97 protein-coding genes, 2 tRNA genes and 1 pseudogene (2 of these 100 only partly in view) are annotated in these 113997 nt (G+C 73.4%); 58 read left to right on the forward strand and 42 right to left on the reverse strand.

Going from position 1 to position 113997, the window contains the following annotated elements; translation table 11 throughout:
- On the forward strand, positions 1–327 hold the end of the coding sequence (locus KBY47_RS12445; RefSeq protein WP_210921112.1) for an amidohydrolase. The gene continues 915 nt to the left of window position 1, outside the view; only the last 327 of its 1242 coding nucleotides appear in the window; its start codon lies beyond the left edge, outside the window; the stop codon is at positions 325–327.
- A gap of 25 nt (positions 328–352) precedes the next feature.
- Here the strand turns inward: KBY47_RS12445 and KBY47_RS12450 are convergent, their stop codons facing one another.
- From KBY47_RS12450 to KBY47_RS12470, 5 genes are read right to left on the reverse strand one after another with little or no spacing between them, the layout of a single operon-like run.
- Positions 353–1000 carry an endonuclease gene (locus tag KBY47_RS12450; protein WP_210921113.1) on the reverse strand — a complete coding sequence of 216 codons (648 nt, stop codon included), beginning with the start codon at positions 998–1000 and terminating at the stop codon, positions 353–355.
- Complete coding sequence (locus KBY47_RS12455; protein ID WP_210921114.1) at positions 997–1329, reverse strand: DUF3140 domain-containing protein; 333 nt, start codon at positions 1327–1329, stop codon at positions 997–999. The genes KBY47_RS12450 and KBY47_RS12455 overlap by 4 nt, the downstream gene beginning before the upstream one ends.
- Positions 1330–1355: 26 nt before the next feature.
- The gene (locus KBY47_RS12460; protein WP_210921115.1) at positions 1356–1838 is read right to left on the reverse strand and encodes a Dps family protein; all 483 of its coding nucleotides are present in this window, start codon (positions 1836–1838) and stop codon (positions 1356–1358) included.
- Positions 1835–2092 (reverse strand): WhiB family transcriptional regulator, encoded by a 258-nt coding sequence (locus tag KBY47_RS12465; RefSeq protein WP_210921116.1) that lies wholly within the window; start codon positions 2090–2092, stop codon positions 1835–1837. Before KBY47_RS12465 ends, KBY47_RS12460 begins: the two co-directional genes overlap by 4 nt.
- Before the next feature lie 46 nt (positions 2093–2138).
- Positions 2139–2963 carry an alpha/beta hydrolase gene (locus KBY47_RS12470; protein WP_210921117.1) on the reverse strand — a complete coding sequence of 275 codons (825 nt, stop codon included), beginning with the start codon at positions 2961–2963 and terminating at the stop codon, positions 2139–2141.
- A gap of 136 nt (positions 2964–3099) precedes the next feature.
- Here KBY47_RS12470 and KBY47_RS12475 point away from each other — a divergent pair, with 136 nt between their 5' ends.
- The 3 genes from KBY47_RS12475 (at position 3100) to KBY47_RS12485 (ending at position 6835) form a co-directional block, all read left to right on the forward strand.
- On the forward strand, positions 3100–4287 hold the full coding sequence (locus KBY47_RS12475; protein WP_210921118.1) for a thiolase family protein: 1188 nt from the start codon (positions 3100–3102) through the stop codon (positions 4285–4287).
- A gap of 170 nt (positions 4288–4457) precedes the next feature.
- Complete coding sequence (locus KBY47_RS12480) at positions 4458–5987, forward strand: long-chain fatty acid--CoA ligase (RefSeq protein WP_210921119.1); 1530 nt, start codon at positions 4458–4460, stop codon at positions 5985–5987.
- Positions 5988–6058: 71 nt separating this feature from the next.
- The gene (locus KBY47_RS12485) at positions 6059–6835 is read left to right on the forward strand and encodes a sulfite exporter TauE/SafE family protein (protein ID WP_210921120.1); all 777 of its coding nucleotides are present in this window, start codon (positions 6059–6061) and stop codon (positions 6833–6835) included.
- Here the strand turns inward: KBY47_RS12485 and KBY47_RS12490 are convergent.
- Together KBY47_RS12490 and KBY47_RS12495 are read right to left on the reverse strand one after the other, a co-directional pair.
- Complete coding sequence (locus KBY47_RS12490; RefSeq protein ID WP_210921121.1) at positions 6832–7629, reverse strand: HAD-IIA family hydrolase; 798 nt, start codon at positions 7627–7629, stop codon at positions 6832–6834. The genes KBY47_RS12485 and KBY47_RS12490 overlap by 4 nt on opposite strands.
- Positions 7630–7679: 50 nt before the next feature.
- A complete protein-coding gene (locus KBY47_RS12495; RefSeq protein ID WP_210921122.1) occupies positions 7680–8762 on the reverse strand; it encodes a glycerophosphodiester phosphodiesterase family protein in 1083 nt (360 codons plus the stop codon).
- A 125-nt stretch (positions 8763–8887) separates the two neighbouring features.
- On the opposite strand from KBY47_RS12495, the gene KBY47_RS12500 reads away from it, so the two are divergent.
- Positions 8888–9634 carry a cobalt-precorrin-6A reductase gene (locus KBY47_RS12500; protein WP_210921123.1) on the forward strand — a complete coding sequence of 249 codons (747 nt, stop codon included), beginning with the start codon at positions 8888–8890 and terminating at the stop codon, positions 9632–9634.
- Here KBY47_RS12500 and KBY47_RS12505 read toward each other — a convergent pair.
- The 3 genes from KBY47_RS12505 to KBY47_RS12515 all read right to left on the reverse strand — a co-directional run bounded on the left by KBY47_RS12505 (position 9621) and on the right by KBY47_RS12515 (position 11584).
- A complete protein-coding gene (locus tag KBY47_RS12505; protein ID WP_210921124.1) occupies positions 9621–10121 on the reverse strand; it encodes a hypothetical protein in 501 nt (166 codons plus the stop codon). The genes KBY47_RS12500 and KBY47_RS12505 overlap by 14 nt on opposite strands.
- Before the next feature lie 92 nt (positions 10122–10213).
- Entirely contained in the window at positions 10214–10999 is a 786-nt protein-coding gene (gene cobF / locus KBY47_RS12510) for a precorrin-6A synthase (deacetylating) (protein WP_210921125.1), read from the reverse strand.
- Between the two features lie 72 nt (positions 11000–11071).
- Positions 11072–11584 (reverse strand): DUF309 domain-containing protein, encoded by a 513-nt coding sequence (locus KBY47_RS12515; protein WP_210921126.1) that lies wholly within the window; start codon positions 11582–11584, stop codon positions 11072–11074.
- 101 nt (positions 11585–11685) lie between these two features.
- Between KBY47_RS12515 and KBY47_RS12520 the strand changes: the two genes are divergently transcribed.
- Positions 11686–11759, forward strand: a tRNA-Pro gene (locus KBY47_RS12520).
- Between the two features lie 99 nt (positions 11760–11858).
- Here KBY47_RS12520 and KBY47_RS12525 read toward each other — a convergent pair.
- Complete coding sequence (locus tag KBY47_RS12525; protein ID WP_210921127.1) at positions 11859–12491, reverse strand: hypothetical protein; 633 nt, start codon at positions 12489–12491, stop codon at positions 11859–11861.
- A gap of 320 nt (positions 12492–12811) precedes the next feature.
- Here KBY47_RS12525 and KBY47_RS37195 point away from each other — a divergent pair, with 320 nt between their 5' ends.
- From KBY47_RS37195 to KBY47_RS12550, 5 genes are all read left to right on the forward strand, one after another.
- On the forward strand, positions 12812–15808 hold the full coding sequence (locus KBY47_RS37195) for a tetratricopeptide repeat protein (protein WP_210921128.1): 2997 nt from the start codon (positions 12812–12814) through the stop codon (positions 15806–15808).
- A 225-nt stretch (positions 15809–16033) separates the two neighbouring features.
- Entirely contained in the window at positions 16034–16363 is a 330-nt protein-coding gene (locus KBY47_RS12535) for a hypothetical protein (RefSeq protein WP_247694596.1), read from the forward strand.
- A gap of 113 nt (positions 16364–16476) precedes the next feature.
- Positions 16477–18744 carry a catalase gene (locus KBY47_RS12540; protein ID WP_210921129.1) on the forward strand — a complete coding sequence of 756 codons (2268 nt, stop codon included), beginning with the start codon at positions 16477–16479 and terminating at the stop codon, positions 18742–18744.
- Positions 18745–18907: 163 nt separating this feature from the next.
- Entirely contained in the window at positions 18908–19588 is a 681-nt protein-coding gene (locus KBY47_RS12545) for an NUDIX domain-containing protein (protein WP_210921130.1), read from the forward strand.
- Between the two features lie 77 nt (positions 19589–19665).
- Positions 19666–20649 (forward strand): aldo/keto reductase, encoded by a 984-nt coding sequence (locus KBY47_RS12550; RefSeq protein ID WP_210921131.1) that lies wholly within the window; start codon positions 19666–19668, stop codon positions 20647–20649.
- A 10-nt stretch (positions 20650–20659) separates the two neighbouring features.
- Here KBY47_RS12550 and KBY47_RS12555 read toward each other — a convergent pair whose 3' ends face one another.
- Positions 20660–21373: a TetR/AcrR family transcriptional regulator gene (locus KBY47_RS12555; RefSeq protein WP_210921132.1), complete on the reverse strand. Its 714-nt coding sequence runs from the start codon at positions 21371–21373 to the stop codon at positions 20660–20662.
- Between the two features lie 125 nt (positions 21374–21498).
- Here KBY47_RS12555 and KBY47_RS12560 point away from each other — a divergent pair, with 125 nt between their 5' ends.
- From KBY47_RS12560 to KBY47_RS12570, 3 genes are all read left to right on the forward strand, one after another.
- Complete coding sequence (locus KBY47_RS12560) at positions 21499–21621, forward strand: LPXTG cell wall anchor domain-containing protein (protein ID WP_210921133.1); 123 nt, start codon at positions 21499–21501, stop codon at positions 21619–21621.
- Positions 21622–22674: a glycosyltransferase family 2 protein gene (locus tag KBY47_RS12565; protein ID WP_210921134.1), complete on the forward strand. Its 1053-nt coding sequence runs from the start codon at positions 21622–21624 to the stop codon at positions 22672–22674. It abuts the gene before it with no gap.
- Positions 22675–22741: 67 nt separating this feature from the next.
- Positions 22742–24550, forward strand: a complete 1809-nt coding sequence (locus KBY47_RS12570; RefSeq protein ID WP_210921135.1) for a glycoside hydrolase family 15 protein — start codon at positions 22742–22744, stop codon at positions 24548–24550.
- Here the strand turns inward: KBY47_RS12570 and galE are convergent.
- Complete coding sequence (gene galE, locus KBY47_RS12575; protein WP_210921136.1) at positions 24508–25578, reverse strand: UDP-glucose 4-epimerase GalE; 1071 nt, start codon at positions 25576–25578, stop codon at positions 24508–24510. The genes KBY47_RS12570 and galE overlap by 43 nt on opposite strands.
- A 227-nt stretch (positions 25579–25805) precedes the next feature.
- Between galE and KBY47_RS12580 the strand changes: the two genes are divergently transcribed.
- The 4 genes from KBY47_RS12580 to KBY47_RS12595 are packed head-to-tail and all read left to right on the forward strand — an operon-like array spanning position 25806 to position 29673.
- Positions 25806–26819 (forward strand): sugar ABC transporter substrate-binding protein, encoded by a 1014-nt coding sequence (locus tag KBY47_RS12580; RefSeq protein ID WP_210921137.1) that lies wholly within the window; start codon positions 25806–25808, stop codon positions 26817–26819.
- Entirely contained in the window at positions 26819–27895 is a 1077-nt protein-coding gene (locus tag KBY47_RS12585; RefSeq protein WP_210921138.1) for an ABC transporter permease, read from the forward strand. Before KBY47_RS12580 ends, KBY47_RS12585 begins: the two co-directional genes overlap by 1 nt.
- A 7-nt stretch (positions 27896–27902) precedes the next feature.
- A complete protein-coding gene (locus KBY47_RS12590; protein WP_210921139.1) occupies positions 27903–28769 on the forward strand; it encodes an ATP-binding cassette domain-containing protein in 867 nt (288 codons plus the stop codon).
- Position 28770: 1 nt separating this feature from the next.
- On the forward strand, positions 28771–29673 hold the full coding sequence (locus KBY47_RS12595) for a sugar phosphate isomerase/epimerase (RefSeq protein ID WP_210921140.1): 903 nt from the start codon (positions 28771–28773) through the stop codon (positions 29671–29673).
- Here KBY47_RS12595 and KBY47_RS12600 read toward each other — a convergent pair.
- Together KBY47_RS12600 and KBY47_RS12605 are read right to left on the reverse strand one after the other, a co-directional pair.
- Entirely contained in the window at positions 29670–30614 is a 945-nt protein-coding gene (locus KBY47_RS12600) for a DUF3068 domain-containing protein (protein WP_210921141.1), read from the reverse strand. The two genes, KBY47_RS12595 and KBY47_RS12600, sit on opposite strands and share 4 nt — an antisense overlap.
- Before the next feature lie 115 nt (positions 30615–30729).
- The gene (locus tag KBY47_RS12605; protein ID WP_210921142.1) at positions 30730–31347 is read right to left on the reverse strand and encodes a TetR/AcrR family transcriptional regulator; all 618 of its coding nucleotides are present in this window, start codon (positions 31345–31347) and stop codon (positions 30730–30732) included.
- 117 nt (positions 31348–31464) lie between these two features.
- Here KBY47_RS12605 and KBY47_RS12610 point away from each other — a divergent pair, with 117 nt between their 5' ends.
- From KBY47_RS12610 to KBY47_RS12625, 4 genes are read left to right on the forward strand one after another with little or no spacing between them, the layout of a single operon-like run.
- Positions 31465–32799 (forward strand): MFS transporter, encoded by a 1335-nt coding sequence (locus KBY47_RS12610; protein ID WP_210921143.1) that lies wholly within the window; start codon positions 31465–31467, stop codon positions 32797–32799.
- Positions 32800–32802: 3 nt separating this feature from the next.
- Positions 32803–33975: a thiolase family protein gene (locus tag KBY47_RS12615; RefSeq protein ID WP_210921144.1), complete on the forward strand. Its 1173-nt coding sequence runs from the start codon at positions 32803–32805 to the stop codon at positions 33973–33975.
- Complete coding sequence (locus tag KBY47_RS12620; RefSeq protein WP_210921145.1) at positions 33975–35891, forward strand: AMP-binding protein; 1917 nt, start codon at positions 33975–33977, stop codon at positions 35889–35891. Before KBY47_RS12615 ends, KBY47_RS12620 begins: the two co-directional genes overlap by 1 nt.
- Before the next feature lie 16 nt (positions 35892–35907).
- Entirely contained in the window at positions 35908–36786 is an 879-nt protein-coding gene (locus KBY47_RS12625) for an MBL fold metallo-hydrolase (RefSeq protein WP_210921146.1), read from the forward strand.
- Here the strand turns inward: KBY47_RS12625 and KBY47_RS12630 are convergent.
- From KBY47_RS12630 to KBY47_RS12670, 9 genes are read right to left on the reverse strand one after another with little or no spacing between them, the layout of a single operon-like run.
- A complete protein-coding gene (locus KBY47_RS12630; RefSeq protein ID WP_210921147.1) occupies positions 36725–37531 on the reverse strand; it encodes a thioesterase II family protein in 807 nt (268 codons plus the stop codon). The two genes, KBY47_RS12625 and KBY47_RS12630, sit on opposite strands and share 62 nt — an antisense overlap.
- On the reverse strand, positions 37528–38637 hold the full coding sequence (locus tag KBY47_RS12635; protein WP_210921148.1) for an alpha/beta fold hydrolase: 1110 nt from the start codon (positions 38635–38637) through the stop codon (positions 37528–37530). The genes KBY47_RS12630 and KBY47_RS12635 overlap by 4 nt, the downstream gene beginning before the upstream one ends.
- Positions 38634–38822: a hypothetical protein gene (locus KBY47_RS12640; RefSeq protein ID WP_210921149.1), complete on the reverse strand. Its 189-nt coding sequence runs from the start codon at positions 38820–38822 to the stop codon at positions 38634–38636. The genes KBY47_RS12635 and KBY47_RS12640 overlap by 4 nt, the downstream gene beginning before the upstream one ends.
- Positions 38819–39058 (reverse strand): phosphopantetheine-binding protein, encoded by a 240-nt coding sequence (locus KBY47_RS12645; RefSeq protein WP_210921150.1) that lies wholly within the window; start codon positions 39056–39058, stop codon positions 38819–38821. The genes KBY47_RS12640 and KBY47_RS12645 overlap by 4 nt, the downstream gene beginning before the upstream one ends.
- Complete coding sequence (locus KBY47_RS12650; protein WP_210921151.1) at positions 39055–41019, reverse strand: HAD family hydrolase; 1965 nt, start codon at positions 41017–41019, stop codon at positions 39055–39057. The genes KBY47_RS12645 and KBY47_RS12650 overlap by 4 nt, the downstream gene beginning before the upstream one ends.
- The gene (locus KBY47_RS12655; RefSeq protein WP_210921152.1) at positions 41016–42047 is read right to left on the reverse strand and encodes a 3-oxoacyl-ACP synthase III family protein; all 1032 of its coding nucleotides are present in this window, start codon (positions 42045–42047) and stop codon (positions 41016–41018) included. Before KBY47_RS12655 ends, KBY47_RS12650 begins: the two co-directional genes overlap by 4 nt.
- Positions 42044–45529, reverse strand: coding sequence for a type I polyketide synthase (locus tag KBY47_RS12660; RefSeq protein WP_210921153.1), 3486 nt, complete (start codon positions 45527–45529; stop codon positions 42044–42046). Before KBY47_RS12660 ends, KBY47_RS12655 begins: the two co-directional genes overlap by 4 nt.
- Positions 45526–45834 (reverse strand): acyl carrier protein, encoded by a 309-nt coding sequence (locus KBY47_RS12665; RefSeq protein WP_210921154.1) that lies wholly within the window; start codon positions 45832–45834, stop codon positions 45526–45528. Before KBY47_RS12665 ends, KBY47_RS12660 begins: the two co-directional genes overlap by 4 nt.
- A 52-nt stretch (positions 45835–45886) precedes the next feature.
- Positions 45887–47704, reverse strand: coding sequence for a fatty acyl-AMP ligase (locus KBY47_RS12670; RefSeq protein WP_210921155.1), 1818 nt, complete (start codon positions 47702–47704; stop codon positions 45887–45889).
- 205 nt (positions 47705–47909) lie between these two features.
- Here KBY47_RS12670 and KBY47_RS12675 point away from each other — a divergent pair, with 205 nt between their 5' ends.
- From KBY47_RS12675 to KBY47_RS12695, 5 genes are all read left to right on the forward strand, one after another.
- Complete coding sequence (locus tag KBY47_RS12675) at positions 47910–48605, forward strand: 4'-phosphopantetheinyl transferase superfamily protein (RefSeq protein WP_210921156.1); 696 nt, start codon at positions 47910–47912, stop codon at positions 48603–48605.
- 133 nt (positions 48606–48738) lie between these two features.
- Positions 48739–49425, forward strand: a complete 687-nt coding sequence (locus KBY47_RS37015) for a TetR/AcrR family transcriptional regulator (protein WP_210921157.1) — start codon at positions 48739–48741, stop codon at positions 49423–49425.
- Positions 49422–50612 (forward strand): S9 family peptidase, encoded by a 1191-nt coding sequence (locus tag KBY47_RS12685; RefSeq protein ID WP_210921158.1) that lies wholly within the window; start codon positions 49422–49424, stop codon positions 50610–50612. Before KBY47_RS37015 ends, KBY47_RS12685 begins: the two co-directional genes overlap by 4 nt.
- 288 nt (positions 50613–50900) lie before the next feature.
- Positions 50901–51716, forward strand: a complete 816-nt coding sequence (locus tag KBY47_RS12690) for an AfsR/SARP family transcriptional regulator (protein WP_210921159.1) — start codon at positions 50901–50903, stop codon at positions 51714–51716.
- 183 nt (positions 51717–51899) lie between these two features.
- The gene (locus KBY47_RS12695; protein ID WP_210921160.1) at positions 51900–53282 is read left to right on the forward strand and encodes a glutamate decarboxylase; all 1383 of its coding nucleotides are present in this window, start codon (positions 51900–51902) and stop codon (positions 53280–53282) included.
- A 9-nt stretch (positions 53283–53291) separates the two neighbouring features.
- On the opposite strand, the gene KBY47_RS12700 is transcribed toward KBY47_RS12695, so the two are convergent.
- The 3 genes from KBY47_RS12700 to KBY47_RS12710 are packed head-to-tail and all read right to left on the reverse strand — an operon-like array spanning position 53292 to position 56277.
- Complete coding sequence (locus KBY47_RS12700) at positions 53292–54296, reverse strand: Gfo/Idh/MocA family oxidoreductase (RefSeq protein ID WP_210921161.1); 1005 nt, start codon at positions 54294–54296, stop codon at positions 53292–53294.
- A gap of 37 nt (positions 54297–54333) precedes the next feature.
- A complete protein-coding gene (locus KBY47_RS12705; protein WP_210921162.1) occupies positions 54334–55110 on the reverse strand; it encodes an SDR family oxidoreductase in 777 nt (258 codons plus the stop codon).
- Between the two features lie 3 nt (positions 55111–55113).
- Positions 55114–56277 (reverse strand): phytanoyl-CoA dioxygenase family protein, encoded by a 1164-nt coding sequence (locus KBY47_RS12710; protein ID WP_210921163.1) that lies wholly within the window; start codon positions 56275–56277, stop codon positions 55114–55116.
- 126 nt (positions 56278–56403) lie between these two features.
- Between KBY47_RS12710 and KBY47_RS12715 the strand changes: the two genes are divergently transcribed.
- On the forward strand, positions 56404–57435 hold the full coding sequence (locus KBY47_RS12715; RefSeq protein WP_210921164.1) for a LacI family DNA-binding transcriptional regulator: 1032 nt from the start codon (positions 56404–56406) through the stop codon (positions 57433–57435).
- Here the strand turns inward: KBY47_RS12715 and KBY47_RS12720 are convergent.
- Positions 57416–58576, reverse strand: coding sequence for a Gfo/Idh/MocA family protein (locus KBY47_RS12720; RefSeq protein ID WP_210921165.1), 1161 nt, complete (start codon positions 58574–58576; stop codon positions 57416–57418). The two genes, KBY47_RS12715 and KBY47_RS12720, sit on opposite strands and share 20 nt — an antisense overlap.
- Positions 58577–58706: 130 nt before the next feature.
- Between KBY47_RS12720 and KBY47_RS12725 the strand changes: the two genes are divergently transcribed.
- A complete protein-coding gene (locus KBY47_RS12725; RefSeq protein ID WP_210921166.1) occupies positions 58707–59714 on the forward strand; it encodes a LacI family DNA-binding transcriptional regulator in 1008 nt (335 codons plus the stop codon).
- On the opposite strand, the gene KBY47_RS12730 is transcribed toward KBY47_RS12725, so the two are convergent.
- A complete protein-coding gene (locus tag KBY47_RS12730) occupies positions 59704–60048 on the reverse strand; it encodes a cupin domain-containing protein (protein WP_210921167.1) in 345 nt (114 codons plus the stop codon). The genes KBY47_RS12725 and KBY47_RS12730 overlap by 11 nt on opposite strands.
- An 87-nt stretch (positions 60049–60135) precedes the next feature.
- Positions 60136–60987, reverse strand: coding sequence for a DMT family transporter (locus KBY47_RS12735; RefSeq protein ID WP_247694597.1), 852 nt, complete (start codon positions 60985–60987; stop codon positions 60136–60138).
- A 68-nt stretch (positions 60988–61055) separates the two neighbouring features.
- Between KBY47_RS12735 and KBY47_RS12740 the strand changes: the two genes are divergently transcribed.
- From KBY47_RS12740 to lhgO, 8 genes and pseudogenes are all read left to right on the forward strand, one after another.
- On the forward strand, positions 61056–61910 hold the full coding sequence (locus KBY47_RS12740) for a LysR family transcriptional regulator (RefSeq protein ID WP_210921168.1): 855 nt from the start codon (positions 61056–61058) through the stop codon (positions 61908–61910).
- Between the two features lie 83 nt (positions 61911–61993).
- Entirely contained in the window at positions 61994–62644 is a 651-nt protein-coding gene (locus KBY47_RS12745) for a GntR family transcriptional regulator (protein ID WP_210921169.1), read from the forward strand.
- Between the two features lie 63 nt (positions 62645–62707).
- Positions 62708–63460, forward strand: a complete 753-nt coding sequence (locus KBY47_RS12750; RefSeq protein ID WP_210921170.1) for a PIG-L deacetylase family protein — start codon at positions 62708–62710, stop codon at positions 63458–63460.
- Complete coding sequence (locus KBY47_RS12755; RefSeq protein WP_210921171.1) at positions 63457–64158, forward strand: 4-carboxy-4-hydroxy-2-oxoadipate aldolase/oxaloacetate decarboxylase; 702 nt, start codon at positions 63457–63459, stop codon at positions 64156–64158. The genes KBY47_RS12750 and KBY47_RS12755 overlap by 4 nt, the downstream gene beginning before the upstream one ends.
- A 2-nt stretch (positions 64159–64160) precedes the next feature.
- Positions 64161–65273: a 4-oxalomesaconate tautomerase gene (locus KBY47_RS12760; protein WP_308405135.1), complete on the forward strand. Its 1113-nt coding sequence runs from the start codon at positions 64161–64163 to the stop codon at positions 65271–65273.
- Complete coding sequence (locus KBY47_RS12765) at positions 65270–66220, forward strand: catechol 2,3-dioxygenase (protein WP_210921172.1); 951 nt, start codon at positions 65270–65272, stop codon at positions 66218–66220. Before KBY47_RS12760 ends, KBY47_RS12765 begins: the two co-directional genes overlap by 4 nt.
- Positions 66221–66231: 11 nt before the next feature.
- Positions 66232–67043: pseudogene (locus KBY47_RS37020) on the forward strand (MFS transporter); the annotation flags it as partial.
- A 29-nt stretch (positions 67044–67072) separates the two neighbouring features.
- The gene (gene lhgO, locus KBY47_RS12780; RefSeq protein WP_210921173.1) at positions 67073–68272 is read left to right on the forward strand and encodes an L-2-hydroxyglutarate oxidase; all 1200 of its coding nucleotides are present in this window, start codon (positions 67073–67075) and stop codon (positions 68270–68272) included.
- Positions 68273–68368: 96 nt separating this feature from the next.
- Here the strand turns inward: lhgO and KBY47_RS12785 are convergent, their stop codons facing one another.
- Positions 68369–68962, reverse strand: coding sequence for a DM13 domain-containing protein (locus tag KBY47_RS12785; protein ID WP_210921174.1), 594 nt, complete (start codon positions 68960–68962; stop codon positions 68369–68371).
- Positions 68963–69103: 141 nt separating this feature from the next.
- Between KBY47_RS12785 and KBY47_RS12790 the strand changes: the two genes are divergently transcribed.
- The 3 genes from KBY47_RS12790 (at position 69104) to KBY47_RS12800 (ending at position 70300) form a co-directional block, all read left to right on the forward strand.
- Complete coding sequence (locus KBY47_RS12790; RefSeq protein ID WP_210921175.1) at positions 69104–69478, forward strand: helix-turn-helix transcriptional regulator; 375 nt, start codon at positions 69104–69106, stop codon at positions 69476–69478.
- Positions 69475–70122, forward strand: coding sequence for an SRPBCC family protein (locus KBY47_RS37025; RefSeq protein WP_308405136.1), 648 nt, complete (start codon positions 69475–69477; stop codon positions 70120–70122). Before KBY47_RS12790 ends, KBY47_RS37025 begins: the two co-directional genes overlap by 4 nt.
- 104 nt (positions 70123–70226) lie before the next feature.
- Positions 70227–70300, forward strand: a tRNA-Pro gene (locus KBY47_RS12800).
- A gap of 85 nt (positions 70301–70385) precedes the next feature.
- Here KBY47_RS12800 and KBY47_RS12805 read toward each other — a convergent pair.
- The 3 genes from KBY47_RS12805 to KBY47_RS12815 all read right to left on the reverse strand — a co-directional run bounded on the left by KBY47_RS12805 (position 70386) and on the right by KBY47_RS12815 (position 71927).
- The gene (locus tag KBY47_RS12805) at positions 70386–71126 is read right to left on the reverse strand and encodes a peptidoglycan-binding domain-containing protein (protein WP_210921176.1); all 741 of its coding nucleotides are present in this window, start codon (positions 71124–71126) and stop codon (positions 70386–70388) included.
- Positions 71126–71374, reverse strand: a complete 249-nt coding sequence (locus KBY47_RS12810; RefSeq protein ID WP_210921177.1) for a hypothetical protein — start codon at positions 71372–71374, stop codon at positions 71126–71128. Before KBY47_RS12810 ends, KBY47_RS12805 begins: the two co-directional genes overlap by 1 nt.
- 100 nt (positions 71375–71474) lie before the next feature.
- Positions 71475–71927, reverse strand: a complete 453-nt coding sequence (locus tag KBY47_RS12815; RefSeq protein WP_210921178.1) for a phospholipase — start codon at positions 71925–71927, stop codon at positions 71475–71477.
- Between the two features lie 389 nt (positions 71928–72316).
- Between KBY47_RS12815 and KBY47_RS12820 the strand changes: the two genes are divergently transcribed.
- The 5 genes from KBY47_RS12820 (at position 72317) to KBY47_RS12840 (ending at position 85832) form a co-directional block, all read left to right on the forward strand.
- Positions 72317–72622 carry a FeoA family protein gene (locus KBY47_RS12820; RefSeq protein ID WP_210921179.1) on the forward strand — a complete coding sequence of 102 codons (306 nt, stop codon included), beginning with the start codon at positions 72317–72319 and terminating at the stop codon, positions 72620–72622.
- A complete protein-coding gene (locus tag KBY47_RS12825) occupies positions 72619–74571 on the forward strand; it encodes a ferrous iron transporter B (RefSeq protein ID WP_210921180.1) in 1953 nt (650 codons plus the stop codon). The genes KBY47_RS12820 and KBY47_RS12825 overlap by 4 nt, the downstream gene beginning before the upstream one ends.
- Positions 74572–74581: 10 nt before the next feature.
- A complete protein-coding gene (locus KBY47_RS37200) occupies positions 74582–75118 on the forward strand; it encodes a NifU family protein (protein WP_210921181.1) in 537 nt (178 codons plus the stop codon).
- Between the two features lie 260 nt (positions 75119–75378).
- Complete coding sequence (locus KBY47_RS12835) at positions 75379–79617, forward strand: LamG domain-containing protein (protein WP_210921182.1); 4239 nt, start codon at positions 75379–75381, stop codon at positions 79615–79617.
- A gap of 11 nt (positions 79618–79628) precedes the next feature.
- Positions 79629–85832 carry an RHS repeat-associated core domain-containing protein gene (locus KBY47_RS12840; protein ID WP_210921183.1) on the forward strand — a complete coding sequence of 2068 codons (6204 nt, stop codon included), beginning with the start codon at positions 79629–79631 and terminating at the stop codon, positions 85830–85832.
- Positions 85833–85838: 6 nt separating this feature from the next.
- Here the strand turns inward: KBY47_RS12840 and KBY47_RS12845 are convergent, their stop codons facing one another.
- The gene (locus KBY47_RS12845) at positions 85839–88637 is read right to left on the reverse strand and encodes a BTAD domain-containing putative transcriptional regulator (protein WP_210921184.1); all 2799 of its coding nucleotides are present in this window, start codon (positions 88635–88637) and stop codon (positions 85839–85841) included.
- A gap of 87 nt (positions 88638–88724) precedes the next feature.
- Here KBY47_RS12845 and KBY47_RS12850 point away from each other — a divergent pair, with 87 nt between their 5' ends.
- The 3 genes from KBY47_RS12850 (at position 88725) to katG (ending at position 92985) form a co-directional block, all read left to right on the forward strand.
- Positions 88725–90221 (forward strand): BTAD domain-containing putative transcriptional regulator, encoded by a 1497-nt coding sequence (locus KBY47_RS12850; RefSeq protein WP_210921185.1) that lies wholly within the window; start codon positions 88725–88727, stop codon positions 90219–90221.
- A gap of 67 nt (positions 90222–90288) precedes the next feature.
- A complete protein-coding gene (locus KBY47_RS12855) occupies positions 90289–90729 on the forward strand; it encodes a Fur family transcriptional regulator (protein WP_210921186.1) in 441 nt (146 codons plus the stop codon).
- Between the two features lie 39 nt (positions 90730–90768).
- Positions 90769–92985 carry a catalase/peroxidase HPI gene (gene katG, locus KBY47_RS12860; protein ID WP_210921187.1) on the forward strand — a complete coding sequence of 739 codons (2217 nt, stop codon included), beginning with the start codon at positions 90769–90771 and terminating at the stop codon, positions 92983–92985.
- 121 nt (positions 92986–93106) lie between these two features.
- On the opposite strand, the gene KBY47_RS12865 is transcribed toward katG, so the two are convergent.
- Positions 93107–94195, reverse strand: a complete 1089-nt coding sequence (locus tag KBY47_RS12865) for a M12 family metallopeptidase (RefSeq protein ID WP_210921188.1) — start codon at positions 94193–94195, stop codon at positions 93107–93109.
- 97 nt (positions 94196–94292) lie between these two features.
- Here KBY47_RS12865 and KBY47_RS12870 point away from each other — a divergent pair, with 97 nt between their 5' ends.
- The gene (locus KBY47_RS12870) at positions 94293–96134 is read left to right on the forward strand and encodes a LuxR family transcriptional regulator (protein ID WP_210921189.1); all 1842 of its coding nucleotides are present in this window, start codon (positions 94293–94295) and stop codon (positions 96132–96134) included.
- 112 nt (positions 96135–96246) lie between these two features.
- On the opposite strand, the gene KBY47_RS12875 is transcribed toward KBY47_RS12870, so the two are convergent.
- Complete coding sequence (locus KBY47_RS12875; protein WP_210921190.1) at positions 96247–98850, reverse strand: CHAT domain-containing tetratricopeptide repeat protein; 2604 nt, start codon at positions 98848–98850, stop codon at positions 96247–96249.
- A gap of 109 nt (positions 98851–98959) precedes the next feature.
- On the opposite strand from KBY47_RS12875, the gene KBY47_RS12880 reads away from it, so the two are divergent.
- Genes KBY47_RS12880 through KBY47_RS12890 form a run of 3 tightly spaced genes read left to right on the forward strand, consistent with a single transcriptional unit; the run spans position 98960 to position 101515 of the window.
- The gene (locus KBY47_RS12880; protein WP_210921191.1) at positions 98960–100396 is read left to right on the forward strand and encodes a S8/S53 family peptidase; all 1437 of its coding nucleotides are present in this window, start codon (positions 98960–98962) and stop codon (positions 100394–100396) included.
- Positions 100397–100403: 7 nt separating this feature from the next.
- Positions 100404–101042, forward strand: a complete 639-nt coding sequence (locus KBY47_RS12885) for an RNA polymerase sigma factor (protein WP_210921192.1) — start codon at positions 100404–100406, stop codon at positions 101040–101042.
- A complete protein-coding gene (locus KBY47_RS12890; protein WP_210921193.1) occupies positions 101039–101515 on the forward strand; it encodes a hypothetical protein in 477 nt (158 codons plus the stop codon). The genes KBY47_RS12885 and KBY47_RS12890 overlap by 4 nt, the downstream gene beginning before the upstream one ends.
- Here the strand turns inward: KBY47_RS12890 and KBY47_RS12895 are convergent, their stop codons facing one another.
- Together KBY47_RS12895 and KBY47_RS12900 are read right to left on the reverse strand one after the other, a co-directional pair.
- Positions 101516–102739, reverse strand: coding sequence for a cytochrome P450 (locus tag KBY47_RS12895; RefSeq protein WP_210921194.1), 1224 nt, complete (start codon positions 102737–102739; stop codon positions 101516–101518).
- An 80-nt stretch (positions 102740–102819) separates the two neighbouring features.
- Positions 102820–103623, reverse strand: coding sequence for an N-formylglutamate amidohydrolase (locus KBY47_RS12900; protein ID WP_210921195.1), 804 nt, complete (start codon positions 103621–103623; stop codon positions 102820–102822).
- A 77-nt stretch (positions 103624–103700) separates the two neighbouring features.
- Here KBY47_RS12900 and KBY47_RS12905 point away from each other — a divergent pair, with 77 nt between their 5' ends.
- Positions 103701–104042 carry a DUF5713 family protein gene (locus KBY47_RS12905; protein WP_210921276.1) on the forward strand — a complete coding sequence of 114 codons (342 nt, stop codon included), beginning with the start codon at positions 103701–103703 and terminating at the stop codon, positions 104040–104042.
- Between the two features lie 77 nt (positions 104043–104119).
- Here KBY47_RS12905 and KBY47_RS12910 read toward each other — a convergent pair whose 3' ends face one another.
- Positions 104120–106339, reverse strand: a complete 2220-nt coding sequence (locus KBY47_RS12910; RefSeq protein ID WP_210921196.1) for an NADP-dependent isocitrate dehydrogenase — start codon at positions 106337–106339, stop codon at positions 104120–104122.
- Positions 106340–106536: 197 nt separating this feature from the next.
- Positions 106537–107649, reverse strand: a complete 1113-nt coding sequence (locus KBY47_RS12915; protein ID WP_210921197.1) for a mechanosensitive ion channel family protein — start codon at positions 107647–107649, stop codon at positions 106537–106539.
- 311 nt (positions 107650–107960) lie between these two features.
- Between KBY47_RS12915 and KBY47_RS12920 the strand changes: the two genes are divergently transcribed.
- Positions 107961–108683: an SDR family oxidoreductase gene (locus KBY47_RS12920; RefSeq protein ID WP_210921198.1), complete on the forward strand. Its 723-nt coding sequence runs from the start codon at positions 107961–107963 to the stop codon at positions 108681–108683.
- 25 nt (positions 108684–108708) lie between these two features.
- Here the strand turns inward: KBY47_RS12920 and KBY47_RS12925 are convergent, their stop codons facing one another.
- Entirely contained in the window at positions 108709–109713 is a 1005-nt protein-coding gene (locus KBY47_RS12925; protein WP_210921199.1) for a lysylphosphatidylglycerol synthase transmembrane domain-containing protein, read from the reverse strand.
- Between the two features lie 228 nt (positions 109714–109941).
- Here KBY47_RS12925 and KBY47_RS12930 point away from each other — a divergent pair, with 228 nt between their 5' ends.
- The 4 genes from KBY47_RS12930 to KBY47_RS12945 all read left to right on the forward strand — a co-directional run.
- Positions 109942–110766 carry an SAM-dependent methyltransferase gene (locus tag KBY47_RS12930; protein ID WP_308405145.1) on the forward strand — a complete coding sequence of 275 codons (825 nt, stop codon included), beginning with the start codon at positions 109942–109944 and terminating at the stop codon, positions 110764–110766.
- Between the two features lie 378 nt (positions 110767–111144).
- Entirely contained in the window at positions 111145–112641 is a 1497-nt protein-coding gene (locus KBY47_RS12935; protein ID WP_308405138.1) for a Y4yA family PLP-dependent enzyme, read from the forward strand.
- Positions 112638–113969, forward strand: a complete 1332-nt coding sequence (locus KBY47_RS12940) for a pyridoxal-phosphate dependent enzyme (protein ID WP_210921201.1) — start codon at positions 112638–112640, stop codon at positions 113967–113969. The genes KBY47_RS12935 and KBY47_RS12940 overlap by 4 nt, the downstream gene beginning before the upstream one ends.
- Positions 113966–113997: the start of an aminotransferase class V-fold PLP-dependent enzyme gene (locus KBY47_RS12945; RefSeq protein WP_210921202.1), read on the forward strand. 1195 nt of this gene lie beyond the right edge of the window; 32 of the gene's 1227 nt are visible here — the first part of the coding sequence; its start codon is at positions 113966–113968; the stop codon falls past the right edge of the window. The genes KBY47_RS12940 and KBY47_RS12945 overlap by 4 nt, the downstream gene beginning before the upstream one ends.

Here is a 113997-nt window from a genome sequence, read left to right on the forward strand (position 1 = left end):
CCGAACACCGTCAACGACGCCGTCCTGGACGTACGGATCGCCGCCGTCCACCGGGAGGTGTTCGGCGCGGACAGCGTGCTGGACTTCGGCCCGGCGATGGGCAGCGAGGACTTCTCGCGGCTGGCGCCGCCCGGGGTGCCGTACGACTACTGGTTCGTGACCTCCACCCCGGCGGCCGTGTGGGACGCGGTGCCGGGCGCGGACATGGCGGAGAAGCTCGGGAAGGTGCCCAGCAACCACAGCCCGCTGTTCGCGCCCGACCCGGTGGTGCTGGTGCCGGGCGTACGGGCCCTGGTGTCGGCCGCGCTCAGCGGGCTGGAGGGCTGACCGGGCGGCGCGGCCCGCGGCCGGGTCACGCGGCGCGGCGCAGGCTGTCCTCCGCGATCTCCTTGTCCAGGGACGCCCGCACCAGCGCGGCGGCGAGCACCGCCGGTTCGGTGTCACCGGCGAGCTTCGCCACCCGGTCCGGGTCCTGGGGCAGGTGGAGCCGCTGGGCGCCGGACAGTGCCTTGCCGTCCAGGTAGGGGGCGAACTCCGGCCACACGCGCTGCACCTCCCGCAGGAAGATGTCGGCGCCCGCCGCGCCGATCCCGGGAACCTCCTGGAGCAGGCCCCGCAGCGCGTCGGTGTCGCCGTCGGCCTCCTCACGCAGCCGCCGCAGGTCGCCGCCCCACCGGTCGGTGAGCAATTCGGCGGCGTCCGCGAGCTGGGTGGCGGTGCGTTCGTCGTAGCGCCGGTAGCCGCCGCGGCCCAGCGCGTCCACCCGCTGCTGCCAGTCCGCCGCCGCCATCCGCTTCGGATCGCGCAGCCCGGCCTCGTACAGCTCCCGGGCCGCGGCGACGGCCACCGAGGCCCGGATGCGGGCGCTCAGCAGATGGGCGAGGACCAGCAGCCGGTACAGGGGCTGCGGGGTGTCGCGCAGCCGGATGCCCGCCTCGTCGGCGTACGTCCGGCCGTGGGCGCGCACCAGTTCGCGCACCACGCGCCGGTCGTCGGTCATGGCTTCAGCGGGTCGTGGCCGAGGGACATCAGGTGGTGCCTGCGGCGGGTCTGCTCGGCCTCCGGCTCGTTCTCCAGGTCCGCCTCGGCGCTGACGGTGTCCACGACTTCGTACATCACCTCGATGTCGTCGTCGGTGAGGTCCATGCGCCGCTTCTGGAGGATGGCGAGGACGTGCTGCCCCATCGGCTCGCCCGCATGGTCCGGCAGGGGCTCGGTGTCCTCGTCGGCGTCGCTGACCCGCAGCCAGGTCGCCAGTTCGTTGGAGGTCATGTTCACCACGCGGTGGAAGTCCTCCCACAGCGTGTCGAGTTCGAGGGCGTCGCTCATCTTCTGCCCCTTCCTCATCCGTGCCGTCAGTGCTCGCGGGGCCAGTTCTCCGCGTCGAACATCCAGCGCTGCTTCTCCAGCTCCGCCGTGATGCCGATCAGCAGGTCCTGGGTGACGGGGTCGGCCTTCTCGGTGGCCTCGATCCGCTCCCGCAGCCGTTTGACCGCCGCCTCCAGGGACTCGACCATCACCTCGACGACCTCGCTGTCGCGCACCCAGCCCTCCTTGGGGCCGGGCAGCGTGAAGGCCGAGGCGATCGTCTCGGGGCGGCCGTCCGGCGGCAGGCCGAGCGCGGCGGAACGTTCCGCCACGGTGTCGGCGTACTCGCGGGCCGTGGCGACGACCTCGTCCAGCTGGAGGTGGATGGAACGGAACCGCGGACCCACGATGCTCCAGTGCGCCTGCTTCCCGGTCAGGGAGAGCCCGAGAAGGTCCACGAGGGTGCTCTGGAGTGCGTCCCCGGCGACCCTGCGGGCGTCCTCGGGCAGCGTGCTCTTCACGACAGTCATACGGTGCCTCTCCTGGTGGCGTGGGTTCTTGTGGTCCGGAGCAGTGCGCCGCGCTCCTCCTCGCAGGTCCCTCCCCACACACCCGAGGTCTGTCCGCTGTCCAGCGCGTAGACCAGACAGTCGGTGATCACCGGGCAACGGGCACACACGCGCTTCGCGGCCGCGATGTCCCGCAGCGCCGGTCCGCTGGTGCCCACGGGGAAGAACAGCTCGGGGTCCTCTCCCACGCAGGCCGCACTGCGCAACCACTCCATGGGGGCGCGGGTGCCCAGGGCCAAAACGTGCAAACGCCACGCTGTCTCAGGTGGCGAGCACCCCGTCCAGGAACCGAGTCAGGTCGGCGAACACCTCCGCCTTGTTCGTCTCGTGGAACACCTCGTGCCGGGCACCGGGGTAGATCCGCTCGGTGAGCGGGCCGTCCCCGGCCAGTCGCCGGACGCCCGTGCGGCTGCCGGGCAACGGCACCAGCCGGTCGTCGTCCCCGTGCAGCCACAGCAGCGGCAGCGGGGCCACGGAGCCGCCGTCGGTGACGGTCGCGAGGGTCCGTACGAACGCCTCGAGCGTCGGGCGTCTCATCGGCCCGTGCCAGACCAGCGGGTCCGCCGCGTACGACGCCCCGACGGCGGGGTCGCGGGAGAGCGCGGCCGGGCTGACCGGGACGTCGGGGACCTCGCCGTGCCGCTCGGCCTCGGCCAGCAGCCGCGCGGGGGTCTCCCAGGGGCCGATCACCGGCCCGGAGAGGACCAGGGCGGTCAGGGTGGCGCCGTACCGCTGGGCGTAGCGGGCGGCGATCAGCCCGCCCATCGAGTGGCCGACCAGCACCGCCGGTACGTCCGGATGGGCGGCGCGGGCCAGTTCGGCGACGGCGCGCACATCGGTGACGACGTCCTCGAAGTCCTCGATCACCACCCGCTCGCCCGCCGACCGGCCGTGGCCGGCGTGGTCGGGGCCGAACACGGCGGCGCCGTGGGCCGTCAGCACCTCGGCCACCGGCGCGTACCGGCCGATGTGCTCGCCGTAGCCGTGGGCCAGGAGGGCGACGTACCGCGGCCGTGGATGCGGCCACTCCCGGGCGGCGATCGTGCCCCGGGTGCCGTCGAGGGTGTGGTCGCGGGCGTCCGTCATCTGCGCGCCTCCAGCGGCGTCGGCGAAGGTTCCCGGGGATCTTCCCAGCGGGCCGCCCCGAGGTCTATAGTCCAAAACTAGCAGTGCTAATTAAGGTGCCGGTCACCGGAGACCGGCGTCGGTCAGGAGTCCCCTCGTGCGTCCCGTCCACTTCGCCGCCGCCCGCCGCACCCCCATCGGCAAGCTGCGCGGCGCCCTGTCCGCCGTACGCCCCGACGACCTCGCCGCCACCGTCATCCGCGCCCTCGTCGCCGAGGTGCCCGCGCTCGACCCGGCCCGCGTCGACGACGTCTACTGGGGCGCCGCCAACCAGTCCGGCGAGGACAACCGCAACGTCGCCCGCATGGCCGCACTGCTCGCCGGACTCCCCGACTCCGTGCCCGGCGCCACCGTCAACCGGCTCTGTGCCTCCGGCCTCGAAGCCGTCACCGCCGCCGCCCGCACCATCGCCGCGGGCGAGGCGGACGTCGTCATCGCGGGCGGCTCCGAGTCCATGAGCCGCGCCCCCTTCGTGCTGCCCCGCCCCGACGAGGCGCTGCCGCACCGCGTCGAGACCGCCGACACCCGCCTCGGCTGGCGCCTGGTCAACCCGCGCATGGCCGAGCTGCACGGACTGCTGTCCATGGGCGAGACCGCCGAGGAGGTCGCCGAACGGTACGGCGTCCCGCGCGCCCGGCAGGACGAGTTCGCACTGCGCAGCCACCAGCGCGCCGCCGACGCCCGCAAGAACGGCCACTTCGACGGCGAACTGCTGCCGGTGACCCGCCCGGACGGCGTGGCCGTCGACCGCGACGAGAGCGTCCGCGAGGACACCTCCTACGAGAAGCTGGCGAAGCTGCGGCCCGTCTTCCGCGAGGGCGGCACCGTCACCGCGGGCAACGCCTCCCCGATGAACGACGGCGCGGCGGGGCTGCTGCTGGTCAGCGAGGAGGCGCTGAACGACCTCGGTCTGGAGTCGCTCGGCCGCTATGTCGCCGGGGCGTCCGCCGGGGTCCACCCCGACGTCATGGGCATCGGGCCCGTGCCCGCCACGCGCAAGGCCCTCGCCCGCGTGGGGTGGGGCGTCGCGGACATCGAGGAGGCCGAGTTCAACGAGGCCTTCGCGGCGCAGGCACTCGCGTGCGTGGACCAGCTCGGTATCGACGCCGAGCTGGTCAACCCCAGTGGTGGGGCTATCGCGCTCGGGCATCCGCTGGGGTGCTCCGGGGCGCGGATCCTGACCACGCTGCTGCACCGGATGCGGCGGACGGGGGCGGGGCGGGGGCTGGCCACGATGTGCGTGGGAGTGGGGCAGGGGAGTGCGGTGCTGGTGGAGCGCGACTAGGTGCGTGCCGCCTCTTCGCCGTGGGTGGGTGCGGGTCTCGTCGTGGCTGGTCGCGCCCACACGGCGGAGCCGTATGCCGATACAGCCCCGCGCCCCTTAGGGACGGGGCCCCGCCCTCCCCCAGGAAGTCCCCCATGAGTCGCTGATCGAGAAACGGAGCACACCCGCACATGGCAACCCTCTCCGTCGCCGCCATCCTCGCCGAGAACGCCCGGCGCCGACCCGACAGGACCGCGCTCGTGGAGGGCGACCTGCGGCTGACCTTCGCCGAGATGTGGCGGCGGGCCCGCGCCCAGGCCGGGGCCCTGGCCGGGCTCGGGGTGCGACCCGGCGACCGGGTGGCGCTGATGGCACCCAACACCGCGGAGTTCCCGGCGGCGTACTACGCGATCGCCGCGACCGGCGCCGTCGTCGTCCCCGTCCATCTGCTGCTGTCGCGCTCCGAGGTCGAGCACGTCCTGAAGGACAGCGGCGCCGCCCTGCTGCTCTGCCACCCCGCGCAGGCGGCGACCGGCACCGCCGCCGCGGAGGCCGTCGGGGTGCGGGTGGTCACCCTGGGCGCCGAGTTCGAGCGGCTCGCGGCGGACGCCGAGCCGCTGCGGTCGTACGAGACCCGTGACGCCGACGACCCCGCCGTCGTCTTCTACACCAGCGGCACCACCGGCGTCCCCAAGGGCGCCGTGCTCAGCCACCTCAACCTGGTGATGAACGCGACCGTCAACGCCTTCGACGCCAACGACATCCGCGCCGACGACATCGCGCTGGGCGCGCTGCCGCTGTTCCACGCCTTCGGGCAGACGGTGTCCATGAACTCGGTGTGGCGGGCCGGCGCGACGCTGGTGCTGCTGCCGCGGTTCGACGCCGCCCGCGCGATCGAGCTGATGGTCGAGGAGGGCGTCAACACCTTCCACGGGGTGCCCACGATGTTCGTCGCGCTGGCCGCCGCCGCTGCCGACGCGGACGCCCTGCCCGAGCTGCGGGTGTGCGTCTCGGGCGGCGCCTCGCTGCCGGTGGCGGTGCTGGAGCGGTTCGAGGCGGCCTTCGGGGCGCGGATATACGAGGGGTACGGGCTGTCGGAGACCTCGCCGACGGCGACCGTCAACCAGCCGTGGTTCGGCACCCGGCCCGGCACCATCGGGCACCCGCTGTGGGGCGTGGAGGTGGAGATCGCCCGCGCCGAGACCGAGGACCGCGTCGAGCTGCTGCCGGCCGGGGAGCTGGGCGAGGTCGTCGTCCGCGGCCACAACGTCTTCACCGGCTACCTGGGCCGCCCCGAGGCCACCGCCGAGGCCATGGTCGACGGCTGGTTCCGCACCGGGGACCTCGGCACCAAGGACGAGGACGGCTTCCTCAGGATCGTCGACCGCAAGAAGGACGTCATCATCCGCGGCGGCTTCAACGTCTACCCGCGCGAGGTCGAGGAGGTCCTGATGCGGCATCCCTCCGTCGCCCAGGTCGCGGTGATCGGGCTGCCGGACGAGCTGCACGGCGAGGAGGTGTGCGCGGTCGTCGTCCCCGGACCCGGCGGCGACGGCACACCGGAAGCCGGCGCGCTCACCGAGTGGGCCAAGGAGCGGCTGGGCAGGCACAAGTACCCGCGGCGGGTGCGGTTCGTGGAGGAGCTGCCGCTCGGGCCGAGCATGAAGGTGCTCAAGCGGGAGTTGCGGGCGCGGTACGCGGAAGAGGGCGCGGCCCGCTGATCCGGTGAGGGACCGTCTGGCGAGACGGTCCTTACGGTGGCCACATGCATGGGCATAGCATCAGTGCCCGCATGAACACCATGACGCTCTGGCACATCACCGGCTGGGAGTTCGCGGCGCTGGCCGTGGCCGCCCTGCTCGTCGGCTTCTCCAAGACCGCCGTCAGCGGGGCCAACACGGTCAGCCTCGCCGTCTTCGCCGCGGTCCTGCCCGCCCGCGCCTCCACCGGCATCCTGCTGCCGGTGCTCATCTTCGGCGACGTCCTCGCCGTGCTCGTCTACCGGCGGCACGCCCACTGGCCCACGCTGGGGAGGCTGTTCCCCGCGGTCGGGGTGGGCGTGGTCGCGGGGACGCTGTTCCTGCTGTGGGCCGACGACGGGATCGTACGGACCTCGATCGGCGCGATTCTGCTGCTGATGGCCGGGGTGACGGTGTGGCGGCGGCGGGCGGCGGAGCGTGCGGCGGCACAGCCGGACGCGGTGACCACCAGGGCGGGCCGCTGGAAGGCGCGTTCCTACGGCGCGCTGGGCGGCTTCACGACGATGGTCGCCAACGCGGGCGGCCCGGTGATGGCGATGTACCTGCTGTCGGCGGGCTTCCGGAAGCTGGGCTTCCTGGGGACGTCGGCGTTCTTCTTCCTCATCGTGAACGTGGCCAAGGTGCCCTTCAGCGCCGGGCTCGGGCTGATCGACGGGAACTCGCTGCTGCTCGACGCGGCGCTCGTGGGGTTCGTCGTGCCCGGGGCGTTTCTCGGAAAGTGGGCGGTGAACCGGATCAACCAGCGGTTGTTCGAACAGCTCGTGATCGCGGCGACGGTGGTCGGGGGCCTGCAACTGCTCCTGCGTTAGCGCGCGCCGCCCCGCAGCCCGAGCAGCGCGGGCAGGTCCGCGAAGGAGTCGACGACATGGTCCGGCTCCCCGCTCGCCGCCCGCTCCGTCTCCGGCAGGTACTTGCCGGTGCGCACCAGCACCCCGGTGATCCCGGCGTGCTGCGCGGCGAGCACGTCGGACTCGATGTCGTCGCCGATCATCAGCGCCGCACCCGGCCGTGCGCCCACCCGGTCCAGGGCCGCCGCGAAGAACGCGGGCGACGGCTTCCCGGTGACCTCGGCCTCCGTCCCGGCCGCCGCCTCCAGGCCCGCCAGGAACGCGCCGGAGTCCAGCTCCAGCCCCCGGCCGGTACGCCAGTACAGGTTCCGGTGCATCGCCACCAGCCGCGCCCCGCGCTGGAGGTGCCCGAAGGCCCGGTTCAGCGCCGCGTACCCGAACTCGGGCCCGGCACCGCCGACCAGCACCACGTCGACGTCCTCGTCCGGGTCGGCGACGACCCGCACCCCGGCCAGGTCCTCCGCGATGTCCCCGTGGTTCAGCAGCAGACAGCGGGCGCCAGGCAGCCTCCCGGCCAGGTGCGTGGCGGTCGCGGCGGGCGCGGTGAGGATGTCCCCGGCGTCCACCGGAAACCCCGCGTCGGCCAGCGTTCCGGCGATCGAGGCCCGCGTCCGGGAGGTTGTGTTGGTCACCAGGGCCACCGGGAGCCCGGCGTCCCGGATCTCCCGCAGCGCCTCCACCGTGCCCGGCAGCGGCTGCCAGGACACGGTGAGGACCCCGTCGATGTCGATCAGGACGGCACGTACCGACTCCATGTCCCGACCATAGCCAGTCGGGAGTGGTCGTTCAGCGCGGGTGGGACGTCTCAGCGCGGCTGGTACGCCTTCGGCAGCCGCATCCCGCGGTCGGCCATGATCTGCCGCAGCCGGTCCGGGTAGTCGGTGATGATGCCGTCCACGCCCAGGTCGATCAGCGCCTCCATGGTGGCCGGGTCGTCGCAGGTCCACGGCACGACCTTCAGGCCCCGGGCGTGCGCGGAGTCGATCATCCGCCGGTCCGGGTAGAAGCGGAAGCCGGGGTCGCCGATCTTGCCGTTCTGCGGGAAGCCGTAGTTGGGGGAGAGGGCCCGGACGCCGGGGATGGTGGCGGCGGCCTTCACGAAGTCGCCGTCGTAGTCGTCGGCGTCGATCCCGCCGAGCCACGGTGAGGCGCCCTCCTTGCCGACCTGGAGGAAGTCGTGGTTGGTCAGCGCCACCAGCGGCCACCGGGGCGCCAGCTCGTGCATCGCCTTCAGCGCGCCCCAGTCGAAGGACTGGATGGTGACCTGGTCCTCGATGCCGGAGGCGCGGATCTCCTCGAACACCCGGCGCACGAACAGCTCGCGCGGCGCGGTCTGCTCGGGGGCGCCCGCCTCGACCTTGGTCTCGATGTTGAGGGTGACCTGCCGGGCCCGGTACCGCTTGACCAGGTTCAGGACGTCCTTCAGCTCGACCATCCGGGCGCCCGCGATCTGCTCCTGCCGCGGATGCCCGGGCAGCTGCTGGTAGCCGCAGTCCATGGTGCTGATCTGGGCCAGCGTCAGGTCCTTGATGTACTTGCCGACGTACGGGTACGTCGGGTCGCCCGGCACCACCGGGGCCGTGTCCCGGCACTTCTGGGCACTGACCTGGCGGTCGTGTGTGACGACGACCCTGCGGTCCTTGGTGACCTGGGTGTCCAGCTCCAGCGTGGACACCCCGAGCCGCAGGGCCTTGGCGAAGCCCTCCAGCGTCGACTCGGTCGTCAGGCCCAGGCCGCCGCGGTGGGCCTGGAGGTCGAAGTGCGTCTTCTGGGGCAGCGGCGCGGCGGCCTCGGCGACGGGGCCGTCCGCCGCGGTGGCGGACACGGTGGCCGGAAGAGCCAGCACCGGCACCAGGGCCAGGGCGGCGAGGACATGCCGTAGGGACATCGCGACCTCACTCATCGGGGACGGGGCGACGCCGCGACGGTAGTCCGGGCGGGGCGGCGCCTGAAGACCTCCTGGATGAGGGGACCGTGAACGCTGGTGGAACGCCCACGCGTAGGGTCGACGCCATGTCCCCGCACGTACTGGTCCTCGGCGGCACCACCCAGGCCCGCGAACTGGCCGCCGCACTGGCGGCGCACCCCGGTGTGCGCGTGACCACCTCGCTCGCGGGGCGGGTCACGCGGCCGGGCGCGGTCGCCGGGGAGGTGCGCACCGGCGGCTTCGGCGGCGCCGAGGGACTGGCGGCCTGGCTGCGGGAACGGCGCGTGGACGCTCTCGTCGACGCCACCCACCCGTTCGCCGCGGCCATCACCGCCAACGCGGCCCGCGCGGCCGCCGCGACCGGCGTCCCCGCGGTGGTGCTGCGCCGCCCCGGCTGGCGCCCGGGACCGGGGGACCACTGGCATACGGCGCCCACGCTCGCGACCGCCGCCGAACTGCTGCCTGGCCTCGGCACCCGGGTCTTCCTCACCACCGGACGCCTGGGCCTCGCGGCCTTCGCCCACCTGACGGACCCGCACTTCGTCGTCCGGTCCGTGGAGCCGCCCGCGCCACCGCTGCCGCCGCACCTGGACGTCGTACTGGCCCGTGGCCCGTTCACCGTCGCCGACGAGTCGGCGCTGCTGCGGGAGCGCCGCATCGACGTCCTGGTGACCAAGGACAGCGGCGGAGCCGCGACCTCCGCCAAACTCACGGCCGCCCGCGAACTGGGGCTGCCCGTGGTCATGGTGAGCCGCCCCCCGCTCCCGCCGGGCGTGCGCGCGGTGCCGGACGTGGCGGGGGTCCTGGCGGCGCTGGACCTCAGCCCGAGGTGACCGAGCCGCGGACGCGGTCCACCGCGCGCAGCACCTCGGCCCGGTTCCTGCCCCGCTTGATCCACACCGGCAGCCGGGCGACCAGCGTCATGCGCACCCCGACGTCGTACCAGGGCGCCCGCTCACGCAGCGAGGCGGCGGCGAACCGGCGGATCAGATCGAGGTGTTCGAGGTTGTACGCCCACAGGTGACCGTGCCGGGTCCTGGTCTGGAGCCACAGCGGGAGGCGGAAGTACGGGTCACGCGCGTCGGCGCTGTCCCTGTTGAGTGCGACCCAGTTGGCCTCCCGACCCCGGGCGAGCCCGCAGGAAAGGCAGACCAGTCGCCGCGGCGTGAAGTGCGGCCATCGAGTGGGCTTCGGCTCCGCTCCCGGCTGCGGCTCCACCCGCGCCATCCGCGCGCACCTGGGGCAGCGCACGAGGACCGGGTCGAGGAAGTCGTACGCGGTGCGGCGAGGATCGCGGAAGCGGGCCGGGGTCGGGGACATGAAGGCGAGTATCCCGTCGGCCCATGGCATTCGGCACCGGGTTTTCCGCCCGTGTCGTCGACCAGCGGGACGGGCCGACCCGGTGTGGCGGTTCAGTCTTCCCGGGCGTCGTTCCGGGGGTGGCGGCGCAGCAGGTAGGTGTCCATGATCCAGCCCTTGCGTTCCCGCGCCTCGGCACGCAGCCGCTCGATCCGCGGTGCCGCCTCGGCGATCGGACCGGAGGCGAGGATCTCGTCCGGGGTGCCTATGTAGGCGCCCCAGTAGATGTCGATGTCCTCGTCCGCGTACTGCCGGAACGTCTGGTGGGCGTCCAGCATGACCACCACGTCGTCCACGCCCTCCGGGAACCCCTCGGCGAGCCGCCGCCCGGTGGTGATCTGCACCGGCCGCGCCACCCGGTTCAGCCCCGTACGGTGCCGGGCGACCAGCGCGGAGACACTGCTGATGCCGGGCACGACGTCGTACTCGAAGGCCACGGCGCCCCGCCCCAGCACCTCCTGGAGAATCGCGAGCGTGCTGTCGTACAGCGCCGGATCGCCCCAGACCAGGAACGCCCCGCACTCGTCCTCGCCCAGCTCCCCGCCGATCAGCCGCTCGTAGATGTCCGCGCGGGCGCTGCGCCAGTCGCCGACCGCCGGGGAGTACGCCGAGCCGCCCGCGCGGCGGTCCCGCTCCGGGTCGCGCGCCTCGACCACGCGGTACGTGCCCTCGGGTACGTGCGCCGCCAGCATCTCCCGGCGCAGGTCGGTGAGGTCCGCCTTCACCTCGCCCTTGTCCAGCAGGAAGAACACGTCGGTGTCCCGCAGCGCCCTGACCGCCTGGAGGGTCAGCTGCTCCGGATCGCCCGCGCCGATGCCGATGACATGAATCTTTCGCACGCCACGAGTCTGCCGTACGGCTCTGACAGCGCCACGACCGCCCGGTGGATCACCGGTCGCGGCATCGGCCGGTCACCGCAGCCGGGGCGCCCGCGCCGCCGCGTCCACCGGCCCCGGCCCGCCCTCGACGTCCGCCGCGAGCCGCCGCGCCCACGCACCCAGCGCCGCCACGTCCATCCCGTACGGCTGCCGTCGCCCGCTGTCCGCCGCCCACTCCTCCACGGCCCCCGCACCGCGCCGCAGCAGCCGCGCCCCGCCCGTGACGTTCCCCCGGGCCGCGTGGGTGAGCCCCACGGCCAGTTGGGCGAGCCCGCGCCACAGCCCGCGCTCCGCCTCCGGCCCGGACTTCCAGGCGTCCTCGAACACCTCGTGCGCGTGGAAGGGCCTGCCCGCGTCCAGCAGCGCCTGCGCCTCGGCGACGGTCTCGGCCGGGTCCCGCACCACACCCTCCGGCTGCCGGGCCACGCCCTCAGCCGCGTACGGCAGCGGCCGCCCCAGCCCGTCCCGGGGTCGTGCGTTGCGCGCCCGCCCCGCACTGTCCCGGTCCCGCGCGCCGCCCGGCCGACGCCCCGATGTGGTGCCCATACGACGATTGTCCCCCGCCCCGACGCCGCTTTCGAAACCGGCCCGACCGTGCGGTAAAGTGCTGTCCGCGCGATCACGCGGCTCACCGCGGGACAGCGCACCGGGACGTGGCGCAGCTTGGTAGCGCACTTGACTGGGGGTCAAGGGGTCGCAGGTTCAAATCCTGTCGTCCCGACTGGAGACAGTCGCAGGTCAGGGCCGGTTTCGGAGGCATCCGAAACCGGCCCTCGGGCGTTCCTGGGGGCCGGTCGGGGTCCGGCGTCCCGCACCCTGGTCAGCCGGGCAGCACTCGCCAGCCCGTGTACACCGTCGGCGCGACGCTCGTGCCCTGGGTTGAACTGGAGAGAGAGCAGTTCTCGCCACCCGGGGTATCGCTGAAGGACATGTACGTGTTGATGGTGTAGTTCACGTTGTACGCCTCGACGCCGTACTGTCCGATCACCCGGCCGTGCGCGGGAACGGGCGCGCTGGCCGAGACACCGGTCGTGGTCGTCGTACTCGTCGTGATGCTCGCGCTGACACTGGTGGTCAGTCGCTGGAACAGGGTGGCCGAGACACCGACGGTGAGGGTCAGGCCGTACGTCCTCGACACCGACGAGGTGAAGGTGGCCGTGGCCACGCTGTCCGTGTGGTTGCTGACCGAGCGCTCCTCGGCGACCAGGAAGGTGGGCTGCGACGAGTTCACCACGTACTCGTCAGCCCCCCAGTACCTCAGGTTCCATTCGGGCCAGTTGTAGTAGGACCAGTTCAGTCCGGCCGGGCAGCCCGTGTCGTCGGCCTGGGCCGCCGACGTGCCCACGGCCAGGGTCGAGGTCAGGGTGGCCAGCACCGCACCGACCGCGGCCCGGGATCTCCAGCGCATCGAGCGGCGCGAGCCGCCCCTGGGCCGCGCATGGTGATCGGTCATCATGCCTCCTCGTCGCAGAGCACGTCACAGAGCAGCGGGGTTCCACAAGCGGAGCGGGGGAGTGAACCCGCTGATCGTCGGGGACGCGGCGGCCGGGAGGCCCGGGGACCGGACAGCGGCGGACGGATGGCGGGCCCGTGCCCGCCGTGGGGACGGTGGTGTCCGGTGCGCCGGACACCACCGGACATCCGGACGCCTGTGGCGGGGGATTTGACGTGTTCCTTTCCATTATTCTCGGCGCGTTCCGCGCATGCTCGTGCCAAGCCGGTCAGCAGTTCGACGCGGGTGGGGGCCGCGCCGTGGAGCAGGGGGAGGGCGGCGTGACGGAAACGGACACACCCGGCATGCTCCTGGAGGAGTTGTGCCACGACCTGCGCCTGTTGTGGAGCCAGGCGGGCGGACCGAGTCTGCGTGTTCTCGGCACGCAGGTGGGACTGGGCAAGAGCCAGGTCGGCGCCATCCTCAGCGGCGACGTCCGGCGGCTGCCGGACTGGGATGTGGTGCGAGGGCTGCTCAACGGCTTCCAGCGGTACGCACACGCCCACGGACGGACCGCGGAGATGTCCCTGCACACGGGCGTGGACCAGCACTGGCGGCCCCGCTACGCCGTCGTGGAACACGCCTTCAGACAGCGCGGGCGGCAACCCGCAGTGGCGGCAGTGAACGGCACCGGTGCGCCGGCCGGATCCGCGGCCCGTGCGTCCGGTGCCCCGGCCCGTACGCGCCGACTGCCCCGTCCGGCATCCGTCCCGCCCATTCCCGCCGAACTGCCGCACGCCGTCTCCGGTTTCAGCGGCAGGACCGCCGAACTCGCCGCGCTGGACGCCCTGCTGCCGCCGGACGGCCGAGCGCACTCCGCGCCGGCCGTGGTGATCTCCGCGATCGGCGGCGGCGCCGGAGTCGGCAAGACCGCCCTGGCCGTGCACTGGGCGCACCGGGTGCGCGAACGCTTCCCCGACGGCCAGCTGTACGTGAACCTGCGCGGCTTCGACCCCGATCAGGCACCGATGCTCCCGCAGACCGCGCTCGGCCACATGCTGCGCAGCCTCGGCGTCGCGCCCGCCGACATCCCCGCGGACCTGGACGAACTGACCCGCGCCTACCGTTCCCGCACCGCCGGCCAACGGCTGCTGCTGGTGCTGGACAACGCGGCCTCCGCCGACCAGGTGCGTCCGCTGCTGCCCGGCGGCCCCTTCTGTCACGCCCTCGTCACCAGCCGGAACCGCCTGGGCGGCCTCATCGCCCGCGACGGGGCCGTCCCGTTGGCCCTGGACGTCCTCGACCCCGGTGAAGCCGGTGCGCTGCTGGAGGCGCTCCTCGGCCGGGAACGGATCGCCGCCGAACCCGACGCGGCCTCGGAACTGGTCGAGCTGTGCGGCTTCCTGCCGTTGGCCCTGCGGGTGGCCGCGGCCCACCTCCTGCTCGGTCCCGGCCGCCGCGTCGCCGACCTCGTCGCAGAACTGGCGGCGGGCGACCGCCTGGCCGCCCTGGAACTCGACGACGACCTCTCCTGCGCCCCGCGCTCCGCGTTCGCCCTGTCCTACCGGGCGTTGGACGACGGCGCGCGGCGGCTGTTCCGCAGGCTGAGCCTGGTACCCGGCCCCGACTTCACCGCCCCCGCCGCGGCCGCGCTGCTGGCGGTGGGGCACCCGCGGGCCCGGCGGCTGCTGGAGACCCTGGCCGCCGCTCACCTGGTCGAGGACCACGGCACCGGCCGCTACCGCTTCCACGACCTGCTGCGCGAGTACGCCCGGGAGCGGGCCGGGCGGGAAGAGACACCAGCGCAGCGCATGGAAGCGTTCCGACGCCTGGCCGGGTGGTACCTGCGCACGGCCCGGGCCGCCGCCGGGCCGTGGCTGTTCCCGGATGTGCCGCCGGAACTCCTCGACCCGGCCGAAGCACCGTCCGAGCCGACTCCGGACGAACAGACCACACCGAACACCGTCACCACCGGCGGGCCAACGCCGCCCGACCCGGTGCCAGAAGGGCCGCGGGCCCTGGAGCGGCTGGAAGGCGAGCGCGCGAACCTGCTCGCCGCCGTCGACCACGCCGCGCTCCACGGCTGCCGCGCGGTCTCCTGGCACCTCACCGACGCCCTGTACCGGTACTTCTGGTTCTGCCTGCCCCGGCCCGTGTGGCGGGCCACCGCGCACACCGCCCTGGACGCCGCTGCCGCGGAAGGCGACCTGCGCGGCCAGGCCGCCATGCACCTGGCACTCGGCATGGCGTCCTGGGACATGGCCCGCCACCAGGACGCCCAGGACCACTACGCGCGCACGCTGGAGTTGAGCCGACGCGCCGACTGGCCGATCGGCCAGGGCTGGGCGCACGGCGGCCTGGGCCTGGCGAGCTGGAGCACCGGGCACCTGGACGAGGCGCTGAACCACTACACCGTCATGCTGGGTATCAGCCGCGCGCACCGCGACACTCCCGCCGAATCGACCGTCCTGGCCGCCATCGGCAAGGTCTACCGGGACATGGGCAGGTTGGCCGAGGCGGCCGATTTGCTGGAGCGGGCGCTGCGCATGAACCCGCGGTTCGAGTGGCGCCGTGAGCCGCCCACACTGCCGCGCCAGGCCCTCGGCCTGGTCCGATGGGAGATGGGCATGCTGCGGGAGGGCATGGAAGACCTCGAACAGGCGCTGACCGCCGAGGCACCGGCAGGATCCCGAGTCGGCCATGCGATGACCCTGGCGACCATCGCCATGATCCACCGCGACCTCGGCCACCACCACACCGCGCTGGACCTCGGGGAACGCGCCCACGCGCTCGTCGAGGACACAGGACGGCTCTCGGTCCGGGCCACCATCGTGACCGGGCTCGCCGGGGCCCACCACGGACTGGGGCAGGACCAGCGGGCGGCCCGCCTCCAGCGCCACGCGCTGCTGCTGGCCCGGCGGTCGGGCTACGCCCGTGTCCAGGCCGACGCCCTCCTCGGGCTCTCCGCGGTCCTGCGCGCACAGCGCCATCGCGCCGAAGCCCGCTCACACGCCGCCCAGGCGCTCGAGCTGGCCCGGCGCAGCGGGTTCCGGGTGGTGGAGGGACAGGCCCTGACCGAGCTGGCGGAGATCGCCGCAGCCGGGGGCGAGTACCACGCGGCGCTCGCGCACGCCCGCGACGCGCTGACGGTGCACGGCCGCACCGGCCACCGCCTGGGCGAAGCCCGCGCCCTGGCCGTGCGCAGCCGGGCCCTGGACGCTCTGGACGACCCCGCCGCCCCGCACGCCCGGGACCGGGCCCTGGCGCTGCTCGCCGACGTCGGCGCCCCTGTGCCCGACGCCCTGCGCGCCCCCTCGGCCGATCACGTCGACCGTTAGGCCGACCGCCGTGCGCCCGGGCCTGGCGCCGCCGGTCGGATACCCCCCACGGCTTCAGCGGGCGCCCGCGGACCGGACCGGCCCTGCCGCATGACGGAACGTGGTGCGCCCCCGGTGGGCCGAAGGGGGCGCCGTCCCCCGCGTGCCCGTGTCCGGTCGCGGCCGGGGGCGGGGGCCGGGAGGCTGGGAACGCAGCCGTCACCGACAGCCGGGAGCTGAGCCGCCGTGAGCAAGTCGTCGTGCGTGGGGGCCCCGTCCCTGGCCCTATCCCCGTCCCTGGCCCTGGCTCTGGCCCTGTCCCTGGCCCTGGCCCTGGCCGTCGGGCCGGCCCCCGCCGCCGTCACCGACGCGGTCGCCGCGCCCGTCGACGTCACCGCGTCCGAGTGCCTCCGGGGCGGCGGAATGATCATCGTGGCGGCGGACGGCGAGGGCGGCGCGTTCACCCGGCGCTGCCGGGGCGGCGTCCACGACGGCGAGACGATCCTCGCGGCGACCGCCCGGGAGGTCGCGGCGGGGGACGTCGCGTCCGTCGCCCGTCCCGGTGACCGCCGCTGAGAAAGGCGCTGCTTGCCCCGGCAGGAATGGGTACCCGCCGCGCGGTCAGCGTCAGTGACCCAGGGCCGTGACGACAGCGGCCGACCGGCCGGAATGCGAAGGAACCCAGACGTATGAGCGAGTCCAATCCTCTCAAGCGAGTGACGGACAAGGTCACCGACACCCTGCGGGACGCCACCGGACCGGAGGACGGCATCCCCGGGAAGCCGGGTCCCGAGTCCCCGACCGTGGCGGAACCCACCGAGCCCCGGGAGCCGCTGCCGCCGAAGCCCGACCAGAGCGGCCCGGACACCATGTCACCGACCGGGCAGCCCACCGGCGCCGACCAGGCGGACGTGGCCCAGGGCGGCGCCTATCTGACGACCGCCCAGGGCGCCCGGCTGTACGACACCGACCACTCGCTCAAGGCCGGTCCGCGCGGGCCCGTGCTGCTCCAGGACCACCATCTGCGCGAGAAGGTCATGCACTTCGACCACGAGCGCATTCCGGAGCGCGTGGTCCACGCCCGGGGCGCGGGCGCGCACGGCGTCTTCCAGGGCTACGGCACCGCCGCCTCGGTCACGAAGGCGGCGTTCCTCGCCAAGGACGTCGAGACGCCGGTGTTCGTGCGGTTCTCCACGGTGGTCGGCTCCCGGGGCTCCGCCGACACGGTGCGCGACACCCGCGGCTTCGCGACGAAGTTCTACACCAGCGAGGGCGTCTTCGACCTGGTCGGCAACAACATCCCGGTCTTCTTCATCCAGGACGCCATCAAGTTCCCGGACGTCGTCCACGCGGCGAAGCCGCACCCGGACCGGGAGATCCCGCAGGCGCAGAGCGCCCACGACACCTTCTGGGACTTCGTGTCGCTGCACACCGAGGCCACCCACCACACCATCTTCTTCATGGGCGACCGGGGCATCCCGCGCTCCTTCCGGATGATGGAGGGCTTCGGCGTCCACACCTTCCGGCTGGTCAACGCCGCCGGTGAGACCACGCTGGTGAAGTTCCACTGGAAGCCCAAGCTGGGCGTGCACTCCCTGGTCTGGGACGAGGCGCAGCTCATCAACGGCGTCGACCCGGACTTCCACCGCCGGGACCTCGCCGACGCCATCGAGGCGGGCGCGTACCCGCAGTGGGAGCTGGGCATCCAGACGTTCCCCGACACCCCGGAGCAGACCTTCGAGGGCATCGACCTGCTGGACCCGACGAACATCGTGCCCGAGGAGATGGCACCGGTGCAGCCGATCGGGCTGCTCACCCTCAACCGCAACCCGTCGAACTTCTTCGCCGAGACCGAGCAGGTCGCCTTCCACGTCGGCCACCTGGTGCCCGGCATCGACATCACCGACGACCCGCTGCTCGCGGGCCGCCTCTTCTCGTACCTGGACACCCAGATCACCCGCCTGGGCGGCCCCAACTTCCCCCAGCTGCCCATCAACCGCCCGCACGCCCCCGTCAACGACATGCAGCGCGACGGCATGCACCAGACGGCCGTCCACCGGGGCGTCGCGCCGTACCGGCCCAACTCCCTGGACGGCGGCTGCCCGTTCACCGCGGGCGCGGACACCGGGGCGTTCGTCGAGGCGCCGGTGCGGGTGCCGGAGGGCAGGAAGGTGCGCGAGGCCCCCGAGTCGTTCGCGGACCACTTCAGCCAGCCGCGCCGGTTCTGGCTCAGCATGAGCCCGGTGGAGCGGGAGCACATCGTCGGCGCTTACGTCTTCGAACTGGGCAAGTGCTACGAACAGGCCGTCAGGGAGCGCACGCTCCAGGTCCTCGCCAACATCGACCCCGAGCTGTGCCAGCAGGTCGCCGACGGGCTCGGCCTCCCGGCGCCCGAGCCGACCGTGCCGCTCGCCGACGTCGCGCCCAGCCCGGCTCTGTCGCAGGTCGGCAAGGTGTGGCCCACCGAGGGCCGGATGATCGGCGTCGTCACCGGCGGGGACGACCTGGAGGGCGTGGGCGCCGTACGGGAGGCCGTCCTGACCGCCGGTATGGTCCCGCTCGTCGTCGCGCCGACGGGAGGCACGCTCGGCGACGGCGCGCTGACCGCGCAGCGCTCCTTCGTCACCGCGCGGTCCGTGGAGTTCGACGCCGTCCTGCTGGCCGGGACGCCCGCCGTGGGCCCCGACGCGTACACCGCCCGGGACGCCAAGTCCGACCCCGTGCCCTCCGGGCAGGCGGTCACCGACCCCCGGGTCGTCCTGCTGCTCCAGGAGGCCTTCCGGCACGGCAAGGCCATCGGTGTCTGGGCGGGCGGCGAGGCCGCCCTGACGGCGGCCGGGGTGCCCGTCGACGCGCCCGGCGTGGTCGTCGCCGACTCCGGGACGGCCGCCCTGGAGCAGGTCACCGGGCTGCTCGGCCGGCACCGGGTGTGGGAGAGGTTCGGCACGCGGGTCTGACGCGCCGCAGCCGTCCGCGAGGGAGCCGTCGCCGGTCTCCGGGTCGGCGGCGCTTCCGGCGGGCGCCCTCGGCGAGGTGGTAGAAGCGGCGTATGAGTCACTTCCCCGCGCCGCGCGGCGCCCAGTCCCCTGCCACCGGGCCCCACGACCCCGCCCCCGTCCGATGACCGCCGGAATCGACACCCCCGACCGCCGCGGCCGTACCGGACTCGACCGGACCGGACGCGAGCTGACCGGCAACCCGCGCGTGAAGGTGCGGGACGTGAAGCTGCTCTCCAGCCACTGGTACGTGGAGCGCGCCACGACCTTCGACCTCCAGCGCGCCGACGGCACCTGGAGCACCCAGGAGCGCGAGACGCACGACCGCGGCAACGGCGCCACGATGCTCCTGTACGACGCCGAACGCGAAACCGTGCTGCTCACCCGCCAGTTCCGCTTCCCCGTCTACGTCAACGGGCACCCCGACGGCATGCTGATCGAGACGCCGGGCGGACTGCTCGACGACGAGGACGAGCACCCGGAGATCGCCGTACGGCGCGAGGTCGTCGAGGAGACCGGGCACACCATCGGCGAGGTACGGCACGTCTTCGACGTCTACATGAGCCCCGGGTCGGTCACCGAACGCGTCAGCTTCTACGCCGCCTCCTACGGTCCGGCCACCCGCACCCACGAGGGCGGCGGCCTCGACGAGGAGGGCGAGGACATCGAGATCGTCGAACTGCCCTTCCGCAGGGCGCTGGCGATGATCCGGACGGGCGAGATCGCCGACGCCAAGACCATCATGCTGCTCCAGTGGGCGGCGCTGGAGGGGCCGTTCGCGATGACCGGGCGCGCACGTCCTTGACTTCGCGTGCGCTCCAAGCTGAAGACTCCCGTTCGTGAGCCCCCGAGAGGCGTGGGGCCGCGAACGGGAGGACACCCATGAAGTACCGCACCATCGGCACCGGCCCGGCCACCCGCCGCGAGGTGAGCGCGCTGGCGCTCGGCGCGATGTGGTTCGGCTCGGCGACCGACGAGGAGACCTCGTTCGCCGTCCTCGACCGCTATGTCGAGGCGGGCGGCACCTTCGTCGACACGTCCGACAACTACGCCTTCTGGGCGGACGGCGGCCAGGGCGGGCAGAGCGAGGAACTGCTGGGCCGCTGGCGGCGCAGCCGGGGTATCGGTGACGAGGTCGTCATCGCCACCAAGCTCGGCGCCCGCCCCCTCGCCCCCGGCACCGGCTACGTCGACAACCCGGAGGGCCTGTCGGCCAAGGTGATCCGGGAGGCGGCCGAGCGCAGCCGCGAACGGCTCGGCGTGGACCGTCTCGACCTGCTCTACGCGCACATCGAGGACCGTACGGTGCCGCTGCGGGAGACCGTCGAGGGGTTCGCCGCACTGGTCGCCGAGGGCACGGTCGGCCTGCTCGGCGTCAGCAACCACGCCGTCTGGCGGGTGGAGCGGGCCCGCGCGCTCGCCGCCGGGGCCGGACTGCCGGGCTACGAGGTGCTCCAGTACGCGCACAGCCATCTGCGTCCGCGCCTCGACGTCCCCGACGGCCTCTTCCCGGACGGCAGCCTCGGCCACGCGGGCGCCGAGCTGCTCAGCTATCTGCGCGCCGAACCGGGCCTCACGCTGGTCGCGTACTCGCCCCTGCTGAAGGGCGCCTACACCCACCCGGACCGGCTTCCCGCCGACTTCGACCACCCCGGCACCCCGGCCCGCCTCGCGGTGCTGCACGAGGTCGCCCGGGAGACCGGGGCCACCCCGAACCAGGTGGTGCTGGCCTGGCAGATGGGCGCCGACCTGCCGATCATCCCGCTGGTGGGGGCGTCCTCGGTGGGCCAGCTCGACGAGAGCCTGGCCGCCGTGGACCTGGAGCTGACGGCGGAGCAGCGGCGGCGGCTGGACGCCGCGCACTGACGGCCGTGGGTCACGTCCCCACCAGCCGGTCGAGCAGCGCGTCCAGCCCTGCCGCCAGCTGACCGGGACCGCCCTGCTCGGCCAGGTCGGGGGCGGCCGCGCGCAGGATCGGCAGTTCCTGCGGCGGCATGCGGTGCAGGCCGAGGCGGAAGGCGGGGTCGGGCTCGTCGGGGTTGTCGACCATCGGGCGCAGCTCCGCGAAGACGTACCCGAGCAGCCAGGCGGTGAAGGCACGGAAGGCGACGGCGGCGCGGGCGTCGTCCAGGCCCGCCTCCCTCAGCAGGGCGAAGACCCGCTCGTGGTCCTTGAGGACGGCGAGCGGGCGGCGGGCCAGCGGGACGGCGAGCATCCGGGTGGCCAGCAGCGGCACCGCCTGCGGGTGGGCCAGGCAGACCTCGTAGGTCGCCCGTGCGATCTGGTGGAGGCCGCTGCGCCAGGCGGGTGACTCGTCGGCCGTGTCCTTGGCCTCGGCTGCCAGCCGCTCCTCCAGCTCCAGGTACAGCGCCTCGACCAGGCCGTCCAGCAGGACGTCCTTGCTCGCGGCGTAGCGGTAGAGCGCCATCGCCTCCACACCCAGCTCGGCGCCGAGCCGTCGCATGCTGAGCGCGGACAGCCCTTCCCGGTCCACCAGGTCCAGGGCGCTGGCGAGCACCCGCCCCCGGCTCAGCCGACCGTAACGGCCCCGGTCACTCGCGCGGCGTGCCGGTACGGCGTCCTCCGTCATGGCCTCTCCTCCGGTGGTCCTGACACCAACGGTGCGCATATGTGGCGAGCTTGACAATATCGGACGCCCGTCCGAAGCTGTACGTATATGTCGTAAACATACGCCTCAAGTCTACGGAGGCACCGATGACTCACAACGGATCACTCGCCCACACGGGGGTGTCCTGGCCGCTCTACGCCATCGTCGGGCTGGCGGTGGCCGGCGGGGGAGCTCTGATGCGGCTGGTCAGCAGGGCGCGAGGGCGGTAGATGACCACGATCAGTGCGATAGTCCCCGCGCACAACGAGGAGCAGGGACTCGGGGACACGCTGGAATCCCTGCTCTCCCAGACCCACCCGTTCGACGAGGTCATCGTCGTCGACGACCACTCCACCGACCGGACCCGACAGGTCGCGCTGTCCTACGGAGTCACCGTCTTCACCGCCGAGACCAACCAGGGCAGCAAGGCACGGGCCCAGAACTACGGGCTGCGGTACGTATGGACCGATCTGGTACTGCCGGTGGACGCGGACACCGTCCTCGCGCGGGACTACGTCGAGCTGATCCTGGAGCCGTTCGAGAACCCGAGGGTGGCGGTCGCCGCCGGATGCGTCCTGACCCGGTTCGAGGACACCGCCCCCGAACGCGGCCGGTCGATCGAGTACCTCTTCGGCTTCCACTTCCAGCGCCCCATCCAGAACGCCGCCAACAGCCCCGTGGTCTGCTCGGGATGCTGCTCGGCGTTCCGCACCCGGGAACTGCGCGAGTTCGGCGGCTTCCCCGAGCGGACCGTCGTCGAGGACATGGACTACACGTGGTCCAAACAGGAGGAGGGCCGCAGAGCCGTGTACGTGGGCGACGCCGTCGCCCAGGCCGCCGACCCCTCGACGCTGACCTACCTGCGCAAGCAGGTGTGGCGCTGGATGGCGGGCTTCTTCCAGAACGTCAGGATCCACACGTTCCACCTCGCCCGGCACAAGCCGCTGCTCCTGCTGTGGATCCTCATCGCCGTGTGGGACATCGTCACGGCTCCGCTGTGGTACGCGATGCCGTTCCTGTTGGTCTTCGTCTGGGGCCAGGGGGTGATGATGACCATGCTGTGGTGGATGGGCTTCGAGCTGCTGCTCCTCACCCCACCGCTGTTCTACGGCGCACACCGGCGAAAAATCCCCTACCGCGTGGTCGTGCGGAACTTCCCCTACGTGTACCTCAACAAGGTGGTGAACACGTACTACGCCTGGAAGGCCCTGCTCGTGGAGCTGGTCCTGGTTCCGCTCCGGCTCTCCCAGGGGCTCGTCACCTATGAGAAGGGCCGCGCCTGAGCGGGCCCACCGTGGTCACGCCGGTGGTCGGCTGCCGCCGGCGTGCCGCCGTTTCCGGGGGATGGCCATGAGTCCACCCATCGAGGACTACGCCCTCACCAGCGACCTGGAGACCGCCGCCATGATCGGCCGGGACGGTTGCGTCGACTGGCTCTGTCTGCCGCGCTTCGACTCGCCCGCCTGCCTGGCCGCCCTGCTGGGCACGGCGGACAACGGGTTCTGGCGGGTCGCGCCGTCCGGCGGCGGCGTCTGCGCGCGCCGCGCCTACCGGCCCGACACGCTGGTCCTCGACACGGTGTGGGAGACCGCGGCCGGCACCGTCCGGGTCACCGACTTCATGCCGCCGCGCGCCGAACTGCCCTGTCTCGTCCGGGTCGTCGAGGGGCTCTCCGGTGCCGTGTCCGTCCGCAGCGAGCTGCGGCTGCGCTTCCACCAGGGCCGGGTGGTGCCCTGGGTGCGCGACGCGGGGCGCTGCACGGTCGCGGTCGCCGGGCCGGACGCCGTGTGGCTCGGCCCGGACGGGTCCGTGCGGGCGGGCCACGACGAGGACGCCACGGTGTGGGACTTCACCGTCCCCGCCGGGCGGCGGGTGGCGCTGACGCTGGCCTGGTCGCCCTCGCACCGGTCGGCGCCGCCCGCGCCGCTGTCCGTGCCGGGCGAGACGGCCCTGAAGGAGACCGAGGGCTACTGGCGGCGCTGGGTCGCGCAGTGCCGCTACCGGGGTCCGTGGCGGGAGGCCGTCGTACGGTCGCTGATCACCCTCAAGGCCCTCACCTACGCGCCCACCGGCGGGATCGTCGCCGCCCCCACCACCTCGCTGCCCGGCCGCATCGGCGGCGACCGCAACTTCGACCACCGCTACTGCTGGCTGCGCGACTCCACCCTGACCCTGTCCTGTCTGCTGCGCAGCGGCTACCGGGAGGAGGCCGCCGCCTGGCTGGACTGGCTGGTGCGGGCCGTCGCGGGCGACCCCGGCGGCCTCCAGACCGTCTACGGCGTCGCCGGGCAGCGCCTGCTGCCGGAGACCGAGGCGCCGTGGCTCGTGGGCTACGAGGACTCCCGGCCGGTCCGGTTCGGGAACTCGGCGGTGGGCCAGTTCCAGCTCGACGTGTACGGCGAGGTCCTGGACACCCTCTTCCAGTCGCTCAGGTCCGGAATCGCGCTGCCCGCCCACGTGTGGGACCTGGTCGAGGCGCTGATGGGCTTCCTGCACCGGCACTGGCGCGAACCCGACCAGGGGCTGTGGCAGATCCGGGGCGCCCGGCGGCAGTTCGTGCACTCCAAGGTGATGGCGTGGGTGGCCGCCGACCGTGCCCTGCGGATGGGCAGGCTGCTCGCCCGCAACGGCTCCTCCGGCGAGTGGCGCGCCATGCGGCGGGAGATAGGCAGGCAGGTGTGCCGCCAGGGCTGGGACGCGGCACAGGGCTCCTTCGTCCAGTGCTACGGCTCCCCGGCGCTGGACGCCTCCGCCCTGCTGATCCCCCGGCTCGGCTTCCTGCCCGCGCACGACGAACGGGTGCGCGGCACGGTCCGGGCCATGGCCCGCCTCGGCCACGGCGGGTTCCTCGGCCGGTACACGCCCGACGCCTCCGACGGCCCCGACGGCGCGTTCGTGGCCTGCTCCCTCTGGTACGCCGACGCGCTCGCCGCCACCGGTCGTCCCGTCGAGGCGCGGGAGACCTTCGAGCGGGTCCTCGCGGTCCGCAACGACGTGGGACTGCTCGCGGAGCGCTGGGACGCGGACGCGGGCCGCCAGCTCGGCAACGCGCCCCAGGCGGGCAGCCACATCGCCCTGGTGGAGACGGCGTTCGCGCTCTCGGAGCGACCGGCGGCTCAGTTGGCCGCCGAGCCGGTGCGCCGCGAGGAGCCCGCGTAGCCCTGCGGGTTCAGCCGCTGGAAGTGCCAGGCGTCCCGGCACATGTCGGTCAGGTCCCGGGTGGGGCGCCAGCCCCAGGCGCGGCTCACGGCGCTCGCGTCCGCGACCAGTTCGGCGACGTCGCCGGGGCGCCGGGGGGTGAACTCGTAGGGCACCGGACGTCCGCACGCCTCGGAGAACGCGCCGATCACCTCCAGCACCGAACTGCCCTGTCCCCGGCCGACGTTGTAGACGTGCAGGCCGCCTGCGTCGGAGAGGTGGTCCAGGGCCAGGCGGTGCGCGTCGACGGTGTCCATGACGTGTACGTAGTCGCGGACCGGGGTGCCGTCGCGGGTGGGGTAGTCGACGCCGTGGACGCCGAGCCGCTCCCGTCGTCCGACGGCCACCCGGGACAGGTTCGGCAGCAGGCTGTCGGGCGTGCCGCGCGGGTCCTCGCCGAGCAGTCCGCTGGGGTGGGCCCCGGCCGGGTTGAAGTGGCGCAGGCTCAGCACGGTGTACTCGGGCCGGTGGTGGCAGATGTCGGCGAGTATCCGTTCGCACCACCACTTGGAGGCCGCGTACGGGTTGGTGGGGCCCGTCGGGGTGGCCTCGTGGAGGGGCCCGGGGCCCGCGTCGCCGTAGACCGCGGCCGAGGAGGCGAACACCAGGCGGTGCACCCGGTGGTCCTGCATGCAGCCCAGCAGCGCTGTGGTGCCGCCGACGTTGACGTCGTAGTAGTGCGCGGGCAGCCGTGTCGAGCCGCTGACCGACTTGACCGCGGCGAAGTGCACCACCGCGTCCACGGCGTGCCGGTCGAAGACGGCCGAGAGGGCGCGCCGGTCACGGATGTCCAGCTCGTAGACGGCGCCGACGAACCGGCCCGCGAGCCGTTCGACCCGGGCGAGGACCTGGGGGGAGCTGTTGGAGTAGTCGTCGACCACGATGACCTCGTAGCCGTGGTCGAGGAGCTCCACGCAGGCGTGGCTGCCCAGGTAACCGGCCCCGCCGGTGACGAGGACGGTCGTCGGCAGGGGATCGCTGCGTGCCATGCCGGACGCTCCTGCGGCGGACGACGTATGTTTACGACGTAAAGGTCTCCCTACGACTGTGCTCCTCGGGGGTCGGTTCGTCAAGCGGAGGCCGTTTGTCCTAACATACTGACCTGTTTGTGCAATGATGTCTTAACAAAGTATTGACAGTGGGCGTCGCAGGGATTTGGATTCGGTCCCAGCACGACAGCAGTGTTCCCCCGGTCGCACAGTGAGGTGCAGGCAAGATGGACCGCTCTTCGCACTCCCGCAAAATCGCCCCGGTCGTGGCCCTCGCCGCGGCGGCCGCCCTGACCCTCGCCGGATGCTCCAGCGAGTCCGGCGGCAAGAAGTCGGAGGAGGGCGGAGAGAACGCCTCGGCGGGCAAGGCGAACACGCCCCGGATGACGATCGCCCTCGTCACCCACCAGTCGCCCGGCGACACCTTCTGGGACATCGTCCGCAAGGGAGCCGAGGCCGCCGCCGCCAAGGACAACGTCGAGCTGATCTACTCCGCCGACCCCAACGCGGGCAACCAGGCCACCCTGGTGCAGAACGCCATCGACCAGAAGGTCGACGGCATCGCGGTCACCCTCGCCAAGCCGGACGCACTGAAGGGCGTCGTCGCCAAGGCGGAGCAGGCCGGGATACCCGTGGTCGGCATCAACTCCGGGCTGAGCGACTGGAAGGACCTCGGACTGCTGGAGTTCTTCGGCCAGGACGAGACCGTCGCGGGCGAGGCGTTCGGCAAGAAGCTCAACGAGGTCGGCGCCAAGAACGCCGTCTGCGTCATCCAGGAACAGGGCAACATCGGTCTCACCCAGCGCTGCGACGGCGTGAAGAAGACCTTCGAGGGCAAGACCGAGACCCTCTACGTCAACGGCACCGACATGCCGTCCGTGCAGTCGACCATCACGGCCAAGCTGAAGCAGGACTCCGCCATCGACTACGTCGTCACCCTCGGCGCCCCCTTCGCGCTGACCGCCGTCAAGTCGGTGGACGACGCGGGCAGTTCCGCCAAGGTCGCCACCTTCGACCTGAACAAGCAGCTCACCAAGGCCATCCAGGACGACTCCATCCAGTTCGCCGTCGACCAGCAGCCCTACCTCCAGGGCTACCTGGCCGTCGACGGGCTCTGGCTCTACCAGAACAACGGCAACTACAGCGGCGGCGGGGAGCAGCCGGTGCTGACCGGCCCGGCCTTCGTCGACAAGTCCAACGTCGACACGATCGCGGACTACGCCGCGAAGGGCACCCGGTGATGAGCATGGCCCAGCAGGCTGAGCCGGCGGTGACCGCGCCGCCGGGCTCCGGCCCCCGCAAGACCGACGGGCGGACCACCCAGCGGCCCCTGGCGCTGCGGCTGCTCGCCCGGCCGGAGGTGGGGGTGTTCCTCGGCGCGGTCGCGGTGCTGGTGTTCTTCCTCGTCGTGGCCGAACCGGTGCGCGACGGCAGTTCGATGGCGAACATCCTCTATCAGTCGTCCACCATCGGGATCATGGCCCTGCCGGTGGCGCTGCTGATGATCGGCGGCGAGTTCGACCTGTCCGCCGGGGTCGCCGTCATCACCTCGGCGCTGACCGCGAGCATGCTCAGCTACCAGCTCACCCTGAACGTGTGGACGGGGGTGATCGCGGCGCTCGCCGTCTCGCTCGCGGTCGGCCTCTTCAACGGGTGGATGCTGGTGAAGACCGGACTGCCCAGCTTCCTGGTCACCCTCGGCACCTTCCTGATCCTCCAGGGCGCCAACCTCGCCATCACCAAGCTGGTCACCGGCAATGTCGCCACCGACGACATCAGCGACATGGAGGGCTTCGAGCAGGCCAAGGCGCTCTTCGCGTCCTCGTTCGAGGTGGGCGGCGTACAGGTGAAGATCACCGTGGTGTGGTGGCTGGTCTTCGCTGCGCTGGCGACCTGGGTGCTGCTGCGCACCAAGTACGGCAACTGGGTCTTCGCCGTCGGCGGCAACAAGGACTCCGCGCGGGCCGTCGGTGTCCCGGTCACGTTCACCAAGATCTCGCTGTTCATGCTGGTCGGGTTCGGTGCCTGGTTCGTCGGCATGCACAACCTGTTCTCCTTCAACACCGTGCAGTCCGGTGAGGGTGTGGGCCAGGAGCTGATCTACATCGCCGCCGCGGTGATCGGCGGCTGTCTGCTCACCGGCGGCTACGGCTCGGCGATCGGCCCCGTCTTCGGCGCCTTCATGTTCGGCATGGTCCAGCAGGGCATCGTCTACGCGGGCTGGAACCCCGACTGGTTCAAGGCGTTCCTCGGCGTGATGCTGCTCGGCGCCACCCTGATCAACCTGTGGGTCCGCAGGACCGCCACGAGGAGGTGACCCACCCATGACCACCAGCGACACCGCCCCCCTCGTCGAACTGCGCGGCGCGGGCAAGTCCTACGGCAACATCCGTGCCCTGCACGGTGTCGACCTGGCCGTCCACCCCGGCAAGGTGACCTGTGTGCTCGGCGACAACGGGGCCGGGAAGTCCACCCTCATCAAGATCATCTCTGGGCTGCACCAGCACACCGAGGGCCAGTTCCTCGTCGACGGCACCCCGGTGCGCTTCGGCACCCCGCGCGAGGCCCTCGACCGCGGCATCGCCGCCGTCTACCAGGACCTCGCCACCGTCCCCCTGATGCCGGTGTGGCGCAACTTCTTCCTCGGCTCCGAACTCACCAGGGGCCCCTGGCCCGTCCGGCGCCTGGACATCCCGCGGATGAAGGAGACCGCCGACCGGGAGCTGCGCGAGATGGGCATCGTCCTGGACGACCTGGAACAGCCCATCGGCACCCTCTCCGGCGGCCAGCGGCAGTGCGTCGCCATCGCCCGCGCCGTCCACTTCGGCGCCCGTGTCCTGATCCTCGACGAGCCCACCGCCGCCCTGGGCGTCAAGCAGTCCGGCGTGGTCCTCAAGTACATCGCCGCCGCCCGCGACCGCGGCCTCGGCGTCATCTTCATCACCCACAACCCCCACCACGCCTACATGGTCGGCGACCACTTCAGCGTGCTGCGCCTGGGCACCCTGGAACTCTCCGCCGCCCGCAGCGAGGTCGGTCTGGAGGAGCTGACCAACCACATGGCGGGCGGCGCCGAACTCGCCGCCCTCAAGCACGAACTGGCCCAGGTGCGCGGCGTCGACGTGGCGGGACTGCCCGAGGCCGACGACCTCACCGCCCCGGTCCCCGGCTCCACGGAAGGAAAGTCCTGACATGCCCCCTGCGCTGGACCACATCCGGGTCGGCTCGGCACCCGACTCCTGGGGCGTCTGGTTCCCCGACGACCCCCGGCAGGTCCCCTGGGAACGCTTCCTCGACGAGGTCGCCGAAGCGGGCTACGACTGGATCGAACTCGGCCCCTACGGCTACCTCCCCACCGACCCGGCCCGCCTCACCGACGAGATCGCCAAGCGGAACCTGAAGGTCTCCGCGGGCACCGTCTTCACCGGCCTGCACCGCGGGCCCGCCGTCTGGGACGCCACCTGGGAGCACGTCAGCCAGGTCGCCGCCCTCACCGAGGCCATGGGCGCGCGGCACCTCGTCGTCATCCCCTCGTTCTGGCGCGACGACAAGACCGCCGAGATCCTGGAACCGCCGGAGCTGACCGCCGAACAGTGGACCCACCTCGCCCGGGGCATGGAACGCCTCGGCCAACAGGTGCGCGACGCCTACGGCCTGGACATCGTCGTCCATCCGCACGCCGACACCCACATCGACACCGAGGCGCACGTGACGCGCTTCCTCGACGCCACCGACGCCGATCTGGTCGGCCTCTGCCTGGACACCGGGCACTACGCCTACTGCGGCGGCGACAGCGTCAAGCTGATCGAGACCTACGGCGAACGCCTCGGCTACCTCCACCTCAAGCAGGTCGACCCCAAGATCCTCGCCGACGTGGTCGCGGGCGGGGTGCCGTTCGGCCCGGCCGTGCAGCGCGGGGTGATGTGCGAACCGCCCACCGGGGTGCCCGAACTGGAGCCGGTGCTGGCGGCGGCCCAGCGGCTCGGCGTGGACCTGTTCGCCATCGTCGAGCAGGACATGTACCCGTGCGAGCCGGACAGGCCGCTGCCCATCGCCGTACGCACCCGCCGGTTCCTGCGCTCCTGCGGAGCCTAGGACTCACGGGGCCGTTTCCGCAGCAGCAGGACGCTCCCCGCGGTGGCGAGGGCGACGCCGCCCGCCGCCGCGCCGACCGGCACCGTGGTGCCCACGGCGCGCAGCCGGGCGCTGTCCTCCCTCGCCCGGTCGACCGCGAACTCCTGCGTGGCCGGGGTGTGCGTCAGCTTCTCCACGTCCAGCAGGACCACCGCGTCCTCCTTCGCGCCGGGGGCGCGCAGGGTCTGCCTCGGGCCGAGCCGGGCGAAGAGGACACGGCCGGTGGGCTGGTCGACGACCAGTCTGATGCCGTGGTTGGCGTACCACTCCTCGGCGAACACCTGCCCGGCCCGCTCACGGCCCACCAGCACCCCCGGCACCTGCCGCGTCCCGACCCTCGTCGGCGGGACGGAGCCCTCGAAGACGTACCCCTCGTAGCCGCGGACCTTCTGCTTGCCCCGGTACTCCAGGGTGACCGTTGCGCCGAGCGTGCTGTCCCACCAGCGGTAGGGGCGTTTCTGCACGTCGAAGGGGAACTTCAGGTACGCCTCCCCCTCGTGGTACGGCCGCTCCTCGCAGCAGTGCACGGGGCGGTTGCTGGAGCGGTCGGTGACCCAGCGGGCGGTGGCGAAGTCCAGCGCGTCGTGCGGGTCGGCGGCGGGCAGCGAGCCGTCCGTGTCGACCGTGGTGACGATGTCCCAGACCGCGCGGCCGGAGCGCTCGCTGTCGGCGACATCGCCGCGCACCCGCTGGGTGACGGTGATCCGGCGGTCCGTCAGCGTCTCGGTCTCCTCGACGTCGAAGTAGTCGCCCGTGCCCTCGTACACGGCGGTCACATCGATGTCGACCGGGTTCACCGCGGCGCGCGGCTTGACGTACCACACCAGCATCGGGGCGAGGACCAGCAGGAAGACCCCGAGGCCCAGCAGGGACAGGGACAGGGGCGAGGGGCTTTTGCGCATCCACGGCTCCTGGGCTCGGCGTGCCACCGCGTGGCTGGGTGCCCGGCGACCGTAGTTCGCCCGCCCGGGCACGTCTACGCACCCGGGTGACAAAACCCGGGTGACAAACCACGGCCTAGTGACTGGCGGCCACCGCCGCGAGTACCGCCCCGGTGAGGCGGGTGACGTACGCGTCGTCCGTGGGGCCGCCGACGGCCAGCATCCGGAAGTACAGCGGGGCGCCGAACAGGTCGACGGCCAGGGACAGGTCGGTGTCCTCGGGGAGTTCGCCGCGGTCCACCGCCTGCCGCAGCAGCTCCGCCACGGCCGCCCGCCGGGGCGCGAGCACCGCCCGGTGCAGGGCGTCGCGCAGCGAGGGGTTGCGCGCCGACTCCGCCACCAGGTCGGGGACGATCCGGCCGACCAGGGGATGCCGCAGGTCGGCCATGGTGTCCCGGACGAAGCGCTCGACGTCGGCGCGCAGCGAGCCGGAGCCCGCGGCCCGCGGCAGATGCGCGGCGGCGGCCTCCGAGACCAGCTCGACGACCATGGCCTCCTTCGACGGCCAGCGGCGGTACAGCGCCGCCTTGCCGACATGGGCCCGGCGGGTGACGGCCTCCATCGACATCCGGGCGTAGCCGGTCTCGGCGAGTTCCTCGAACACCGCCCCCCTGATCGTCTCGGTCACGGATTCCCGTAGCGCCGCGGAGCCCGTGGGCCTGCGGTCGAGTGCGTTCCGGCTGGTCGCGTCCACCGGCGGAGATTAACACCGGACGGAACGGTTGCGTTCCGTCCGGGGCGGGTGTACGTTCCCGGCCGAACGGAACGGCTCTGTTCCGTTCCGTAGCGGCGCGGTGCGAGAGGGGCCCGGATGGCCGTGGAGACGGAGGACCCGACGCCGGCCACGGCCGACGGCGCCGGGCGGGAGGCCCGCACCGTGCTGGCGCTGCTCGCGCTGTTCATCGTCATCAACGCCGCCGACAAGGCGGTCCTGGGGCTGACCGCCGACCCGATCAAGGACGAACTCGGCCTCACGGCTACCGAGTTCGGGATCATCGCCAGCAGCTTCTATCTGCTGTTCAGCCTCTCCGCGGTCTCGGTCGGCTTCCTCGGCGACCGGATCCGCCCCCGGCCCCTGCTCGCCGTACTCGCCCTGGTGTGGGCGGCGGCACAGCTGCCGATCCTCCTGCCCGCCGCCGGATTCGGCGCGCTGGTCGCCACCCGGGTGGTGCTCGGCGCGGGCGAGGGGCCGGGCTACCCGCTGGCCAACTACACCGCGTTCACCTGGTTTCCCGCCGGTCGCCGCGCCCTGCCCTCGGCGGTCGTCGTCGCGGGCGGCGCGGGGGGCACCGTCCTCGCCGCACCGCTGGTCGTCCTGGTCAGCGACACCTTCGGCTGGCGGGCCGCGTTCGGCCTGCTCGGCGCGGCGGGCCTGGTGTGGACCCTGTGCTGGCTGCGGTACGGCGGGGGCGGCCCGCACCGCGTCCAGCTGGGACCGGCGGTCCCGAAGGACGCGGGCGCCGACGTACCGGCCACCGTGCCCTTCTGGCGGATCGTCACCACCGGCACCTGGCTCGGCGCCACCCTCTCCACCTTCGCCGTCATGTGGACGCTCGCCCTCGGCTTCGCCTGGCTGCCGCTCTACCTGGAGGAACAGGCCGGGTTCAGCGAAGCGGCCGTCAGCGGCATCGTCGGCCTGCCCGCGCTGGCCATGGCCGTCCTGGTCCTCACCGCCGGAGCCGTCGCGCACCGGCTGCTGCGGAGGGGGGTGACCGCCCGGGTCGCACAGGGACTGCTCGGCGCCACACTGCCACTGCTCGCCGGCGTCAGTCTGCTGCTCGCGACCCGGGTCGGCCCCGCCGCCCTGCTGCTGCCGCTGCTCGTGCTGGCGTTCTCCGCGGGCAACGGCCAGACCCCGCTGACCAACGCCGCCCTCGCCGACATCTGCCCGCCCGCCCGGCGCAGCGCCGCCCTCGGCCTGTCCTACGCCCTCGCCGCCCTCTCCAGCCTGCTCGCCCCCTACGTCACCGGCCGCATCATCGACGCCGCGCCCAGCGAGACCGTCGGCTACGGCCGCGCCTTCGACCTGGCCGCCTGGCTGCTGATCGGCGGCGCCCTGATCGCCGCGCTGCTGATCCGCCCCGACCGGGACGCCCGCACCCTGCTGTCCGCCGACCCGGGGCGGACCGACCCAGTCAAGGAGTGACCGATGCCCGCAGACATCGCCGTCGTCCACGGGGCCCGCACCCCGATCGGCCGCCACCGGGGCGCCCTCGCCGCCGCCCCCGCCCACCGGCTCGGCGCGCTGGTGATCCGCGAGACCGTCGTCCGGGCCGGGATGCGGCTCGGCGCCGTCGACGAGGTCGTCCTCGGCTGTGTCGGACAGGTGGGCCCGGAGGCGTTCAACGCCCGCCGGGCCGCGCTGACCGCCGGGCTGCCGGTGCGGACGCCCGCGTACAACGTCAACCGGCTGTGCGGCTCCGGACTCCAGGCCGTCCGGTCGGCCGCGCAGAGCCTCATGTGCGGCGCCGCCGACGTGGTCGTGGCGGGCGGCAACGAGTCGATGACCCGGCAGCCCCGGCTCGACTACACCGCCCACGCCCCCGACGAACTCGTCGGAGACCCGGTGATCGACGGCACCCTCTCCCTGGTCACCGACCCGTTCGGGCACTACCCGATGGGCATGACCGGCGAGATCGTCGCGGACCGGTACGGCATCTCCCGCGACCGGCAGGACCGCTGGGCCGCCGAGAGCCAGCGCCGGGCCGCCGCCGCGCTCGAGGCGGGCCGGTTCGAGGCGCAGATCGTGCCGGTCGCCACCCCGGACGGCGTCGTCGACCGCGACGAACACCCCCGCCCCGGCACCACCGTGGAGAAGCTGGCGACCCTGCGGACCGTGTTCACCGAGAACGGCACCGTCACCGCCGGGAACTCCGCGGGCATCAACGACGGCGCCGCCGCCGTCCTGCTGACGCGGGCCGCCGACGCCGGCACCACCCCGCTCTGCCTGCTGCGGGACACCGCCGTCACCGCCCTGGAACCGGAGATCATGGGCGTCGCCCCCGCCGACGCGATCCGCGTCCTGCTCCGGCGCAACGACCTCACCACCGACGACATCGACGTCATCGAACTCAACGAGGCCTTCGCCGCCCAGGTGCTCGCCGTCCTCGACACCCTCAAACTCGACCCCGACCGGGTCAACCCCAACGGCGGCGCCATCGCCCTCGGCCACCCCGTCGGCGCCACCGGAGCGGTGCTGCTGCTCAAGGCAGCCCACGAACTGCGCCGCACCGGCGGCCGGTTCGGGGTGATCGCGCTGTGCGTCGGCGGCGGTCAGGGCATCGCGGCACTGATCGAGAACCCCGGGGCGGGGGCCCGGTGATGAACGACCACGCCTGGTACCCGCCACCGGAACTCGTCGAACACAGCAACATCACCGCCTTCTGCCGCCGCTACGGCGTCGACGGCGGCCACCGCGCCCTCCAGGCCCGCTCCGCCGCCGACCCCGCCTGGTTCTGGGAGCGCGCCGTCGTGGACCTCGGCATCGTCTGGCACGAGCCGCCGCGCCGCGTCCTCGACGACTCCGGCGGCATGGCGGCAACCCGCTGGTTCCCCGGCGCCCGCACCAACCTCGCCGACTCCTGCCTGGAACGCCATCTGCGGCAGGGCCACGGCACCGCGCCCGCCCTGCGCTTCGAACGAGAGGACGGCAGCCGGGGCGTCCTCACCTACGCCGAGACCGCCGCCCACAGCGCCCGGGTCGCGGGCGGGCTGCGCGCACTCGGCGTCGCGGAAGGGGACCGGGTGGCCTGCCATCTGCCGCCCGGCGCCGAGGCGTTCGTCCTCCTCTTCGCCTGCGCCCGGATCGGCGCCATCCTCGTGCCGCTGTTCTCCGGCTTCGGCGCCGGGGCCATCGCCCTCCGGCTCGCCGACGCCGGGGCCAAGGTCCTGGTGACGGCCGCCCACACCACCCGGCACGGACGCCGGTACGCCATGGCCCCCGTCGCCCGCGACGCCCTGCGCGGCGCGCCGGCCGTACGGCACCTGGTGGTGGTGGCGACGGCCGGGGACGACACGACGGCCACCTCCTGGGACGCCCTGTCCGCCGCCGACCCGGCCCCCGTCCGCTCCCTCCCCGCCGACGCGCCCTTCCTGCTGCTGCACACCTCCGGCACCACCGGCCGCCCCAAGGGCGCCGTGCACACCCACGGCGGCTTCCCGGCGCAGGTCGGCAGCGAGGTCCGCTACCACCTCGACGTCCACCGCCAGGACGTGGTGTGCTGGGTGACCGACCCCGGCTGGATCATGTTCCCGCTCGTCGCGATCGGCGCCACCCTCGCCGGGGCGAGCGTCCTGGCGTACGAGGGCGCGGTCGACCATCCCGACGCCGGGCGGCTGTGGCGGCTCCTCGCCGACCACGGCGTCACCGTCTTCGGCAGCTCGCCCAGCCTGTCCAGGGCCCTGATGGACCGGGCGCCCGCCGTGCCCGCCGCGCCCGGCTCGCTGAGGATCCTGGCCTCCACCGGGGAGCCGTGGACCGAGGAGGCCTGGCACTGGTACTCCGCCTCCTTCGGCGGCAAACGCTGCCCCGTCGTCAACATCTGCGGCGGCACCGAGGCCGGCGGCTCCCTGCTCGCCTCCGCGCCGACCGTGCCCCAGTCACCCGGCGGCTTCGCCGGGCCCTGCCTCGGCATCGACGCGGTGATCGAGGACGGCACGGGCGCCGAGCCGCCCGAGGGCGTGCCCGGGGAACTGGTGGTGCGCCGCCCCTGGCCCGGCATGACCCGGGGGCTGTGGGGGTCACGCGACCGCTTCACCGAGACCTACTTCGCCCGCCGGCCGGGCCGCTGGTCGCACGGCGACCTGGTCTCCCGCAGGGGCGGGGAGTGGTTCGTGCACGGCCGCCTCGACGACGTCATCAAGGTCGCAGGGAAGCGCCTCGGGCCCGCCGAGGCCGAGGACGCCGTCGTCACCGACCCGGCCGTCGCCGAGGCCGCCGCCGTCGGCGTCCCGCACCCGGTCAAGGGCGAGGCGCTGTGGTGCTTCGCGGTCGCCGCCCCCGGCCACACCCTCGGCCCCGCCGACGCCGACCGGATCACCGCCCGCGTCGCCGACGCCCTGGGCCCCGCCTTCCGCCCCGCCCGGGTCGTCGCCGTGCCCGAACTCCCCAGGACCCGCAACGGCAAGACCGTACGCCGTCTGCTGAAGGCCCTGGCCACTGGCACCGACCCCGGCGACCTGTCCACCCTCGCCAACCCGGGCTGCCTGGACACGATCCGCGCGGCGCTGACCGCCTGACACCCAAGGGAGACCCATGCCCACCGTCGACATCCTGCTGCCCGGGTTCGCCATCGACACCGACCAGGGGTACCCCGCCTTCTGCGGGGTGTTCCTGGTGCGCGGGGCGGACGACACCGGACGGCCCCGGAACATCCTCGTGGACGCCGCGCACGTCGGGCGCCGCCCCTTCCTGTGGGACGCGCTCGCCGCACACGGCCTGACGGCCGACGACATCGACACCGTCGTCCTGACGCACGCGCACTGGGACCACGTACAGAACATCGACCTGTTCCCGGCCGCCACCCTCGTCCTGCACGCCGACGAGCGGCGCTACGCCCACACCCCGCACGCCAACGACTGGGCGACGCCCGCCTGGACGGGGCTGCTGCTGGAGCAGCTGCGGGTGCGGGAGGTCGTGGACGGGGAGGAGATCGTCCCCGGCGTCGCGGTGATCGCGCTGCCCGGACACTCCCCGGGCAGCATCGGGGTGACCGTGGCCACCGACGCCGGGACCGCCACCATCACCGGCGACGCGCTGCACTTCGCGTACGTCGCCCGCACCCGCCGCAACCCGCTGGTGTTCTGGGACGCCGACGCCGCCACCCGCAGCATCGAACGGGTGCTGGCCGTGTCCGACGTGATCTACCCGGGCCACGACCGCCCGTTCCGCCTCACCGCGGACGGCGGCATCGACTACCTGGCGGACTTCGCGCTCACCCTCACCGGACTGCGCCCCGACACCGAGGGCCTGACCTTCGCCGACGGCTCGGCGCGGCCCGTGTGGGTCATGCCGGGCATCGGCGAACAGCGCGCCCTGTACGACAAGAACGCCGACGTCATCCGGCGCCGCATCAGGAACGTGCCCCGGGTGGTGGGTCCAGGGCGGCCAGGATCCGGTGCAGGGAGCCGTTGAACCGGTCGAAGAACGGCACCGGTGCCTCGCGCGGGAAGAAGTGGCCGCCGGGCACGCACGCCATCCGGAAGTCGCGCGCGTAGCGGCCCCAGGCGCGCACCCCCGCCGGGTCGACCAGCCGGTCGTCGGTGCCCGCGAAGGCCTCCACCCGCACCGGCAGCCGGGTCCGTTCGTCGTCCGGGTCCGGCAGCCCGGCCCGCCGGTGGCTGGCGCAGATCCGCAGGTCGTCCCGGACGATCGGCAGCAGCGCCCGCAGCCAGTCGTCCCGGTCCAGGAACCGCGGGTCGAGGCCGCCGAAACCCACCAGGGCACGGGCCAGTTCGGCGTCGCCGTAGCGGTCCGGCGCGGGCAGCGTCGGCGTGCGGTGCGGTGCCGCGTAGGCCCCGAGGAACACCGCCTCGGGGCCCCGGCCCCCCTCCCGCAGCCGGGCCGCCGCCAGCGCGAACGCCAGCAGCGCACCCATGCTGTGCCCGTACGCCGCCCAAGGGCGCTCGTCGAGCAGCGGGGCCAGCTCGCGGCCGAGCGCCGACACCGCCTCCCCGGCGTCGGAGAACCGCGGCTCCCGGAAGCGGGCCTCCCGGCCGGGCAACTGCACCGGCAGCACCTCCACCCCGGGCGGGACCCGGCCCGCCCAGGAGGCGTAGAACGACGCCCCGCCGCCCGCGTGGTGGAAGCAGAACAGCCGCAGCCGGGCGTCCGCGCGGGGCGTCCGGCCGAGGCAGGACACCGGGGCCGAAGTGGTCATACGGCCGCTCCCGCGGGCGCCCCGGCCAGCCGTCGCCGCAACCGCAGCGCCCGCACCCGGGCGGACGCCGCCCGGCGCACCCCGCCCGCCGTACCGGCCGACCGCAGCGCCTGCGCCAGCAGCCACAGCCGGGTCTCGGCGGCCCGCTCCGGCGCCGCGCCGAGCACGTCGTTCTCCACCAGCCGCAGCCGGGGCACCGTCCGCCGCAGCAGCTCGGCGTCCGCGTACGGCGCCACCTTGTCGCCACGGCTCGCCACATAGGCGACCGGGGCGCGCAGCCCGGCCAGTTCGTCGTCCGTCAGCGCCCAGTCCCCGAGCGCCGCCGGGAGCCGGTCCACCGGCGTCCGTGTCACATGGGAGAGCGTGAGCCGCACCAGCCGGGGCGGCGGGGCACCCTCCGCGAGCCGGGTGAACAGGTCACGGACCGGGGCGCCGACGGTGACCAGGCCCCGTACCCGGTCGTCGGTGAGCGCGTGCCGCAGCGCCAGATGGCCGCCGAGGCTCAGCCCCACCACACAGGTGCGGGAGGCGTCCGCGGCGCGGCCGAGCAGGTCCAGCAGAGAGGTGAGCATCCCGGTGCTGTCCCTTCCGTAGGTGAGGGAGTTCTCCCCGACGCCGGGCAGCTCGGTGACCACCACGGCCGCGCCGAGGCGGCCCGCGTCCGCGAGGACGGGCGCCCACTGCTCCTTCGTACCGGTGAGGCCGCCGACGACGAGGACGAGCGGCAGCCGTTCACGGTGGGAGAGACCGGCCGCCCAGCAGGCGAAGCCCGCGTCGCCGTGCGGCAGGTCGAGGCGGGAGATGCCGCGCACCCGCTTGCGCCAGCGGTCGAAGGCCGCCACCGACGCGTCCTGGGCGGCCTGCCGCGCCGGGCCGTCGACGTAGGGGAAGCGGGCCATCGCGTAGGCGCGGACGGCGTCCAGGTCCCGGCCGCGGGCCTCGGCCGCCCTGGCCAGCGAGGACCACTCGTGGGTCCAGGTGCCGGGGCCCTCGTCCTTGGGATCGTCGGTGAGGCGGTGCGCCAGCCGGTGCAGGACGTCCCCGGGCACGCCCTGCGCGTGCGCGTGCGGCAGCGCGAACCTCAGCAGTTCCGGATGCGGGATCACCGGGCGGCTCCCTGCTGCTCGGGGACGGGCTCGGCGCGCTCCTCGACGGGCTCCTCGACGCGCTCATCGGGGGTGCGCCCGGTGAGGAGCCTGCCGAGCCGGGCGGGCAGCACCACGTCCAGCTGGGTGTCCAGGAACAGCGCGTGGAAGTGCACACAGGCGCCGTCGGCCGGTCGCTCGGTCATCGGCCCGCCACCGCCTCGTACAGCTGGCGGAAGGTCCGCGCGGTGAGCAGGTCGGCGACCGGGACGCGCTGCCCGGACAGGCTCTCCACGACGGTCACCAGGCGCAGCAGCAGCACCGAGTCCCAGTCGGGGAAGTCGTCCAGCGGCCGGTCGAGGTCGTCGGCGTCGACGTACAGGCCGAGTTCCTCCTGGAGCAGGGTGCGAAAGCCGGTGGCGTCGGCGAGGGCGGTGGTCATGCGCGGTCTCCGTCGAACGGCCCGAACGCGGCGTCCAGCCGCAGATGGGCGGGGGCGGGGGCGGGGGCGGCGAGGTCGTGCCGGAAGAACACGGCGTCGGGGGCGTCCGGGTCGGTGCCCGTGACGGCGAAGCCGTGGTCGGCGTAGAAGGACGCGAACGCCGTGTTGCGCGGCGAGGGCAGATAGCGGCCGGTGACCGCGGTGGCGCCGGTGTCCCGGGCGAACGCCAGCACCGCCGCCAGGCAGGCGTCCTCGATGCCCCGGGAGAACACCCGGCAGCTGAGCACGAAGTTGTCGATCCGCAGGGTCTCGTGGTCGCGGCGCAGGAACAGCGCGCCGACCAGCCCGTGGTCACCGAACCGGTCCCGGGCCCGCACCGCGATCACATGGTGGCCGGGGCGTTCGGACCACTCGGCGACCTGCGGCACCTGGAGGCGCTCGGTGGCCAGGTGGAACTGGTTGGTGCGCAGCGTGAGCTGGGAGACCCGGCCCAGTTCGGTGTCGTCCGGGGGACGCAGGGCCACCTCGATGCCGAGCCCTTCCAGGTACTCCTGGTAGGAGCCGGTGTCCTCGCGGAACTCCTGGCGCAGCGCCTCGGTGCGGTAGCGCCCGGCCCGCTCCAGGTCGGCCTCGGTCAGCTCGAACAGGTCGAACCAGCCGTCGGCGAGCAGCGCCGGGGCGTGCAGCGCGGGCTCGGCGTCCACCCGGACCACGGCGACCTCGGGCAGCCGGTCGGCGACCAGACCGCACTCGAAGAGGCTGTCGTCGACGAAGACGAAGCTGTCCAGACCGAGGCCGAGGCGGGTGGCGATGTCCCGCAGGTTGTCGTGCTTGGCCTTCCAGTTGGCGTTGATCCGCACGAAGTCGTCCTCGCGCAGCACCATCCCCGGATGACCGGAGAGCGTCCTGCCCACCGGGCCGTCGTCGTTCTTGCTGCTCACCGCGAGCAGCACGCCCTGCGAGCCGAGCTGGGCGACGGTCCGCTGGAACTCCTGGAACGCCTCGCCGCGCAGCCCGGAGCCCAGTTCCACACCGTCGGGACCGGCCTCGCCGAGGATGCCGCCCCACAGCGTGCCGTCCAGGTCCAGCACCAGCACCTTGCGGGTGCGGCCGAGCCTCGCCCGGACCACGTGCGCGGCCTCCCGGGCGTAGGCGGCCAGCAGCGGGTCGGACAGCCGGGCCCTGGCGTACTGCCCGGTGCGCGGCTCGTACGCCGGGACGCCCTCGCCGGTCAGCGGATCGAGGTCGACGACGACCACGCCGGGGTGCCGCTCGGCCAGTTCCAGCAGCCCGGTGTTGAAGTCCCGCCACACCGCGCCGAGCCGGGACCGGGACCGCAGGTCGACCAGCTGGTGGGTGAAGCGGCGCAGCAGCGGCACGGTGTTGAGGACGAGCAGCCCGCGCCCCGCCTCCTGGTGCATGCGCACCGCGCTCCCCAGCAGCGCCAGCCGGGCCCGCGCGGCGGTCGCCACGTCCGCCACCCGCCAGGGCGTGGTCACGTCGTCGAACACGGTCTGCGCGTCCAGCAGACAGAGCGTCAGCTGCGGTTCCTCCGCCCGCGCCGGACGCATCAGGTCCTCCAGGTACGACCCGTACGGCGCCACCGCCGCCTCCAGCAGCAGGCCGTGCCGGGCCAGTTCGGCGGTGAGCGGCGCCACCACCGGCGCGACCGTGGAGTGACCGGTGACGGCCACCGGCACCGCCGTCACCTCGGGGGCGTGCCGGCGCACCTCCTTGGGGTCCAGCCTGGCCAGCAGCTGCCCGGCGGCGGGCAGCTGGGAGCGGGGCATCCGCGCCAGCAGCGACGGTACGGCCGTGTACTCGGCGGCGAGGGCACCCGAGCGGTGCAGCTCGCGCAGGGTGTGCAGGGCGCCGGGGTCGTCCCAGGTGCCGGGGGCGGCGGCCGGACGGTGCTCCCGGCCGTGCCGCGTGTGCTGTGCGTGCTGTGTCTCTCGTGTCATGACCTCTCCAGCGCGACACCGGACTTGATCCACTTGCTGGACTCCACGGCGACGGCGACCGCGCGCCCCGGCCCCTCCCACTCCCTCAGCAACTCGGCGAGCTGGAGGAACGGCAGCGCGTTGCCGTTGTTGCCGACCTGGCGTACGACGTTGACGCGCCGGGCGTCCGGGGCGGGCATGGCGTCGGAGATGCGGTCGCTCATCCGGCCGGACAGCTGCGGCGGCAGCAGGAAGCCGATGTCGTCCGCGGCCCAGCCGACGTCCTGGATCAGCTCCCAGAACATCTGCCGGGCCAGCGCGGGCACCGCCTCCTCGATCGCCTTGTAGTCCTCCGACACCGCCGTGCGGTCGCTGTGCCGGTCGCCGAGCCCGAACCAGTCGATGACCTGGCCGGGCTCCCGGCCCAGTCCGACCAGCCGGTTGAGCACCTGCCGCACGGCGATGCCCGCCCCGGCGGGCTCCGCGCTGAGCACGGCAGCGCCCGCGCCGTCCCCGAACAGCACGTAGTTGACCAGCTCGGCCGAGGTGCGCGTGCCCGGGTCGAAGTCCGTCTCCAGATGCTTGGCGCACACGTCGCCGCCGATCACCAGCACGGTCCGGCAGCGCCCGGCGAGCAGCAGGGTGCGGGCCACGTCCAGCGCCTGCACGGCGCCCGCGCAGCCGGACTGGAGCTGGTAGGTGGGCACGTTGTCGATGCCCAGCCGGTCGGCGACCAGGTTCACCGTGGCGGGCATCAGCTGGTCCGGGGTGGCGGTGCCCATCACGATGCCGTCGATGTCGTACGGCTCCATACCGGCCGCCGTCAGCGCCCGGTCGGCGGCGGTCGCCGCGATGTCGGCGAGGGTGTGCCGCACCTGCCCGGTCGCCAGGTCGACGGCGAAGTACCGGCTGGTGTTGCCGATGAACATCTCGGCCCAGGTCTCGTCGACCCCGACCAGCTTGGCCAGCGTCGCGTTGTCGACCGGCTCCCCGGGCAGACAGGTACCGACCGAGACCAGATGGGCGGTGGGCTGGACGGGGGAGGTCATGAACGGGCTCCTTCCGGTGCGGGGGTGCTGGACGGCGCGCCGGGGCCCGGCGGTGCGGGGGCACCCGCGGACGAGGCGGCGCCCTGCGGCGCGGCGTCCGGCCGGGCGGCCGGGTCGGGCGGTGCGGGGTCCGATGGCGTGGCGGCGCGCGTTGATGCGGCGGGGTCCGGTGGTGTGGGGGTGGCCGGTGGTGCGGTGCTGTCCGACGGTGCGGCGGTGGCCGGTGGCGCGGTGGCGCCCGACGATGCGGTGCTGTCCGGTGGCGCGGTGGCGCCCGACGATGCGGCGGCGGCCGGTGGTGCGGTGGCGCCCGACGATGCGGCGGTGGCCGGTGGCGCGGTGGCGCCCGACGATGCGGTGCTGTCCGGTGGCGCGGTGGCGCCCGACGATGCGGCGGCGGCCGGTGGTGCGGTGGCGGCCGGTGGTGCGGTGGCGGCCGGTGGTGCGGTGGCGGCCGAGGGTGCGGCTTCCGACGGTGCGGTCGCGGCCCCCGCCGGGGTCTCCCCGGTGCGCTCGCGCAGGTAGTGGGTCAGGTCGGCGACCGTGCGGAGGCTGGCGAGGAGTTCCTCCACCGGGAGCGGGGCGAGGTCCGGCAGCGCGTCCTCGATGCGGGTCTTCAGCTCCATCACCCGGATCGAGTCGAAGCCGAGGTCCTCGTGGAGAAGCGCGTGGTCGTGCACCTGGTCCGGGCCGTGCCCGCCGACCCGGCACACCAGGCGGCGCGTCAGCGCGGCGAGGGAGTCCGGCGGCTCCTGAGCGGGGGCGGACGGCACCGCGGTGGTGTCCACGTCAGGGGGGACGGCCGACGTGGACGGCTCCCCGGGGCCGGGCGGGGTGGCGGAGCGCCAGGCCCGGAAGGTGTCGTCGAACCGGTACGGCGGCAGCCGCCGCGGCACCCGGTCCGACCCGTCGTAGAGGACGTCCCAGTCCGGGCTGAGCCCGGCGCTCCACAGCTCGCCCAGCAGCTCCAGCGGCCGGTGGCCGGACGCCCGTTCGCCCGGGTGCGCGGCGTGCAGCCGCACCGGGTGGTCCAGGTCCGAGCACAGCCGGGCCAGCAGCGGCGTGAGCACCGCGCGCGGGCCGATCTCCACGATGTGCCCGACCTGTTCGGCCAGCAGCGCCCCGGCCGCCTCCGCGAACCGCACCGGCGCGCCGATCTGCTCCGCCCAGTAGTCGGCGTCCAGCGTCTCCGCCCCGGCCAGCGCCCGGCCGTACACCGTGGAGAAGACCGGGATGCGGGGCCTGCGCCCGGGCACGTCCGCGCACTCGGCGCGGAACCCGGCCACCACGGGCCGCATCAGCGGCGAGTGGAAGGCGTGCGACACGCTCAGCCGCCGCGCGGGCACCTTCCGCTCCGCCAACTCGGCCTCGATGGCGGCGAGTTCCGCCAGGTCCCCGGAGATCACCGCGCTGTCGGGGCCGTTGACGGCGGCCAGGCCGAGTCGCCGCCGCCCCACCAGCAGCGACTCGGCCGCCGCGGCGGGCAGGCTCACCGCGAGCATCCCGCCGTCCTGCGGCAGCGTGTCCATCAGCGCGCCGCGCCGGGCCACCAGCCGCGCCGCGTCCGCCACGTCGAGCGCCCCGGCCGCGCAGGCCGCGGCGAACTCGCCGACGCTGTGCCCGATGACGTACGACGGCCGGATCCCGGCCTCGGCGAGCGTGCTCGCCATCGCGTACTGCACGGCGAACAGCGCGGGCTGCGCCAGCCGGGCCCGCCCGGCCTCCGGGTCACCGTCCAGCACCGCGTCGCGCACCGACACCCCGGTGTGCGGGGCGAGCACCTTGTCGATGTCGTCGAGGTGACGGGCGTAGGCCGGGCAGGACCGGTACCAGGCGGCGGCCATCCGAGGATGCTGGGAGCCCTGCCCGGTGAAGGCGAACGCGACCGGTGCCGTGGCCCGCCGTCCCACGTCCACCCGGGGCACCCGGTCGGCGTGCTCGGCCGCCGCCCGTAACCCGGCGACCAGCGCGGGCAGTTCGGCGGCGGCCACGGCCGCCCGGTACGGCAGCCGGGACTTGACCCGGTTGCTGGTCCAGCAGAGCTGGGCGAGCTGCCCCGCCGGGCGGCGGGACAGTGCCTCGGCCTGGTCGAGCAGCTGGGCGCGCAGCCGCTCGGGGGTGCGGGCGGAGACCGTGAACACGCCCGGCGCGCCGGGGCGGCCCCGGTGCACGGCGCGCGGCGCGGAGGCCAGCACCGCGTGCGCGTTGCTGCCGCCCATCCCGAAGCTGCTGACCGCCGCGTGCACCGGACCCGACGGCAGCCGGAGCGGCGCCCGCAGCAGCGACAGCCGCCGCCCGGCCAGTTCGAGGGAGAGGTTCTCGTCGTCGGCGAACCGGCTCGGCGGCACCGTGCGGTGGTGCAGCGCCAGCACCGCCTTGATCAGCCCGGCGATCCCGGCGGCACCCTCCGCGTGCCCGAGGTTGCTCTTCACCGAGCCCAGCCCCACACTGCCACCGCCGCGTCCGCCGGTCAGCTCGCCGAGGGCCTGCGCCTCGATGAAGTCACCGAGCAGGGTGCCGGTGCCGTGCGCCTCGACGAACGCGATGTCGTCGGCGCTCACCCCGGCGCGCTGCCACACCGACTCGATCAGCCGTTGCTGCGCCCACCGGTTGGGCGCGGTGATGCCGTTGCTGCGCCCGTCCTGGTTGGTGCCGGTCTCCTTCAGCACCGCGTACACCGGCTGCCGGTCGGCCAGCGCGTCCGTCAGCCTGCGCAGCACCAGCACCGCCACCCCCTCGGCGCGGCCGATGCCGTCCGCGCGGGCGCTGAACGGCTTGCAGCGGCCGTCCGGCGCGGAGAGCCCGGCCTGCGCGTAGAAGATGTTGATCACCGGCGTCATGATCAGGTTGGTGCCCGCGGCCAGCGCGTAGTCGCTCTCGCCCGCGCGCAGCGAGTTCACCGCCAGGTGCACGGCGACCAGCGACGACGAGCAGGCGGTGTCCACGGCCAGGCTCGGCCCCTTGAGGTCGAGGTGGTAGGAGACGCGGTTGGCGCCCATGAAGTAGCCGTTGCCGGAGCCGTACCGGGCGGTGATCCGGTCGTAGTCGGAGAGCTGGAGGTAGGCCCACTCGTTGGCCATCACCCCGACGAACACGCCCGTGCCGGTGCCCGCCAGGTCGGCCGGGGCGACGGTGGCGTCCTCGATCGCCCGCCAGGAGCACTCCAGCAGCAGCCGCTGCTGCGGGTCCATGGCGGCGGCCTCACGCGGCGCGATGCCGAAGAAGCCGGGGTCGAAGGCGTCCGGGTCGGCGATGAACCCGCCGCGGACGGTGTTGGTGCGGCCCGGGACCCGCTTCTGGGAGGTGCTGGCCGGGGAATCGGGCACCACGGCGTGGTAGCGGTCGGCGTCCCACCGCTCGGCGGGGACGCGGCCGGTGCCGTCGCGGCCGTCCATCAGCAGCGACCAGAACTCCGCCGCGTCGCGGGCGCCGGGGAAGCGGCAGTCGAGTCCGACCACCGCGATCGGCTCGCGCTCGCTCATGACCGGCCCTCACCCGCCGTACGCCCGGCCAGACGCTCCGCGAGGTGCTCGGCGATGGCGTGCACGGTCGGGAAGTCGTACGCGATCGTCGGCGCGACCGCGAGCCGGAACCGTTCCTCTATCTCGCCGCAGACGCTGATCGCCGCGACCGAGTCGATGCCGTAGTCGGCGAGCGGGGTGTCCGGGTCGATCTCCTCCGGCGCGCGCTGGAGGTGGAAGGCGACCCGCCCGGTGAGCCATGACTCCAGCTCCGGGGAGCCGGTCAGGGTCGTGGGCGCGGTACGGGTGCCGGGGGCGATGCTCATGGCGTGCTTCTCTCTTCGGGTCGTTGCCGGGCTTACGGACTCGGTACGGGACTCAGTGCGCGGACGGCACCGCGGTGGCGGCCTGTTCGGGCGCCGTGCCCAGGTCCGGCAGCAGATCGGCGACCGGGCGCTGGAGCCGCCGGTGCAGCACGGGCAGGGCGCCGTCGAGGAAGAGCCGCCGCATCAGCGTGCGCTGGGTCTTGCCGCTGGTGGTCTTGCGGATCACCCCGGGCCGCACCAGCACCACGCTCGCCGCCGCCAGCTGGAACTGACGGCTCAGCAGCGCCTGCACGGTCGCCGCGAGCCGTGGCAGGTCCGCGTCGAGGGCGACGCCGTCGCGCAGCTCCTGCACCACCACCACATGGGCGCGGTCCGCCGCGTCGGCGACGGTGAACACCGCGCCGCCGCCGCGCCGGAACGCCTCCGACGACTCCTGCACCAGCTGCTCGATGTCCTGCGGGTAGAGGTTGCGGCCGTGCTGGATGAGCATCTCCTTGATCCGCCCGGTGACGAACAGCTCCCCGTCGAGCAGGGCGCCCAGGTCGCCGGTGCGGAAGAAGCCCGCGCGGCCGTCCGCCGTCGCCGCCCGGAAGGTCTCCTCGGTCAGCTCGGGCCGGTTCCAGTAGCCGGCGGCCACCGACGGGCCGCGCAGCCAGATCTCGCCGACCCGCCCGTCCGTCAGCACCCGCAGCGAGACCGGGTCGACCACCAGCACCTCGGTGTCCTTGGGCCGCCCGCAGCCGACCAGGGTGCGGGCGGCCCGGTCGCTGCGCGCGGGCCGCAGCTCGTCGCGTTCCAACGCGTGGGCGTCCACGGTCAGTTCCAGCGGCGGCTCGTCCGGGTCGCTGCCGGAGACCAGCAGCGTGTTCTCGGCCAGCCCGTACGACGGCACCAGCGCCTCGGGACGCAGCCCGTGCCCGGCGAACCGCTCGGCGAACGCCCGCAGCGTCCCGGCGCGCACCGGCTCGGCCCCGTTCAGGGCGACGCGCAGGCTGGACAGGTCGAGCCCCGCCGACTGCTCCTCGGTGACGCGGCGCAGGCACAGGTCGTAGCCGAAGTTGGGGGAGGCGGTGCCCTCGACCCGGTAGTCGTGGATCATGCGCAGCCAGCGGTGCGGCTGCTTGATGAAGGCCACCGGGGACATCTGCACGCTGGTGCCGCCCACCCACAGCGGCTGGAGCGTCATGCCGATCAGGCCCATGTCGTGGTAGAGCGGCAGCCAGCTGCCCGCCACCACGCCCTCGGATGTGCGCAGGGCGGTGCGGATGGCCTCCTCGTTCGCCGCCAGGTTGGCGTGCGTGACCATGACGCCCTTGGGCTCGCTGGTCGAACCCGAGCTGTACTGGAGGAACGCCACGTCGTCGTCGCGCACGGCGGGCGGGTGCCACAGGCCGGGGTCGGTCTCCGCGAGGTCGGCGGCGCCGGTCGACAGGCACGCCACGTCCTGGACGCCCGCCGCGGTCAGCCAGGCCCCGATCGGCTGGCGGAACTCGGGCAGCGTCAGGACCGCGCCCACCCCGGCGTCGCGCAGGATGCCGCTGACCCGGGCCAGCCGTTCGCCGGGCTCGTCGGGCAGCGGGGCGGGGATCGCGGTGCGTCCGGCGTAGAAGCAGCCGAGGAACGCGGTGACGAAGTCCAGCGTCGGCGGGTAGAGCAGCAGGACCGGGCGGGCCGGGTCGCCCACGGAGCCGTGCCGCAGCCGGACGGCCACGGCCCGTGCCCGGCGGTCCAGTTCGGCGTAGCTGATCTCCTCGGGCCGCATCAGCGGGCCGTCCTCGTGGAGGTACACGAACGCGGCACGTTCGGGGTGGCGGTCCACACCGGTGCGTACGGCGTCCGTCAACGTTCGGAGCTGAAGGTGGTGCGGCACAGGCTGTCCTTTCCGCGGTCGGTGACCGGTGGCACCGGGTGCCACTCGATGGGTCAAGCCTCGGGGTGCGGTGAAAAGGAGACGTAAAGTCAAAATTGCTGCGCACGTCATGGGTTGGGCGCGAGGAGTCCGAGTGGGTGCAACGTTCTGTGCGCGGGGCGGTGCGTTCCGTGTTGGCACGCGGTGCCGGTGAAGGAGGTCCCCCATGGCGAACGGACGGCCGATCGGGCCCCTCTCCCCGGGAGCGGAGGGCGGCTGGCGGGCGGTGGCCGAGGGTGCGCGGCGCCACGGTCATGTCGTCTGCCACGGCCCGCTGGAGGAATGGGCGCGGGCGGCCGGGTGCCGGCCGCGTGCGCTCCTGGGCGCCGACTGGCCCCGCTATCTGACGGCCCGTGACCCCGCCGTGCGGGCCCGGTTGTCGGGGTCGAGGCTGCTGCTGCGCCAGGTCGTGGCCGCGGTCGCCGGAACCGCGCCGGAGCGGGTGCGGCTGGAGCGGGACCCGCGCGGGCGGCCGGTGCTGGCCGCGCCCGGCGGTCTCGACGTCGGCATCAGCCACACCGCCGGGATGCTCGTCGTCGGCGTCGCGCACGACCGGCTGATCGGCGTCGACGTGGAGGCGCGGGACCGCCCGCTGGTCGCCCCCGGTCTCGCGGAGCGGTTCTGCCACCCCGACGAACTGGCCCGGCTGCACGGCCTGTCACCGGCCGAGCGCAACGCCCGTCTGGTGCGGCTGTGGACGCTGAAGGAGGCGTACACCAAGGCGCTCGGCGTCGGGCTGGCCGCCGACTTCAGGCACCTCGACGTCGGTGGTCCGACGGGCGGGGGAGCGGCGGGCTGGCGGCTGCGCTGTGACGGGGTGACGGGAGGGTTCCTGGTGGCCCGCGCGCTGGGCCCGGCCTGACCCGCCCGCAACTCCGGCCACGGGACGGTCAATCGAGTCAACGATGTTTCGATACACCATTGACTCGATTGGAGGCCGCCTCTAGCGTCGGCAACAGGCCATCCCCGCGACCGCCCAGGAGGTCCGACCCCGCATGCCCTCCCACCTCGACCAGCCGTCCGTCCCCCGGGACCGCGCCTCCCGGGGCGGACGCCAGCGGGACCCCGCCGCCGACCGGGCCATCCTGGACGCCACCCTGGCCCTGCTCGGCGAGGGACGCGCCTACGGCGACCTCTCCATGGACCTGGTCGCCCAGCGGGCCGGGGTGGCGCGCGCCACCATCTACCGGCGCTGGCGCAACAAGGAGGAACTGGTCCTGTCCGCGCTGACCACCCTCGACCTGCCCGTGCCGCCGCTCGCCGGACTGGACCTGCGGCAGCGGCTGGTGACCCTGGTGGACCAGTTGCGCCACCGCGGCCAGGACACCCCCCTGCACCGGCTGATGGGGTCCCTGCTCAGTGAGGCGGTACGCCGCCCGCACCTGGTCGAGCGCTTCGAGGACACCGTCGTGGCCGCCCGCCGCGAGGCCCTGCTCGACGCCCTGAGGGACGGCGTCGACAGCGGCGAACTCCGCCCCGGCCTCGACCTGGACGACGCCGTGGAGATCCTCAGCGGCCCGATGGCGGCCCGGCTGATCCTGCGGCAACGACCGGTGGAGTCACCGAAGTTCGCCGAGACGATCGTGGACACCTTCCTGAACGGAACCCGCGCGCACCCGGCCGGGACCACCCCCGGCACGGCGCCCGAGCCCCCGCCACCACCCGAGGAGCCGCAGCCATGAAATTCCTCTTCGACGACCCCGCCTTCGACTACCAGGCCCTGCGCACCGCCGGATACGCCGACTACGGCGGCGCGCAGCTGGGCGAGGTCATGGCGGTGGCCTCCCGGGTCCCGGGCGGTGACACCGACGGCTGGCGGCACGCCTGGACGGTGCTCGCCGACCGCGTCCACGGCCTCGGCCGCACCGCCCGCGAAGAGGGCCGCGCCGAGGACGCCCGAGCGGCCCTGCTGCGGGCCCACAACTACTACCGCACCGCCGAGTTCTTCCAGCGCGACGACCCGCGCGACGCCGAGGCGCTGCGGCTGATGCGGCTCTCCCAGGAGACCTTCACCGCCGCCGCCGGCCTGATGGACCGGCCGCCGCTGCCCGTCCGCATCCCCTACGAGGGCACCACCCTGCCCGGCCACTTCTACGCCGCGGACGACTCCGGCGAACCCCGCCCGACCGTCGTCCACCACGGCGGCATCGACTCCACCCTGGAGGAGGGATACTTCTTCGTGGCCGCCGCCGCCCTCGCCCGCGGCTACAACTGCCTGTGCTTCGAGGGCCCCGGCCAGGGCTCGGTGCTGCGCGACCAGGGCCTGGTCTTCCGGCCCGACTGGGAGCGGGTGGTCACCCCGGTCGTGGACTTCGCGCTCGGCCTGCCCGGCGTGGACCCGGACCGCCTCGCGCTGGTCGGCACCAGCCTCGGCGGACTGCTGGCGCTGCGCGCGGCGGCGCACGAGCACCGGCTGGCCGCGGCCGTCGCCCATGACGCGGTCTGGCAGCTCGGTGACGTGGTGGCGCTGCCGCCGTTCGTGCTGGAGTGGGTGGAACAGGGCTGCGACGACTTCGCCAATCCGGTGATGTGGGGGATCGCCGCCCAGCAGACCTTCACCCGCTGGCTGCTGCGACAGGCGCTGTGGACCTTCGGCGCCGCCACCCCCGCTGAACTGCTGCGCGTCCTGCCCCGGTTCGGCCTTGCCGACGTGATCGGCGAGGTGCGCTGTCCGGTGCTCGTCCTGGACGCCGAGGAGGATCTGTTCTTCGCCGGACTCGAACACGCCAAGAAGGTGTACACGGGCCTGAACTCCCCCAAGACGTTGTACGTCTTCACCGCCGACGAGGGCGGCGGCGCGCACTGCCACTCGGGCGCCATGCGCCTCTACCACGAGCGCCTGTTCACCTGGCTCGGCGACACCCTGTGAACCCCTGAGCCCTCCCGGCACCGCACGCAGCCCGGCCCGCCCCAGCGGCGGACCGGGCTGAGCGCTGTTAATTGAGCGGCGGATTTCCCCGAACCGGGCCCGGCACCTTCCCTCGTTACCTTCCCTTTAATGGCCGTGTAACGGGGAAGGGCTGGCATCGCGGAACCGGCTGACATAGGCTTCCCGAAAAGCAGTGATACTGTCGAGTAATAGGCGCCCCTGGACCAAGGGGCGGACGGGGGAACCGGAAATTTAGTTGAATGCGTGCCACGCATTCGGGGGGTTGCTGTGTCCCTGTCCTCTGTACCGGCCGACCAGCCACTGCGCTATGAACTGCTGGGACGGCTGAGGGTGTCCCGGGGCGGCCTCGATCTCACGCCCGAGCCGCCGAAACTCGCCAAGCTGCTCGCCCTGTTGCTGGTCAGGGCGGGGGAGACGGTCCCCGGCGAGAAACTCGTGGCCGAGCTGTGGGAGCAAGGACCGCCGCGCTGCGCGTTCGCCAGCCTCCGCGTCCACGTCTCACAGTTGCGGAAACTCCTGTGCGGCCCCCGGGGCACCACGCCGATCGTCACGACATCACCCGGATACATTCTGGACGTCAGCGGCGCGCTGACCGATTTCCAGGAATTCGAAGCACTCTACGCCCGTGGCCGGGAACGCTACATCGCGGCTGATTTCCGTCAGGCCTTCGAACTCTTCCGACGGGCCCTCGCCCTGTGGCACGGCCCGGTCCTGGACGGGGTCCCGGGCTCCCTGGAGATCGCCGCGTTCACCGCCGTCCAGGAGGAGAAACGGCTGAACTGCACCGAACTCGGCATCGACGCGGCCCTCGCCCTCGGCCGCCACCACGAGGTCATCGAGGACCTCAAGGGCCTGCTCGTCCAGCACCCGCTGCGCGAGCCCTTCTACCGCCAGCTGATGGCGGCCCTCTACCGGGCGGGCCGCCAGGGCGACGCCCTCGGCGTCTACCACCACGCCCGCCAGGTCATGCGGGAGGAACTGGGTGTGGAACCGGGCCCCTCCCTGCGCCAGGCCCAGGAGGCCATCCTGCGCGCCGACCCCTCCCGCCTCCAGGCGGCCGGGGTCATCCCGGCCGGTACCTGACCCGGCCGCACCCGCCCGGGCCGCCCCGGGCGGACGCGCCCGAGCGGCAGGCCCGCGCCCCCTGTGCCAGGGTGCTGAAGTGAGGGAGGCCGAGGGCGAGCGTCGCTGTCCCTCACATGTGCCGCTCGGGTGTTCGCCCCCGGCCTTCCACCAGCGACGGTCCCCGACACATGGACGCGAACCATGGCCCTGCACGAGACCAACCGCCCGGCGCCGGGCCCCTTCGACGACGTCTACACCCTGCCCGTCACCGCGGGCACCCTGCCGAAGAACCGCGTCCCCGAGGCCGCGCACGACCCCCGCGCGGTGCGCGCCCTCATCCACGACGAACTCGGCCTGGACGGCAACGCCTCGCAGAACCTGGCCACGTTCTGCACCACCTGGGCGGAGCCCGAGGTGCACGCGCTGATGGACGAGTGCCTCGGCAAGAACATGATCGACAAGGACGAGTACCCGCAGACCGCCCAGATCGAGAACCGCTGCGTCCACATGCTCGCCGACCTGTGGCACGCCCCGGCCGACGGCGGCGCCCTCGGCTGCTCGACCACCGGCTCCAGCGAGGCGGGCATGCTCGGCGGCCTCGCCCTGAAACGGCGCTGGCGTGACCGCCGCCACGCCGAGGGCAGACCGGCCGACCGGCCCAACCTGGTCACCGGACCCGTCCAGGTCTGCTGGGAGAAGTTCGCCCGCTACTTCGACGTGGAACTGCGCCAGGTCCCGCTGGAGAAGGACGCCCTGGGCCTGCGCCCCCACCAACTGCGCGAACACGTAGACGAGAACACCATCGGCGTCGTCGCCATCCTCGGGGTCACCTTCACCTGCGGCTACGAACCCGTCGCCGAGATCGCCGCCGAACTCGACCGCATCCAGGCCGACACCGGCCTCGACATCCCGCTGCACATCGACGCGGCCAGCGGCGGCTTCGTCGCCCCCTTCCTCCAGCCCGGCCTGGTCTGGGACTTCCGGCTGCCGAGGGTGGCGTCCATCAACGCCTCCGGGCACAAGTACGGCATGGCCCCGCTCGGCGTGGGCTGGGCGGTGTGGCGGTCGGCCGACGTGCTCCCCGACGACCTGGTGTTCCACGTCGACTACCTCGGCGGCGACCTGCCCACCTTCGCCCTGAACTTCTCCCGCCCCGGCGGCGAGGTCGTCGCCCAGTACTACAACCTGCTGCGCCTGGGCCGCGAGGGCTACACCAAGGTGCACGGCTCCTGCGCCACCAGCGCCCGCATGCTCGCCGAACAGCTCACCGGCATGGGCCCCTTCACCGTCCTGCACGATGGCGAGGACGGCCTGCCCGCCGTCTGCTGGACCCTCACCGACCCGGCCGGCTCGCCGTTCACCCTCTACGACCTCTCCGACCAGCTGCGCCGCCGGGGCTGGCAGGTCCCGACGTACCCCCTGCCGCCCAGCCGCCAGGACACCGTCGTCCAGCGCGTCCTGGTCCGGCACGGCATCAGCTACGACAAGATCGCGCTGCTCGCCGACGACATCCGCGAGGCCGTCGGCCGCCTGGGCCGGGGTCCGGTGCTGCACGCGGAGCCGCAGCCCGGCTTCCACCACTGACGCACGGGGTCAGTCGGCGCGCACCTCCTCGACCCGCACCGGCCGGTGCTCGCGCAGCGACAGCGTGCACGCCTCCGCGGTCCAGCCCGCCTCCAGGGCGTCCGCGACCGTGCACGGCGAGGGCCGCCTACCCGCGACGACCTCGGTGAACGTGGCGAGTTCGGCGCGGTAGGCGGCGGCGAAGCGGTCCATGAAGAAGTCGTGCGGGGTGCCCGAGGGGAACGCCGCCCCGGGCTCCACCGAGCGCAGCGGCAGCCTCTCCTCAAAACCCACCGCGATGGAGTCGGTGAAGCCGTGCAGCTCCATGCGGACGTCGTAACCCCGCCCGTTGTGACGGCTGTTGGACACCACCGCCAGCGTGCCGTCGTCGAGGGTCAGCACCGCGCCGGTGGTGTCGGCGTCGCCCGCCTCCCGGATGAAGTCGGCGCCCCGGTTGCCGCCCGCCGCGTACACCTCGCTCACCTCACGGCCCGTCACCCAGCGGATGATGTCGAAGTCGTGCACCGAGCAGTCCCGGAAGATGCCCCCCGAGGCGGCGATGTACGCGGCCGGCGGCGGCGCCGGGTCCAGCGTGGTCGACCGTACGGTGTGCAGGGTGCCCAGCTCGCCGGCGCGCACGGCGGCACGGGCGGCGACGAACCCGGCGTCGAAGCGGCGGTTGAACCCGATCTGCACCGGCACGTCCGCGTCCGCCACGGCCCTGAGCACCGCCACGCCCTCCGGCATGGTGCGGGCCACCGGCTTCTCGCAGAACACCGGCACGCCCGCCGCGACGGCGGCGAGGATCAGCGCGGGATGCGCGTCGGTCGCCGCGGCCACCACGACCCCGTCGACCCCGGCGGCCAGCACCGCCTCCGGCGAGTCCGCGACCTCGGCCCCGAACCGCTCGGCGGCGCCCTTCGCGGCGTCGGTGACCGGGTCGGAGACGACGAGCGACTCCACCGCGTCGAGTCCGGACAGGGTCTCGGCGTGGAACGCGCCGATCCGGCCGAGGCCGAGGATTCCGATACGCATGGGTTGTGCTCCTTGGTACGTGAGGGGAACGGGCGGCTCAGTCGAGGCCGCCCAGGACGTTCTGGTCCCAGTCGATGACCGAGCCGGTGACCACGCCGGAGCGGTCCGACAGCAGCAGGACCACGAAGTCGGCGATCTCGTCCGGCTCGCCGAGCCTGCCCATCGGCAGCCGGGCGGCGGCCTGTTCACGCCAGTCGTCCCCGGCACCGTGGAAGGCGCGCTGGGTGGCGTCCTCGCCCTCGGTCGCCGTCCAGCCGATGTTCAGCCCGTTGATCCGGACGCGGTCCCAGCGGTGGGCGTGCGCGGCGTTCCGGGTGAGACCGGCCAGGCCCGCCTTCGCGGCGACGTACGGGGCGAGGAACGGCTGTCCGCCGTGTGCCGAGGACGTGATGACGTTGACGATCGTGCCGGGCGCGCCCCGCCGCACCATGTCCGCGACGGCCGCCTGCATCGCGAAGAACGGCCCCCTGAGGTTGACCGCGATGTGCTGGTCGAACAGCTCGGGCGTGGTGTCCAGCAGTGTGCCCCGCGCGGTCAGCCCGGCGGAGTTGACCAGACAGTCGACCCGGCCGTACGCGGCGACGACCTCCCGCACCGACCCCCCGGCCTGCTCGGCGTCGGCCAGGTCGGCCCGTACGTACATCGCCTTGCCGCCGTCGGCGGTCAGCTCCGCCACCAGGGTCTCACCCGGCCCGGGACGGCGGCCGCTCACCGTCACCACCGCGCCCGCACGGACCGCGGCCCGGGCGACGGCCGCGCCCACGCCCTGGGTGCCGCCGCCCACGAGGACCACTTTGCCGTCGAGGAGCCCCATGGCCTACCTGCCCTCCCTTCCGCTCCCGCGCCGCGCGGCGGCGGCCCGCAGCCCGTCCCGCAGCGCCCCGGCGCTCCACTCCTCGCGCAGCGCCCGCCGCACCAGATCGGCCTGCGACGGCGGGGCCAGTCCGTCGACCGGCGGGTCACGGTCCAGGTCGGTGGGGAAGGCGTAGCCCTCGGCGCTCGCCGCGATCACGTTCTCCAGCCAGCGCTCGCCGAAGCCCTCCGCCCGGCGCCTGAGCAGTACCGGGTAGACCGCCTCGACCACGGCCTCCCGGTCCACCGTCTCCATCGCACGCCCGAACGCGGAGGACACCTGCAACAGGTTGGCCATGCGCCGGACGTCCGAGGAGCGGTTGGCGCCCGCCGCGTGGAACAGCGCGGGGTTGAAGAAGACGGCGTCCCCCTTGGCGAGCGGCAGTTGCACGTGGTGGTCCTCGAAGTAGGCCCGGAAATCCGGGCGCCGCCAGGCCAGATAGCCGGGCTCGTACTTCTGCGAGTGCGGCAGGAACAGCGTCGGCCCCGACTCCACCGGCATGTCGCAGTGCGCGACGGCGCCCTGGAGCGTGAGCACGGGGGAGAGGCGGTGCACGTGCGCCGGGTAGGCGGCGGCCCGCTCGGCGGAGAGGAAGCCCAGGTGGTAGTCGCGGTGCGGGTCCTGGGCGGCACCGCCCGGGTGCACCACGTTGAGCTGCGAGGTCACTTGGTAGCCGGGGCCAAGCCAGGCGGTGGCCACCGTCGCGAGCACGTCGCTCGCGTAGTAGTCGGCGAACGCCTCGGGATCGTGCCGGGCCGTCTTCTCCAGCGCGTTCCACACCCGGTCGTTGGCGCCCGGCGCGGCGAAGTGGTCACCGGCGACCGTGCCGGAGGCGCGCTGCGCTTCGATGAGGGCGTCGAACACGGCCGTGGCCCGGTCGACCACCGCCCGGTCGGGGAAGGCGCCCCGCACGACCAGCACGCCGGGACCGTCGGCGAGCGTGTGCACCAGCTCGGCCTCCGCGTCGTCCAGCCGGTCCGCGTCGTAGACGGGCACGCCCCGCTCGATCGCCGCGGCGCGCGGATGGTCGGCCGGGTCGGTCCGGCGCTCGACCAGCGCGCGGAAGGCGTCCAGGTCGCAGTCCCGCTCGGAGAGCCGGACGGCGGGGCGTACGGAAGCTGGGGACATCGTCGTCCTCTCGGGTCACGGAGTGACGCGGCTCTGTCATTGTTGTCAGTACAAACCCCTCGAACAACCAGCAGCAACCCATCAAAAACCCTTCAGGCAACTCCATGACCCCGAGGGAGCCGACGCATGGGCCACCCCTTCCCGATCCGGGAGATCGCACGTCAGGCCGGACTGAGCGAGGCCACCGTCGACCGGGTCCTCAACCGCCGCGGCGGGGTCCGGGAGAGCACCGCCCGGGAGGTGCGCCGGGCCATCGCCGATCTGGACCGGCAGCGCACCCAGGTCCGGCTCACCGGCCGCACCTTCATGATCGACATCGTGATGCAGGCACCCGACCGGTTCTCCACCGCCGTACGCGCCGCCCTGGAGGCCGAGCTGCCCGCGCTGCACCCGGCCGTCGTCCGCTCCCGCTTCCACTTCCGGGAGACCGGCCCGGTCGACGAGCTGATCGCCACCCTGGACCGGATCGCCCGGCGCGGCTCCCAGGGCGTCGTCCTCAAGGCACCCGACGTGCCCGAGGTCACCGCCGCCGTCGGACGGCTGGCCGCCGCGGGCGTCCCCGTGGTCACCCTCGTCACCGACCTGCCCGCCAGTGCCCGTCTCGGCTATGTCGGCATAGACGACCGGGCCGCGGGCGCGACCGCCGCGTACCTCATGGGCCAGTGGCTCGGCGACCGCCCCGGGCATGTGCTCACCAGCCTCAGCAGCGGCTTCTTCCGCAACGAGGAGGAGCGCGAGATGGGCTTCCGCGGCGCCATGCGCGCCCGGCACCCCGACCGCACGCTGGTCGAGATCGCCGAGGGGCAGGGCCTGGACACCACCCAGTACGAACTGGCCCGCGCCGCCCTGGAACGCGACCCGCGGATCCGCGCCGTCTACTCCATCGGCGGCGGCAACATCGCCACCCTGCGCGCCTTCGCCGACCTCGGCCGTGACTGCGCGGTGTTCATCGCCCACGACCTCGACCAGGACAACACCCGGCTGCTGCGCGAGCACCGGCTGTCCGCCGTCCTCCACCACGACCTGCGCCGCGATCTGCGCGCGGCCTGCCACCTGGTGATGCGGGCGCAGGGCGCGCTGCCGCCCGCCCCGCCCGTGCTGCCGTCCCCGATCCAGGTGGTGACCCCGTACAACATGCCTACGCCGGCGCCGGGCTGACCCAGGAACCGCTCCGCGCGGACCGTGTCACCGCCTCCAGCACGGCCGCGCTCCGCACGGCGTCCGTGAGTGTGGCGCCGTACGGGACGCCCTCGGCGATCGAGCGCACGAAGCGGTAGGCCTCGATCACCTTGAGGTCGTCGTAGCCCATCGCGTTCGCCGCCCCCGGCTGGAACGCGCCGAACTCGCCGTCCCCCGGGCCGACGTACACGGTGCTGACGGGCTGGTCCTGGTAGGCGGTGCCACGGCTGACGCCGAGTTCGTTCATCCGGCGGAAGTCCCAGAAGACGGCGCCCTTGGTGCCGTGCACCTCGAAGCCGTAGTTGTTCTGCTCGCCGACCGAGACCCGGCAGGCCTCCAGGACGCCCCGGGCGCCGGAGGCGAAACGCAGCAGGCAGGAGACGTAGTCCTCGTTCTCCACCGGCCCGGGTTCGCCGCCGCCGGCGCGGGTGTGGCCCGCGGTGGCGCCGCTGGGGCGCGCCCGCTCGGGGACGAAGACGGCCGTGTCCGCGGTGACCGCGGCGATGTCGCCGAGCAGGAAGCGGGCGAGGTCGGCGCCGTGCGAGGCGAGGTCGCCCAGCACCCCGCTGCCGCCCCGGGCCCGCTCGTACCGCCATGTCAGCGCGCCCTCCGGATGCGCCGCGTAGTCGCTGAACAGCCGGAAGCGGGCATGGGTGACGGTGCCGATCTCCCCGGCGGCGATCAGCTCGCGGGCGCGCTCCACGGCGGGCGCGTTACGGTAGTTGAACCCGACCGCGCCCTGGACCCCGGCCTTGGTGACGGCGTCGGCGACCGCGCGGGCGTCGTCGGCGGTCAGGCCGACCGGCTTCTCGATCCACAGGTGCTTGCCCGCCTCGGCCATCGCGACGCCGATCTCGCGGTGCAGGAAGTTGGGCGCGGTGACGCTGACCGCCCGGACCCGGGGGTCGGCGGCCACCTCCCGCCAGTCACGGGTGGCGGAGGCGAAGCCGAACTGCCGGGCCGCCTCCTCGGCCCGCCCCGGCACCTCCTCGGCGACGGCCACCAGCTCCGGACGCGGGGAGAGCAGCGGATAGTGGTGCGTCAGACGGGCGTACGCCTGGGTGTGCACCCGCCCCATCCAGCCGAATCCGACGACGGCGACACCGAGCGTTTCCACCATGACAGCCCTTCTTCGCGCTCTCCTGGACCGGTCCATCTCCTGTTCCGCCCCACCCTGAGGACGAAGCGCGAGGCTGTCAACCACCCCCCGCCCTTTGACAGGACGGATGGTCGTCTGGAACGGTCCAACCATGAGACAGCCGACCATCCGCGACGTCGCCGAGCACGCCGGAGTCTCCAAGTCGCTGGTCTCCCTGGTGCTGCGCGGCTCCGGCCAGGTGCGCCCCGAGAAGCGGGAGGCGGTGCTGAGGGCGGTGCGTGAGCTGGGCTACCGGCCCAACACCGCCGCCCGCTCCCTGAGCGAACAGCGCACCAGGACCGTCGGCGTCCTCCTCCACGACCTGCGCAACCCCTGGTTCGTCGACCTGCTCGACGGCCTGAACTCCCTGCTGCACGCCGGCGGTCTGCACATGCTGCTCGCCGACGCCCGCCTCAACCGCCGCACCGGCCAGGACCCCACCGGTCCCTTCCTCGACCTGCGGGCCGACGGCCTGGTGGTGGTGGGCACCCTGCCCGACCCCGCCGGGCTCGAACCGGTCGCCGAGCGGGTCCCGGTCGTCGTCGCGGGCGCCCGTGAACCGGTGCCGCCCGGCGTCGACACGGTCGCGGGCGACGACGAGCAGGGCGCCCGGCTCGCCACCGAGCACCTCATCGCCCTCGGCCACCGACGCATCGCGCACATCGCGGGCTACGGCGCCGTCGGCGCGCTGCGGAGGCGCGGCTTCGAGACGACGGCGGCGGCCCACGGCCTGGCGGCGACGGCCCGGGTCGAGCCCAGCGACATGACCGAGGAGGGCGGCTACCGTGCCGCCGTCCGGCTGCTCGGCCGTCCCGACCGGCCCACGGCCGTGTTCGCCGTCAACGACACCGCCGCGGTGGGCGCGCTGTCGGCGGCCGGGGAACTCGGACTGAGCGCGCCCGGCGATGTCTCCGTGGTCGGCTACGACGACACGAGCGTCGCCCGGCTGCGGCACGTCTGGCTCACCACCGTCGACAACGCCGCCCACGAGGTCGGCCGCCGCGCCGCCCGCCGTCTGCTGGACCGGCTCGCCGGGGTCAGGGGAACGGGGGAGGTCCAGCTGTGCGCACCCGAGCTGCGGGTCAGGGGCACGACCGGCCCGCCGCGTCTCACAGGTTGATCGCGTAGGCCTTCCGCAGGGTCTCGTGCACGGTCCACGTCGTACGGTCGCCCTCGCGCAGCACCGCCAGGTCACCGGGCCCGACCGTGAACGTCGGCCCGCCCTCGACCTCGATCGTCGCCGACCCGCTGATCACCACGAACAGCTCGTCGGCCTCGGTGTCCGTCACCACGCCCGGCGTGATCTGCCAGACGCCGCGGATTCGCCGCCCGTCCGCCGACTCCCACACCACCTTCCCGGTGACCTCGGGCGTCCCGGAGACGATCTGCCCCGGGTCGAGCGGCTCGGGTTCGAGGGCTGCGGTGGGGATGTGCAGGGCGAAGCTGTGGTCCATGCCAGGACCGTAGGCCGTGGGGACCGGGCGCCGCCGCCGACACTGTGTCCGTCATCGGCGCCCCGGCCCGGACACAGTGTCGGTCCGTCAGTCCCGCCGCGTCATCATGCTCACCGCGTTGGCCGCCACGACCGCGCCCACCGCGCCCCACTCCCAGCCGCCCAGCGCCTGCCCGAGGAGCACCCAGCCGACGAGAGCGGCGAGCACGGGGTTGACGCTCATGAACAGGCCGAAGGTCTGCGCGGGTATCCGGCGCAGGGTGAGCAGGTCGGCGAGGTAGGGCACCGCCGAGGCGAGGACACCCGCCGCGACGGCGCAGGCCAGCGCGGTCGGGGTGGGCGGATGCCGTACGGCGACCAGGACGCCGACCGGCAGGAAGGTCACCGCGGACAGCAGCGCGGCGGCGGCCGAACCCTGCGCGCCGGGTATCCGGCGGCCCACGGTGCGGTTCAGCAGGATGTACGACGCCCAGCAGGCGGCGGCCAGCAGACCGAGGCCCATGCCGACGTAGTCGGTGGAGGGCCGCGGACGCATCAGCACGACCACCCCCGCCGCGGCGGCCACCGCACAGCAGGCGTCCACCCGGCGCCGCGCCGTGCTCAGCGCGAGGGCCAGCGGGCCGAGGAACTCCAGCGTCACCGCGAGGCCCAGGCCGATCCGCTCGATGGCGCTGTACAGGCTCAGGTTCATGGCGCCGAAGACGACCGCCAGCAGCCCGACCGGCCACCACTGCCGCCGGGTGAACTCCCGCAGCCGGGGCCGCCCGACGGCCAGCAGCACGGCGGCCGCCACGTACTGGCGGACCGCGACGACACCGACCGGCCCGAGGACCGGAAAGGCCAGGGAACCCAGCGCGGCGCCGACCTGGTTGGACAGGCCGCTGCCGGTCATCGTGGCGACCCCGGTCCACTGCTGCCGGGGGACGGTGGCTGTTCGCATGCGCCGATCGTGCGCACCCGGCACGCTTGCGCAAAATGCATTCGCTGACGGATCTATACGCTTGCGTCATGGATATCGAGCTGCGGCAGCTCCGCTGTCTCGTCGCCATCGTCGACGAGGGCACCTTCACCGACGCCGCCCACGCCCTCGGCGTCTCCCAGGCCGCCGTCTCCCGCACCCTGGCGTCACTGGAACGCGCCCTCGGGGTACGGCTGTTGCGGCGCACCTCGCGCGAGGTGGCGCCGACCGCCAGCGGGCTGCGGGTGGTGGCGCACGCCCGGCGCGTGCTCGCGGAGGCGGACGACCTCGTCCGGACGGCCACCGCGGGCCCGACCCGGCTGCGGATCGGGTACGCGTGGGCCGCCCTGGGCCGCCACACCCTGCCCTTCCAGCGCCGCTGGGGCGAGCTGCGCCCGGAGACCGAACTGCAACTGGTGCGCGTCAACTCGCCCACGGCCGGGCTGCTGGAGGGGATGTGCGAGCTGGCGGTGGTGCGCCGGGCGCCGGAGGACCGGCGGCTGGACGCGGCCATCGTCGGTCTGGAACGCCGGATGTGCGCGCTGGCCGCCGACGATCCGCTGGCCCGGCGCCGCTCGGTGCGCCTCGCCGACCTGGGCGGCCGTACCCTCCTCGTCGACCGGCGCACCGGCACCACGACCCCGGAGCTGTGGCCTCCGGACGCCCGTCCGGCCACCCGGGAGACCCATGACGTGGACGACTGGCTGACCGTGATCGCCACCGGCCGCTGCGTCGGCATGACCGCCGAGTCCACCGCCAACCAGTACCGGCGCCCCGGCGTCGTCTACCGGCCGGTGCGCGACGCCGAGCCGGTGGCCGTGCGGCTCGCCTGGTGGCGCGACGATCCGCACCCGGCCAGCCAGGCGGTGCTGGAACTGGCCACCTCGCTCTATCGAGGCCAATAAGCCCCGCAATAAGACGAACAAAATTGTTGACAATCTTGTTTGGCTAGATTTACGTTCGACAGGCACTCACTCAGGGAGGGCACATGCCGAAAGAAGCCCGTCCGAGCACCGGGGAGCAGGCCAAACAGCACGCGCTCGCGCGGCTGCGGCAGGCGATCCTGCACGGCGAGATGGCACCGGCGCAGCGGCTGGTGGAGAACGAACTCGCCGAGCAGTTCGGTGTGACGCGGGCCAGCATCCGGGCCGCGCTGATCGATCTGGAGGCACAGGGCCTGGTGGAGCGCATCCGCAACCGCGGATCGCGGGTACGGGTGGTGACCGTGGAGGAGGCGGTCGAGATCACCGAGTGCCGGATGGCCCTCGAAGGGCTGTGCGCGGCGAAGACCGCCGCGACGGCCGACGAGGGACAGCTGGCCGAACTCACCGAACTGGGCACGGCGATGACCAAGGCCGTGGCCGACGGTGAGCCGATGACCTACTCCGAGCTGAACCACCGGCTCCACACCCGGATCCGGGAGTTCTCCGGCCAGCACACCGCACTGGAGCTGCTGGAGCGGCTCAACGCCCAACTGGTGCGCCACCGCTTCCAGCTGGCGCTCAGGCCGGGACGCCCGCAGCAATCCCTGAACGAGCATCTGGCCATGATCGAGGCGATCCGGGCCAGGGACCCGCAGGCGGCCGAGGCGGCCGTCCGCGCCCATCTCACCAGCGTGATCGAGGCGCTGCGCGACTGACGCGCGCCCCGCGGCGGCCTGGGTGAGGCGGGCGGCACCCCTGTCCACCAAGGAGATTCCAGCATGACGCACGGCAACCCGCCCGCCACCCCACCACGCTCCACACTCGTCGTCACCGCGCACGCGGGCGACTTCGTGTGGCGGGCGGGCGGCGCCATCGCCCTGGCCGCCGCCCGCGGCGAGAAGGTCACCATCGCCTGTCTGACCTTCGGTGAGCGCGGGGAGTCCGCCAAGGCGTGGCGCGAGGGGAGGAAGCTCGACGAGATCAAGGCGATCCGCCGTGACGAGGCGGAGCGCGCCGCCGCCACCCTCGGCGCCGAGGTCCGCTTCTTCGACGCCGGTGACTACCCGCTGACCGCCACCCCCGAGCTGACCGACCGGCTGGTCCAGGTCTACCGCGACACCCAGCCGGACGTCGTCCTCACCCACCCCGTCGACGACCCCTACAACGGCGACCACCCCGCCGCCAACCGCATGGCGCTTCAGGCCCGCGTCCTCGCCCAGGCCATCGGCTACCCGGGCCCCGGCGAGATCATCGGTGCCCCGCCCGTCTTCTACTTCGAGCCGCACCAGCCCGAGATGAGCGGCTTCAGGCCACAGGTGCTGCTCGACATCACCGAGGTGTGGGAGACCAAGCGGGGGGCGATGGAGTGCCTCGGCGCCCAGCGGCACCTGTGGGACTACTACTCCGACCTCGCCGTCCGCCGTGGCGTCCAGCTCAAGCGCAACGCGGGCCCGAACCTCGGTCTGGCCCACAAGACCATGGCCGAGGCGTACATGCGTCCCTACCCGCAGATCGCGAAGGAGCTGGCATGAGCGGCGTGATCGTCACCGGCCCGCCGAAGGCGGACCCGAGGGACGTCGAGGCGCTGGCCGCCTTCGGGGTCGCCACGGTCAGCGAGGCCATGGGCCGCACCGGTCTGCTCGGCCCCGGCATCCGCCCGATCCAGCAGGGCGTACGGGTCGCGGGCACCGCCGTGACCGTGCTCAGCTGGCCCGGCGACAACCTGATGATCCACGCCGCGGTCGAGCAGTGCGGCGAGGGAGACGTCCTGGTCGTCACCACCACCTCCCCGTCCACCGACGGCATGTTCGGCGAGCTGTTCGCCACCGCGCTGAAACGGCGGGGCGTGCGCGGACTGGTGATCAACGCCGGTATCCGCGACACCCAGGAACTGCGCGAGATGGGCTTCGCGGCCTGGTCGCGAGCGGTCTCCGCGCAGGGCACGGTCAAGGCGACCGGCGGCTCGGTCAACGTCCCCGTCGCCGTCGACGGCCAGGTGGTCTGCCCCGGCGACGTGATCCTCGCCGACGACGACGGTGTGGTGGTCGTCCCGCGCGAACGCGCCCGGGAGACCGCGGAGAGGTCCGAGGCCCGCGAGGCCAAGGAGGCCGGGGCGCGGGCCGCGTTCCTCGACGGCCAGCTGGGCCTGGACCGCTACGGCCTGCGGGACACCCTCGAGCGGCTCGGCGTCGAGTACCGCACCTACGACGAGTACGCCGCGGGGGAGTGACCGTGAACCGCGGGCCCGAGGAGGTGCGTTGCCTGCTGATGCGCGGCGGCACCTCCAAAGGGGCCTACTTCCTCGCCTCCGACCTGCCCGCCGACCCGGCCGCCCGGGACGAGCTGCTGCTGCGGATCATGGGCAGCCCCGACCAGCGGCAGATCGACGGGCTCGGCGGCGCCCACCCGCTCACCAGCAAGGTGGCCGTGGTCTCCCCGTCCACCGACCCGCACGCCGACGTCGACTACCTGTTCCTCCAAGTCGCGGTCGACCGGGCCGAAGTGACGAGCAGTCAGAACTGCGGCAACATCCTCGCGGGCGTCGGCCCGTTCGCCGTGGAACGCGGCCTCGTCCCGGCGGGTGAGGAGCGGACCTCCGTACGGATCCGGATGGTCAACTCCGGTGACCTGGCCACCGCCACCTTCCCCACCCCGGGCGGCCGGGTCGACTACACCGGGGACGCCGAGATCTCGGGCGTGCCGGGCACGGCCGCGCCCGTGGTGATCGAGTTCCCGCCCGGCGGCGGACCGCTGCTGCCCACCGGCAAGGCCCGCGACGAGATCCACGGCACTCCCGTGACCTGCGTCGACAACGGCATGCCGACGGTGCTGATCGCCGCCTCCGACCTCAAGGTCACCGGTTACGAGACGCCGAAGGACCTGGAGGAGGACCTGGCCCTCGCCGAACGGTTGCGCGGGATACGGCTGGAGGCCGGGCACCTGATGGGCCTCGGCGACGTGTCCGGCACGACCGTCCCCAAGCTCACCCTCCTCGCCCCGCCCCGCGACGGCGGCGCGGTCACCACCCGCACCTTCATACCCGTGCGCTGCCACACCTCGATCGGCGTGCTCGGCGCGGCCAGCGTCGCCGCGGGCCTGCGCGTCGAGGGCGGCGTCGGCGCGGACCTCGCCCGGCTCACCCCCGGCGACGACCGCGTCCGCATCGAACACCCCACGGGATTCCTGGACATCGTCAGCGGCGTCGGCCCCGGCGCCGACGGCCTTCCGGCCGCCCGCCGTACCGCCGTGGTCCGCACGGCCCGCAAGATCTTCGACGGCACCGTCTTCGCACGGTCCGCCGAGACGGCACCCCCGCCCGCACCATCCACTGGAGGTCACCGATGACCCCTCCGCTCGGCGACATCGCCCACATCGGTCACGCCCAGCTGTTCACCCCGGACCTGGACGCCAGCGTCGCCTTCTTCACCGACTACCTGGGCCTCACCGTCAACGGCCGGGACGGCGACACGGTCCACCTGCGGACCTTCGACGACTACGAGCACCACAGCCTGGTCCTCACCGCCCGCGACACCCCGGGCCTCGGCCGCCTCGCCCTGCGCACCTCCAGCGAGGAGGCGCTCCAGCGCCGTGTCAAGGCCATCGAGGAGGCGGGCGGCACCGGCCACTGGGCGGAGGACGAACCGGGCCTCGGCAAGCTGTACGTCACCACCGACCCGGACGGCCATGAGCACGCCCTGTACTGGGAGAGCGAACACTACGTCGCCCCCGAGGAGCTGCGGCCCGCGCTGAAGAACCAGCCGCAGGCCAAGCCCAACCGCGGCGTCGGCGTCAGACGCCTCGACCACGTCAACTTCCTCGCCTCCGACGTCCTCGCCAACGCCGAGTTCCAGCAGCATGTGCTGGGTGCCCGGCCCACCGAGCAGATCCGGCTCGACACGGGCAAGATCGCGGCCCGCTGGCTGACCTTCACCAACAAGTCGTACGACGTCGTCTACACGTCGGACTGGACCGGTTCCTCGGGCAGGCTGCACCACCTCGCCTTCGCCACCGACACCCGCGAGGACGTCCTGCGCGCCGCCGACCTCGCCGTCGACACCGGCGTGTTCATCGAGACGGGCCCGCACAAGCACGCCATCCAGCAGACGTTCTTCCTCTACGTCTACGAGCCGGGCGGCAACCGCGTCGAGCTGTGCAACCCGCTCACACGGCTGGTGCTGGCGCCGGACTGGCCGCTGATCACCTGGACCGAGGCCGAGCGGGCCAAGGGCCAGGCGTGGGGCCTGAAGACCATCGAGTCCTTCCACACGCACGGCACACCGCCGGTGGCGTGACCGGCGGGGGAGTCCGAGGTCTCGTGCGCACCCTCGCCGGGGTCGGCCTCGGCGGTCTGCTGCCCACCGCCATCAGCATGGTCTCGGACTACGCCCCGCGCGGCCGCGGCGCCCTCAGCATCGGCATGCTGATGACCGCCCACCACGCCGGCGGCATCCTCTCCGTCCATGTCGCCCTGTGGGTCGTCGAGCCGCTCGGCTGGCGCGCCGCCTTCTGGATCTGCGTCCTGCCGCTGCTGTTCGCGGGCGTCCTGCTGAAGTTCCTGCCCGAGTCCCTCAGCCTCCTCGCCGCCAAGGGTCGCACCGAGGAGGCCGCCCAACTGGCCGCCCGCTACGGCGTCGAGGCACCCGCCGCCCCCACCGGCAGGCCCGCCGCCGACCGCTTCGGCGCCCCGCGCATCTCCTCCATCTGGTTCGCGCTGACCGCCGCCGGGGTCTTCCCGCTCAGCGTCCACATGCCGCTGGCGCTGACCTTCGTGGTCGTCTTCCTCACCGGCGTCTTCCTCAACAGCGCCCAGACCGTGATCTACGCGACCGTCTCCATCGCCACCCCGCCCGCCGACCGGGCCACCGCGGTCGGCTGGACCTCCGGCTTCGGCCTGGCCGCCGCCGTCTTCACCCGCCCCCTGGAGCACGCGTACCGTTTCGCGGACGAGGCCGAGTGCGGCCAGGCCGTCGTCAACACCACGACCACCGGCTGGGACGTCCACCTGCCCTTCGGCGCGGCCTCCGCGACTCCGGCACCGCCTACAAGGAGCAGGGCGAGGAAGTCCTGCGCTTCTCTACCCGCGTCAGGACGGTCGCGATTCACTTCGGGGGGTGAAGTGGTCATCGAGGACAAGGAGGACACCGATGGCTGACGAGACGATCGGCATCGTGGGCGCCGGGATCGTCGGACTGGCGACCGGCCGCGAGATCGCCCTGAGCCGCCCCGGCACGCGGGTCGTGGTGCTGGAGAAGGAGGCCGCGGCCGCCGTCCACCAGACCGGCCACAACTCCGGTGTCGTGCACGCCGGGATCTACTACACGCCCGGCAGCCTGAAGGCCGAGCTGTGCGTGCGGGGAGTCTCCCTGCTGAAGGAGTACTGCCAGGAGCGGAAGCTGCCGTACCGGGAGATCGGCAAGCTCGTCATGGCGGTCCGCGACGACGAACTGGGCCGCATGGAGAACCTCTACGAGCGGGCCCGGAACAACCACGTCCCCGATCTGCGCAGGGTCTCCCGCGAGGAGATCGGGGAGCTGGAGCCGCACGCGGGCGGCCTCGCCGCGCTGCACTCGCCGCGCACCGCGATCACCGACTACCGGGCGATCGCGCGGGAGTTCGCCCGGGACATCGAGGCGTCCGGCGGCGAGGTCCGGCTCGGTTTCCCCGTCACGTCGGTCAGCAGCGTCCCCGGCGGCGTCGAGGTCGCCTCCGGGCAGGACCGCCTCACGGTGAACCGGCTGATCCTCTGCGCCGGCCTGCACTCCGACACCGTCGCCCGGCTCGCGCAGGACAAGGCCGAGCCCCGGATCATGCCGTTCCGCGGCGAGTACATGCTCCTCAGACCGGACCGGACCCACCTGGTCAACGGCCTGATCTACCCGGTGCCCGACCCGCGCTACCCGTTCCTCGGGGTGCACTTCACCCCGCGCGTCGACGGCTCGGTCGAGGTCGGCCCGAACGCCGTACTGGCGCTCGCCCGGGAGGGCTACCGCCTCGCCAAGGTCTCCCCGCGGGACCTGCTCGGCCTCGCCGCCTATCCCGGCTCCTGGCGGATGGCCGCCCAGCACTGGCGCACCGGCATCAGGGAGTACCGCGGCTCGCTGTCCCGCAAGGCCTTCATGAAGGACGCGGCCCTCTACGTCCCCGGCGTCGGCGTCGCCGACGTGGTCCGCGGCGGCGCGGGCGTACGCGCCCAGGCACTGGACCGCGACGGCACCCTCGTGGACGACTTCCGCATCCACCGGATGGGCCGCGTCACCGCCGTGCGCAACGCCCCGTCCCCGGCCGCGACGGCGTCCATGGCGATCGCCGAGCACATCGCCGGGGCGGTCCTCGGCGGCGCCTGAACACCTCGCGATCTGCGTGTTCTCGCGCAACTACTGCTTGCATCCCGGGCTTTCAGCAAGGTCCCCGGCAGCCGCCTGGCGTTGCCTGTACGGCGGTCAGGCGCGCGCCAGTTCCGCCGCCCCGAAGGACACGTCGAACCGGTCGCACCAGATGCTGACGCTGCTGAAGTCGGCCGGGTCGACCCCGGCCGGCAGCGGGTAGTTCTGGCTGCCCTTGTTGCCCTTGAGCTTGCCGAGGCTCTCGTACTTCCCGTCGTCGAAGACGCGCCAGCCGTCTACCCCCTCCTTGACCGGCGCGTCGGTGAGCCACACCCGCAGGTCCGGGCCGTTGCTGGTGTCCAGGTCCTCCAGCCGTACGACGTGCGAGCCGTCGGTGAGCCGGAGCAGCCGCACGGTGCCGGACGTGGCGTGCTCATGGCTGATCAGTTCGCCGCTGGCGACGACGACCGGCCCGGCGGGCTCGGTGGGCTCGGCGCTCTCAGCGGGCCCGGATGCCTCCGCCTGAGGCGTCTCCGGCGGAACGGTCGCGGTGGGCGCCGTCGTCACCTCCGGCAGCGCCTCCTCCACCGTCTCGTCCTGCCACAGCTTCCACGGCTGGAACCAGTACAGCCCGACGCCCACCAGCGCCACCGCCACCACCAGCACCCCCACGACCACCGGCCGGGTCAGCATCCCGCGCACGCGCCCCATCCCCGTCTCCTCCACTCACGTCCTCCGGAAGATCCATTGAAGCGGCGCGGGAGCGCCGGGCGCGACGGTTCCCGGATGACGGAAGTCTTACATCCAGAATCACTGCCCACTTATATAAGTGCGAGCTGATACTCTCTCCCCATGCACGCCTTCGATGTGCTGGGCGACCCCGTGCGCCGCCGCATCCTGGAGCTGCTGGCCGACGGCGAGATGACGTCCGGGGCGGTCAGCGAGGTCATCCGGCAGGAGTTCGGGATATCCCAGCCCGGGGTCTCGCAGCACCTGAAGGTGCTGCGGGAGAACGGTTTCGCGACGGTACGCCCGGAGGGCACCCGGCGCCTGTACGCGGTCAACTCCGAACCGCTGCGGGACGTGGACGCCTGGCTGGACCGGTTCCGCCGCTTCTGGACCCCGCACCTGGACGCCCTGGCCACCGAACTGGCCCGTGGCAAGCGCGAGCGCCGTCTGCGCGCCGCCGCCGAGGACACCGACCACCCCCCGAGGAGCACCCCGTGAAGATCGACGTCACCCACCAGATCAGCGCCGTACGCCGCAAGGTCGGCAAGCGGGTCCTGGAGGCGGGCGAGGCCCGTGTGATCACCATCGGCCAGACCTACGACGCCCCGCTCGACGACGTCTGGGACGCCTGCACCAACGCCGAGCGCATCCCCCGCTGGTTCCTGCCGGTCTCCGGCGACCTGGCGCTCGGCGGCCGCTACCAGCTGGAGGGCAACGCGGGCGGCATCATCGAGCGCTGCGACCCGCCCAAGAGCTTCGCGGCCACCTGGGAGTACGGCGGCGACATCAGCTGGATCGAGCTGCGCCTGACCGCCGAGGGGGAGGAGCGCACCCGCTTCGAGCTGGAGCACATCGCCCATGTCGACGACGAGCGGTGGGCCGAGTTCGGCCCCGGCGCGGTCGGCGTCGGCTGGGACTCCATGGTCATGGGCCTCGCCCTCCACCTCTCCACCGGCGCCTCCGTCACCCCCGACGAGGCCATGGCCTGGGTCGCCTCCGAGGAGGGCCGCCGCTTCATGACCGAGGCCAGCGAGGCGTGGTGCGCGGCGAGCATCGACAGCGGCGAGGACGAGCAGTCCGCCCGCGCGGCGGCGGCCCGCACCACGGCGGCGTACACGGCGACGGGCGAGGAAGGCCAGTAACCACCCGGGCGCCCCCGGCCCCGCCCCGTTCCGTCCGGGACCGTCCCGCGCATGGGGTAGGGTTGACCTGCACGATCACGCGGTCCACCGCGGGACGCGCACACCGGGACGTGGCGCAGCTTGGTAGCGCACTTGACTGGGGGTCAAGGGGTCGCAGGTTCAAATCCTGTCGTCCCGACTGGAGACAGTCGCAGGTCAGGGCCGGTTTCGGAGGCATCCGAAACCGGCCCTTGGCCATTCTTGTATCGGGTGCGCCACGTCGGTCAGGCGAAGGTGGCGGCCCAGGTGTTGGGGCCGACGACGCCGTCCACCGTCAGGCCCCGGTCGGTCTGGAAGCGACGGCACGCGGCGTCGGAGCCGGGGCCGTACTGGCCGTCCACCGAGAGCGCGTACCCGAACCGGGTGTTCATCCGGTACTGCCAGGTCGCCACGCTCGCGTGCACGAACGTCGGGGGCTGCCGGAAGCTCACCCCGGGATACGGCAGCGGTCCGCCGCCGGGGTTCACCTCGCCGCTGAGCACCCGCGTGTAGAGGGCGCCGGGGCACTCCGTCGCATGGTGGTCGCGGTGCCCGGTGATGGCGCGGGCCGCGCCGCCCGACACCCGCAGCCGGTTGACGCCGTACCGGATGGCGTCGACGAGCTGCGCGGTGACGGTGTCGTAGTTGCCGGAGGTGCCGCCGGTGAGCGCGCACACCGCGTACCAGTCGTCGTTGCCCTGGGTGGTGCCCTGCGCGGCGGTCCGTACGTGCTCGCCCCGCCCTTCGAAGAGGTAACCGTGCACGCAGGCGAGGTGGCTGTAGGCGATGTCGGCCCAGCCTCTGGTGTCCATGTGGTGGTTCTGGATGCCGCGCACCTGGGCGGCGCAGTCCGCGTGGTTCGTCCGGGCGACCCGGACCGCGTCGACGTGGTGCACGACGACACCGCCCTGCGCGGGGGTGATGTTGTTGCTCACCTCTCGCGGTGCGCGGGCGCCCCACTGGGCGCGGGTCACGAAGGTGGCCATCAGTCGCGTTCCCTCCGGCCCACGGCGCAGTCGACCGTGGCGTTGAGGGGCTCCGCGTACGCACTGCGGGCCGCTTCGGGGGCGTACTGGGCGGCGGGGTGCCGGGAGTGGGTGGCCGGGGGCAGCTCGCGCGTCGGAGTGGGGACGGTGTCGGCGGCGTGAGCGGTGCCGGGGCGTACGACGGGCAGGACGAGTGCGCAGCCGGTTGCGGCGAGCAGCGCGGCGCGGCGTGACGGGCCGTGACTCAACGGGCCTCCAGGTGACGGTGGGGGGAGGGATGGGGGCGAGGGTGGGGGGTTGGGTGTCGGCCTGAGGGGGGTGATGGGCCTTGCGCGGTGGCGCCCTGCGTCAGCCGAAGGCGCGTACGGCCTGGTAGTACGTCCAGGCCGTGCTGTTGCACGAGGTCAGGGTGGCGCCGGAGTAGCGGGAGCACACGCGCTTGAGGTCCTCGTAGAACGCGCTGTCGAGCCGGGACTTGTTGGCGGAGAAGGTGCCCATCTCCTTGTAGTTGCGGTAGCCGAAGTCATGGCGCTGGCACGACTTCTGGAAGGGGAAGCCGAAGGGGTTGTCGGGGGAGGAACTGCAGTAGTCGGTCGACCAGTTGAAGGCGTACGCCGACCATGCGGAGCGGTTGGCCTCGGCCGAGGCCCAGGCGTTGTAGCTCGTGGCGCTGGTCTGGGTCCAACTGGCGAGGACCTGGCTCTTGTCGGCGGGGACGGCCGTGGCGGACGAGGCGGTGGCGAAGATGGTCGCCGTGGTGACGGCGGCGGCGACCAGACCCTTGACAGCGATACGGGGCATGGGACTCCTCACGTGGGCGCACCGGGTCTCGGTGCGTGGCCGGGGAAGGCAACTGCCCTACGGGTGCCGGGAGTTGTCTCCTGAGCGGAGGCGACGCTATGCGCGTAGCGTGGCGCTGGAGAGACTTTCTCTTGACATGCACCTGAAGACAAGGGGGCGTGCATGGCCCGGCAGGCCCGTGAGCCCCCTGTGGATGCCGCTTCGAGCGGGCCTTGAGTCCGGGCGGGAGGGCGCGGAGGCTGGTTCCGCCAGGGCCCGTCGGCCCTGAGGTCGAGGGCTGACGGGCCCCGGCTCCTGGGCCGAGCCGCCCATGCCAGGGAAGCAAGGCAAGGCTAGCCTCGCTTGTGTTCCCTGCGGGATCTAGCCCGCGTGGGGCGTGGGAGAGGCGGATGAGCAGCGTTGATCGGAAATGTGAAGAGGCCCGTGCCCGGACGGCCACCGTCGTCGGAGGCGGCCCGTGTCTCCTGGCCGACCTGCCGCCCGGGGCACGCGCCACGGTGACGGAGGTCATGGTCGGCGAGGCGCCGGCTGTGGCCCGCCGGCTGGCCGATCTCGGGTTCGTTCCGGGTGCGGTGGTGGAGGTGGTGCGCCGGGCGCCGCTGCGCGACCCGGTCCTCTACCGCGTCCAGGACTACGAGGTGTGCCTGCGTCGGTCGCAGTCCGCCCGCGTGCGCGTCGAGGAGGTGGAGCGGTGAGCGAGGGCTGCCACGACGCTCCCTCGGATCCCGGGACCACACTGGCGGAGGCACCGCGGATCGCCCTCGTCGGCAGTCCCAACGCGGGCAAGACCAGCGTCTTCAACGGTCTGACGGGTCTGCGCGCCAAGACCGGGAACTACCCCGGGGTGACCGTGTCCCGGTTCGTCGGTGTCTGCCGGACGGGCGGGCGCAGATACCTCGTCGAGGATCTGCCGGGCACCTATGGCCTGGAGCCGGTCAGCCCGGACGAGGCCATCACGGTCGATGTGCTGGAGGGCCGACTGGAGGGCACCCGGCGGCCGGACGCCGTACTGGTCGTGGTGGACGCCACCACACTGCGGAGGTCACTCGCATTCGTCGCGCAGGTCCTGGCCCGCGGGCTGCCGACCTGTGTGGTGGTGACGTTCGCCGACGAACTGGCCCGCCGTCAGGGCCGCCTGGACGTGGACGCGCTGAGCCGGGCGCTGGGCGTGCCGACCCTGGCGGTGGTCGGCCACCGGGGATACGGCATCGAGCGACTGCGCGAGCGGCTCACCCAGTGGCACGCCTGGTCGGAGCCGGTCGTGGCGCCGCCCACCGACCCGGGCGAGCGTGACGCCTGGGCGACGTCGGTGCTGGCCTTCGCCGACTACCGGGCCCCCGAACGGCACAGCGCCACCCGGCGTGTCGACGCGGTGCTGCTGCATCCGGTGTGGGGAACGGTGGCGTTCTTCGCGGTGATGGTGCTGTTCTTCCAGACCGTCTTCACCGTGGCGGCCCCGCTCCAGGACGGTGTCGAGGCGGTCTTCGCACGGCTGTCGGGCCTGGTCGCCGACCATGTCGGCCCCGCGTGGCTGGCCGGGCTGTTGGGCGACGCCCTGATCGGTGGCGTCGGCGGGGTCGTGGTCTTCGTCCCGCAGATCGTGCTCCTGTTCCTGCTGCTCGCACTGCTGGAGGGCGTCGGATACCTGGCGCGGGCGGCGTTCCTGATGGACCGGGTGATGGGCCGCTTCGGGCTGGAGGGGCGGGCCTTCGTGGCGCTGCTGTCGTCGTTCGCCTGCGCGATTCCCGGCATCATGGCCACCCGTACCCTGCCCTCGGCCAAGGACCGCCTGGCCACCATGATGGCCGCCCCGCTGATGACCTGCTCGGCGCGGCTGCCGGTCTACGTCCTGCTCATCGGTCTGCTGGTCGACCCGTCCCACCGGGTCGGCCCGTTCGGCGCCCAGGGCCTGGTCATGTTCGGCCTGTACCTGCTGGGCGCCGTCTCCGCGCTGCTGGCCGCCTGGGTATTCAAGAGGCTCGGCGACCGACGCGGCCAGACGGTGCCGTTCTACATGGAGATGCCCCCCTACCGGCTGCCCGCCCCCCGCGCGGTGCTGGTGGCGGTCTGGTCCTCCGCACGCGCCTTCCTGCGCAAGTGCACGACCGTCATCGTGGCCACCACCGTCGTCCTGTGGCTGCTGCTGAACCTGCCGCTGCACTCGGCCGCGCAGCTCCGCGCCGCGGGCGTCGACACCGGCGACCCCGTCGCCGTGTCCGCCTACACCGTCGACCACAGCTACGCCGCAGGTCTGGGCCGCTTTGTCGCCCCCGTCTTCGAGCCGCTCGGCTTCGACTGGCGCATCAACATCGGCGTGCTGTCCGCCCAGGGCGCCCGGGAGACCTTCGTCGCCACCCTCGGGCAGGTCGCGGCGGCCGAGGACCCCGAGGATCCGGCGCGGGCGCTGCGGAGCATGACCTACGCCGACGGGCCGCGCGCCGGGGAACCGGTGTTCACCGCGCCCACCATCGCCGCGCTGCTGGTCTACTTCGTCTACGCGCTCCAGTGCATGGCCACCGTGGCGGTCCTGCGCCGGGAGACCGGGACCTGGCGATGGCCGATCACCGCCCTCACCTACCTGACGGCGCTGGCCTGGCTGATGGCGTACCTGGCCCGGACGGTCACCGTCCTGCTGGGCGGGTGAGGAGACCCAGGTGATCCCCCTCCACCCCCAGCGGATCCCCGACGAGCCCGACAGCCTGCGCTGGATCGTCCCCGCAGGGGTCCTCCCCTGCACCGGCGCACCGGCCGGGGTCCCCGCACCGCTGGCCGCGCTGCTCGCCGAGGGCACCCTCGCCCAGATCACACTGGAACCCGCGGCGGTCGTCACCCGCCTGGGCGCGGACCGCAGTTGGGCCACGGACGCGGCCCCGGTCCGCACCGCACTGCACGCCGCCCTGACCGACCCCGCCGGGTGGATTCCGGCACCCGACACCGACCGCTGCCATGACGACGCCCTGCTGCGCGTCGCGGCACACGATGTCCTCGCCGGGGCCGTGGGAGACTTCGCCCGGTCGCACGGCGGCACCATCGACCTGGTCGGCGTGTCCGGCGGCGTCGTCACCGTCCGCCTCGGCGGCACCTGCCACGGCTGCCCCGCCGCCTGGCTCACCCTGCACCAGCGCCTGGAACGCGAACTGCGCCGCCGCCACCGGGGCCTGGTGCAGGTCCGGGACATCGGCTCAGGATGACTCCGCCCCGTGGGGTGCGCTGACGACGAGCACCGCGACGTCGGCCGCGCGGAGCGGTGACCGCGAGCGCGCGGCGGCGATGACGTAGCCCATGCCCGTCGGCGGTGTTCCTGGAGCCCTGCCAAACCCCCGGCGCGGCGGAAGCAGGCCGCACCTGAAGCCGGTTTGAAGTCGCCGTCCGCGAGGATCTGCTCTCCGACCGGAGACGGGGTCACCCCGGTGCCGTGGGGGCGTCGGTGGTGGTTTGGGGAGGAGACGTCATGCGAAGACGTGCGCGGGGGCTGCTGGGGCTGGTGCTCGTGGCGGCGCTGATGGGCGTGGGGGCGGAGGCGGTGCCCTTGCCGGGGCCGGGGCCGGGGCCGGGGGCGGGGGCGAAGTCCGGTGACCGTGCCGACGCGGTCTCCGTGGGCGAGGGGCCTCCGCGCGGCAGCGCCGCCTGGGCCGGCGCGCAGGCCCGCGAGACCGGCGAGCGGCAGGTCGTCGCGGAGGCGTTGGGCGAGACCGAGACCGTGTACGCCAATCCGGACGGCACGATGACGTCCGAGTTCAGCGTGCTGCCGATCCGCGTGCGCACGTCGGCCGGTGGGTGGACCAAGCCCGACACCACGCTGGTCCGGCGGGGCGACGGCACCGTGGCGCCGAAGGCGGTGGGCGTACGGATGGCCTTCTCCGGCGGGGGGTCGGAGAAGGCCATGGCGCGGTACGCGCGTCTGGGGACGGCCGTCGAGGTGGACTGGCCGGGGGAGTTGCCCAGGCCCGAGCTGGACGGCAACAAGGCCCTCTACCGGGACGTCCTGCCCGGCGTCGACCTTGAGTTCGTCGTCTCCGAGGTGGGGTACGCCCAGCGGCTCGTCGTGCGGTCCAGAGAAGCGGCGAGGCAGGATGCGTTGCGGACGCTTCGGTTTCCGCTTCGGGTCAGCGGCGGGACCCTCGAAGTGAAGGAGTCCGGCGTTGTCGAGGCGCGTACGCCCGATGGAGCCCTGGCCTTCGCGGCGCCACCGGCCACCATGTGGGACTCGGCCAGGGGGGACGAGGCGCGTACCGCCGCGGTCGACGTCAGCGTCTCCGGGCGTGAGATGGTGCTCCGGCCCGACCGGCGGTTGCTCAGCGGTGCCGACACCGCCTATCCCGTGTCCATCGATCCCGACGTCAGTCCGGGACTGTACGGACTCTCCATGGTCGCCTCCGGGTACCCGGACCAGCAGTACTGGCAGGGCGGGGCCGACGGCGTCGCCAAGGTCGGCACCTGCGCGGGCTGGGCAGGGTGCAACGGGGCGGACGTGCACCGGTCGTACTTCCAGTGGAACACCGCCTCGCTCGTCGGCAAGCGCATCCTCGGCGCCGAGTTCAACGCCCTGGAGACCTGGGCGCCCTCCTGCACGGCCAGACCCGTGGAGGCGAAGGCCACCGAGGCACTGCCGTCGCCCACGACATGGAACCGGCAGCCCCGTGAGCTGACCAGCCTCGGCAGCAGGACGGTCGCCCACGGATACAGCGCCAACTGCCCGGACGCCTGGGTCGGCTGGAACGCGCTGGCCGCCTTCCCGGCCGACAGCGGCGGCGTCCGCCGGGCCGACGCGGACACGACGATCGTGCTGCGCGCCCCGCGGATCAGCACCGGGAACTACGAGGCGGACCCGCTCGCCTGGAAGAAGTTCGCCAGGAACCCCACCCTCAGCGTCACGTACAACACCAAGCCCAACGCGCCCTACAGCCTCTCCAACGAGGCAGGTGTCCCGTGTGCGTCCGGCTCCGCCAGGCCGTCCGTGAACCCGACCCAGACCAGTGGCGCCCCGCGCGGCGTCAGGCTGGGCTCGCGTATCTCCGACCCCGACGGGGGCAACGTACGCGCCTGGTACGAGTGGCGTGAACTCAACGCCGGTTCACGGCTCTGGTACGCCTTCGCCAGCACCGCGGCGTCCGGGTCGCCGTTCCTCGTCGACGTCCCGGCGCAGCACGTCCTCGACGGGCACACGTACATGTGGCGGGTGGTCGGCAACGACTTCGTCGAGGACGGGCCCGTCAGCCCCTGGTGCGAGGTCACCATCGACCGGACCCTGCCCGGCACCCCGGCCGTCACCTCCGCGGACGGCCTCTACCCGGAGTGCCTGTTCCCGGACGACGCCACCGAGGACGGGTGCGGTCACAGCGGCGGGGCCGGGCGGGCCGGTGCGTTCCGGATCGCGGGCGACGCCGACGTCACCTCGTTCCGCTACACCATCGAGGGCGGCGGGACCATCGAGCAGGGCACGGTCGCGGCCACGGCCGGCGTCGCCGCGAACGCCCGGATCACCCCGCCCGCGCAGGGCACCAACCGCTTGCAGGTGTGGGCGGTCGACAAGGCGGGCAACAAGAGCGTCCAGCCGGAGGTCTACTGGCTCAAGGTGGGCGCAGGTGCCGGGCCGGCCGGCTACTGGCACCTGGACGGGCTGACCGAGAAGTCCGCCCCCGACGCCACGGCCGGTCACCGCGACGGCGTCGTGGACCCGACGGTCACCCCGTGGACGACCGGCCGGACCCGCAGCGGACTGCTGTTCACCGGCGCCGACGGGGTGGCGCTGGGCAGTACCGCCCCGGTGCACACCAACCGGTCCTTCACCGTGTCGGCGTGGGCCAGGCTCACGGCCGCCGACGACAACCCGGGCGTCGTCCTCACCCAGAACGGCGCCACCCACTCCGGCTACGCGCTCGCCTACCACGCCGCCGCCAGGAGCTGGTCGTTCGGCATCCGGGACACACCCACGTCGAGCACCGCCACGAGGGTCGTCGCCCGCACCCCGGCCGTGGCCGGGCGCTGGACGCACCTGACCGGCGTCTACAACGCCGACACCAGGACCATCCGGCTGTACGTCGACGGACGCGACCAGGGCACGGCCGCCTTCACCACCGCGTGGGACGCGACCGGGCCGCTCCAACTGGGCCGCAACCAGCACGCGGGCGGCTACATCAACAAGTTCCGCGGCACCGTCGACGAGGTCCGCGTGTACGACCGGATCCTGTCCGCCGGTGACATCCACGACCTCGCCGTGGTCGACCCGGCGACCCTGGAGCTGCGCGTCCCCTTCGATGACGGGGAGGGCACCACCGCGGGCGACATCTCCGGGTACTACCGCGACCTGACCCTGGCGGGCACCACCTCCTGGGTGCGCGGCAAGCACGACGACGAGGCCGCGGACCTGGGCACGGCGCTGCACCTCGACGCGGGCACCGCCACCTCGACGTCCCAGCTGCGCACCGACTCCAGCTACACCGTCAACACCTGGGTGAAGCTGGACTCCGTCTGCGCCGACCCCGACGACGACTGCTGGCAGGACCCCGGCACCGCGCACCAGACGGTCATGGAGCAGCGCGGCAGCAACGCCGGCTCCTTCCAGCTGCGCTACAACGGCACCCTGAAACGCTGGCAGTTCACCAGCGCCAAGACCGACACCGCGGGCGCCGCCGAGGTCACCGTGACCTCCTCGAAGGCGGCGGTCGCGAACACCTGGGCCCTGCTGACCGGCGTACACGACCAGGCCGCGGGCGTGCTACGGCTCTACGTCGACGGGCAGCTCCAGGGCGAGGCGGCCGCCACCCCCTGGCACGCGGGCGGCAAGCTGCGGGTGGGCTCGACCGCCACGCCGCTGCACGGAGCGGTGGACGAGGTCCGCGTCTGGGCGGGGGCCCGCACCGGCGACCAGGTCCTCGACACCCTGGTGGACCCGGCCCCCTCGGCCGACCCGCTGCACGTCGGGCAGCTCACCCGGTTCAACGTCGCCGGTGACCACGTGGTGACCACCGGCCCGGTGCACCCGGCGGCCCAGCTGGAGCACCCGCTCGGGTTCCCGCTGCCGGAGGGCACGGAGGGCACCCGGACGATCTACTCCTGCCGGACCGGTCCGGGCGACTACTTCCTGAGCCCGGCCGCCGACTGCGAGGGCTACACCCGCCTCGGCGTCATCGGCGGCTTCTGGACCGACGCCCCCGACCGGTCGGCCATCCCCGTCTACCGCTGCAACGTGCCCGGCCAGGGCCACTTCGCCTCGGCCAGCGCCGACTGCGAGGGCCAGACCACCGAGTTCCAGCTCGGCTGGACCCAGCGGGGCCGCCATCTGATCCGCTACGTCAACAGCGGGGCGCCCCATGACCACACCTCCTCACCGTTCCGCGTGCCCGCCCAGTACCACGCGGAGTGGAGCCTCGGGATCATGTCGTCGAGCGACTGGTACATCGCCGACCTCACCACCGCGCTCAGGACCTGCCGGGACACCGCCGCCGGGGACCTGTTCAGCTCCGTCGAGGCGGACTGCGAGGGGCAGGAGGCGGTGCAGACCCTCGGCTTCGTCTGGGACGCCCCACCGCCCGACGGCCCCGCGAAGCAGCTCTACCGCTGTGTCGCGCAGTCCGGTGAACGGTTCGACAACTCCGTACTGGTCGTCCCGGACGCGCCCGCCGACCCCGACTGCGGACCCGGCGCACGTCTGGACCGCGTACTCGGCTATCTGAAGACCCAGGTCTGAGGAGGGACGCCATGAAGCTCACCCACATCGTCACCGTGGTCGCCGCGGGCACCCTGACCGCGTCCCTGCTGACGACCATCGACGGTGCCGCCGCGTCCCCGGTGGCGTCGTCCCGGCAACCGGTCTTCGAGAAGCCGGAGCCGGTACGGTCCGTGCCCGTCAAGGTGGTCCGGCCCGACGCCCCCGCCCCGGCCGGGATGCCGACGGGCGCACCCCGACGGGCGGCGACGACCTGGCCGACGCCCGCGGCGGCGACCGTCGACCTGCCCGCCCGCACCCTCACCGACGCCGCCGCGCTGCCGGTGCGGGTCGGGCCGGGCAGCCGCGGCGCGCCGCGGAAGGTCCGGGTCGAAGTGCTGCCCCGGTCAAGGGCGTTGGAGAAGGGCACCGACGGCGTCGCCCTGTCCGTCACCCCCGCCGACCGGGCCCCGGACGCCGGACAGGCCAGGGTCCGGCTCGTCGTCGACTACTCCGGCTTCCAGGACGCGCACGGCGGCAACTGGGCCGACCGGCTCACCCTGACCCCCCTGTCGGGACCCGGCACGGCGGTCCTCAGCGCCCGCAACGACGTGCGGGCCAGGGCGGTGACCGCGGAGGTCGACCTGGCCCGGGCCACGACGTTCGCGGTCACCGCCGACACCGGCGGCCCGACGGGGGACTACGCGGCGACCTCGCTCGCCCCGAGCGGCAGTTGGCAGACCGACCTCAGCGGCGGCGGGTTCTCCTGGCGGTACGACCTCAGGGTCCCGCCGGTCCCCGGCGGACTCGCGCCCGCCCTGGCACTGTCGTACTCCTCGCAGTCCGTCGACGGACGCGTGGTGGCCCAGAACAGCCAGCCGTCCTGGGTCGGGGAGGGCTGGGACCTCTGGCCGGGCTACATCGAACGCGCGTACAAGCCCTGCGCCGACGACCTCGGCGGCAACAACGGCCAGACGAAGACCGGTGACCTGTGCTGGGAGACCGACAACGCGACGGTCGCCTCGCAGGCCCTCAGCGGCAAGCTCGTCAAGGGCGGCGACGGCCGGTGGCGGCCCGAGTCCGACGACGGCACCCGGATCGAGCGCAGGACGGACGGCGTCAACGGCGACAAGGACGGCCAGTACTGGATCCTCACCGCCACCGACGGCACCCGGTACTACTACGGCCTCAACCGGCTGCCCGGCTGGACGAACGGCGATGCCACGACGAGGTCCGCCTGGACGGCGCCGGTGTACGGCAACGACACGGACGAGCCCTGCCACGCCGCGACCTTCGCCGAGTCGGCCTGCGTCCGGGCGTACCGCTGGAACCTCGACTACGTCGTGGACGTCCACGGCAACTCGATGAGCTACTTCTACGCCCCGGAGACCGGCAAGTACGGTCAGAACCTCGGGAAGTCCACCGCCTCCTACACCCGCGGCGGCGTCCTCAGCGAGATCCACTACGGCACCCGCACCGGCCAGGACTACTCCCAGGTCCCGGCGAAGGTGGTCCTCACGCCCGCCGACCGCTGCGTCAGCGGCACGGACTGCGCCCAGCACACCGCCACCACCTGGCCCGACGTGCCCTGGGACCTCGACTGCGCGGGCGCGGCCTGCTCGGACGCCCAGCGCACCCCGTCGTTCTGGACGACACAACGCCTCGCCAGGATCACCACCCAGGTGCTGGGCGCCGACGGCGGCTACCGCTCGGTCGACCGGTGGGAGCTGACGCACACCTGGCCCAGCCCCGGCGACGGCACCAACGCGGGCCTGTGGCTCAACAAGGTCAAGCGGACCGGCCTCGGCAGGACCACCGAGGTGCCGCTGCCCGCGATCACCTTCACCGGCACGATGTACGAGAACCGCGTGAACTCCGCCTCCGACGGCCTGCCCAAGCTGAACAAGCCGCGGATGACCGCCATCGACACCGAGTCGGGCGGCCGGATCAGTGTCACCTACGCCCCCGTCGACTGCGCCCCCGGCACCAGACCCGTACCGGAGACCAACACCCGGCGCTGCTTCCCGGTGCGGTGGGCGATGCCGCCCGCCGTCGAACCGGTCGACGACTGGTTCCACAAGTACGTCGTCGCCCAGGTGCAGGAGATCGACAACCTCACCGGCGCCGCGCCCACCGTGACCGCCTACGAGTACACCGGCGGAGCCGCCTGGGCCTGGGACGACAACCCCCTGGTGGAACCGGCCCGGCGGAGCTGGCAGGACTGGCGCGGCTACGAGCGCGTCGTCGTCCGCACCGGCGACCCCAGGCAGGACCTCGACCATCCGCGGCTGAAGACCGCCCACCGGTACTTCCGCGGCATGTACGGCGACCGCCTCAACCGCGCGGGCGGCACCAAGACACCCACTGTCACCGACTCCACCGGCACGAGCACGCCGGACCACCGGCAGTACGCCGGGTTCGAACGGGAGTCGATCACCTACCTCGGCGACACCGCCACCGAGGTGTCCGGCGAGATCAGCACCCCGTGGTCACGCCAGACGGCGACGCAGGGCGTCCTCGGCACGACCCTGCGGGCGCACCAGGTGGAGAGCGTCCGGAGCGTGTCACGCGTGAGACTCGCCGACGGCGACGACCGCACGACCCGCGTCGACACCTCCTACGACGACTACGGCAACGTCACCCGCGTCGACGACCACGGCGACACCGGCGTCACCGGAGACGAGGAGTGCACCACCACCAGCTACGCCCAGAACACCGCCACCCACCTCGTCAGCCTGCCGCGGCGCGTGGTCAAGGAGAGCGTGGCCTGTCACTCCGGCGACCCCGTCGTCCCCGCGGTCCTGGCCGACACCCGCGTCCTCTACGACGGTCATGCCTACGACGCGGCTCCGACCCGCGGCCTCGCGACCAGGACGGAGAGCGCCGAGAGCCACTCCGGCTCCACCCCGCGGTACGTGGCGACGACCACGTCCTACGACGGCTACGGCCGCGCCCTCAAGACCACCGACCCCCTCCAGCGCAGTACGACGACCACGTACACCCAGACCAAGGGGCTGACGACGGCCAGCACCGTCACCAACGCCCTGGAGCACACCCAGACGACCACCCTCGACCCGGCCTGGGGCCTGCCGACCACGGTCACCGACGCCAACGACCGTAAAACCAGCCTCGGTTACGACGCCCTGGGGCGCCTGCGCACGGTCTACACCCCCGGCCGCACGGCCGCGGACGGGGCCCCCGACCTGCGCTACGGCTACCACGTCACCGACAGCGGCGGACCCAACTGGGTCAGCACCGACAGGCTCGTCGCGGGCGGCAACACCACGACGTCGTACGAACTGTTCGACGGCCTGCTCAGACCGCGGCAGACCCAGACTCCCAGCCCCGCGGCCGAGGGCGGCTGGATTCTCACCAACACGACCTACGACTCCCGCGGCCTGACGGTCCGCACCGACGAGCCGTACTACAACAAGAGCGCCGCCGGGTCCTTCTACCAGCCGCCCGCCGGGTCCGTGCCCGGCTCGACCGTCACCGAGTTCGACGGTGCCGGACGTGTCACCGCCACCCTCCAGATGGCGGGCAACGAGGAGAAGTGGCGCACGACCACGACCCACACAGGAGACTCGGTCACCGTCGTCCCGCCGCCCGGCGGCACCGCCACCACCACGGTCACCGACGCCCGGGGCCGGGTCACCGCGCTCCGCCAGTACCACGACCGCACCGCCGAGGGCGACGCGGACACCACCCGCTACACCTACACCAAGGCGGGCCACCTGAAGACCGTCACCGACCCGGCGGGCAACGTGTGGACCTACGGCTACGACCTGCTCGGCCGCAAGACCTCCGCGCACGACCCCGACGCGGGCACCACGAGAACGACCTACGACGACGCGGGCCAGCCGCTCACCACCACCGACGGGCGCGGCAAGACCGTCGCCAGGGTCCACGACGACCTCGGCCGCGTCATCGAGACCCGGCTCGGCTCCGCCACCGGAACCCTGCTCACCGAGTCGGAGTACGACACCCTGCCCGGCGGCAAGGGCGTGCTGACCTCCGCGACGAGCTACGACCACGGCGACGCCTACGTCACGCGGACCGACGAACTCGACGACGCCGGACGGCCGTCGAGGACGACGGTGACGATCCCGCGCGTCACGGGCATCGAGGAACTCGCCGGGGACTACCCGACGACGTACACCTACAAGCCGGACGGCAGCCTCTCCAGCCGGACCCTGCCCGCGCTCGGTGACCTCGCCGCCGAGACCCTCACCCACACCTACACACCCCTGGGCCTGCCCCACCGGCTCACCGGCGCGACGACCTACGTCGACGCCACGGCCTACACCGAGCTGGGCGAGCCCTCCAGCGTCGTCCTGGGCCCGAAACCGGCCCCGGGCCAGACCTCCCGCCAGGTCACCCGCTGGCTCTCCTACGACCCGACGACCCGCCGTCTCACCCAGCAGCAGCTCACCCGGGTCGTCGACGGCAGCACCACCGCCCGCAAGGCCGACTACGCCTACGACCCGGCGGGCAACATCACCTCCATCACCGACCACGCCGCCGGGTCCGTCGCCGACACCCAGTGCTACGAGTACGACCACCTCCGGCGCGTCACCCAGGTCTGGACGCAGGTCAGCGGCTGCGCGGACACCCCCTCGACCGGCGTCGTCGGCGGCCCCGCGCCGTACTGGCAGACCTTCGCCCACGACCTCACCGGCAACCGGACCCGGAAGACGGACAAGGGCCTCGGCGGCGCGGCGGACGTCACGACGGCCTACCACTACCCGGCGCCGGGGCCGTCCGCCGACCAGCCGCACACGCTCACCTCGGCGACCACGGGCACGGACGACACCGCGTCGTACACCTACGACGACGCCGGACACACCCTCACCCGGCCCGGTCCGGACGGGCAGCAGACCCTGGAGTGGGACGACGCCGGGCAGCTCACCGGGGTCACCAGCGGCAGCGGGCGGACGTCGTACGTCCACGACGCCGCGGGCGCCCCGCTGCTGCGCCGGGACCCCGGCAAGGCGACGCTGTACGTGGGGGACGGCGAGATCGTCCTCGACACCGGGACCGGGGCCAGGACCGGCCGACGGTACGTCTCCGGCGTCGGTACCCGCACCAGGGCCGACGGCCTGCTCTACCTGGACGCCGACCACCACGGCACCGCCCAGGTCGCCCTCAGGGCGACCGACCCCGCCTCCATGGACGTCCGCCGCCTGGACCTCTTCGGCAACCCCCGCACCGGCACCGCCGGATGGCGCGGCGGCGACCGCGGCTTCGTCGGCGGCACCACGAACACCGCGACCGGGCTGACGCGGCTGGGGGCGCGCGAGTACGACCCCGGCCTCGGCAGGTTCCTCTCCGCCGACCCGGTCATCGACCCCATGGATCCTCAGCAGATGAACGGGTACGCCTACGCGAACAACAACCCGGCCAGCATGTCCGACCCGGACGGCCTGAAGTACTTCATCGACGCCGACGGCCGCTACACCGCGCCGGGCGCGGCGGCGAAGAAGTACCTCGGTCCCGCCCGCTACCGGCAGATCCTGCAACGCGAGGACAACAAGGCGCGGCGCGTCTATCCGAAGAAGATCGACACCGCCGTGCCGTACGGCCCCAAGGGGCTGCCGCTCCCGAAGGACGTGATCGAGCGGACGCTGGTGCCGCTGGGCTACGAGGGCTCGGACCGCTTCACCTACCGGGACGCGTTCCGGTTCGCCGCCCAGGGGGAGATGCAGTGGTCGGTGACGTGCCAGGTGCTCGGCGGCTCACCGGAGGACTGCAAGTCGTCCAACGCGCCCTGGGAGTTCAAGAAGGCCGCGGGCTGGGTGCGTGAGTGGTCCGTCTCGCTGTGTGCCTCGGGGTCGCTCTTCGGAGCGGGCATGGAGGTGTGCGGCGGCGTCGACCCGCACGGGATCGGCTACACCCGCGCCGTGCCCGTCGGCGCCGACGCGGAACTGCTCCGGCGCGGGGGGAAGTACGCCGTCGGGGACGTCACCCGCTTCCCCGTCCGAGGCGGAGTCTCGGTGCGGGCTTCCAACCAGTCGTACGCGGAGCAGGGCGGCCTGGCCTGGGAGGCCGCCGCACCCGGTGTGGTGTTCTCCGAGTCCTTCGACGGGAAGGGGAAGTCGGTGTCCCTGCCGGTGGGGCTGCCGAGCCGGTGGGACTTCGGCGGCGGCGTCAGCGAGACCGTCGGCGCGGGCTACCTCGCCACCTGGGACTCCGAGGCGCCCGGGTTCGCGCAGTGGCTGGCGAGGATGTCCCTGGCCTGCGGACTGGCGTCCTGCTGAGCACCGTCAGTCGAAGTGGCCCAGCCGAGCCCGCTCGCGTCGGGCCCGGCCCGGGCTCGCCCGGTCGAGTTCGGCGATGCCCGCGCGCCAGTGGGCGGTGGCGTCGGGGAGGGCGCCGAAGGCGGCGTGGGCGTCGCCGAGGTGGATGTGGGTCTCGCCGACGCCCACCCGGTGGTCGAGGGCACGGCGGATGCGCAGGGCGTGGCCGTACGCCTCCAGCGCCTGGTCGCGGCGGAGTTCGAGGCGGTGGACGAGGCCCAGGCTGTCCCAGGCCGCGGCCTCGATCCGCTGGTCGCCGCTTGCCCTCGCCAGGTTCAGCGACTGGGTGCAGTAGTCCAGCGCCTCCGCGGAGGACCCCAGCTGGGCCAGGTCCCAGCCGACGTGGTTCAGCGCCTCCGCCTCGATGGCGCCCAGCCCGTGCTCCCGCACCAGCCGCAGCACGTCCCGGTCGTGGACGAGCGCGCTGCGCCAGTCGCCGCGGTCCTCGGCCACCGCGCCGAGCCCGCCCAGCGCGCGGGCCTCCGCCAGGGTGTCCCCGACGCGCCGGGCCGCCGCCACGGCCCGCTCCAGGTGGTGCACGGCGCCCGAAGGGTGGTCCAGGTGCCGCAGGGCGCGCCCGAGCAGTTGGTGGGCGTGGGCCAAGGACATCCCGTACGTCTCGTCCTCACCGGCCGCGAGGCTGGTGCGCAGGAGCACCTCCAGGCTGTGCCAGTCCGCGCTGGAGACCAGGAAGTCGGCCAGGCCCCAGCCGAGCTGCCAGCAGTGCCGGGCGAGGCCACGGGCCATGGCCAGCTCCGAGGCCGCCAGCAGGGTGTCCCGTTCCCGCACGAGCCACGCCTTCGCGTCGGCGGCCGAGGCGAAGGCGGTGACGACGGTGCCCGCGGCGGGGGAGGGCAGGGGGATGGGCACGCGCGCGGGGTCGACGGTCCGGGCAGCGGCGTGGCTGGTCCGGTTGTAGTGGTCGAGCAGCCGCCGCACGGCCCGGTGCCGCTCCCCGGCGCCCAGCCGCGCGTCCGCCAGCTCGGCCGCGAACTCGTGGACCAGTTCATGGAGCGCCAGGCGCCCCCCGGAGACCCGGTTCACGATGTTGGTGGCCACCAGTTCGTCCACCCCGGCGGCGACTCCCGCCACGGGCCGCCCGGCGAGACTGGCCGCGGCCTCCATGGACAACTCGTGCGTGGGGTGCAGTCCCAGCAGCTGGAAGACGTCGGCCGCCGCCTTCGACAGCGCGTCGAAGGACCAGGAGAACACGGCGCGCAGGTTGGTCCGCTCGTCGCTGCTGGACAGGGCGTCCAGCCGGGAACCGGCGGCGGCGAGCTGCGCGTCCAGCTCGGCGAGCGGCGCGTCGGGACGGGCCGCCGCCCTGGCCGCGACGACCGCCAGGGCCAGCGGCAGCCGGCCGGTGCGCTCCAGCAGCCGCGCCGTGGCCTCCGTGTCGGCGAGCACCTTGGACTCGCCGAGCCGCCGGCGCAGCATCTCCCGCGCCTCCGCCTCTGTCAGCGGGGCCAGCCGCACCCGTACGGCGCCGTCCGTCACGGCCAGCCCGAGCAGGTCGGCCCGGCTGGTGACGAGCACCCCGCAGCCGGGCTCGCCCGGCAGCAGGGGCCGGACCTGCTCGGCGCTGCGCGCGTCGTCGAGGACGATCAGCACGCGCTGTCCGTCGAGCAGGGACCGGAACAGGCCCACCTGGTCCTCGGGGTCCTCGGGGATGCTCATCGTGGGGTGGCCAAGGGCGCGCAGCAGGGACGTCAGCGCCTGCTGCGGCGTGGTGACGCTGGAGCTGGCGCCGCGCAGGTTCACCCACAGCTGACCGTCGGGGTAGCGGGAGACGACGCGGCGGGCCACGTGGATGGCCAGGGAGGTCTTGCCGACGCCGGGCATGCCCGTGACGACGACCAGACCGGGCCGGTGGCCGTCGGCGCCGTCGAGGGCCGCCCGGGCGGTGGCGGTCTCGCCGTACCGGCCCGAGAACGCGGCCCGCTCGGCGGGCAGCTGCCGGGGCACGGTGCGCTGGGTGACGGCGGTGACGGCCGGGGTCTCCTGGAGGAGTTCCTGGAGCGTGCGCTGCACCAGCTCGCCGGGCTCGACACCGAGTTCCTCCCGCAGGTGGACGCGGGCGCGGTGGAACGCCTCGATCGCCTCGGTGCGCCTGCCGGAGCCGTGCAGCGCCGACATCAGCTGCGCCCACGGTTTCTCCCGCAGCGGCTGACGCGCTGTCAGTTCCAGGAGCGGTCCGATGGCCTCCGCGTACCGGCCGAGGGCCAGCGCCACGTCGATGCGGCGCTCCTCCAGCTGGCGCCGCTGCTCGGTCAGGACGGGGAGGTGACGCCGGTGCAGCAGGTCGGAGGGCACATCGGCGAGCGGGGCGCCCCGCCAGACGGCCAAGGCCTCGTCCAGCGCCGCGAGTTCCCTGGTGAGGTCGCCTTCCTCGCGGGCGGTGTCCGCGCGCTGTCGGAGCGCCGTCCACCGGCTCAGGTCCGTGGCGCCGGGCGGGGCGGCGAGCCGGTAGCCGTCGCCGTCGGTGGCGACGGCGTCGGCGAGGCCCGCGCCGGCCAGACCGCGCCGCAGCCGGAGCACCAGCTGGTGGACGGCGTTCACGGGCCGGGCCGGTGCCTGGCCGGCGTAGACGGCCTCGGCGAGCAGTGTGGACGGCACGGACTCCCCGTCGGCGAGGATCAGCGCCGCCATGACGACGCGGCACTTCGGGGAGCCGATCGTCACCGCCCGGTCCGCGCCACGGACCAGCAGGGGGCCCAGCACGCCGTAGGTGGGGGCCGCCCCCGCTTCCTTCTCGTTCCCGTTCATGGTCCGTCCACAGGCGAATCGCACCCCTCGACCCACATCGCAGCGCGCTGAGATCGAAGTGTAAGAGCGCGAAGCGACAGTGGTGCCATGCGAATTGCCATCCTGGGGCCGGTTTCCCTGGTCGTCGGAGACGAGGCGCGCACGGTCCGGGCGACGAACTCGCGCACCCTGCTGGCGCAGCTGTCGCTCCGGGCGGGCCGGACGGTCCCGACGTCGGAACTGACCACCGCCCTGTGGGGGTTCGAGCCGCCCGCGCACGCGCGCCGGGCGACCCAGCTCGCCGTCACCCGGCTGAGGTCGGTCCTCGCCCCCTTCGGCGCGCGGGGCCTGGTCCGCACCCGCGCCGACGGCTATCTGCTCGACATCGCCCCGCACGACGTCGACCTCGGCGCCTTCGAGGAGGAACTGCGGACGGCGGCAGCCGCCCGCGCGGCGCGCGACGCCGGGGCGGAACTGCGCGCCCTCGAAGGCGCCCTCGGGCTCTGGCGGGGCGACGCCCTCGCCGATGTGCACGCGCAGGCGCTCACCGCCGACCGGCACCGGCTCGACGAGCAGCGCCTCCAGGCCGTCGAGCGGCGCAACGACCTGCTGCTGGCGAGCGGCCGGGGCGCGGAGCTGCTGGCGGACCTCGGCGAGCTGACCGCACGGCACCCGGCCCGTGAACGGTTCTGGGCGCAGTACGTCCGCGCGCTGCGGAGCGCCCGGCGCCGGTCGGAGGCGCTGGAGGCGTACGAGACGGTCCGGCGGCGGCTGGTCCGGGAACTCGGCGTCGCGCCCGGCCCGGAGCTGCGCGCGCTCCACGCGGAACTGCTCGGCGGCCCCGCGAGGGAGGCGGGGGCCGGGCGCCCGGCGACGCCCCCGGTGCCGCGGCAGCTGCCGGGGGCGGTGCCGGGCTTCGTCGGCCGGGCCGGTGACGTCGCCCGCCTCGACGCCCTCCTGCCCCGGCCGGGCGCGACGGGTCCCGCGGTCGCCGTCGTCACCGGGGGCCACGGCATCGGCAAGACCTCCCTCGTACGGCACTGGGCGCGGCGCGTGGCGGACGACTTCCCCGACGGCCAGCTCTGGATCAGCCTGCACGGCTCCGACGACCGGCGGACGCTCACCGCGGACGAGGCGACCGGCTGGCTCGTGCGTGCCCTCGGGGGCGGCCCCTGCGACCGGCCGGTACCGCTGGACGAACGCGCCGCGCTCGTGCGCTCCCTCGCGGACGGCCGACGGCTGCTGATCGTCGTCGACGACGTCCGCTACGAGGAACAGGTGGCGCCCCTGCTCCCGGGGACGGGCGGCTCGATGGTCGTCGTCACCGGCCGCGCCCCGCTCCTGGGCCTGTTCACCCGGCACGGCGCCGCGTCGGTCCCGCTCGCCCCCCTGACCGCGGCCGAGGCGCGCGCCCTGCTCGCCCGCAGGCTGGGCACCGCGCCGGTGGCGGCGGAGCCGCTGGCCGCCGACGCGCTGGTGGCACGGTGCGCGGGCCTCCCGCTCGCGCTGGCGGACGCGGCGGGCCGGGTGTCGTCCGGGCGCTGCGGCACCCTGCGCGACGCCCTCGACGAGATCTCCGGGGACGGATGTCTGACGCGTCCCTGACCAACTTCAGACTTGGACTCATTCCTTTTCTTGAATCATTCGTGTTTGAGGCGGTAGGTTCTGCGGCATGACCGCACCTCGGACTCCGCAGACCCCGGCCGACGCCCTGCGCGGCGCGGGCCTGCGGGTCACGTCCGCGCGTGTCGCCCTGCTGGAGACCGTCCGCCGCGGTGACCACCTGGGTGTCGAGGCCATAGCCGCCGGAGTGCGCGAGCGCGTCGGCCAGGTCTCGCTCCAGGCCGTGTACGACGCCCTGCACGCGCTCACCGCGGCGGGGCTGGTGCGCCGTATCGAGCCGCCCGGCAGTCCCGCGCGCTACGAGGGCCGTGTCGGGGACAACCACCACCACCTGGTGTGCAGGTCGTGCGGGGCCGTCGCCGATGTCGACTGCGCGGTCGGCGAGGCACCCTGTCTGACCGCTTGTGACGATCACGGCTTCACGGTCGACGAGGCCGAGGTCATCTACTGGGGCCTGTGCCCCGCCTGTTCCACCACCCGCAGTTCCTGAACACCGTAGTTCAGTCCAAGTCCGGAAGGATTCACCCCCATGGCCGAGAACCCTGATGCCATCGTCACCGACCCCAAGGCGGAGGGCGCAGGCGGCTGCCCGGTCGCGCACGGACGCGCCGCGCACCCGACTCAGGGCGGCGGAAACCGTCAGTGGTGGCCTGAGCGGCTCAACCTGAAGATCCTCGCCAAGAACCCCGCCGTGGCCAACCCGCTCGGCGAGGAGTTCGACTACGCCGAGGCGTTCAAGTCCCTCGACCTGGCCGCCGTGAAGCGGGACATCGCCGAGGTGCTCACCACCTCCCAGGACTGGTGGCCCGCCGACTTCGGCCACTACGGCCCGCTCATCATCCGGATGGCCTGGCACAGCGCGGGCACCTACCGCATCAGCGACGGCCGCGGCGGCGCCGGCGCCGGCCAGCAGCGGTTCGCGCCGCTCAACAGCTGGCCGGACAACGCCAACCTCGACAAGGCCCGCCGTCTGCTGTGGCCGGTGAAGAAGAAGTACGGCCAGAACATCTCCTGGGCCGACCTGATGATCCTCGCCGGCAACGTCGCCCTGGAGAACATGGGCTTCGAAACCTTCGGGTTCGCCGGTGGCCGCGCCGACGTCTGGGAGCCGGAGGAGGACGTCTACTGGGGTCCCGAGACCACCTGGCTCGACGACCAGCGCTACTCCGGCGACCGCGAGCTGGAGAACCCCCTCGGCGCCGTCCAGATGGGCCTCATCTACGTCAACCCGGAGGGCCCCAACGGCAACCCGGACCCGATCGCCGCGGCCCGCGACATCCGTGAGACGTTCCGCCGCATGGCGATGAACGACGAGGAGACCGTCGCCCTCATCGCCGGTGGCCACACCTTCGGCAAGACCCACGGCGCGGGCCCCGCCGACCACGTCGGCGACGACCCCGAGGCCGCCTCCATGGAGGAGCAGGGCCTGGGCTGGAAGAACACCTTCGGCACCGGCAAGGGCGCCGACACCATCACCTCCGGCCTCGAGGTCACCTGGACCGCCACGCCCACCCAGTGGAGCAACGGCTTCTTCAAGAACCTCTTCGAGTACGAGTACGAGCTGACCGAGTCCCCGGCGGGCGCCAAGCAGTGGATCGCCAAGGACGCCCCGGAGATCGTCCCCGACGCCCACGACCCGTCGAAGAAGCACCGCCCGACGATGCTCACCACCGACCTGTCGCTGCGCTTCGACCCGGTCTACGAGCAGATCTCGCGCCGCTTCTACGAGAACCCCGACCAGTTCGCGGACGCCTTCGCCCGCGCCTGGTTCAAGCTCACCCACCGCGACATGGGCCCGAAGTCGCAGTACCTCGGCCCGGAGGTGCCCGAGGAGACCCTGCTCTGGCAGGACCCGCTGCCCGCGGCCGAGGGTGAGGTCATCGGCGCCGAGGACATCGCCGCCCTCAAGGCCAGGCTCCTCGACTCCGGCCTGACCGTCTCCCAGCTGGTCACCACCGCCTGGGCGTCCGCCTCCACCTTCCGCGGCAGCGACAAGCGCGGCGGCGCCAACGGCGCCCGCATCCGCCTGGAGCCGCAGCGCGGCTGGGAGGTCAACAACCCCGACGAGCTGGCCACCGTCCTGCGTACCCTCGAGGGCGTCCAGCAGGAGTTCAACAGCGGCGCCAAGAAGGTGTCCCTGGCCGACCTGATCGTCCTCGGCGGCTGCGCCGGTGTCGAGAAGGCCGCCAAGGACGCGGGGTACGACATCGAGGTGCCGTTCACCCCGGGCCGCGTCGACGCCACGGACGAGCACACCGACGCCGAGTCCTTCGCCGCGCTGGAGCCGACCGCGGACGGCTTCCGCAACTACCAGGGCAAGGGCAACCGCCTCCCGGCCGAGTACCTGCTGCTCGACCGCGCCAACCTGCTCACCCTGAGCGCCCCCGAGCTGACCGTCCTCGTCGGTGGCCTGCGGGTACTGGGCGCCACCTACGACGGCTCCCGCACCGGCGTCCTCACCGAGACCCCGGGCAAGCTGACGAACGACTTCTTCGTCAACCTGCTCGACCTGGGCATCCAGTGGAAGGGCACCTCCGAGGACCAGACCTCCTTCGAGGGCCGCGACGCGGCCACCGGCGAGGTCAAGTGGACCGGCACCCGCGCCGACCTGGTCTTCGGCTCCAACTCCGAGCTGCGCGCCCTCGCCGAGGTCTACGCGAGCGATGACGCCAAGGAGAAGTTCGTGACCGACTTCGTCGCCGCCTGGGACAAGGTCATGAACCTGGACCGGTTCGACCTGGTCTAAGCGTTCCCGGCCGGTATGGCGTGGCCGAGACTCGTCTCCCTCCCCCGAAGGAGACGAGTCTCGGCCGCTCCCCCGGTGCCGGACCATGGTCCAGGCGCCCGTGCGGCGCGGCCCCGTGCTGTCACCAGCACATGACGGCCGTCTCGCCCGAACCCCAGCTGGAGTACAGGCGCACACGGACGAAGTAGCGGCGGCCCTTGACGAGCCTGGCCCTCACGGCGGCGTTGCGTTCGGTGCCGCCGTCGTCCTGTCCGGCGAGGTAGCGGGGCTCCCCGTCCCGCTCCTCGAAGACCACCAGCACCGTGTCACCGTCGCCGAAGGTGCCCACCGTGTACTCACGGGTCTCCGGCGGCTCCACCAGGAAGTCGGCCTGCTCACCGGCGCCCAGCCGCAGCGGCGCCGAACGGAACGGCACCAGCGCGGGCGGCAGCGGCCCGCCGAGCGGCGGATACCAGCGGAGCACGAACTCCTTGTCCGACGGCGACAGCGTGCCCGGCGGGTTCAGCCCCGCGAGACGGAACTGCTCCGGCTCCAGGATCAGCCCCGGCGGGAACGGATACTCCATGATCGACAGCGGGTCCCAGGCGGACCCGTTGACCTCGTCGGCCTCCAGCTTCCGCAGGATGTTGAAGAACGTCCGCTCCCGGCTCCAGAAGTTCGGCGGACCCGCCAGCTCCGTGAACACGGCCTCGTCGTCCCAGTGGATCCCGGCGAACGGGCTCTGGTGCTCGTGCAGCATGCCGAGCGCGTGCCCGATCTCGTGCAGGGCCGTCGCGCGCTCACCCGGCGCGGTCAGGTCCCAGCCGAAGTTCATCGTCCGATCCCCGGTCCCGACCCACAGCGCGTCCTTGCCGACGGTCGACCAGGAGCCGTCGCCGGACTGGAACCCGATCCGCAGCTCGGCCTCCGAGCGGTCACCGACCTCCACGAAGGACAGGCCCACCCCGAGGCTCTGCCACTCCGCGAAGCACTCCCGCACCACGTCCTGCTGCTCCTTGGCGCCGACCCACGACACCCGCCGGGCCTCCCCGGTGCCGGGTACGGCGATCACGGACGCGTCGGAGTCACGGTCGAAGAAGCAGTAGTGCAGGACCGTGCCGTTGACCCACATCCGGTGACCGTGGACCAGCGCACCGAGCCGCTCGGCGGTCAGCCCCGGGGCGAACACGGGGGCCGACGCCTGCGCGAGGGAGCAGTAGCGTCCGGTCATGCGCCAAGAGTGGCCGGACCGCCTCCCGTACGCCTGAGTCGAGGGCTACTCAAGTCGCCCTGTATCAGAACTGAGTAGCCCGACTCCTGTTGTCGTGATGACTTTCGCACGGGACCTGACGTCCGCCCGGGACACCGCCTCCGAGCGCGGCGCGCACACCCTTGAACCGCCCTGGCCCTTCACCGGCCGGGAGAACGAACTCGAGGCCGTCCGCCGCTCCCTGGCCGCCGGACGGCCCGGCACCGTGATCACGGGCCCCGCGGGCTGCGGCAAGTCCCGCCTGGTCACCGAGGCCGTACGGGGCACCGACTGGGCCCGCGCCGCCGGTACCCCCGAGACCCGGGGCATACCCTTCGCCGCGTTCGCGCACCTGCTGCCCGAGCGGGCCACCCTGCACCGCGCGGTCCAACTGCTCTCCGGCCGCAGGCTGCTGGTGGTCGACGACGCCCACCTGCTCGACGACGCCTCGGCCGCCCTGGTCCACCAGCTCGCCGTGCAGGGCCGCACCCGTCTCCTGGTCGTCGCCACCGACGGCGCCCCCGTCCCCGGCGCGATCTCCCGGCTGTGGACCGGCGAGCTGCTGCCCCGGCTGGCCCTGGAGCCGCTGTCCCGCGACGAGACCGCCCGGCTCGCGGCGGCGGGCGCGGGCGGCCCCCTGGAGCCGCTCACCGCGAACCGGCTGCACCACCTCTCCCGCGGCGACCTGCGGCTGCTGCGCGACCTGGTCGGCGCGGTGTGCGAGAGCGGACGGTTCACCCGGCTCCCGGACACCGACGAGCGGGCCTGGCGCGGCCCCGTCCCGGTCACCGCCGCCGTCCGCGAACGCACCGCGCCGGTCCTGGACCGAACCGACCCGGACGAGCGCGAGACCCTCGACCGGCTCGCCTTCGCCGAACCCCTCCCGCTCGCCCTCGACAGCCTCGACCTGCGGGTCCTCGAACGCCTTGAGACCGACCGGCTGATCCGCATCGACGACGCCCCCGAGCCCGTCGTCCGCCTCGCCCACCCGCTGCACGGCCCCACGCTGCGCGCCTCCGCCGGTACGCTGCGGGCCCGCCGCCTCACCGGCGCCCCGGGCCGCTGCGGCCCCGCCCTCGCCGCCGAGGCGGCCACCCTGGTGCGGCACATCGAACTGGCCGACGTACGGGCGCTGCCGACGCCCGTGGGGGAGTGGCTCACCGACGAGGGCATCGCCGTACCCGCCGGATACGCCGCCGTGCGCGCCCGGTTCGCGCGGCTGCGCGGTGAACTGCGGGAGGCCGCGGCCTGGGCCCGGCAAGGGCTGCGGTACGCGCCGGACGACGTGGTCTGCCGTGCCGAACTGGCGCTCGCCGCGGCGCAGTCGGGCGATCTGGCGACCGCGGAGCGCCACGCGTCCGGCCGCCGGTCCACGGCGTGGCTGGCAGCCGCGCGCGGTGACATCGAGCGCGCGGTGGTCTCGCTGGGGGACGAGGGGCCGCATGTGCGGTACGACGCCGTACGGCTCGGGGTGCCCGAGCGGGCGGGGGAGCTGGCGGTGGGGGTGCTCGCCGATCACGGGCGTGCGCTCGTCCGGCGGGACGGGGCCGGTCTCGACCGGGCCGCGCGGGCGTTGGAGGAGCGCGGGTTCCTGCTGTTCGCGGCGGAGGCGTACGCGCAGGCGGCGGGCGTGCACGGGGACGCGAGCGCGGCCCGGACGGCGCGGACCCGGGCGGTCGCGCTGGCGCGGCGGTGCCAGGGGGCGCGGACGCCCGCGCTGGCCGGGCTGGCGCTGGGGGAGTTGACGGCGCGTCAGCGGCAGATCGTGACGCTTGCCGCGGCGGGGCTCAGCAATCGGCAGATCGCTGAGCGGTTGACCCTGTCCGTGCGGACGGTGGGGAATCATCTGTACAGCGCGTACGCGCGGTTGGGGGCGAGTGACCGGGGGGCGTTGCCCTGTGCGGTGGGCTTGAGTGCCTGAGTGCCTGAGTGCCTGAGTGCCTGCCTGGTTCTCTCGTGTGGCGGGTGCGGGTGGTCTGTGGCTTGTCGCGCAGTTCCCCGCGCCCCTACAGGGCGTTGACCTCACCGGCGTTCTAGGCGGCTCCGAACGCCGTGAACGCCCAGCCCGTCGCCTGGTGGGTGGCGTCGTCGGGGAGGGCTCTGCGGGCGTCTCTCAGGGCCTCGGCCAGGGAGAGGCCCGCGCTGAGGCCCTTGTGGAGGGCGAGCATCAGGGGAACCACCGCCGCGTCGTTGACCGGTGCGCTGCTCGCCACCACGCCCGCGGTGCCCAGCGGCAGCAGGGCGGTGACGAGGCCGAGCAGTTCGTCGGCGCCGACCGAGGCGAGGCGGGCGGTGTCGCAGCTGGAGAGGATGATGCGGTACGGGCTGCGGTCGAGACGCTCGAAGTCGTGCACGATCAGCGGGCCGTCCGCCATCCGCAGGGACGAGAACAGCGGCGCGTCCGCGCGGAAGGCACCGTGCGCGGCGATGTGCGCGAGGGCCGCGCCGTCGAGTTCCTCCAGGACGCGCGGGACACGCGCCTCGTCGTGCTCCAGGACCGTGGGCCTGCCGTAACGGTCGGCGAGGTCCGGCACCTCCGCACCGCCCGACGCCAGTCCCGGACCGCGCACCAGGACGTGACGGCCGCCCGGCGGCGGCTCGGTCCCGTGGGCGCGCAGCCAGCTGCCCGCCGACGGTGACACGCTCAGCACCCGCTCGCGCAGGGACGGCAGCAGCGCCCACGGCACCCGGTGCAGCCGCGCGGGCGGCACCACCACGACCGGGCCCGGGCCCAGCCGTGCCGCGGCCCGGCCCAGCAGCAGCTCCTCCAGACGGCGGCCCATCGCCTCCACCACCGGCAACCGGTGCTCCGCGCCCGGATGGGCCAGCCGCCGCAGCGCCGCCTGGACGTGCTCGGCCTCCCTCTCCGCGGCGGCGAGCGGCCCGGCCTCGAACCGGCGCACCCGCCCCTGACCGCACAGCAGCACGTGCACCCGGCCGTCCAGCACCGCCAGCTCCACCAGCTGGGTGGCGCCCAGGCGGGCCAGCAGCCGGTCGACGTCGAACCGGTCGCCGCCGCCGGGCGCGTCGCCGCGCATGTGCAGGGTGCGGGACCTGATCTCCCGCTCCAGACGCCGCTGTTCACGCTCCAGCGCCGGAACGGGCCGCGCCTCCATCCGGGCCGCCTCCGCACGCGCCGCGATCTCCCGGAACGCGGTCAGCGAGGTCACCAGCGCCGGATCGGCCGGGGGCCGCGTCGGCGGCGCGGACAGCACCGTCGCCCGCCACCGCTCGCTCCACACCAGCAGCCGCCGTGGCCCGCCCCGGGACCTGCTCGCCTCCTGCGCCAGCGCCGCCAGCTCCGCGCCCTGCTCGGTGGCGCGCGCCCGCAGCTCCGAGGCGCCCAGCGTCATCCGGTGGTCGTCCAGGACGTCCAGGCCGCGGCGGCACGCCTCCAGCACCCCTCGGCGCGAACCCGCCGCGCGGGCCCGCAGCGCCTGTGCCGCCCACCCCGTCACCCGCGCCAGCGGCGGCCCGCTGTGCCGACTGCGGGCCGCCACCGCCAGATGCCGCTCGGCGTCCGCGGTCCAGCCCAGGCCCAGCGCGATCCGGCCCGCCAGCAGCGACGCCTCCGGCGCGGCCGGGGCGCCGAACGCGGCCAACTGCTCGGCGACCGCCGCCGCGTCCGCGACCAGCCGCCCCGAGCTGCGCCCGGCGGCCGCCCGCGCCTCGATCAGCACCAGCCGGGCGTGCGTCTCCCACCAGCCGCGCCGCTGCGCCGCGAACAGCCGGACGGCCAGCGCGGCACGGGCGATGGCCGTGTGCGGATCGCCCGCCAGCCGGGCCGCCCGCGCGGCCACCAGCAGCAGTTCCGCCTTGCGGGTCGACTGCCCGCCGATACCGTCCAGGACCGCGATCGCGCCGTCCGCCTCCGCCAGCGCCTCCGGCGCGAGCCCCGCCGCCATCAGCACCTCGCAGCGCCGGATGTTCAGCATGAACGTCGGCGTGCCCAGCTCCGCGTACCGTGCCTCGGCCTCGTCGAGCAGCCGCAGCGCCGCCGGGATGTCACCGGAGCGGAACGCGGCCAGGCCCCGGCTCTCCACCGCGTCCGCCTTGTCGTGCTCCTGGCCGGTGGTGTCCCACAGCCGCTCCGCCGCGGTGAAGTCCGCGTCCGCTCGGTCCACCGCGCCCAGCGCCAGATGCACGGTCGCCCGCAGGGTCAGCGCCCGCGCCGTCCAGATGACGTCGTCCGCCTGTCGCAGGACGGGGATCGCCCGGCGTACGTCCTCCAGTGCCTGCGGATGATGGCCGAGCACCCACCAGGCGTACGCCCTGCGGTACAGCACACGCGCGCGGGTGTGCCCGCTGCCGCGCCGTACCCCCCTCTCGAACGCGGCCAGGCCCTGCCGGGTGCGGCCCGCGTGCACCAGCGCCACCCCGAGGGTCGCGAGCACGTCCGCCTCCCGCTCCGGGGAGTCGGCGCGGGCCGCCAGATCACGGGCCCGCCGCAGGTGGTGCAGGGCGATCCGCAGGTCCCCGAAGTCGCGCTGCCAGATGCCGATCACCTGGTGGGCGACGGAGGCGTGCAGCGGTGGCGGATCGGCGCCGAGCACCTGTTCCGCCTCCGCCAACGCGTCGTTGGGGGCGGCGAACACCCTCGGCAGCAGTCCGAGTACCGAGTCGCTTCCCGCTGTCACCCTCCGGATGTTAGTGGCCACGCAACCGAGTCACACAGGTTTGGGTCTGTATCAAGCGGCCCGGACCGGGCTCTTGACTGACGACCGCCGCCTCAGTGGGAGGACACCCATGGCACCACAGCGATTCCGCGAGCAGTTCGACCACATCCAGCGCTCGATGCCGGACGTCCCCCTGGCGATGGGTCCGGACGACTCCGCCGCCTTCCTCTACGAGAAGGGAGTCGTCCTCGTCCGCGACGGCGAGGACGCCCGCCTGGTCGAGGACACCGTCCGGACGTTCTTCACCGAGGCCCCCGATCTCGACCAGGAGCAGGTCCGCCGGGTGAGCCCGCAGACCAACCGCACCGGCGTCACCCGCATCCGGGTCGCCGACCCCGGCCAGGGCGGCGCCCAGGGCGACCCGGCCGTCGGGCACGCGCTGCGGGCCATGCGGGAGCGCGAGGGCCGCGCACGCCGCCCCCTGGTCAGCCGTAACCACGTCATCCACATCGCGCCGGTCAACGCCTGCCCCGGCGACGAGCCCGTGCCCGCCCCGCGCGCCGAGGGCACCAACCCCGCGCCCGCGGCGGCCGTGCACGACCCGCAGAGCGCGGTCAGCGTCCTCGTCATCGACACCGGCCTGATGCACGACTACCGCTCCTGGCCGCAACTGGCCCATGTCGACGGCGACCTGGCGGTCCAGGAGACCGACGCGGGCGGCATGCTCAAGCAGTACGTCGGGCACGGCACGTTCATCGCCGGTGTCGTCAGCTCCGTGGCCCCGAACACCAACGTCACCGTGCTGGGCACCCTCAGCGACGTCGGCGCCATGCTGGAGTCGGAGTTCGGCGCCGCGCTCTTCGACAGCGTCGACCGGTACGGCTGGCCCGACATCATCAGCCTCTCCGCGGGCACCACCACCAGCAGCGGCCTCGACGGACTGCTCGGCATGGACGCCTTCATGGCCGAACTGCGCGAGCAGCGCACCCTGCTGGTCGCCGCAGCGGGCAACAACGGCAGCGCCACCCCCTTCTGGCCCGCCGCCTACGCCAGCCGGCCCGACCACGCCGACAGCGTGCTCTCGGTCGGCGCGCTGCGCAGCGACGGGGAGTTCGGCGCCTGCTTCACCAACCACGGCCCCTGGGTGAAGGTCTACGCCCCCGGCGAGCGCCTCACCAGCGCCCTCACCGGCTTCGACTCCCCGGTCCCGTATGTGTACCAGCACTCCACCTTCGACACCTGCCGCTACGGCTTCGGCTACGCCTGCACCTGCCAGGAGCCCAGCCACAGCGGGGTGCTGAGCGACGAGAGCGTCGCCGCCAAGCCGGACCAGGTGATGTTCGAGGGCCTCGCCCACTGGAGCGGCACCTCCTTCGCGACGCCCGTCGTCGCCGGGATGGTCGCCGACCTGATGGCCGCCGGCGGACAGCGCGACCCGCGTGCCGCCGCCCGGCAACTGCTCGCCGGGATCGCCGAGTTCGCGGAGGTGCGGGGGGCGCACGTGCCGGCGCTCAGGCCGCCGACCTGGAGCGCCGTGCCCGTCGTGGTACCCGCTCCCGCGGTATGAGGCCGAGATGAGTTCAGGAGCATGCCTCGTGACGGCGTACGATGACTTGCCGTACTCGAGGGGTGGGGCCGTGGACCGTGCAGATGTCGGCGCGCTCGTCCAGTCCGCCGTCGACGGTGACGCGGCGGCCTGGAAAGCGCTGGTGGAGGGGCTGAGCCCCCTGGTGTGGTCGGTGGTGCGTGCCCACCGGCTCTCGGACGCCGACGCGCACGAGGTCTACCAGACGGTGTGGTTCCGCTTCGCCCAGCACCTGGGGCGGATACGTGAACCCGACAAGACCGGGTCCTGGCTGGCGAGCACCGCACGGCACGAGAGCCTGAAGGTGATCAGGAGTTCGAGGCGGCTGACGCCGACCGACGATCCGCAGCTGCTGGACCGGGTGAGCGAGGACCGGACACCGGAGCAGTCGGTGCTCGACTCCGAGGAGGCCGCCGCCGAGTCCGAGCGGATCCGGCGGATGTGGCAGGAGTTCGAGGAACTGGGCGAACGCTGCCGTCAGCTGCTGCGCGTGCTGATGTCCTCGCCGCCGCCCAGCTACCAGGAGGTGTCCGCCGCGCTGGGCATCGCCGTCGGCAGCATCGGCCCGCTGCGCCAGCGCTGTCTGCGCCGCCTGCGGGCCCGACTCGACGCACGGGGAGTGCTGTGAACCGCCACGACGACCATCCGTTCGACGAGGAGGAGTTCGGCGCGGGCCTGCTGGAGGAGGAGCTGCGCCAGGCCGCCGCCATCCTCGACCCGGTACCGGCCGAACTGCGGCGGACCGCCGTCGAGGCCTACACCCTGCACGACCTCGACGCCCGCCTCGCCGAGCTGACCTTCGACTCGCTGGTCGACGCCATCCCGGTGCGGGGGGCGACCGATCCGCCGCGGATGCTGACCTTCCGCACCGGTGAGCTGACCGTGGACGTGGAGGTCACCACCGACGGCCTGATGGGCCAGGTGCTGCCCCCGCAGCCCGCCCGCATCGAGGTGCTCGGCGGCGCCCGGGTGGCCACGCCGGACGCCCTCACCGCCGACGACATGGGCCGCTTCACCAGCGACACCCCGCCCGCCGGGCCGTTCGCGCTGCGGCTGCGCACCGGCGGCGAGGTGGTCGTCACGGAGTGGCTGCGGGCCTGATCACCAGGTGCAGGGGAGGGTCAGCGGGCCCCGGATCATCGTCCGGTGCCGCCAGCTGACCTCCGCCGCGGGGACCGCCAGCCGTAGCCCCGGCAGGCGGTCCAGCAGCGTGTCGACGAGCAGTTCGAGCTGCGTCCGGGCCAGTACGGCGCCGGTGCAGTAGTGCGGCCCGTTGCCGAACGCCAGGTGCGGGTTGTGCGCGCGGTCGGGGTCGATGCCGTCGGGGTCCGGGAAGACCTCGGGGTCGCGGTTGGCGGCGAGGTAGGAGACGTACACCGCCTCGCCCGCCCGGATCCGGTGGCCGCGCAGGTCGACGTCCTCCAGGGCGATCCGGGCCAGACCCACCGAGCTGCGGTGCGGGATGTAGCGCAGCAGTTCGTCGAGGACCATGCCGCGGTCCGCCGGGCGCTCCCGCATCCGGGCCATCAGCTCGGGACGGGTGAGCAGCAGGTAGAGCATCTGCCCGCAGTTGTGGGTGACGGCCTCGCCGCCGATCTGGAGCGGCCCGGCCAGCCCGACCGCCTCCTCCTCGCTCATCTCGCCCCGCCCGACCGCGGCGCCGAGCAGCGCGTACACATCGTCGGCGGTGCTGTCGCGGCGGGCCCGGATCGTCTCGGTGATCCAGGCGTACATGCCGTCCTTGGCGCGCCCGGCGGCCTCGGCGCCCCCGGAGGTGGAGATGATCGTCCGCGTCCAGGAGTGCACCTGGTCGCGCTCGCCCTCGGGCACCCCCATCACCTCGCTGACGACGGCGATCGGGAACGGCTCCAGCACCCGTTCGACGAGGTCGGCGGGGGGCCCGTCCCGTACGACGCCGTCCACCAGCTCGTCCAGCATCGCCTGGGCGCGGGGCCGCAGCCGCTTCATCGCCCCGACGGTGAAGGCGGCGGCGACGGGCTTGCGCAGCCGGTTGTGGTCGGGCTGGTCGGCGAAGGCGAGCGAACCCGGGCGGGGCTTGAAGTGCGGCGCCATCCGCGTGACCTGACGCTTCGTCACCTCGGCCCGGCTGAACCGGGGATCGTTGGTGATCAGCTTCACGTCGTCGTGGCGGGTGGCCAGCCACGCCCAGCCCTCCCCGTACGGCAGCCGGATCCGGGTCAGCGGGCCCTCGCGCATCAGCTCGGCGAGGACCGGGTCGAACCGGGTCCCGTCCAGGTCGGGTGTGGGCCAGTCCCGTACCGGGGGCGGGGCCTGGCCGGTCAGCGTGGTGGTCTCCTCGGTCATGCCCCCACCCTCACCGCGGCCCCCGCCCCTGTCGCGCGGGAATGCTCCAGCCGGGCAGCCGGGCAGCCGGGCAGCCGGGCTCAGCCCACGGCGTCCACGAGCCTGGCCAGGGCCGCCGCCAGGCGGGTGAGACCGTCGTGGGCGGGTCCGCCCGGCTCGCTCATGTACACGTCCCGGCGGATCTCCACCATCAGGGCGGACACCCGCGCGTCGGCCTCGTAGAACTCCAGCGGTACGTACGTCCCGGCGAACGGGCTGTCCAGTCCCGTCTCCCCGCACTCCGCGAACGCCTCCCGGGCCGCCGCCAGCAGCTCCGGCGGGGTGTGGAAGGCATCGGTGCCCAGGCAGACCGGCGGGCGCGGGCCCGCGCCGTGCAGTTCGTAGGGGAGCGGGGCGGTGGGGTAGGAGTGCACGTCGATGATCACGGCCCGGCCGGTGGCCGCGAGCCGGTCGGCGACCGCCTCGCTCATGCCCCGCGCGTAGGGACGGAAGTACCGCTCGACGAGGGGTCCGGGATCGAATCCGTCCGGCCGCAGCACGTCCTTGTGCGTGGTCCGTGTGTACACGGCGCCCATGCCGACCGCGAGCATCTCCTCCCGCTCGTCCGGGAACCGCTCGGGGTCGACGACCAGCCGCGACATCCGGTTGACGAACCGCCACGGCGTGACCCGTGCCGCCGCGGCGGCCCCGGCCGCGATCCCGGCGGTGTGCGCGTCGGTGATGTGGTCCAGCTCCCGCGCCAGCTCCGCGTCGCCGAGCACGATGTCCGCCCGTACCTCCGGCGGTATCGCCCGCGCCGAGTGCGGCACGTGCAGGATCAGCGGCGAGGCGGCGGCGCCGGGCAGCAGGTCGAAGGACGGGGTGGACGGGACGGACGGGGGCACGGGGCGGCTCCGGGGGCGTTGTCAGTGGTGTGCGGCAGGATCAAGGTGTCAGAGTGCCGAGCGAACACGGGGGCATCATGCCGATCAGGGACGAACGGGTGGCGGGGCGGGCTTTCCTGAAGCCCCTGTACGACGACGACTACTTCCCCGATCAGGTGCTGGACCGGTGCCGGGCCGTCCTGCTGCGGCTGTGCGAGCGCATCGAGACCGACCGGCCCGCCGACCTCGCCGCGCTGTACGCGCTGACCCACGCGGCCACCCGTGAGTTCAACGACCTGGAGGCCGCGTTCGAGGCGGCGGGCAGCGAGATCGAGACCGTGGCCCGGGAGGAGATAGCCGAGGAGTTCGGGTTCATCGCCGACGCCTACGGATTCACCGACGCGGACGTGGAGGAGCTGATCGCCCCCCGCGAGTGGTGAGGCGTCCGGTGCCCGGCACGACTCCGCCCCGGCCGGAGGGGTACACCGGACGGGGCGGAGGCTGCGGGAGCGGGGCGTCAGCTCAGGGACGCGAGCGCCTCGTTCCAGGTGGCCGACGGACGCATCACCGCGGCGGCCTTGGCCGGGTCGGGCTGGTAGTAGCCACCGATCTCGGCGGGCTTGCCCTGGACGGCGATCAGCTCATCGACGATCTTCTGCTCGTTGGCGGCGAGCGTCTCGGCGAGCGGCGCGAACGCCTTGGCCAGCTCGGCGTCGTCGGTCTGCCGGGCCAGCTCCTGCGCCCAGTACAGGGACAGGTAGAAGTGGCTGCCGCGGTTGTCGATGCCGCCGACGCGACGGGTCGGGGACTTGTCCTCGTTGAGGAAGGTCGCCGTGGCGCGGTCGAGGGCGGCGGCCAGGACCTTGGCGCCGGTCTTGCCGGTGGTCTCGGCGTACTGCTCCAGGGACGGCACCAGGGCGAAGAACTCACCGAGGGAGTCCCAGCGCAGGTAGTTCTCCTTGACGAGCTGCTGGACGTGCTTCGGGGCGGAGCCGCCCGCGCCCGTCTCGAACAGGCCGCCGCCCGCCATCAGCGGGACCACCGACAGCATCTTGGCGCTGGTGCCCAGCTCCAGGATGGGGAAGAGGTCGGTGAGGTAGTCGCGCAGCACGTTGCCGGTGACGGAGATCGTGTTCTCGCCGCGGCGGATGCGCTCCACCGACAGCTTGGTGGCCTCCACCGGGTTGAGGATCCGGATGTCCAGGCCCTCGGTGTCGTGCTCCGGCAGGTACCGCTCGACCTTGGCGATCAGGTTGGCGTCGTGGGCGCGGGTGGCGTCCAGCCAGAACACCGCCGGGTCGCCGGTGGCGCGGGCGCGGGTGACGGCCAGCTTCACCCAGTCCCTGATCGGGGCGTCCTTGGTCTGGCAGGCGCGGAAGATGTCACCGGCCTCGACGGGCTGCTCGATCAGCACCTCGCCGGAGGCGTCGACCAGGCGGACCGTGCCCGCGGCCGGGATCTCGAAGGTCTTGTCGTGGGAGCCGTACTCCTCGGCCTTCTGCGCCATCAGGCCGACGTTCGGGACCGAGCCCATCGTCGACGGGTCGAAGGCGCCGTGGGCGCGGCAGTCCTCGATGACGGCCTGGTAGACACCGGCGTAGCTGGAGTCCGGGATGACGGCGAGGGTGTCGTGCTCCTCGCCGTCCGGGCCCCACATGTGGCCGGAGGTGCGGATCATCGCGGGCATCGAGGCGTCCACGATGACGTCCGAGGGGACGTGCAGGTTGGTGATGCCCTTGTCGGAGTCGACCATCGCCAGCGCCGGGCCCTCGGCCAGCTCCGCGTCGAAGGACGCCTTGATCTCGGCGCCCTCCGGCAGCGCGTCCAGGCCCTTGAGGATGCCGCCCAGACCGTCGTTCGGGCTCAGACCGGCGGCGGCGAGGGCGGCGCCGTAGCGCTCGAAGGTCTTCGGGAAGAAGGCGCGGACCACATGGCCGAAGATGATCGGGTCGGAGACCTTCATCATCGTGGCCTTCAGGTGCACGGAGAACAGGATGTCCTCGGCCTTGGCCTGCGCGACCTGCGTGGTGAGGAACTCGCGCAGCTTCGCGACCCGCATCACGGAGGCGTCGACGACCTCACCGGCGAGGACGGGGACGGACTCGCGCAGGACGGTGGTGTTGCCGTCCGCGCCGACCAGCTCGATACGGAGGGTGCCGTCCGCGTCGATGATCACGGACTTCTCGGTGGAGCGGAAGTCGTTCTCACCCATGGTCACCACGTTGGTCTTGGACTCGGGGGTCCAGGCGCCCATGCGGTGCGGGTGGGTCTTGGCGTAGTTCTTCACCGAGGCGGGGGCGCGGCGGTCGGAGTTGCCCTCGCGCAGCACCGGGTTGACCGCGGAGCCCTTGACCTTGTCGTAGCGGGCGCGGATCTCGCGCTCCTCGTCGGTCTGCGGCTCGTCCGGGTAGTCCGGCAGCGCGTAGCCCTGCGCCTGAAGCTCGGCCACGGCGGCCTTGAGCTGCGGGATGGACGCCGAGATGTTCGGCAGCTTGATGATGTTGGCGGCGGGCGTCTTGGCCAGCTCGCCCAGCTCGGTGAGGGCGTCCGGGATGCGCTGGTCCTCGGTGAGGTACTCCGGGAACACCGCGATGATGCGGCCGGCCAGCGAGATGTCCCGCGTCGTCACGGCGACACCCGCCTGCGAGGCGTACGCCTGGACCACCGGCAGGAAGGAATACGTCGCCAGGGCCGGGGCCTCGTCAGTGTGCGTATAGATGATGGTCGAGTCAGTCACCGGGTGCTCCGCTCCACGTCTGCAACATTGCTCGACATCAAGATATCTCGTGCCCGGCGATACCGGGGCACGGGGCTGGCACGGGGTGCCGTGATCTTGCCGCCGGTGGCCGGTGGCCGGTGGCCGGTGGCCGGTGGCCGGTGGCCGGTGCCGGACCGCCGGGCCCTGGGCCGGCCCGGCGGCGCACCGGCGCGCCGCTACTGCGGTGCCGGTTCCTCCCGCTGGTGCGGTATGCGCGTGTCCTGGGGCAGGGGCTGGTCCACTGCGGTGGGCGGGAGCGTACCGTCCTGGTGCAGGGCGACCGTGCGGGTCGGGGCCGGGATGCGGATGCCCTCCTCGCGGTAGCGCCGGTGCAGGCGCTTGATGAACTCGTGCTTGATCCGGTACTGGTCGCTGAACTCCCCGACGCCGAGGATCACCGTGAAGCCGATCCGGGAGTCGCCGAAGGTGTGGAAGCGGATCGCGGGCTCGTGGTCCGGGACCGCGCCGGTGATCTCGGTCATCACCTCCGTGACGACCTCGGTGGTCACCCGCTCGACGTGCTCCAGGTCGCTGTCGTAGCCGACCCCGGCCTGCACCAGGATGGTCAGCTGGTGCTCGGGGCGCATGTAGTTGGTCATGTTCGCCTTCGCGAGCTGACCGTTGGGGATCACGACCAGGTTGTTGGAGAGATTACGGACGGTGGTCTGCCGCCAGTTGATGTCCTCGACGTAGCCCTCCTCACCACTGCTCAGCCGGATGTAGTCGCCGGGCTGGACGGTCTTGGAGGCGAGGATGTGGATGCCCGCGAAAAGGTTGGCGAGCGTGTCCTGGAGGGCCAGCGCGACCGCCAGACCGCCGACGCCGAGGGCGGTCAGCAGCGGCGCTATGGAGATGCCCAGGGTCTGGAGCACCACGAGGAAGCCGATGGCCAGGACCAGGATGCGGGTGATGTTGACGAAGATCGTCGCGGAACCGGCGACGCCGGACCGGGACTGGGTCACCGTCTGCACCAGCCCGGCGACGACCCGGGCCGCCGTCACCGTGGCGACGAAGATCAGCAGGACGGTCAGCACCTGGTTGGTGTGGCGCTGGACCGTACTGGTCAGCGGCAGCACCGCCGCCGCGGACGCCGCGCCGCCCGCGATCGCCGCCCAGGGCAGCAGGGTGCGCAGCGCGCCCACGAGGACGTCGTCGCCCTCCCAGCGGGTGCGCTTGGCGTGCCGGGCCAGCCAGCGCGTCAGCATCCGCAGCAGGAACGCCGCCAGCATGCCCGCCACCAGGGCGATCCCGGCGACGACCAGGTCATGCATGGTGACCGCTCGGTTCACCGGTCACCTCCGGGCACGGGGCGCATGGCGAAGTGGTTCGCCGGTGGCCGGATGTGAAGTCTCGTCACGTCGTCACCTGCTCGATCACAGCTGAAATTCGGGGGTGTGCGCCGTACGGAGAGCCGTTGGGAGAACCGTAGGGGGAACCGTGGAGGAGTTCGACCGGCGCGAGGGCTCATCCTGCCGTATCCGGCAGGCGTGTTCGTACCGGGACCGCGCTGACGTCGCACGACGCGTCAACGGCGGGCGGCGGCGGTCCGTGCGACCCTGGCCGTACGACGATCATGTTCCGGACCCGGTGAGGAGCCCTCATGGCAGAGCGATCCGGCGGCGACGTCCGGGAACTGCCCGTCGCGGTGGTGACCGGCGCCAACCGCGGCATCGGTCACGAGGTCGCCCGGCAGCTCGCACGGCGCGGCCACCGCGTCGTCCTCGGCTCCCGTGACCTCGCCAAGGGGCAGGCCGCCGCCGCCCGCATCGACCCGGACGGCACCCAGGTCGTCGCCGTCCGGCTCGACGTCGCCGACGACGTGAGTGTGGCCGCGATGGCCGACCGGGTGACCCGCGAGCTGGGCCGCGCCGACGTGCTGGTGAACAACGCCGCGATCCTGTACGACACCTGGGCGCGGGCCGAATCCGCCGACCTGGACGAGGTGCGGCAGGCGCTGGACACCAACCTGTTCGGCGCCTGGCGGGTGACCCGGGCGCTGCTGCCCCTGCTGCGCCGCAGTCCGCACCCCCGGGTGGTCAACGTCAGCAGCGAGAGCAGCTCCCTCGCCCGGATGACCGGCGGCACGCCCGCGTACAGCGTCTCCAAGGCCGCCCTGAACGCGCTCACCCGACTCCTCGCCGGTGAACTCCACCATGATCGAATTCTGGTCAACTCGGTCTGCCCGGGCTGGACGGCCACGGACATGGGCGGCGGCGGCCGTCCCGTGCCGGAGGGCGCCGCGGGGGTGGTCTGGGCGGCCACGCTGCCCGACGACGGGCCGACGGGAGGCTTCTTCCGGGACGGGGAGACGGTGGCCTGGTGACGCCGCCGGACCGGGCCCGCGCGCCTCAGATCACCTTCAGCCGCACCAGCGCCCCCAACGTCAGCGCCCCCGGCAGCAACGGCAGCCAGACGGTGATGATGCGGTAGGCCAGGACCACGGCCGTGGCCACCGTCACCGGCGCGCCCGCCGCCACGAGGGCCACGATCAGCGCCGCCTCGACCGAGCCCAGGCCGCCCGGTGTGGGCACCAGCGCGACGGCCACGGTGGCGGCGAGGTACGCCACGACCATGTGGGTGACGGGCAGGTCCAGGCCGAGCGAGAGCCCCACTGCGACCAGCCCGGCCGCCTGGAGCGCGGGGAAGGCCAGTGAGCCGCCCCACAGCAGCAGCGCCCGGGAGGGCAGGGTGTGCACCGAGCGGGCCTCGCTCGCCGCGGTGCGCAGGAACGACGTCACGGCGGCACGCACCCGTCGTACCAGCAGCAGCGCCCCGGCCGTGGCGGCGAGCGCGGCGGCCACGGCGGCGAACAGCGGCCCGAGCGCCCCCGCGGGCAGCAGCGCGCCGACGCTCAGCGCGCCCGGGAAGGCGAGCAGCAGGGCCAGCAGCAGGCCGACCCGGGCGACCGACTCGGCGAGCAGATACAGCGCGAGCGCCGCCGAGGAGCGGGCCAGCGGTATCCCGCACACCGTCATGAACCGCAGATTCACCGCCCCGGCGCCCAGCCCGGTGGGCAGCAGGTGGTTGGCCGCGCCCGCCGCGAACTGGGTGGCCAGCAACCGCAGCGCCGGCAGCCGCTCCACGAGCGCGCCCTGCCGGGTGACGGCGGCGGCGACCCAGGTCAGACAGGTCGCGCAGGCCGCCGCAAGCAGCCACGGCCAGCGTGCCGTCGTCAGCTGGGCGCAGCCCTCCACGAGCACGTCACGGTGGCGTACGGCGACCACCGCGACCAGGGCGAGCGGCAGCAGGCCGAGGACGCGGCGCAGCGGAAGCCGCCCGAGCACCTCGCGTACGGGCCGGGGCGGGCGCTCGCGTGCGGGCCGGGGCGGCCGGGGGAGTCGTGGCGCTGTCACATCCGAAGAGGTTCTCCGTGCCGCCCCAACTGCGGGTTGCGCGGGCGGGGCCGGGGGCTTACGCGTCGCCGTCGACGCGATCGCGCCGTACAACGGCGGAACAATAACCATGGTTGGCCGAAAATGATCGGTGGAGGTGCACCTTCCCCCACAACCCGGCTATGCCCCCGGCAACTTGGCCTAGGTTTGGCTGTGATCACACACGTCGAGCCGTGGGAGGGCGCTGCCGTGCCGGACTCCAACCCCCAGGTCGCCGATGCCGCGGACATTCGCGCCCGCATCGACACCACCAAGCCGCACTCGGCCCGCTTCTGGAACTACTTCGTGGGCGGCAAGGACAACTACGAGGTCGACCGGGAGATCGGCGACCAGATCAAGGAGATCTTCCCTGGTCTGGTCGACGTCGCGGTCACCAGCCGGGCCTTCCTGGGGCGTGCCGTCACCCACCTCGCGGGCGAGGTCGGCATCCGCCAGTTCCTGGACATCGGCACCGGCCTCCCGACGGCCGACAACACCCACCAGGTCGCCCAGCGCGTGGCCCCGGACGCCCGGATCGTCTACGTCGACAACGACCCCATCGTGCTGGCCCACGCCAACGCCCTGCTCACCAGCACGCCGGAAGGCAAGACCGCCTATCTGGACGCCGACCTGTACGACCCGGACTCCGTCCTGGAGGCCGCCAAGGGCACGCTGGACTTCTCCCAGCCCATCGCCCTGATCATCCTCAACACGCTGGGCCATGTCGCCGACTACGAGCGGGCCCGCGCTCTCGTGACCCGGCTGATGGCGGGCCTGCCGTCCGGCAGCCACCTGGTGATCAGCGACAGCACCGCCACCAGCGAGGGCATGATCGCCGCGTCCGAGGCGTACAACTCCAGCGGCGCCGTCCCGTACTACGTCCGCAGCGTCGACGAGATCGCCGGGTTCTTCGACGGCCTCGAACTCGTCGAGCCCGGCGTCGTCCAGGTCACCGCCTGGCGCCCCGAAGAGGGCGATTCGGCCAACTCGAAGGTCGCGGTGGACGCCTACGGCGCGGTGGGCCGCAAGGCCTGACGCCGCCGCGCGGGCACGTCACCGTGGACGCCGGTCCACGGTGACACCGACTCGCGCCGCACGACTTCCGGTGCCGCACGATTTCCGGCGCCGGACCGCATCCCGGCGCCGGACCGGACCCCTGCGCCCCGTGTCCCGGGGCACGGGACCACACCCCGCGCCTCGCCGCCGGACCACACCTCGCGCCCGGGCGCCGGACCGCGCCCCGCCCCGCCGCCGGACCGCACCACCCTGCCCCGCCGCCGCATCCTTCTCGCCGGCCCCGGCCGCTCCGCGTCACCCGCGGTGCCGTGAGGCTTAGCGGCGCGTGTACCGGGAAACGACTACCTTCGAACGGTTGTCGTGCGACGGTCGGCCGACGCGGGGAGGGGTTCCTCGGTGGACACGCCCTTGTACCTGAGGCCGCGAGTGGATCCGCCGCTCGCCGGACTGCTGAGGGACCCACCGTTTCTGCACTCCCTCGTCGACGCGCTCGGCTCCCCGCTGAACGTGCTGCTCCCCGAGACCGCCGCGGAGAACGCCGCACGCTTCCGGGCCGTCTACCGCCGCCACCATCTCGCCGGGCGGGTGTACTTCGCGCACAAGGCGAACCGCTCCGGCGCCCTGCTGAGGCGCCTCGCCGTCGAGGACCCGGCCGCCGTCGGTGTCGACGTCGCCTCCCTGGAGGAGCTGCGGCACGCGCTGGGCTGCGGCTTCACCGGCGACCGCGTCATGTGCACCGGCCCCAAGGACCCAGAGTTCCTGTGGCTGGCCGCCCGGGTGGGCGCCACGGTGAACCTCGACTCGCCCGGCGAACTGGAGCAACTGGCCGCCCTCGTCCGCAAGTACGGGCTCGGCCGCGTCCAGGTGCTGGCCCGCCTGTCCGGATTCGAGTCCGCCGCCGCGCAGGAGGGCGCGGGCACCCGGATGCTGTCGCGCCGCAGCCGCTTCGGCACCCCGCCGCGGGACACGGCGGCGCTGCTCTCCGCCGTGGAACGGCACTCGGACGCCGTGGAACTGACCGGCGTCGCCTACCACCTGGACACCACCGGACTGGACGAGAAGGTCCGTGCGCTGGAGCAGTGCGTCCTGCTCCTGGACGAGTGCCGGGCCCGGGGCCTCACTCCGCGCGCCGTCGACATCGGCGGCGGGTTCGGGGTGGGGTACGTCGCCGACGCCGGGGAGTGGGAGCGCTGGACCACGGCGCTCAGTGCGGCCGTGCTCGGCTCCCGCCCGCCCCTGACCTGGCGCGGCCACACCTACGGGCTGCGCAACGAGGGCGGCACGGTACGCGGCAGCGCCGCCCTCTACCCCGGCCACCGCCCCACCGCGGGCCCCGGCTACCTCGACGAACTGCTCTCGCTGCCCGCGCCCGTGCTGGGCCGCCCGAGCGCCACCCTCCTCCTGGAGCACCTGCACGACCTGCACATCGAACCCGGCCGCTCCCTGCTCGACCAGTGCGGCCTGACCCTCGCCCGGGTCCTGGAGGTACGGCGCACCGGCGAGGACGGCGGCGAACACCTCGTACGCCTCGGCATGAACGCCGGGGACATGACCCTGGAGGAGCACGGCGTCCTGGTGGACCCCGTGCTGCTGCCGCGCGGCGGGCCGCAGGAGGACGAGGCGGAAGCGGTGGGCGTGTTCCTCGTCGGCAACCTCTGTCTGGAGGCCGATCTGATCACCCGCCGCAGGGTCCACCTGCCCCGGCTGCCGCGCGTGGGTGACCTGCTGGCCTTCGTCAACACCGCGGGATACGCGATGGACTTCCACGCCCACCACGCGCAGCGGCAGCCGGTCGCGCGGACGGTGGCGGTGGAACGGGAGGGCGGAGCCTGGCGCTGGTGCCTGGACGAGCAGTACTGGCCGATCACTCACCCGGGGGGAATGCCCGCATGAGGTACGACAGCATCACGGAGGCCATCGGCAACACACCGCTGGTGCGGATCGACCCCGCCGTGCACGGGCTGCGCCACATCGACCTGTACGCGAAGCTGGAGATGCTCAACCCGTTCGGGTCCGTCAAGGACCGCCCCGCCTGGCACATGGCCCGCCCCGAACTGGAGGCGGGGGGCGACGGCACCGTCGTGGAACTGTCCAGCGGCAACACCGCCAAGGCCCTCGCCCTGCTGGCCGGAATGCACGGGCGGACGTTCAAAAGCGTCACCAACCGGATGCGGGTGCCCGAGATCAAGGAACTGCTCCTCCTCCTCGGCGCCGAGATCGAGGAACTGCCGGGCCGCAGCGAGTGCCTCGACCCCACCGACACCGACGATCCGCTCACCCACTTCCACCAGGCGCTGACCCGGCCCGGCAGCACCCACCTCCACACCGACCAGTACTTCAACCCGCGCAACGTCGAGGCGCACGCTGAGGGCACCGGACCGGAGATCGTCAAGGACCTCGACGGACGGCCGCCGGACTGGTTCGTCGCCTGCGTCGGCACGGCCGGTTCCTCGACCGGGGTCGCCCGGGTGCTGCGCGAACACGCCCCGGACGTACGGGTCCTGGGCCTGGTCGCCGACAAGTCCGACTTCATCCCGGGCATCCGCACCATCGACGAGGTCCACCAGGTCGGCCTCTTCGACCCGGCGACGTACGACACCATCGCCCCGGTGACCTCCGGCGACGCCATCGACGGCATGGTCACCCTCATCCGCCGCTGCGGACTGCTCTCCGGACCCACCGGAGGCGCCGCCTACCACGGCGCGGTGCGCCACCTGCGCGACGTGGACGCGGAGCTGGCGGGCTCCGGGCACCGTCGGACCGCCGTGTTCATCGTCTGCGACCGCGCCGAGAGCTACCTCAGCTATGTGCGCGCCCGCCGCCCCGAACTGCTGGGCCGGACCAGCCGGGGACCCGCCCTCTCCGCCGTCACCGACGCCGAGGCCCGCGCCGAGGCACGCGTCATCGGCGCCGACGACGCCCGGAGCTGGCTCACCACGGGCGACCCCCGCCCCCTCGTCGTCGACCTGCGCGGCTCGCACGCCTACGCCGCCCTGCACATCGAGGGCTCGGTCAACATCGCCGACGAACTCTTCGAGGAACTGGTCCGCGGCGGACTCCCGTTCAGCAAGAGCACCCCGGTCCTGCTCGCCTGCCCCGTCGGCGAGAAGTCGCTGCGCTACGCCGCCCTGCTGACCCGGATGGGACACCCCGACGTCCGCAGCCTGGCGGGCGGCATCGTCGGCTGGCGGGACGCGGGCGCCCCGCTGGTGCGCGAATGAGCGCCCCGCACACGCACCCCGGGACCGG

The organism is Streptomyces sp. B93, assembly GCF_018070565.1.
Lineage (GTDB): Bacteria > Actinomycetota > Actinomycetes > Streptomycetales > Streptomycetaceae > Streptomyces.

What these genes read in the sequence shown, in the direction of transcription:
- KBY47_RS12450 (WP_210921113.1), bottom strand. Translation starts at nt 1,000, where the DNA reads ATGACCGACGACCGGCGCGTGGTGCGCGAACTGGTGCGCGCCCACGGC.
- KBY47_RS12455 (WP_210921114.1), bottom strand. Translation starts at nt 1,329, where the DNA reads ATGAGCGACGCCCTCGAACTCGACACGCTGTGGGAGGACTTCCACCGC.
- KBY47_RS12460 (WP_210921115.1), bottom strand. Translation starts at nt 1,838, where the DNA reads ATGACTGTCGTGAAGAGCACGCTGCCCGAGGACGCCCGCAGGGTCGCC.
- KBY47_RS12465 (WP_210921116.1), bottom strand. Translation starts at nt 2,092, where the DNA reads ATGGAGTGGTTGCGCAGTGCGGCCTGCGTGGGAGAGGACCCCGAGCTG.
- KBY47_RS12470 (WP_210921117.1), bottom strand. Translation starts at nt 2,963, where the DNA reads ATGACGGACGCCCGCGACCACACCCTCGACGGCACCCGGGGCACGATC.
- KBY47_RS12480 (WP_210921119.1), top strand. Translation starts at nt 4,458, where the DNA reads ATGGCAACCCTCTCCGTCGCCGCCATCCTCGCCGAGAACGCCCGGCGC.
- KBY47_RS12485 (WP_210921120.1), top strand. Translation starts at nt 6,059, where the DNA reads ATGAACACCATGACGCTCTGGCACATCACCGGCTGGGAGTTCGCGGCG.
- KBY47_RS12490 (WP_210921121.1), bottom strand. Translation starts at nt 7,629, where the DNA reads ATGGAGTCGGTACGTGCCGTCCTGATCGACATCGACGGGGTCCTCACC.
- KBY47_RS12495 (WP_210921122.1), bottom strand. Translation starts at nt 8,762, where the DNA reads ATGTCCCTACGGCATGTCCTCGCCGCCCTGGCCCTGGTGCCGGTGCTG.
- KBY47_RS12500 (WP_210921123.1), top strand. Translation starts at nt 8,888, where the DNA reads ATGTCCCCGCACGTACTGGTCCTCGGCGGCACCACCCAGGCCCGCGAA.
- KBY47_RS12505 (WP_210921124.1), bottom strand. Translation starts at nt 10,121, where the DNA reads ATGTCCCCGACCCCGGCCCGCTTCCGCGATCCTCGCCGCACCGCGTAC.
- KBY47_RS12515 (WP_210921126.1), bottom strand. Translation starts at nt 11,584, where the DNA reads ATGGGCACCACATCGGGGCGTCGGCCGGGCGGCGCGCGGGACCGGGAC.
- KBY47_RS12525 (WP_210921127.1), bottom strand. Translation starts at nt 12,491, where the DNA reads ATGACCGATCACCATGCGCGGCCCAGGGGCGGCTCGCGCCGCTCGATG.
- KBY47_RS12540 (WP_210921129.1), top strand. Translation starts at nt 16,477, where the DNA reads ATGAGCGAGTCCAATCCTCTCAAGCGAGTGACGGACAAGGTCACCGAC.
- KBY47_RS12545 (WP_210921130.1), top strand. Translation starts at nt 18,908, where the DNA reads ATGACCGCCGGAATCGACACCCCCGACCGCCGCGGCCGTACCGGACTC.
- KBY47_RS12550 (WP_210921131.1), top strand. Translation starts at nt 19,666, where the DNA reads ATGAAGTACCGCACCATCGGCACCGGCCCGGCCACCCGCCGCGAGGTG.
- KBY47_RS12555 (WP_210921132.1), bottom strand. Translation starts at nt 21,373, where the DNA reads ATGACGGAGGACGCCGTACCGGCACGCCGCGCGAGTGACCGGGGCCGT.
- KBY47_RS12560 (WP_210921133.1), top strand. Translation starts at nt 21,499, where the DNA reads ATGACTCACAACGGATCACTCGCCCACACGGGGGTGTCCTGGCCGCTC.
- KBY47_RS12565 (WP_210921134.1), top strand. Translation starts at nt 21,622, where the DNA reads ATGACCACGATCAGTGCGATAGTCCCCGCGCACAACGAGGAGCAGGGA.
- KBY47_RS12570 (WP_210921135.1), top strand. Translation starts at nt 22,742, where the DNA reads ATGAGTCCACCCATCGAGGACTACGCCCTCACCAGCGACCTGGAGACC.
- galE (WP_210921136.1), bottom strand. Translation starts at nt 25,578, where the DNA reads ATGGCACGCAGCGATCCCCTGCCGACGACCGTCCTCGTCACCGGCGGG.
- KBY47_RS12580 (WP_210921137.1), top strand. Translation starts at nt 25,806, where the DNA reads ATGGACCGCTCTTCGCACTCCCGCAAAATCGCCCCGGTCGTGGCCCTC.
- KBY47_RS12585 (WP_210921138.1), top strand. Translation starts at nt 26,819, where the DNA reads ATGAGCATGGCCCAGCAGGCTGAGCCGGCGGTGACCGCGCCGCCGGGC.
- KBY47_RS12590 (WP_210921139.1), top strand. Translation starts at nt 27,903, where the DNA reads ATGACCACCAGCGACACCGCCCCCCTCGTCGAACTGCGCGGCGCGGGC.
- KBY47_RS12595 (WP_210921140.1), top strand. Translation starts at nt 28,771, where the DNA reads ATGCCCCCTGCGCTGGACCACATCCGGGTCGGCTCGGCACCCGACTCC.
- KBY47_RS12600 (WP_210921141.1), bottom strand. Translation starts at nt 30,614, where the DNA reads ATGCGCAAAAGCCCCTCGCCCCTGTCCCTGTCCCTGCTGGGCCTCGGG.
- KBY47_RS12610 (WP_210921143.1), top strand. Translation starts at nt 31,465, where the DNA reads ATGGCCGTGGAGACGGAGGACCCGACGCCGGCCACGGCCGACGGCGCC.
- KBY47_RS12615 (WP_210921144.1), top strand. Translation starts at nt 32,803, where the DNA reads ATGCCCGCAGACATCGCCGTCGTCCACGGGGCCCGCACCCCGATCGGC.
- KBY47_RS12620 (WP_210921145.1), top strand. Translation starts at nt 33,975, where the DNA reads ATGAACGACCACGCCTGGTACCCGCCACCGGAACTCGTCGAACACAGC.
- KBY47_RS12625 (WP_210921146.1), top strand. Translation starts at nt 35,908, where the DNA reads ATGCCCACCGTCGACATCCTGCTGCCCGGGTTCGCCATCGACACCGAC.
- KBY47_RS12630 (WP_210921147.1), bottom strand. Translation starts at nt 37,531, where the DNA reads ATGACCACTTCGGCCCCGGTGTCCTGCCTCGGCCGGACGCCCCGCGCG.
- KBY47_RS12640 (WP_210921149.1), bottom strand. Translation starts at nt 38,822, where the DNA reads ATGACCGAGCGACCGGCCGACGGCGCCTGTGTGCACTTCCACGCGCTG.
- KBY47_RS12645 (WP_210921150.1), bottom strand. Translation starts at nt 39,058, where the DNA reads ATGACCACCGCCCTCGCCGACGCCACCGGCTTTCGCACCCTGCTCCAG.
- KBY47_RS12650 (WP_210921151.1), bottom strand. Translation starts at nt 41,019, where the DNA reads ATGACACGAGAGACACAGCACGCACAGCACACGCGGCACGGCCGGGAG.
- KBY47_RS12655 (WP_210921152.1), bottom strand. Translation starts at nt 42,047, where the DNA reads ATGACCTCCCCCGTCCAGCCCACCGCCCATCTGGTCTCGGTCGGTACC.
- KBY47_RS12660 (WP_210921153.1), bottom strand. Translation starts at nt 45,529, where the DNA reads ATGAGCGAGCGCGAGCCGATCGCGGTGGTCGGACTCGACTGCCGCTTC.
- KBY47_RS12665 (WP_210921154.1), bottom strand. Translation starts at nt 45,834, where the DNA reads ATGAGCATCGCCCCCGGCACCCGTACCGCGCCCACGACCCTGACCGGC.
- KBY47_RS12675 (WP_210921156.1), top strand. Translation starts at nt 47,910, where the DNA reads ATGGCGAACGGACGGCCGATCGGGCCCCTCTCCCCGGGAGCGGAGGGC.
- KBY47_RS37015 (WP_210921157.1), top strand. Translation starts at nt 48,739, where the DNA reads ATGCCCTCCCACCTCGACCAGCCGTCCGTCCCCCGGGACCGCGCCTCC.
- KBY47_RS12685 (WP_210921158.1), top strand. Translation starts at nt 49,422, where the DNA reads ATGAAATTCCTCTTCGACGACCCCGCCTTCGACTACCAGGCCCTGCGC.
- KBY47_RS12695 (WP_210921160.1), top strand. Translation starts at nt 51,900, where the DNA reads ATGGCCCTGCACGAGACCAACCGCCCGGCGCCGGGCCCCTTCGACGAC.
- KBY47_RS12700 (WP_210921161.1), bottom strand. Translation starts at nt 54,296, where the DNA reads ATGCGTATCGGAATCCTCGGCCTCGGCCGGATCGGCGCGTTCCACGCC.
- KBY47_RS12705 (WP_210921162.1), bottom strand. Translation starts at nt 55,110, where the DNA reads ATGGGGCTCCTCGACGGCAAAGTGGTCCTCGTGGGCGGCGGCACCCAG.
- KBY47_RS12710 (WP_210921163.1), bottom strand. Translation starts at nt 56,277, where the DNA reads ATGTCCCCAGCTTCCGTACGCCCCGCCGTCCGGCTCTCCGAGCGGGAC.
- KBY47_RS12715 (WP_210921164.1), top strand. Translation starts at nt 56,404, where the DNA reads ATGGGCCACCCCTTCCCGATCCGGGAGATCGCACGTCAGGCCGGACTG.
- KBY47_RS12720 (WP_210921165.1), bottom strand. Translation starts at nt 58,576, where the DNA reads ATGGTGGAAACGCTCGGTGTCGCCGTCGTCGGATTCGGCTGGATGGGG.
- KBY47_RS12725 (WP_210921166.1), top strand. Translation starts at nt 58,707, where the DNA reads ATGAGACAGCCGACCATCCGCGACGTCGCCGAGCACGCCGGAGTCTCC.
- KBY47_RS12730 (WP_210921167.1), bottom strand. Translation starts at nt 60,048, where the DNA reads ATGGACCACAGCTTCGCCCTGCACATCCCCACCGCAGCCCTCGAACCC.
- KBY47_RS12735 (WP_247694597.1), bottom strand. Translation starts at nt 60,987, where the DNA reads ATGCGAACAGCCACCGTCCCCCGGCAGCAGTGGACCGGGGTCGCCACG.
- KBY47_RS12740 (WP_210921168.1), top strand. Translation starts at nt 61,056, where the DNA reads ATGGATATCGAGCTGCGGCAGCTCCGCTGTCTCGTCGCCATCGTCGAC.
- KBY47_RS12745 (WP_210921169.1), top strand. Translation starts at nt 61,994, where the DNA reads ATGCCGAAAGAAGCCCGTCCGAGCACCGGGGAGCAGGCCAAACAGCAC.
- KBY47_RS12750 (WP_210921170.1), top strand. Translation starts at nt 62,708, where the DNA reads ATGACGCACGGCAACCCGCCCGCCACCCCACCACGCTCCACACTCGTC.
- KBY47_RS12755 (WP_210921171.1), top strand. Translation starts at nt 63,457, where the DNA reads ATGAGCGGCGTGATCGTCACCGGCCCGCCGAAGGCGGACCCGAGGGAC.
- KBY47_RS12765 (WP_210921172.1), top strand. Translation starts at nt 65,270, where the DNA reads ATGACCCCTCCGCTCGGCGACATCGCCCACATCGGTCACGCCCAGCTG.
- lhgO (WP_210921173.1), top strand. Translation starts at nt 67,073, where the DNA reads ATGGCTGACGAGACGATCGGCATCGTGGGCGCCGGGATCGTCGGACTG.
- KBY47_RS12785 (WP_210921174.1), bottom strand. Translation starts at nt 68,962, where the DNA reads ATGGGGCGCGTGCGCGGGATGCTGACCCGGCCGGTGGTCGTGGGGGTG.
- KBY47_RS12790 (WP_210921175.1), top strand. Translation starts at nt 69,104, where the DNA reads ATGCACGCCTTCGATGTGCTGGGCGACCCCGTGCGCCGCCGCATCCTG.
- KBY47_RS12805 (WP_210921176.1), bottom strand. Translation starts at nt 71,126, where the DNA reads ATGGCCACCTTCGTGACCCGCGCCCAGTGGGGCGCCCGCGCACCGCGA.
- KBY47_RS12815 (WP_210921178.1), bottom strand. Translation starts at nt 71,927, where the DNA reads ATGCCCCGTATCGCTGTCAAGGGTCTGGTCGCCGCCGCCGTCACCACG.
- KBY47_RS12820 (WP_210921179.1), top strand. Translation starts at nt 72,317, where the DNA reads ATGAGCAGCGTTGATCGGAAATGTGAAGAGGCCCGTGCCCGGACGGCC.
- KBY47_RS12835 (WP_210921182.1), top strand. Translation starts at nt 75,379, where the DNA reads ATGCGAAGACGTGCGCGGGGGCTGCTGGGGCTGGTGCTCGTGGCGGCG.
- KBY47_RS12840 (WP_210921183.1), top strand. Translation starts at nt 79,629, where the DNA reads ATGAAGCTCACCCACATCGTCACCGTGGTCGCCGCGGGCACCCTGACC.
- KBY47_RS12845 (WP_210921184.1), bottom strand. Translation starts at nt 88,637, where the DNA reads ATGAACGGGAACGAGAAGGAAGCGGGGGCGGCCCCCACCTACGGCGTG.
- KBY47_RS12850 (WP_210921185.1), top strand. Translation starts at nt 88,725, where the DNA reads ATGCGAATTGCCATCCTGGGGCCGGTTTCCCTGGTCGTCGGAGACGAG.
- KBY47_RS12855 (WP_210921186.1), top strand. Translation starts at nt 90,289, where the DNA reads ATGACCGCACCTCGGACTCCGCAGACCCCGGCCGACGCCCTGCGCGGC.
- katG (WP_210921187.1), top strand. Translation starts at nt 90,769, where the DNA reads ATGGCCGAGAACCCTGATGCCATCGTCACCGACCCCAAGGCGGAGGGC.
- KBY47_RS12865 (WP_210921188.1), bottom strand. Translation starts at nt 94,195, where the DNA reads ATGACCGGACGCTACTGCTCCCTCGCGCAGGCGTCGGCCCCCGTGTTC.
- KBY47_RS12870 (WP_210921189.1), top strand. Translation starts at nt 94,293, where the DNA reads ATGACTTTCGCACGGGACCTGACGTCCGCCCGGGACACCGCCTCCGAG.
- KBY47_RS12880 (WP_210921191.1), top strand. Translation starts at nt 98,960, where the DNA reads ATGGCACCACAGCGATTCCGCGAGCAGTTCGACCACATCCAGCGCTCG.
- KBY47_RS12885 (WP_210921192.1), top strand. Translation starts at nt 100,404, where the DNA reads ATGAGTTCAGGAGCATGCCTCGTGACGGCGTACGATGACTTGCCGTAC.
- KBY47_RS12895 (WP_210921194.1), bottom strand. Translation starts at nt 102,739, where the DNA reads ATGACCGAGGAGACCACCACGCTGACCGGCCAGGCCCCGCCCCCGGTA.
- KBY47_RS12905 (WP_210921276.1), top strand. Translation starts at nt 103,701, where the DNA reads ATGCCGATCAGGGACGAACGGGTGGCGGGGCGGGCTTTCCTGAAGCCC.
- KBY47_RS12920 (WP_210921198.1), top strand. Translation starts at nt 107,961, where the DNA reads ATGGCAGAGCGATCCGGCGGCGACGTCCGGGAACTGCCCGTCGCGGTG.
- KBY47_RS12940 (WP_210921201.1), top strand. Translation starts at nt 112,638, where the DNA reads ATGAGGTACGACAGCATCACGGAGGCCATCGGCAACACACCGCTGGTG.